The following is a 115,343-nucleotide window of genomic DNA, read 5'->3' as shown; positions in this document are numbered from 1 at the left end:
GTCCGCATGCCGGCCATGGCGGCTGGGCGCCGCCTCCCCAGCAAGGCGGCTGGACGCCTCCGCAACAACGTCCGCCGGCTCCGCCCGCTTCCTCCTGGAACGCCGGCGGCGCATGGCCCGGTCCCGGTCCTGCCGCACCGGCAGCCAAGCCCGCTCCGCAGACGGCCGTTCCGTCGTCGCAAGCGGCATCGACGCTCGACGCGATGATGGAAGATATCGAGAAGAAGGCGCTGAAGAAGGAAATCGAAGAACTGAAGGCCCGCATCACCAAATTTGAACAACAATCGAAGGGAGAATAATACAATGGGCGTATTTCAAAGAATGAAGGACATGACGAAGGCATCGGTGCACGAGCTGCTGGACAAACTGGAAGACCCGGTCGTGATGCTCAACCAATATATTCGCGACATGGAAGTGGAGATTCGCGACGCCGAAGTGACGGTAGCGCGCCAGATGGCGGCAGAACGCCGGCTGAAGCAGCGTCTTGACGAGGCGGTTCGCATCTCCGCGGAGCGCATCGGCCAAGCCGAGCAAGCGCTGCTCTCCGGCAACGAGGGCATCGCCCGCAAGCTGCTCGAAGAGAAGGTCTACTACGAAGGCCAGGCAAACAGCCTGCAAGAGCTGCATACCCAAGCGAGCGCGCAAGTCGCCGAGCTGACCGGCCAGCTGCACGAGATGAAGGAAGAATTCTATAAGCTGCGCAACAAGCGCAACGAGCTCGCCGCCCGCGCCCAAATGGCCAAGGCGCGCAAACAGCTGGCGCAAACGAGCCAGACGCACACGATCGAGAGCGGCAACGCTTCCCGCGGCTTCTACCGGATGGAAGAGAAAATCCTGCAGTTGGAAGCCGAAGCCGATGTCGCCCGCCTGCCTGGCGCGCCGTTCGGCGGCGTGTCCGTCGCATCGTCCTCCGTCGATCCGGCCAAAGCCATGAAGGTCGACCAAGAGCTGGCCGCGCTGAAGAGCCGCATCGCGCCTCCGTCCGCATCGGCCGAATAAGGAACGTCGACTGGCGGCATTCACGCCGCAGGAAACATGTGGTATGCTAGCAAGGATGCTCGCCGAAGGCCATAACGGACGATCCCGTCCGTTATGGCTTTATCCGCGATAATGAGGCAACAGGCCGCAGCACAGACGATCCTACGGAGAGGAGGCGGCCGGTATGAAAAACCTGAACTTGTCCAAAAAGTCGCTGGTGTTCATCGCCGCCGGACTCTATCTGGCCGTCGGCGCCATCGCGGGGTTCGCGACGGTTAACGCGGCCATCCTGCTGTGGCTGGGCATCGAGCGCTATCGGCAGGACCGAAGCCGGTTGTCGGTCGCGGTCATCGCCGTCAGCGCCATCGTGCTGGTCGTCAACCAGATCGGACTCGTGCTCGCGATCGGACTGATCCTCGCGGCGATCTACTTTTTGCGCGTGCGGCCGTCCGACCGCGTCGGCTTCGTCAGCAGGCCAAGGCTCATCCTCAACATGAGGCAGGACCGGCCCGGCTGGGTACTTCGTTCGATGGGCTGCTGGCATCTGTACGGCGAGGTCAGGCTGGACCTGACCGGCGCGGTGCCCGAGGAAAACGCGACGAACGTCGTCTTGCAAGGCATCGTCGGCGATATCGAGATCGTCGTCCCCGAGGACTACGGGGTGCAGGTCGAGGCCAACGTGCTGCTCGGCCAGGTGACGATCGACGGTCAAGGCGACGGCGGCATGATGCGGCGCATGTCGTGGAGCTCGCCGGGCCTCGCGCGTCAGGATCAGCAGATCAAGCTGCAATTCAACTATATCGTCGGCAACATTCGCATTAGGCCGATCTGAGGAGGAGCGAACAATGGTCTGGCGTCATATCGGCGAAGCTGTTCTGTTCTCCCTCGGGATCGGCTTCGTCGTCATTTACCTGTTGGAAAGCCAGGGCCTCGCGGCTCCGTTCGAGTCCTGGTCGACCGTCATCACCTTCGGCCTCACCGCAGTCGGCGTCCTCATCGTAGCGGGCGTCGGCTTCGGTCTGTTCAGAAGCCTGCCTACGCGCAGCCGCATCGAGCAGATGCGGCATACGCTGCTGCTGATGGAGCGGGGCAGCCCGGTGCAGCCGCAGCCGAACATGGGCAAGGACGAGATCGGGCTGCTCGCCGAACAGCTCGTTCGCTTCAGCCGCAAGTGGGAAGAGCAAGTCGCCTCGCTGCAGCGTCTGTCGACCAACAATACCGAGCTTGCGGCCAAGGCGCGCATGAGCGCGGTCGTCGAGGAGCGGCAACGGCTCGCGCGCGAGCTGCACGACGCGGTCAGTCAGCAGTTGTTCGCCATCTCCATGACGGCTACCGCCGTCGGGCGGACGATGGACCAGGACTTCGAGCGGGCAAGGCGGCAGATCGCCCTCATCGAGGAGATGTCGTCGGTCGCGCAGTCCGAGATGAGGGCGCTGCTGCTGCACCTGCGCCCCGTCCATCTGGAGGGCAAGCGGCTGTCCCAGGCGGTGCCCGAGCTGGTGAAGGAGATGCGGACCAAAGTCGACATCGATATCTCGCTCGATATGGACGAAGACCTGCCGCTCAACAAAGGCATCGAGAACCATCTGTTCCGCATGGTGCAAGAAGCGCTGTCCAACACGCTCCGTCACGCCCGCGCGAACAAGATGGACATCGCCTTACATAGAAGAGGAGACACCGTCAGACTGGCGATCCGGGACGACGGCGTCGGCTTCGATCTCAACCAGGAGAAGAAGCATGCTTCTTACGGGATCGTCAGCATGGAAGAACGGGTGAACGAGCTCGGCGGTTCCCTGAACATCGCCAGCGCGCCCGGCAAGGGCACGCGCATCGAGATCCGGGTGCCGATCATGACGGAAGAGAGAGGGTGGGAAGATGGCGGAGCAACAGCCGATCAAAGTGCTGCTGGTCGATGATCACGAGATGGTGAGAATCGGACTGGCCGCCGTGCTGGGGACCGAAGAAGGTATCGAAGTGGTGGGAGAGGCCGGCAACGGCCAAGACGGTCTGCGGCTCGCAAAAGCATATGACCCGGACGTCGTGCTGATGGACCTGGTCATGGAAGGCATGGACGGCATCGAGACCACGCGCCGTCTGCTCGAGCAGCAGCCGGAGTGCCGCGTCATCGTACTGACGAGCTTTCTCGACGACGAGAAAATGTATCCCGTCATCGAGGCGGGCGCGTTCAGCTACCTGCTCAAGACGTCGAGGGCGAGCGAGATCGCGGACGCGATCCGGGCTGCGGCCCGCGGTCAATCCGTGCTCGAGTCGCAGGTCGCCTCCAAGATGATGAACCGGTTCAGACGGCCTGCGCAGACCGAAGCCCAGCCTCACGAGGAACTGACGGACCGGGAGATGGAAGTGCTTCAACTGATCGCGCAGGGCAAGTCCAATCAAGAGATCGCGGACGAGCTGTTCATCGGCATCAAGACGGTAAAGTACCATCTCACCAATATGTTCAGCAAACTCGGCGTCGAGGATCGTACCCAAGCGGCGATCTACGCGCACCGCAACGGGTTGGCCGAATAGCCTGCCATCCGAAAACAAAGAAGCCGCATGAACCGCGCCACGTGCGCTGCATGCGGTTTTTTAATGCTCAAATGCGCGCCTCAAGTTCGAAGTTCGACCGTGATCGACAATTTTTTTTATTTTCTGACGGTAAATATTACCTTGCGTTAACGATTCAGGACTACAATAGGTAAGAAGCAGGTTGTCAGCGGAGGCGGCTACCATGAGCAAATGGGTAAAAAGTCTACTGAATCCGGCATGCATCAGGACGATCGTCGGAGGCTCCCGCGAGGGAAACGTCGGCATGCTGGCAGGGCGGCTTGGTCCCGACAGAGCGACCTGGCCGAAGAAAAAGCTGAAGCATTGGATGGAAGGCCGTTCCCAGATCCTATGGGGCTGGCAAGGAGAGCGTCTGCTGCTGCTGGCCGTGCGGCTGCCGGAAGACGAAAACCGGCGGAAAGCCGTCCGGCCCGAACTCGAGGCGCAGCTTCGCGGCATCGTCGCAGAGGATATGGGTGACGATGCCGCGATCGGCTTCGGCTATATCCTGCTGCCTCCGAGAGCCCAGGGACACAGCGCCGAGCAGCTGCTCCTGGAGGGCATGCTGGAGGCCGGCGCGCTCGCGTACAAATCGCTGTCGGAAGCCAAAGCCAGAGTTCCGGAGCCGTCAGTGAAGCCGTCGAAAAAGACGGCAGATGCCAAAGCGGCCGAACCGTGGTCGGAGGGCGAGCCGGGACTCACGGTCGGACGGCTAGCGACCGCGATGGCGGCCATGCCCCCCGAGACGCCGGTCTCGGCCGCCGCCGAGTGGTTCGAGGAACAGCCGGACAGCCACAGCATCGTCGTCGTGATCGCGGGACAGCCGCGCGGACTGATCACGCGGGACCGGCTGAACCGGATGTTAGCGTCCAAGTTTGGCATGCCGCTGTATTGGAACCGGACGATCGACAAGATCATGGAGAACGCGCCGCTCGTCGCGGATGCGGACATGCAGGTGGAAGCCGTCGCCCGTCTGGCCATGGATCGTTCGGACTCGCAGCTTTACGATACGGTCATCGTAACCGAGCAGGGCAGGTATGTAGGCGGCGTCACCGTCAAGGCGCTGCTCGAATCGTTCGCTTCGCTGCAAGCCGAAGCGGCGCGGCGCGTGAACCCGCTTACGGGACTGCCTGGCGGGGATATCATCCGCCGGGAGATCGAAGCCCGCATCAAAATGCGCAAGCCGTTCAGTGTTTATTACGCGGATCTGGATTATTTTAAATGGTTCAACGACAGCTACGGCTATAGCGCCGGGGACGATATGATCCGTTATACGGCTTCCGTGCTCGACGGGGGCCTGAACCAGGAGGACGGAAGCGATCATTTCCTGGGCCATATCGGGGGAGACGACTTTATCTCGATCAGCGACCGTCCCGATCCCGAAGCGCGCTGCCGCGCCTTCATCGACCGGTTCCACGCCGGCGTCGATCCGATGTACGGCACGGCTCGCCCGACGACGGTGCTGGACAGGCATGGCGGCGCGGTTCAGCAGCCTGGCGTATCGCTGTCGATTGCCGTTATCCGTTGGGACGGTTCGGGGACCGTCAGTCACGAGGAACTGTCGCGATTGGCCGCGGCATGCAAGAAAAAAGCCAAAGAACTGCCGGGAAGCGCGTACGCCGTCATCGAGGCGTTCGCAGCAACATACGAAGAACGGGCATAAGACGGCTGAAGGAGGAGACACGATGGCGTTGGGAACGTATCCGGGGCCGGGCATTTCCAGGGTAGCGGACAGAGAGGCGGCCCTGCTGTACTTCTATTGGAGCGGCGCTGCGGGGAGCGCAGCTTCGCTAGTGGAGGCGAGGTGGAAAAAGAGGGCGGAGGAGCTGCTCCAGGAAAGCTTCTCGGAGTCGGCCATGCCGTACGCGGCGAAGTGGCTGCATAACGACCTGATGCTCTTTTTCTGCGCGGCCAAGCAGGAGGAGCCGGGCCGCTTCAGACGCGAGCTGATGCTGTCCGCGAGGATGTACAAGCAGCGGCTGCTGGAGCCGGCGCTGACGGAGGAGCTGCCCGGCATGCCGTCGCTTCGCGCAGGCTGCGCGTTCGGCGAATTCAAGCGAGGAGAGGCGACCGGGCGCAAGCTGCATGAGATGGCGCGTGAGGCGATGCAGAGCGGGCAGCACGAGGACGCGCTGGACGACGCGCTCCGGCTCGGCGAATTGGAGCGGCTGCTGGAAAATCAGGCGCTGCGTTCCGTCTATCAGCCGATCGTGGACATTCGCGAGCGTCGGCCGTTGGGTTACGAGGCGCTGTCGAGGCCGATGGACTCCGACGTCTTTAGCGGGCCGCTGCCGTTGTTCGAATTCGCGGAACGCGCAGGCAAGGATTATGCGCTCGACCGCCTTGCCAGGGAGCGGGCCATCTCGGGCAGCGCCGGCCTCGCGAAGGAGCAGAAGCTGTTCTTGAACCTGTCTCCCCGCATCATCGACGCGCCGCAGTTCGCGCCCTGGAAGACGCTGGCGCTGCTCGAGTCGCACGGGCTGACGCCGGATCAGGTCGTCTTCGAGATCACGGAGCGATCGAGCATCCGGGACTTCGGTTCGGTGCAGCGCGTGCTGGCGCATTACCGGAGCCAAGGCTATAAGATCGCCATCGACGATGTCGGGGCTGGTTACTCCTCCTTGCTGTCGATCGTCGAGCTGAGACCGGACTTCATCAAGGTGGACCGATCGATCGTCAGCGGCTTGCATGCGGATACGTTCAAAGAACATATGCTCGGCACGCTCGTCGAAGCCGCCGACCGAATGGGCATCGGACTGATCGCCGAGGGGGTGGAGACGCAGCAGGAGCTGGACAAGCTGGTCTCGATGGGGGTTCCTTATGCCCAAGGTTACCTGCTCGGCCGGCCGGGACCGATGGCTGACGATCGGCGTTAACAAGCGCGGATCCTCAAGTCAATATTAAAGTGCAAAGATCGAATACCGTCACCGGGAGTGACGGTATATTTATTATCAGACCAGGGCCGGGGACTCGTCTGGCATTCGTGCGAACTGTCACTAGCTGCAGCTACTTTAGCTACGGGTAGCATTCGCTTTCGAAGGAGACGGCGACCGTGGCGTAGAAGAATTAATGTGAGACGTTGCGAAGGCGATTGGAGAAAGGTAGGGCTGGCTGGCTGGCGGGCTATCGTGCTCGACTTGGAAGTTTATGCAGGCGGCAGAGCCTTTGAACCGTATCCCCTTGCGTCAGGAAGCGGTCTTCATTCGCAGTTCGCGGCGTTTAAACGATATCCCCTTCGAACAGGGACATGAGACCAACGTGGGGGAAGGCATCGGTTATTATCTGATTTCGATCAAGTTGGTTCCTGTGCGAAAGGGATATCGTTAAAAGAAGAGGAAAGAAGCTTTGCCTGATTGAAAGGGAAACTGTTCAAACGAGTAAAACAGCTCTACCTGAGCGAAAGGGATACCGTTCAAACAGCGCAGCCCAGAGTCCCGAATCCGCTCGGCGGAGATTAACCAGTAATGGGGAGCGTGCGAAGCGTGACGGAGATGAAATCGCGATTGGCGGAAGTGCGGCTGAAGGCGGCGACTGCTGCCTGGTCGGAGCCGCTGCTGGATAGCGGATTGTGGACGCATGGGGATATCAGGAACAATTTTTACGCGGCGTCGGCCCTGTTCGCGATCTGCGGCGATCCGGAAGTCGAGGCTCCCTGCGACCGGCAGGCGGGCAAAGAACTGGCGTCCGGCGTACTGCTGAAGGTACTGGCGCTTCAAGATGGAGATCCCGGCAGCGCCACATACGGCCATTGGCCGCTTGGCCTGCACCCCGAGCCTCGGCTAGCGCCGATCAATCCGCTGCCCGCCGAGCTGATGGGCTGCCTCTTGATCTGGTTCGCGGACCGCTATGGCGCGGAGATGGAGCAGACGCTCGCCCAGGCTGTCGCGAAGGCGATCGACAGACTGTACGGCAGCGCCTACTACCGGGTCGCGCAGCGGACCTTCGGCCATCACGAGGCCAAGTATACGGCCACGAAGCTGCTGCTCGGCGATCGATATGAAGATTCGGAGCTATTGGAAGCGGGTTTACGCGACCTGCGCTTGACCCTGGCGCGCGTGAGGGCGCAAGGCATGGCGGAATACGGCGCCCTGCCGTGGTTCTGGCACTGGGTTCAAGCGTTCGTGTGCGTCAAAGACGTTGTAAAGGACCCGGCCGTCCGTTCGGAGGCCGCCGAACTGCTGGATGCGCTCTGGACTTATCGCGCGCGGCATTATCTGGGCGGTGCCTGGGCGGGAGGGCGAATGCGCAGCCTGCCTGCCGACCTGCCGCGAGATGGCAATGTCGCCTTCGATTATGTGCAATTCGGCGACTTCGCGCTGCCGGATTCGCTGCCGCGGGTCGAATATGCGGGCTTCCTGTTGCACGAGGCGCCGGCAACCGCCAGGCAGGCGGCGTTGGATCGGTCCGCGACAACGGAGACGAAGCGGCGTATCCATCCTGTGGGCGAAGCGCGGGCGCCGCTGCATAGCTATTTATTCCGCACGAGCGGATTCGCGGTCGGCGGCCTGCTCGAACGGGCGGCCGAGTTCGACAACGAGCAGCATCGCTGGGAAGTGACGTTGCCGCTCTCCGCCGTCGAGGGCGCGAACAGGCTCTACTTTTTCCCGTGCGGAGACGGGTATTCGCCGGGCGATCCGCGTCATGCGTCGGAAGGCGGAGAAACGTTTTTTCACCGCGCGACGGCGATCGCGCTGTACCCGAAGGCGGAAGCAGGAATAGCAGGCATCCTGCCGAAGGGCGAGTGGATCTTCCGGGAAAGAGCGTGGTTCGGGTACGCGTCCGGCGTGCTGCTGACTGTTTATCTGTTCGGGGACTGCAGGGCGGTCGAGTCGGCGAGCCGCTTTGACTGCGAGGGCGCACCCGGCCGTCACGGCTTCGTCGTCGAGTCGGCCGACGCGGGGCAGGCGGCGAAGCGGTTGGGCATCGTCGCTCAGAGCATCGGTCCCAATGGTTTGCTGCGTGCCTATGCCGATCTGATGGTGGGTCGGGGGCCGTCTTGGAAGGGCGAGGGGGCGTTCGGCGATGCGTTTGGCGTCGTCTATGAGACGCTGGACGGAGACCGGCTCGAACTGGCGGCGACCGCGGAGGAGATGCCGCTGCGCAAGTTGAATGAGGCTACGCTCAGCTTGGCCGACTACGCCGAGGGGATCTAGCGATTTGTTCGTCTTCGCAAAAAGGGACGCGCAGCATATCGCCGCAACGTCCCTTTTACAAGATCATATTCAAGCTTCCGCGCTGAGCAGCAGGCCGGTATCGGGATACAGGGACTGCAGCTGCATCTGATCGGTATAGATCGCTTCGCGGATGGGAATCATCCGCCAAGGGGCTTGCTCGGCCAAAGGTTCGGCGACCCTGCGCCAGCCCATGGGCGAATAAGCGGCCGAGAGGCGCTCTCCGATACCCGGATCGAGCTGAAGCTCTTGCTCGGCTTGGAGACTTCGGCTCAGGCTCTCGGCCTTGTCCTGAAGCTCGGTCATCGCGGCGTCGGACGGACTTGCGTACACTTTGTCTACCGCGTAGTTCACTTCGATCGCCTGCTTCACGACGGACGAGGCGGCTTGGGCGGCGCGCTTGACGTGAGAAGGCAGCGGAGCAGGTACAGGCGCGCGTCGCGTATCGTCTTCGTCGCGAACGTACCGGTACGATTCCTCGTCGAGTACATCCTGGAACGGCAAGAGCGGCGTCACTCTGTTGACGGGGGTTACCCGGGACGTAAGACGCGCGGGACCGTACAAGCTGTTGAAACGTATGGCCATAATCGCTGACCTCCTTGGCATTCGGCCGATTTTCCCTATTCTAAAAGTTATGCTGAATTACCCGATCCGCATGCGCTTGAAACACCGGCAGGACAGTTGTCAAAAAACGCCAAAAGAATAGCTTAGCGAAGTCAATTATGATAAACTACTGTGCATGAGTACGGGTCAAAATTGGGCTTTAAAGCGATGCAGTCCGACAGAAGCTGCGGCGATCCGGCCGGAGCTCGGGCGAACGCTATCCTACCGCATAGAGAGTTGACGAACACATGACGGACCAATTGATCGACAACGTAACCGCGGACGGCGCGGTCTACTTTATCTTCGGCGCGACGGGCGATCTGGCTCGCCGCAAGCTGTTCCCGGCTTTGTACAGCCTCTACCGCGAAGGCAAACTAGGCGACAAGTTCGCCATCGTCGGCCTCGCTCGGCGTCCGCGCACGGACGCGCAATTCCGCGAAGACGTCCTCGAATCGATCAAGGAGTTTTGCCGCTACAAGATCGGGGAGGGCCAGGATTGGCAGGACTTCGCGGAGCGCTTCACGTACCATTCGCTAGACATCGGCAACGTGGACGGCTTCCGCGAGCTGAAGGCGTCGACGGAGGCGCTCGAAGCGCGCTATTCGATCGCCGGCAATCGCCTTTTCTACCTGGCGCTGGCGCCCGAACTGTTCGGCACCGTCTCCCGGAACCTTCGCGACGGCGGCATGTTGGAGAGCGCCGGCTGGCACAGGCTGGTCATCGAAAAGCCGTTCGGCTACGACTACCCGTCCGCGTCCAAGTTGAACGAAGAGATCCGCCATGTTTTCAGGGAGGATGAAGTATTCCGCATCGACCATTACCTGGGCAAGGAAATGGTGCAGAACATCGAGGTCATTCGCTTCGCGAACGCCTTCTTCGAGCCGCTCTGGAACAAGCACCATATCGCGAACGTCCAGATCACGTTATCCGAGACGGTGGGCGTCGAAGAACGCGGCGCCTACTACAACAAATCCGGCGCGCTTCGCGACATGGTGCAGAACCATATGCTGCAGATGCTGACGATGATCGCGATGGAGCCGCCGAGCCATCTCGATCCCGAAGCGATCCGCGACGAGAAGGTCAAGGTACTGCGCTCCCTGCGCAACTTCAAGTCCGGCGACGAGGTGCGCGAGCGCGTCATCCGCGGCCAATACACGTCGGGCGAGCTAAGAGGCCAGGCGTTGAAGGGCTACCGCGAGGAAGATTCGGTGCCCGCGGACTCGACGACCGAGACGTTTTTCGCGGCGCGTCTGTTCGTGGACAATTTCCGGTGGTCGGGCGTACCGTTCTATGTCCGCACGGGCAAGCGGCTCCCGGTCAAGTCGACCGAGATCGTCGTCGAGTTCAAGAACGTGCCGGGCAACCTGCTGTTCGCGAGCCGTCAACAGCTCCAGCCGAACCTGCTGGTCATTCGCGTCAATCCGATGGAGGGCATCTACATCCGGATCAACGCCAAAAAACCGGGCAACGAGATGACCGTACAACCCGTGGCGATGGAATTCTGCCAGAGCTGCCAGGTCGGCATCAACACGCCGGAAGCTTACGAACGTTTGATCTTCGACGCGGCGCGCGGGGATTCGACCTACTTCACGCGTTGGGACGAGCTTGCGGCCGCCTGGCAGCTGGTCGATCCGATCGCGGCCGCCTGGCAGGAGCATGCCGCCGATCTTGCCCACTACTCCGCCGGCGCTTGGGGACCGCAGCAGGCGCACAAGCTGCTGCATCAAGACGGCTTCCATTGGTGGCCGGTGAACGGACAGGACGAGGACAACGTCATTTGGGTCAGCAACACCGGCAAGTAATGTAAAAGGCTGCCCGCCTGCGCGGGCAGCCTTTATTCGGAGGAGGAGAAAACGGATGCCGCGCATCTACGACATCAGCATGACGATCGAAGAAGGCATGCAGGTCTGGAAAAACTACGAAGCCAAAAAACCGAGCATTCAAAACGTACAGAATCACGATCAGGGCAAACCGCATGAAAGCTTGCTGACGATGAACGTTCATACGGGCACGCACGTGGATGCGCCTCTTCACATGCTGGCGGGCGGCGCTACGATCGAGACGATCCCGCTGGAGCAGCTGGTCGGACCGGCGCGCGTGCTTGACCTGACGCATGTCAAGGATTTGATTACGAAGGAGGATCTCGTTCCTTTTAACATCCAGAAGGGCGAGCGTCTGCTGTTCAAGACGAGCAGCTCGTACAGCGAGGAATTCCTGATGGACTTCGTCTTCCTGCGCGAAGACGGGGCGCGCTACCTGGCCGATATCGGCATTGCGGTCGCCGCCACGGACGCGCTCGGCATCGAGCGGTCGCAGGCGGAGTACCCGACGCATCGCACGCTGATGCGCGCAGGCGTCGTCATCGTCGAAGGCGTGCGCCTGAAGGAAGTGGCGCCGGGTTCTTATTGGCTCGTCATAGCGCCGTTGAAGATGACCGGGATCGATGCGGCGCCGGCAAGAGCGCTGTTGATCGGCGACTGAATAAAGGCGACTGAATACATAGGCAAGGCAGAAATCGGGGCGCGATGCGTCCCGATTTTTTTTAATGCCCGAAAGGTCAAAATAATGCACATCAAAGAGTCGCAAGGCTGTACCGCAATGTCCGAAGCCTCTTGCTACAATGAATCCACATATTTAGTTGGAGGTAAGCGCAAATGAATGATCAAGTGATTGCCCGCGATTCGGTCGCGGCTGTCCGTCCAAAAACCTATTGGACGCGCAAGCGGCGAGAACAATGGGCCGGGTGGATCTTTATCGCGCCGGAAGTCGTCGGCCTGATCGTCCTTTCTCTGTTTCCGCTGATCTCCAGTCTCGTGCTCAGTTTTACGGAGTGGAACCTGGTAGGCGGCTTGTCGGCGATCCGGTTTATCGGACTGGACAACTTCGTTAACTTGTTCAAGGACGATCATTTTATCCTTGCTTTGAAGAACAATGTATGGTTTACGGTCGGCACAGTACCGCTCACGATGCTGATCGGCATCGTGCTGGCTGCGCTCATTCATAAAAAGCTGTATGCGAAGACGTATTTTAAAGTGGCCTTCTTTATTCCGTATATTTGCTCGACCGTCGCGATTGCCGCCGTATGGCAGGCGCTTTATCACCCGTCCAAGGGACCGCTGAATCAAATGCTGATGGATATGGGGATGTCTAACCCGCCGCGCTGGCTGGTCGATACGAGCTTCTCGCTGATCGCGATTATGGTCATCTATATCTGGCAGGTTCTCGGCTATCAGATCATTATTTTTCTGGCAGGGATGTCCAACATTCCGGAAGAACTGTACGAAGCCGCCAGAATCGACGGCGCGACCGGCATTCAGCAGTTCAGGCGCATTACCGTTCCGCTTCTGGGGCCGACGATTTTCTTTCTGGCGATCACAAGCACCATTTCTTCCTTCAAAGTGTTCGATCTGATTAAGTTTTTGACGAACGGAGGCCCGAATTACGCGAGCACGGTCATTGTGTACCAGATTTATGAGGAAGGGTTCGAGCGCTTCCGCATGGGGTATGCTTCGGCCATGTCGTGGGCGCTGTTCCTGATGATTCTGCTCGTGACTTCGATTACCTGGATCTCGCAAAACCGGAAAGTCCATTACTAGTGCCATATGAAAGGAAACTCATGCGATGATATTGACTAGGCTTAAGACAAGCAGGCTGATTTTGACCCTTTTCTTTGCGGCATTATCCGTATTTTTCCTGCTGCCGCTGTTCTGGATGCTGTCCGCCGCCGCCAAGACGGAACGGGATGTGTGGACGTTCCCGATTCAATGGATTCCGAAGGAATGGAATTTGGTTGAAAACTTCAAAGCGGTATGGCTGGGCGACGTCTCCTTCGGCTTATTCTATATGAACTCGATCAAGATTGCGGCGATCTCCACGCTGGCGACGATCCTGATCTCTTCCATGGCCGGATACGCGCTATCCAAACTGGAATTCAAAGGCCGGGGACTGGTGTTCAGCCTGATGCTCGCGTTCATGATGATTCCGGAGCAGGCTACTTTAGTTCCTCGTTATATTATGATTAAAGAAATAGGGCTGTACGACACGCACACCGCACTGATTCTGATGGGGATATTCTCCAGCTATTTTTCATTCCTTCTGCGCCAATTCATGGCGGGCATCCATAACGATTTGCTCGAAGCGGCGGAATTGGACGGCGCGGGATTCTTCCGCGTATTTTGGAACGTCATGCTCCCCTTGAGCAAGCCGATATTGGCGACGGTGGGCATCATCAAATTCATCTGGACCTGGAACGATTATCAAGGGCCGCTCATCATGCTGAATTCGACGAAGCTATTCACGATTCCGCTAGGCATGCAATTTTTCCAGGAAGAATTCGGCACGCGAATCGCGGTGATGATGATGGCTTCCGTAGCGGCGATCGTACCGTTGATCGTGCTGTTCCTCCTGCTGCAAAAACAGGTGATAAACGGAATTGCGATCGGCGGGGTCAAAGGATGATCGGCACTTGGCAGGTCAAAAATGTATACGCAAACAACTCAATTCTGTAGACGGTATAGGCATATCAAGGGCTGTATAATGAGCTTGCAGCATCCACTAAAGGGGGAAATGATTTTGAAGAAAACAGCATTGTGGGCAACGAGTCTGCTCGTGGTTCTCTCCATGGCCGCATGCGGAAGCAACAACGGCAATAACGCATCCGGGACAAATGCTTCCGGGACGAATGCATCCACGGCAAGCGGGCAGGCGGCCGACAAAGAACAGATCAAATTCTATACGTTTAAAGCGAACAATCCGGATGAGCCGACTTATAAGGCCGTTCAGGCGTACAATCAATCGCAGGACAAAGTGGAAGTCGAATACGTCTCGCTCGTACAGAACAGCAACAGTACGGATTTTGTGAAAAAATTGGACATTATGATCGGAAGCGGCGAAGTCGTTGACGTGTTCATGACCGGCAATGAAGACGAAGTGCTTGAACGGGCGTCGAGGGGCGTCGTGGAGCCGCTGAACGCGTATTTTGACAAAGAAAAGGTAAACCCGGAAGACGAATATACAAAGTTAGTTAAGTTCGATAATCAAATTTACGGTCTCTTGACGAGCTCGACGCAATGGCTCACCGTATTCAATCGGGAGCATCTTGAGAAGGCGGGTCTTAAGCTTCCCGAGATGGGATGGACTTGGGATGACTTCCGCGATTATGCCAAGAAGCTGACGGTGGACGGACATTACGGGACGTACTTCCACACTTGGGGCGAATATGCCAACGTCATCGCTTATACCGAACGCCCTAATCCGCAATTGGATGCCGACTTGAACCCGAACTTCGACGATCCTTCCTTCAAGTACTTCTTCGAACTGCGTCGCGAGATGGAGGAGAAGGACAAGAGCGTAGAGCCTTATGCGGATGTGCTGGCATCCAACTACCATGTCCTGCAGCAGTTTTTTGCCGGCAATGCCAGCATGCTGGCGGTGCCTAGCTATGTCGTGCGAGCCGGCTTGAACCTGCAAAAGTTCCCGCACGACTTCCAGATGGTATACGCGCCGATTCCGCGATCCGTCGATTCGCAAGAAGTCGGCATGACCAACATTTCCGGCGCTCCGCTTGCGATCGGCGCAAAATCGAAGCATAAGGAAGCGGCGTACGACTTCGTGAGATGGATGTCGAAGGAATCTTCCAAGTACACGAACGAAGTTCCCGCCTACAAAGGTGCCGATGGAGCCGCGCTGATCAAAGACTTTTTCAAAGATAATCAGAATCTGATCGACACCGAATCGTTGACCAAGACGTTGTTCGATCCGCGCATCAAAGTGCCGAACGCGTTCAGCGTGCCTTATGGATCCGAATTGAAAACGATCGTGGAGAACGGCTTCTCCAGTTATATGTTGAATCACCTCAATTTCGATGAAGTGAAGACGACGATGACAAATGAAGTGAAAAAAGTGGTCGATGCGAACAAATAAAGCGGTTAACGGACGGGGAGTCGGCCTGGGATAAGCTATAATAAAGCGTATTATGGGATTTCGGGTGGTTGATCGATGCCATGGAATGGTTAAGCCGATTTTCGTTTCACCGCAAAATGCAGTTCTCGTTCCTGATGCTTATCCTCTTGCCGTTTATTGCCGTAACCTTTTGGGCTTATTCTTCGGTTAAGCAGAACGTAAGCGACAAGCTTGCCCGTTCCAACGAAGAAACGCTGACGGTCATTGCGAATCAACTGGATAAGACGATCGACAGCATCTCCTTCGCATCGGTATATTTCTCCCAAACGTACAATCCGGATATTTTGGAAAGCTTTCGGCATCTGAAGGATGCCGAAAGCTTTGCCGATTTCGCGACTTTTCAATCTTACATGCGGCTCGATTCCGTGGCCGATCTGTTGTTGATGCAATCGGCGGATGCCAACTTGAAGATGATGATCGTAAATAAGAAAAACCGAATGATCATGGGCGATAAATCCGTTCCCGTATTCTCTGCGCTGCCGCCGTCCTTTTTGCGGGAAAGCAGTCGACTGGATGAGAAGGAAACGACTGCACTGCAATGGTTTGCTTCCGGCGAGGCTGACGTCGCTCCGGACTACTATTATGCAGCCCGCTATATCGTCGATCCGCGCAATCGCGAGAAGCTGGCGACCATGTTCGTCGGGATTCCTCAATCGTATTTCCACGGCTTGCTGGACACCGGCAATCCCGACATGAGTTTCACGCTCGCCGACCGGTCGGGCGAGATCATTGCCGTTAAAGGCAAGCGCGTGCCCGCGGATTCCGGCGGCATGCTGACGACAAGGGTTTCCATACCGAAGACGGGCTGGGAACTCACCAGCAAGATGCCTCGAACGTTTATCGACAGCCAGATTAACCGGGAGTTTTTGGTGTCCCTATCGTTGGTGGGCTTGTTTTTCTTCGCGTTCCTCATCCTGTCCCTGTTCTGGGCGGGCCATATCAACAGACCCATCAGCATGCTGCGACTCAGTGTCAAGCAGTACGTCGGGGGCAAGCGCGATGTTCGTATTCCCGTGAAAGGCAAAGACGAGGTGGCCGTTCTGTCCGCCGCGTTCAACCAGATGCTGGACGACATCAACGGACTGCTGCAAAAGGTGGAAAGCGAGCAGGAGGAGAAAAGCCTGCTGGAGCTTAAAGCGTTGGCCGCGCAGATTCGGCCGCATTTTCTGCTGAACACGCTCAATTCGATCAAAGTCAGCTTGCTGCTCAGCGGAGACGAGCCGCACGGAACGATGATCGACGCATTGATGAAGCTGCTGCGAGCCTACGTTCATATCGACGAACCGCTTAAGCTGGCCGAAGAGTGCAAGGTGCTGGGAAGCTATGTGCAGGTCATGCAAATTCGCAACCGGATGCGCATTGCGTTCGATTACGAGTTAGGAGAAGGAACGGAATCGATCGAGCTGCCGAGGCTGCTTCTGCAGCCCATCGTCGAGAACGCGATCCAACACGGATTGTCCGCCCGGCCGGAAAATCCGACCATCGATCTGAGCGCCGCGGTTCATGATCGCATGCTGGTGATCGCCATCGGAGACAACGGCCGGGGGGTCAGCGAGGAGAACCTCACCCGTTTGAACCGGAGGATGCTCGGGTTGGGGGACGAGCTGCCGTCGCAGCCAGAGAAAGGCGTAGGCCTAGTCAACACGGCACGCCGACTGCAAGTGCTGTACGGGGATCAGGCGCGGCTGAAGGCAGCGGCTCGCGAAGGCGGCGGTACGATCTTTACCTTTTACATCCCGATCGCGATCGGAAAGGAGACCGATAATCATGATGAAGGTCATGCTGATCGATGACGATGTCCCGATGCTTGAGTATGTGGCGTATTTGCTGGAATCTCTCGATATCGAGCTGAAGCTCGTGGCTTCGGCTTCCAGCAGCGATCGGGCGCTTGAGGATTTTCATGAGACGCTGCCGGACGTCGTCATCGTCGACATCGGTCTGCCGGGCATGGATGGATTCGAGCTCGCCGAAGCGTTCCGGATGGCCAAGCCGGAGGTCCGGCTTGTATTCCTGACCTGCTATGAAGACTTCCGATATTCCAAACGGGCGTTCCAGCTCGAGGCCGACGATTATCTCATCAAGGATGAGTTATCGATCGATCAGCTCAGGACAAGTCTGCGGAAAGCGGAAAATCGATTTCGCAACAGAGAGGAGCTGCTGGAACGATATTCGCTCCGGCAGACCGTCGAACGCAACAAAGAGGTGCTGCTGCAAAGCTTGCTGGCGCAATTGCTGTCTCCTGGAATCGATGCCGCTCAGATGCTCGTATTAGGCGAACGCCTTGGCATCTCCTGGAAGCTTCCTTATTTCCGCCAAGGCTTCTTACATGTCGACGCCGCTTCCTTGATCGAGCGCTACGGCTACGCGGATGTACGCCTGATTCATTTCGCAGTGAACAATATTGCCATGGAATTATCCGCGGCGCATGGGGCGATTACGCCGATTTTAATGCAGGAATCGGGGATTTATCTCGTTTGGAATGTGACCGGCCCTGATGCTTCTTATCAACCGCTGATCGATTTCATGGAATCGGTACGCGCTAAGGCGGATCACTATTTGAAAATCAAGGTGAGAGGGTTTTATGCGGAGCAGACCGTGCCGCTGCAGAAATTCGATACCGTCTATAAAACGCTGAGCGACCGCCGGGACAACCTCTTCTACGAGAGCAATCCGGAGGCATCGGCAATTACCGTCGTGGGACAATCGGGAGGATTCCGGCAAATGCCGGAGCGGGGATGGGAAAAAGAACGAAGCCTGCTGTCGCTGGCACTCGAGGAAGGCAATGCCGCATGGATCGATATGGCCATCAATCCTTGGATTCAGCAGGTCGTCGCCGAGAGACTCCTGCCGCGGGTGGTCAAAGAAATTTGCGGCGACCTCGTCCGTCACATGGTGTTCGAATCGAAAGGCATCGCCGAGAGCCGCTTCTTCATTCTGTTGGGACAGGCCGTACACGTCGAGGAAGCCGCGCAATTAACCAAGCGGGAGCTGCGGAATCTATGGAGACAGCATACGCTGGCGCCGGTATCCGGTCAGGAAAAAGAGATTCGGCTGCAGGAGATCGACCGGTTCCTCGACGAACATATCGACCGCATGGTCTCCTCCTTGGAAATGGCGAATCACCTGCATCTGAATGCGAGTTATTTCTCGAGATATTTCAAAAAGATGACAGGCGTCAATTTTACCGATTACGTCAACCAATACAAGATGAATATGGCGATTACGATGCTCAGCCAGCCGAATGAAACGGTGGAAAACGTGGCGTACACGCTCGGCTTCTCCAATCGCGCCTATTTTTCCAAAGTGTTCAAAAAATACAGCGGCAATAGCCCGAGCGAATATAAGTTCCAGAACAATAGCTCCAGAGAGACGGAGGAATAAAGTCAAAACTTTGCACTTCAACAGGCAATGAGATTGTACGCGCTCGACACGCGTTTCCACTTATGATGAAGCTACGGGGAAAAGGTTCGAACGCCCTGTAAAAAAGGAGGAACGATGGCGAATGGAGAAACGAAGAAAAGCGGTACTGCCTTTGCTTGTTTTTGCTTGCCTTCTGCTGGCGAGTCTGATGCCGGGCGTGTCACCGGTTGCCATGGCAGCGGGCACGACGTATTACGTGGACGCCGCGCAGGGCGACGACAACGCTTCGGGAACGAGTGAATCGTCGGCATGGAAGACGCTCGGCAAGGTGAACGCGGTAACTTTCGCACCGGGAGACCGCATTTTGCTTAAAGCCGGAGGCGTGTGGAGCAATCAATATTTAGACCTGAAGGGCTCGGGAGTAGGCGGAAGCCCTATTGTCGTGGATCGATATGGAAGCGGTTCCAAACCGATGATCCATTTCGGCAATACGAGCGTAAACGGAGAAGGATTCGGCGTTCGTCTGCGCAACGTATCCTACTGGGAGATCAATAATCTGGAAATCACGAGCGGAGAGCAGCCGACCGACATGAGGCGAAGCGGCGTTCTTGTCGTAGGTGAGGGGACCGGTGCCGGGAATTTCAGACATATTTATATCAAGAACATCGACATTCATGACGTGTTCGGCACCGATCGCCGTACGGGAGGCATCAATTTCCATGCCAGAGGATCGAATACGTCCGTCGAGAGCACCTGGGACGACATTCTGATCGAGAATAACACGGTCGTCAACGTTGCGGATACGGGCATTCAGACGATGACGGATGCGTTCTCGAACAGCGGTTGGGCGCATAAGTACGACGCATTCAAGAATGTCGTCATCCGCGGCAACTATGTGGAGAAAATTCATCGTGACGGTATCCTCGTTCGGGCTGCCGCAGCGCCCCTCATTGAGTACAATACAACCAATGCGATAGGTAACGCTTGCAACGTGAACACCGGCATCGTGAGTTATTTAGACCACATTGCCGTAGTCGCGGCACAGTGGGCGTACTATACGACGGGAGCGGTGTTTCAATACAACGAGGCATTCGATACCCGCAAGCTTGAAGGCGACGGTCAACCGTGGGATTTTGACATTCAGGTAACGGGAAGCGTTTACCAATACAATTACAGCCACAACAATCAGGGCGGCACGCTGCTCGTGATGAACAATACGAACGACAACACGTTCCGCTACAATATCAGTCAAAATGACCTCGACGGCAACGGCGCATTTAACCTGGTTAACGGCGGAGGCAATCTTTACGTTTACAACAACGTTATTTACCGCTCCGGAACGCAGAACCGGGCGCTGACGCATGCCAGCGACACCGGGATGGCTTATTATACGAACAATATTTTCTACAACGGAGCAAGCGGACAATATACCAATAGCCCTAGAATGACTTACGATCATAACAGCTTCTACGGCTTGAACGCCAGCGTGCCAAGCGATCCGAACAAAATCGTAGGCAACCCGCAATTCGTAAGTCCGAATACCGCTACTGGCCGCGCCACGGCGGACGGGTACAAGCTTCTGTCGACGTCTCCTCTGATCCATGCAGGAACGGCGGTTGCCAATAACGGCGGCAAGGACTTTTATGGAAACGCACTGTACAATGGAGCACCGGACATAGGGGCCTTCGAATACCCTGGCTCGGTTACGCCGCCGGTGACGCTTCTGTCCGACGACTTTGAAGACAGTGATATCAGCGATTGGACGGTCTCCGGCGGCTCCTGGGGGACGGCGATGGATGGAAGTCTGACGCTATCGCAAAATACGCCAGCCGGTGAAGCGGTGGCTTATAAGGGCAACGGAACCTGGAGTAATTATACGTATTCGGCGCGAGTCAAGCTGCTTACGACTTACGGCAATGCAGGACTGCTATTCCGGTACGCAGACAATGCCAATTACTATTTGTTCCGCTTGAACGACAGTGGGGACAAGGCCGAGCTGTATAAGAAAAGCGGAGGCACCATGACGCTCGTTAGCAGTGCCAGCTGCGTGGTCAACCCCGGTCAATGGGCGGCGATGAAGGTGAACGTCGCCGGTCCTTCCATAACCGGCTTCGTAGATGGCGTTCAGCTTGTCCAATGGACGGATTCATCGGCGCTGGCGGCTGGCAAAATCGGCATTCGCATGGTGTCCAGTACAGCCCGGATCGACGACGTAAAAGTCGTACAGTAATGCGAATCCAAGGAGGGGAAGCGGCGATGGTCAGGACCGATCGGAGAAGACCTTATGTATTTCAGATAGCGGGATTAATCGCAGCGCTCACGCTTGTGTGCTTGGCTTCAGGATCGTTCGGATCGTTGCCCGCTTCCTCTCCAAACAGGATTGCAGGGCACGCTCAGCCAACGAATGGTCATGCAGTGGTGGCGCTGGTGAACGGCGAGGCTGTGACACTGAAGGAGTTTAAAGCCCGGATGCCGAGGCTGCGCGGGGAGATGATGACGTACTGCCAGCAGACTTACGGCCTGGATCCCAACGAACCGAAATTTTGGAGCGCATCCTGCGGCGGAAAATCATCGCTTGAGAGGCTGAAGGAAGCGACGCTGCGTCTCCTGGAGGAAGATCGGATTCGCGAACAAGCAGCCGTTGAGGCGGGACTTCATGCCGCAGTCGGTTATGACGCCTTTCTCCAAGCGTGGGAGACTGAGAACCGGGAACGCGCCAGGCGGGTTGCCGCCGGCCAGGTCATCTTCGGTCCTCGCGAATTAAGCGAATCGGCTTATTACCAATATGTCGTCGCAAACGCGGTTCTCGCCCTCAAGCAGCGGCTGCTGGAGCAAAAGGGCGAAACGAATTATGAGAGATGGATCGACGAGCAGCTTAAGCAGGCAACGATAGAGCTGGACTGGCAGGTGTATGAGAAAATCGCGCTGTGAAGGCCGGCTTATACGATCTCATTCAGCAGGAGCCTCCAATACCGTCGACCCTCTGTGGAATCCGCCTTGGAGCCGGATATGCTCGTAGGGAAGATTCGGATTGGATAGTCTCCACAGCATGCGATCCGCTCCGCGAACGCCAACTTCCTTGACAGGCAGCTCAGGTCTGGTCAAATCCGGCAGGTGCGCATTCGGCGCATGCTCCAGGCCGATCAGGGAATAGTCGCTTGGAATGTGGCGGCCCAGCAGGCTGCATCCGTAATACACCCAGGCCAGATCCTGCTCAAGGCCGGAGAGAATCGCGGTTGGCTTCTCCCGTATGAGCAGATTCGACAGCATGGCGGTATACCATTCCTTCGATCCGGCCCGGGTCAGGTGGCGGTCTTCTTCCGCGGACAATCCGGCCGAATTCATCGCTTCCTGGAATGCTTGCCAACGCAGGCGAAAGCCTCGATGCAAACGAATGTCTCCGATATACAGAATCCGCCGGTGTCCCCGATCCAGCAGGTATCGCACGGATTGATGAACGGCGGAGGAGACGTCCCAGATCAAGCTGTCCACTTGGGCGGCGGGCGGCGGATAGTTGAGCAATATTTTGGTTACAGGCAAGCGTAACAATTGTTCTTCGATTTTTGCGGCGATCATCGGAGTTAGAAAAAGACCGTCTGTATAATGCAGGCCATTTGTGTCCGCCCAATCATCGAATGCCGCCTCGGATCCTTGGCCCGGCGGCGCAAACAGCATCTCGAGCTTATGACCGAACGCCGCCAGCCTCGATTGGACCCCTTCATATAACTTCTGATGAATAAAGACAAGTCCCTCATGAGGGACGATAAACGCGAATCTCCGGGGCTTCGAGGAATAAATCGGAATTCGCTCCACCGCCATGCCCCGCTCTTGTTCCTTCGTCCGGTATCCCAGTCGGGCAGCCAGTCCGATCACTTCGCTGCGCGTCTCTTCGGACATGCCCGGCAAGCCGCGAAGCGCCTTGGATACCGTATGGACGGTCAGCCCCATTTGATCGGCTATCGTTTGCAGCGTGATCTTCTTCTTATTCGGCATGATGAAATTCCTCGCATTCGCTTCTTCTGCTTACATTATAGGGAAAAGTGAAACAAAAATGAAACTAAAAATGAAGCTTTGATGGCGGTACAATGAAAACAAATTCATGGAGGTGTTTCCATTGACCGATCCCGTACAAACGCTTCTCTTGCCGGCGCGCGAATTATCCGTCTACGCGAATGTGGATGTCGTCGTGGCCGGAGGCGGTCCGGCCGGAGTCGGCGCCGCGCTCGCCGCTGCCAGGAACGGGGCATCCGTGCTGCTCATCGAGCAAAGAGGATATCTGGGCGGCATGGCGACGGTGTCGCAGGTTCCCGCCTTTTGTCCGTATACCGATCATGTCAAACCGGTGATCCGAGGCATCGGCCTGGAGATCCTCGACGATATGAAGCAGAAGATGGAGGCTTCGTTCCAGGAGGAATGGCGGGAAGAGCTCGATTGGGTGCCGATTGACGCGGAAGTGTTAAAACGTTTGTTGGACCATAAAATGGCGGAGGCCGGCGTCAAAGTGCTGTACCATACGTTCGTCGGACACGTTCTTCAGCAAGACGGCATGGTCGAGGCAGTCGTCATTCACAACAAATCCGGGACGCAAGCGGTCAAGGCTTCGCTCTTTATTGACGCGACGAGCGATGCCGACCTTACGCATCTGGCGGGAGGGCGGTTGGTCAAAGGCGGGGACGACGGCGAGCTCCAGCCGGGCACGATGTGCTTTGTCCTCAACAACCTGGACCGGAAAAAATTTATCGCCGGCGCCGATATCCACGGCAGCGACCTGAAGCATGCGATCAACAAGGCGAAAAGCAAAGGGAGGCTGCGCGTGGCGAGAGATTGGGCCGGCATCTCTTGGCTGAACGACCATACGGCGGGATTTAACTTCGGGCACGTCTTCGGGATCGACGGCTCGAACGCGGACGACCTCACGCGCGGCGCGATTGAAGGCCGCGCGCTCGTAGAGCACATCACGGCATGGCTACGGGAATCGATCCCGGGCTTCGAGAATGCCTTTCTCACACTGACGGGAGAGCAGATCGGCATCCGGGAGACTCGCCGGATCGTCGGCGATTACATCGTCACCGCAGACGATTTTCTCAAATGTCGTTCGTTCCCGGACGACATCGCGCGCAACGCGTATTTCATCGATATTCATATGGCGAAGCCGACGAGCGGCATGACGATGGTCCATCTGCCGCCCGGAGAGTCGCACGGCATCCCCTATCGTGCGCTGCTGCCGGTCGGCATCGACAATGTCATCGTAGCGGGCAGGGCGATCTCGACCGACCGGGCGACCCAAGGCTCCACCCGGGTCATGCCGAATTGCTTCGCCATGGGCGAAGCCGCCGGCACTGCAGCGGCGATTCTGGCCGAACAGGGCTTGCGCGAGACGCGCGCCATCGATATCGAGACTTTGCAGCGCAGGCTTGTCCGTCAGGGAGCCTGGCTGGGAGAGACGATCAACGGACGTTACGGCTGAAGATAGGCGATGAAAGCCGTTCTGTACTGAAACTCGATCATAACGGAGGTATCTTCTTTTGGTGGCGAATCAGACATTGGAGGCTGACATTTTAGTAGCCGGGGGAGGAATCTCGGGCGTGTCGGCAGCGGTTGCAGCCGCCCGCAACGGTGCCAAGGTCGTGCTCTGCCAAGATCGGCCTGTGCTAGGGGGAAACGCTTCTTCCGAAATACGGATGCATATCGTCGGGGCGGCTAACTCCAAACGGAGAAAGGAGCTTGAAACGGAAGCGCGCGAAGGCGGAATTATTGAGGAAATCCTACTGGAAAACGCTGTTCGCAATCCCCAGCGGAGCGCTTCGATGTTCGACTTGATCCTTTACGAGAAATGCAGGGCCGAGCCGAATCTGACGTTATTGCTGAACACGACGGTGATTGAAGCGGAGGTGAAGGAGGAAAGGATTGTATCCGTTCTGGCGGTTCGAGAGAGCACGGAGCACCGGTTCCGGATCCATGCGAAAGTGTATATGGATTGCACAGGGGACGGACGGCTAGGTATGGAAGCGGGCGCCTTATTTAAGACAGGGCGCGAGGCGGCCAGCGAGTATGGGGAGACACTCGCCGGCGAGAACGGGGATTCGTATCGACAGGGATCGTCGCTTTTGTTCACCACCCGGGATACCGGGCGGCCTATGCGATTCATACCGCCCGCTTGGGCGCGTAAATTTTCGGAAGACGATCTGAAGTTTCGTAACCACGCTACCTGGGAATACGGCTATTGGTGGGTCGAATTCGGCGGCATGATGGACACGATAGCCGATAACGAGACGATTCGGGACGAACTGCTGGCGATTATGCTGGGCGTCTGGGATCATATCAAGAACAGCGGCAATCATCCCGAATCGGACAATTGGGCGCTGGACTGGTTCGGGTTCGTTCCGGGCAAAAGGGAGTCGCGCCGTTTTATCGGAAAATACTTGCTTACTCAGGCGGATCTGGAACAAGCGCGTCACTTTGACGATGTCATTGCATACGGCGGATGGCCGATGGACACGCATCCGCCCCAAGGCATCGATGCAACCGAGCTGAATCCGGCTCATCAACCGTTCAGCCAGTATGTGTACGGCATCCCGCTTAGAGCGCTGATAAGCGCAAACGTTGAAAATCTCATGTTCGCCGGACGAAACATCTCGGCATCGCATATCGCTTTCTCCAGTACGCGCGTGATGGGGACCTGCGCCGCCATGGGACAAGGCGCGGGCACGGCTGCTGCTTTAATCGTTCAATCCGGGTTAACGCTTAACGATGCGCTTTCCAACATGGCGTTCATTCAGAACGTTCAACGGCAGCTTTTGAAACAGGATGCCTATTTACCGGGTATCGCGTCGGCTAAGGATAACTTGGCGTCAAGTGCGGTCATTCGCGCTTCTTCCGAACAGCCGGAAGGCCGAGCCGCAAACTTAACCGACGGCTATACCCGATCGATGCATGGACCCGGTGGCGCCAGACCGGAACTGACCGTCCCCGGAACGCACCGCTGGATGTCGCAGCCCGGCGACCCGGCGCCTTGGATCGAACTGGAGTGGCCGGCGCCAGTGTCGATCAGCGAGATCGTGTTCGTCTTCGACACAGGCATGCATCGCAGACTGACCCTGACCCATTCCGATGAAGTGTTGAATACGATGGAATGGGGGCCGCAGCCGGAGACGATCAAGGACTTTCGTGTGACGGCGGGCTACGCCGACCCTGAATCTCAAGACGAGCTGTTGTTTTCAGTCCATAATAACTACCTGCGGCAAATGGTCCGAAAAGTGAATCGGGAGAATGTGATAAAACTGCGCGTGGATATCGACGGCACGAATGGGCTGGACCATGCCCGATTATTCGAGATACGTTGTTATGAATAAAAAATAGCAAACGCTGGCCGTGCGCCAGCCTCGCCGGTAATTGTAAATATCGATGGTAAGGATCTAAGTCGACTTCAAAATGAGTCGGCTTTTTATTTTGGGCGTGCCCCGGTACACGCTTTTCTCGCGCAACCTCCGAATGCCTTACGCTCGGTCCAGAGACCGAGACCGTTAAGCTACCTCAGACGGAAGCGCATTTCCAACGCGCCTATTACAATTAAATTCGCAGCTCGCTCATTCACGCTCGTTTACAACGTAACAGTGTTATGTTACACTGTTCTCGGAGGTGAGGAACATGGAGCGCGAATTGATCTCCAAAAAAGACCTGCTGGAGCTTATGGGCATCTCCTACGGCCAGTTGTATCGCTGGAAGCGCAAGCAGCTGATTCCCGAGGAATGGTTCATCCGCAAGTCTACGTTCACGGGGCAGGAGACGTTTTTCCCGAAGGATATGATACTGGCGCGAATCGATCGAATCATGAATATGAAGGAAGATTTGTCGTTGGATGAATTGGCCGACAAGCTGTCTCCTTTTCAAACCGATCTATCGTTATCCAAACGCGAGTTAATAGAACGTAACATTGTTTCGGAAGTTTCGATCAACCGGCATAGCTCGCCGGCGCAGCTGAACGGCGAGGAAGCGTACTCGTTTGCGCAGTTGCTGTTTTTGTACGCAACGGATCAGCTGCTGTCCGATGGAGAGATCAGCCTTGAGGAGAGCGGCTTGCTGATGGAGACGCTGCGCGACCACTTTCCACGTTACGAAGGCAAGCCGTGCGAGGTGCTATTCATGCGGAAGATGGGCGTGTCGATGTTCGCTCTCGCCGCGGCGCCATCTGCGCTGCACTTCGATGCCGGCGTCAAGATCGTTGCCAGGTTGCAGATGGCGGAGATCGCGGAGCAGTTGAGGAGCAAGCTGAACTAAGGAGAGGATGAGAAACGATGGCAGGCGAGATTATCGGCGATTTGAAAATGGACGGCATCGGTACGGCGGCGGGCGGTGTCTACAAGAACGTGGCGCTAAACGGCGTCTGCAAGGTGGCGACCGATATCGAAGCGCAGCTGATCGACGCGGACGGCCGCATCCGCGTAGAGGGTCACTTGACGGCAAACGATCTGGACCTCGACGGCACGCTTGACGTCTCGGGCGGCATAAGGGCCGGTACGGCCGCGATCGACGGCGTGATCACCGTTAAGGGCGCTTATTCGGGGCAGCGGGTGCGTTTGAACGGCATGCTGACCGTCGGAGAGGATTGCGAAGTGGACGTGATCGAAGGGGAAGGCGCCTTCAAGATCGGCGGGCTGCTCAACGCAGGCAGGATCGATTTGAAGCTGCAGGGCAGAGGCGCCGCGAAGGAGATCGGCGGCGAGTCGATCCGCATCGGCAAAGGACGTACCGGCGCTTGGCAATCGATTTGGCAGCGGATGCTGCCGAGCTTTGCGCAGGAGCTCATCGTCGATCTTATCGAAGGCGACGTCATCGAACTGGATCATGCGACGGTAAAAGTCGTGCGGGGAGATCGGGTGGCGATCGGCGAAGGCTGCGTCATCGATCGCGTGGAGTACCGGACCGAGCTTCGCAAGCATCCGTCGGCCCGAATCGGCGAGGAGGCGAAAACAAATGGTTAATCCGAAGCGGCCCGCATTAAAAATGGTCGGCACGAGCTCCTCGAACGGAGGCGTCTTCGGCCAAGTGAAGGTCACGGGCGAGTGCGAGTTCCGCGGAGACGTGGACTGCAGCAAGCTGGCTTGCACCGGCAGCGTCGTGATACGCGGCGCATTGACGGCGGCAGCGGTGAAGCTCACCGGCACTTGCGGCGTCGAGTCAAACCTTGCGAGCGGAGAAATCGGCGGCACGGGCGAATTAAAGGTGAAGGGCAATTTGCGCGGCGAAAAGGTGAAGCTCTACGGCCAGCTCGCCGTGGATGGCGACGCGGAGCTCGGCGAGGCTGCGCTGCGCGGCGCCATCGTCTGCGGCGGACTGCTCAGCGCCGAGCGGCTGGAGCTCGGTCTGTACGGTCCCAGCTCCGTAGGCGAGCTAGGGGGCGGCAAGCTTCGCGTACGGCGAAGCCGGATGAGCGCTCTCAAAAACCTGGTGTCGCCTGCGGGAGCCGCTTCGCTGAAGGCGGGCACGATCGAAGGCGACCAGGTGGAGCTCCAATACACGGAAGCCGATGTCGTAAGGGGCGGGGATGTCGTCATCGGTCCCGGCTGCACGATCGGACGCGTCGAATACCGGCGCGAGCTGCGCGTAGACTCGCGCGCCAAGGTCGGTCAGCGCGTACGCATTTAAATCGATACTTATCGTTTACGGGAGGTTTAATCATGAGCGCTTCGCAAAGCAACAAGCTGGGCATCGTTCTTGCCGGACTGATGCTCGGCATCTTCGTGGCGGCCATCGACAACACGATCGTCGGTACCGCCATGGCGACGATCGTCTCCGAGCTCGGAGACTACGACAAGATCGTCTGGGTCACCTCGGCGTACCTCGTCACGGAAATGGCCGGCATGCCGATCTTCGGCAAGCTGTCCGACATGTACGGCCGCAAGCGGTTTTTCATTTTCGGCATGATCATGTTCCTGCTCGGTTCAATCCTGTGCGGGACGGCGACCAGCATTACCGAGCTGTCGATCTATCGCGCCATCCAGGGCATCGGGGGCGGTGCGCTCGTACCGATCGCCTTCACGATCCTGTTCGACGTCATTCCGGTCGAAAAGCGCGGCGGCATGTCGGGCATCTTCGGCGCCGTATTCGGCACCTCCAGCCTGGCCGGGCCGCTCCTAGGCGCCTATATTACCGACCATGTCCACTGGCGCTGGATTTTCTACATCAATCTCCCGCTGGGGCTAGTCGCGCTGGCGCTGATCGTCTTCGGCTACAAGGAATCCCGCGTTCATCTGAAACAACGCATCGACTGGTGGGGCGCCTCCACGCTCGTCGGCGCGGTCGTCAGCCTCATGTTCGCGCTGGAGCTGGGCGGAGGCACGTATGCGTGGGACTCGGCGCAGATCGTCTCGCTGTTCGCGGCGGCGTTCGTGCTGTTCGCGGTGTTCTTGTATGCGGAGACGAAGGCTGCGGATCCGATCATCTCGTACGGCATGTTCAGGCAGCGGCTGTTCGCTTCGAGCACGGTAGCGGGATTGTTCTACGGCGCGGCGTTCATCACCTTCGCCATGTATATCCCGATCTTCGTGCAGGGCGTGAACGGCGGCTCCGCGACGAATTCGGGCCTCATCCTGCTCCCGCTGACGCTCGGCTCGGTCGTTTCTTCCCAGATCGGCGCATTTCTGGCCATGAAGACGTCTTATCGAAATGTCATGATCTTGTCCGCCGTCATCCTCGTGATCGGGGCCGCGCTGCTGTCGACGATTACGCCGGACACGTCGAGGGCGACGCTGGTCTGGTACATGATCGTCACGGGCGTCGGCGTCGGCTTCTCGTTCTCCGTGCTCGGCATGGCCAGCATGCACGGCTTCGGGGCCAATCAGCGCGGCTCGGCGAGCTCGACGATGTCGTTCGTGCGTTCGCTCGGCATGACGGTAGGCCTGACCGTCTTCGGCATCATGCAGCGCAACACGCTCGCGGACAAGATGAAGGAAGCGTTCGCCGGCACGGACAACGGACAGGGCGCCGGCGCGGCGCTCGGCGATATTCGTCAATCGTTGACGCCGGAAAATCGCGCCCATATTCCCGAGGATACGCTGCACAAAATCGTAGAGGCGCTGTCGTCCTCGATCTCGCACATGTTCCTTTGGTCGCTCGTGCCCGCGGGCCTCGCGCTTGCCGTCGTCTTTTTCATGGGGCGTTCGAAGCTCGAGATTCCCGCGAAAGGGGAAAAGCCGGAAATGGCGGCGGGCGGGCACTGAGAGGCAGTTCGGAGGCTCGGCATTTTGGGCAGGATTCCAGCCGCGCATTTCATATTGAGTTCACAAACCGATCGTAAGATGGCGACAGTTCAAAGCGCGGTGTTGCCGGCATAGGCGGCGGCTCCGCCGATTTAAAGGGGTGTAAACGCAAATGGCTATGGCTCCACTCGCGCAAGCCGCGATCGGACGCAAAAACAACAAAGCGCTCGTACTGACGGGACTCATGCTCGGCTTGATTTTCGCGGAGCTCGACGAGACGATCGTCTCCACGGCGATGCCGACGATCATCCGGGACTTGCACGGACTGCCGCTGATGGGTTGGGTGGCCGGCATCTACATGCTGTCCATGACGCTGTTCATGCCGATCCTCGGCAAGCTGGCCGACCTCTACGGCCGCAAGCGCGTCTATCTCGCGTGCATCGGGCTGTTCATCGCGGGCTCGTTCGTCTGCGGGCTCGCCCAATCGATGCCGATGCTCCTCGTCGGACGGGGGATCCAAGGGATCGGGGCAGGCGGGCTGATGCCGCTCGCGATGGTCATTTTAGGCGATACGTACGAGCTCGAGCAGCGCGCCAAGCTGCAGGCGTTGTTCGGACCGCTGATGATCCTTCCTCAGCTGCTCGGACCGACGATCAGCGGCGAGCTCATCTCGCACGTCAACTGGCATTGGATTTTCCTGATCAACCTGCCGTTCGGCATTTTGACCGCGGCCGTCATGTGGATCGGGATGGTCGAAAAGAGAGGCGAGGAAAAGAAGAAGATCGACTGGATCGGCGCCGCGACGCTCATGCTCGCACTGCTGTCCCTGCTGCTCGCGCCGGTGCTCATCGAGACGCAGGGGCTGTCGTGGAGCTCGCCGCTTATTATCGGCATGCTCGTGCTGTTCGTCGTGCTGACGGCGCTGCTCATCTGGATCGAACGGCGCGTGGAAGAGCCGATCATCCCGCTTCATCTGTTCCGCAACCGCAACGTCATCGTGCTGTCGAGCCTCGTGTTCATTCTGATGCTCGGCGTCATGGGCACCTTCGCCAACTTCCCGTTTTTCGCGCAAAACGTCATGGGCTTATCGCCTAGGGCTTCGGGGTATATGAACCTGGCGTTCATGGGCGGGGCGATTCCGTTCAGCATCCTGGTAGGCTTCCTCATTACGCGCGTCGCTTACCGTACGATTTTTATTATTTCGTTTACGCTGCCGATCATCGCCTTGGTGCTGATGCTGCAGTTCGGCATCGACGTTAGCGTGATCTTCGTCGTCGTTACCTTCGTTATCATGGGCGTCGGGCTCGGGGCGCTGTTCGGCGGAGACAATCTGATCGTTCAAGAGTCGGTGAGCAAGGAAGAGAGCGGGATCGCGCTCTCGACCGTGCAGCTCTTCCAGTCGATCGGGGCGTCCATCGGACTCAGCGTGTTCGGCTCGCTGCTGGCGGGCGACATCAAGAAAGGCATCGAGGGAATCGCGGACCAATTGCCGGCGGGCACCGCGAGCGAGATTCAGACGGGCGGCATCCCGAAGGGACTCGCGCCGGATCTGCTCGAACACGTGAAGACCGCGTTCTCGGGCGCCTATCACAATCTGTACGTGATTTCGATCGTATTCGTCTGCATTGCCTTCGTGCTCTGCTGGTTCCTGAAGAAGGAAGTGCTGCAGAAGCGCGAGGATGGGGATGCGCCGCTGGCGCACTGAGCCTAGGCGCGGGAACTGCAGGCCATCGCGCAAATATGCGCGATTCCACCGTCTGTGCCCGCGTGCCGCAGCGCGGGTTCACCTCCCTGGCCGGGCACAATATGCTATAATGTAATTTGCCATATTGTCCAAGAGAGGAATCCGTGATTCATGAGCAAAGCGATCCGCGACGAACTTAAGCAGGAAGTGGCGAAGCGCCGCACCTTCGCGATAATTTCCCACCCCGATGCGGGCAAAACGACGCTGACCGAAAAGCTGCTGCTGTACGGGGGCGCGATTCATATCGCCGGCTCGGTCAAGGCGCGCAAAGCCGCCCGCCACGCGACCAGCGACTGGATGGAAATCGAGAAGCAGCGGGGGATCTCCGTCACTTCGTCGGTCATGCAGTTCCAGTATGCCGGCAAAAACGTGAACATCCTGGACACCCCCGGTCACCAGGACTTCAGCGAAGACACGTACCGCACGCTGACCGCCGCCGACAGCGCGGTCATGCTCATCGACGTCGCCAAGGGCGTCGAGGCGCAGACGATCAAGCTGTTTCAGGTATGCCGCAAGCGAGGCATTCCGATCTTCACCTTCATCAACAAGCTCGACCGCGAAGGACAGAATCCGTTCGAGCTGCTCGAGGAGATCGAGCGCGTGCTCGGCATCCGGTCGGTACCGATGAACTGGCCGATCGGCATGGGCCGCGAGCTGTGCGGCGTCTACGACCGCATGAAGAAGCAGGTCGAGCTGTTCCAGGGCAACGACCACTCGACGATCGAGGTTCGCCCGGCCGCCGACTACAACGATCCGGCGATCCGCGAGATGGCGGGCGACTATCTCGCCGACCAGCTGGCGCAGGATCTCGAGCTGCTCGACGTCGCAGGCGATCCGTTCGACTATGAAAAGGTGCGCGCGGGCGAGTTGACGCCGGTCTTCTTCGGCAGCGCCGTCAACAACTTCGGCGTGCAGACGTTCCTCGAGAACTTCCTGCAGCTGGCCCCCGCGCCGACGTCGCGCCGTACGACGGACGGCGAAGTCGAGCCGGACGACGAGAAGTTTTCCGGCTACATTTTCAAGATCCAAGCGAACATGAACCCCGCTCACCGCGACCGCATCGCCTTCCTGCGCATCTGCTCCGGCAAGTTCGAGCGCGGCATGTCCGTCAAGCACGTGCGCGCGGGCAAGGACATCAAGCTGTCCCAGCCGCAGCAATTTCTCGCGCAGGATCGCGACATCGTCGACACCGCTTATCCCGGCGACATTATCGGTTTGTTCGATCCGGGCATTTTCCGCATCGGCGACAGCCTCGCCCAGGGCGCGAACCTGACGTTCGACGAGCTGCCGACGTTCTCGCCCGAGATCTTCGCCAAGGTGTCGGTCAAAAACGCGCTGAAGCAGAAGCAATATCTTAAAGGGCTCGATCAGCTGACCGAAGAGGGCATGGTGCAGGTGTTCCGCTCGATCGGCCCGTTCGAGGATACGTATCTCGGCGTCGTCGGACAGCTCCAATTCGACGTCTTCGAATACCGCATGAAAAACGAGTACGGCGTAGACATCCAGCTCGCGCGCACGCAGTTCCAGTTCGCTCGCTGGATCGTCGCCGACAACCTTGACGCCTCCAAGTTCCGCATCAACTCGACGCTCGTCAAGGACAAGAACGACAACAACGTTGCGCTGTTCGAAAACGAGTACGCGATGCGTACCGCTGTGGACCGCATGCCGGACGTGAAGTTCCTGGAGACGGCACCTTAAGCGAAAAAGATTTAGCAGGCAAAAACCCCGGCCGATTGCGGTCGGGGTTTTGCTGTCGGCGCGAGCCGCCGGATGAGGAAGTTGCTCCTTGTGGCAAGGCAAATGGCAGGGAGGGTCGGACTATGGGCCCGTGGCGGAACTGTTTGTCATAGACCGTTTTCGGCGCTTTCTCATGTCTACGGTCAGGACGACATCGCCCGTCCCCGCGCTTCCCAGGCCTCCGCCAGCAGCTCGGCGTTAATGCCGGCGCCGGCCATTGCGCCCATAGCGGCGGCCTGAATGAGCTGATTGAGCTCTGTCGCGATATCGCCGGCGACATATACGCCCGGTACGCTCGACTTGCCCAAGGCATCGGTCACCGCGACGCTGCCGGTCGGGGTCAGCTCGCATCCGAGCGACCTGGGCAGATCCGAGCCCGGCAAGAGCGTCGGCGCGAAAAAGATGCCGGTGCAAGAGACGCTGGCGCCGTCTTCAAGCTCAACCCGGCTCACCATGCCGTGCTCTGACACGATCCGGCGGATCGGCGCATCGAATAACGGGATGCCCCTTACGCGCAGTTCCTCGCGCTGCCCGTCCGTCAGTTCGTCGGGTCCGTCGGTGCACAAGGCGATGCGGTCCGACCAGCCGAGGATCGTCTTGGCGAAATGAAACGCGCGCTCGCCTTTGGCGATGACGGCAAGCGGTCGATCGCGCAGCTCCCAGCCGTCGCAATAAGGGCAGACGAACGCGCTTTTCCCATATACGTCGGTCAGACCGTCGATTTCGGGCAGGCGATCCTTCTTGCCGACGGCGAACAGCAGCTTTTTCGCCCGATAGTCATCGCCTCGCTTGGTCATGATTCTGAAGTCGCCGTCCGTGCCTGTCGTCTCGACGGCGATGTCCGAGGCGAAACGGACCGAGGGGTAAGCGCCAATCTGCTCGACGGCAATCCGCCTGAATTCATCGGGCTTAATCCCGTCACGCGTCAAAAATCCGTGCGACTCATGCGTAACTCGATTGCGCGGGAGACCTTCGTCGATCACGATTACGTTTTTCCTGGCTCTCCCCAGCACGAGCGCCGCATTCAAGCCCGCCGGCCCGCCTCCGATGACCGCAGCATCCAGTAGCTGTTCCATATGCATTCTCCTTAAATGATATTATAGATTCTTTATATCCATGATTATAGGGATCATGGACGCGTTTTGCAATCGGTTTTTTGCGCGCTGGCCCAAAATCGAACAATAAACGGACAACAATGCGTGGGCTGCAAGCGTTATAATGGAAGCGATTAACCCAATCGCGAAGGAGTATGATGATAAACGTGAGCAATAATCGGATCGGCTTGATCGGCTGCGGCAATATTAGCGCGATATACTTGAAAAACCTTACGGCCTCGTCCGACGTGCAGGTCGTGGCGTGCGCGGACATCGATGTCGAACGTGCGCGCTCGCGCGCGCAGGAGTTCGGCGTGCCGAAAGCATATACCGTCGAGGAGCTGCTCGCGGACCCCGAGATCGATATCGTCGTCAACCTGACCATCCCGGCGTCCCACGCCGAGATCAGCCGCCGCGCGCTCGAAGCGGGCAAGCATGTCTACCTGGAAAAGCCGCTTGCTGTCGAGCTTCAGGACGGTCGCGACGTCGTCGCGCTGGCCGAGTCCAAGGGGCTGCGCATCGCCTGCGCGCCTGAGACGTTCCTGGGCGGCGGCATTCAGACTTGCCGCAAGCTGATCGACGAAGGCGCGATCGGCCGGCCGATCGCGGCGACGGGCTTTATGATGGGCAGCGGCCCCGAAGCTTGGCATCCGGATCCGGTGTTCTTCTACCAAAAGGGCGGCGGCCCGCTGTTCGACATGGGACCGTATTATCTGACCGCCTTCATTTTCCTGCTCGGCGGCATCCGTCGCGTCACCGCATCGGCGGCGATTTCGTTGCCCGAGCGCGTCGTCGGCAGCGGGTCCAAGAAGGGCGAGCGCATTCCCGTCGAGACGCCGACGCATATCGCAGGCGTTCTGGACTTCGCGTCCGGCGCGGTAGGTACGCTGATCACGAGTTTCGACGTCGCGGCCGGCACGAATTTGACCAACATGATCGAGATTCACGGCACCGAAGGCACGCTGCGCGTACCGGATCCGAATACGTTCGGCGGTCCCGTCAAGCTCAAAAAGCCGGGCGGCGACTACGAGGATGTATCCCTTGCGTTCGGTTATGACGACAACATGCGCGGCATCGGCGTCATCGACATGGCGCGCGCCATCGCGGAGAACCGCCCGCATCGCGCATCCGGCAGACTGGCGCTGCACGTACTCGAGACGATGAACGGCCTGCTGCAGGCATCTGCCGAAGACCGGCACATCGCGCTCGAGCCGCTCGCCGAGCGTCCGGCGATCATGCCTGAAGGCGGATTCGAGTAAGGCTGGCTAATCATGCCCTGAGTAACAGAAGCCCGTACGGATGAAGGCCGTACGGGCTTTTTCGTATGACCGACAAGAATAATGCCTCCGAATTGGTCAAATGCAGTTGAAATAAGTAAAATTTGGGTAAATTCAATTGGTTCTATTTTGAAACATCCAAATTCATACATAATCGGAGGGCGCCGAACGTGGCCAAAGACTTGATCGAGCAACTGAATGTCTGGCATCGCAAGAGCAATTACGGCAAAATCGTCGACGCGATCGAGCGGATTCCCCCGGATGAGCGGGACTACACGCTTACCAGCCACCTGGCAAGAGCCTATAACAACCTCGATCGTTACGAGGAGGCGCTGACATTGTTGCGATCGGTGGCCGAGCAGGGCGTCTCGGACGCGCTGTGGCATTTTCGGGCCGGGTATTCCTACTACTATCTGGATCGTTACGAGGAGGCGATTGCGGCATTCGAGCAAGCGATCCGCTTGGATCCTTCGGATGAGCTGGCGAGGAAGCTGCTGAGATTGAGCCGATCGGAAGCCGAGCAGCTCGCAGCCAAGCCGATGTCGACTCGCGTCCACTCCGAAGTGCCCTTCGAGCAATTGGATTTTTCGGATTTTTGGGAAGACAGCGATTTTGCGCGCGAAGCCTTCGTGTCGGATCCGCCCACGGACGAGCTGATCGCCGAGGTGGAGGAGGAGCTGGGCTACAAGCTGCCGGCCTCGTACATTCACCTGATGAAGCTGCAAAACGGAGGCATCCCGCGCAACACGTGTTTTCCGACGAAAGAGGCGACTTCCTGGGCGGACGACCATATCGCGATAACGGGCATCATGGGCATCGGCCGGGACAAAAGCTATTCGCTAAGCGGAGAGTTCGGAAGTCCGTTCATGATCGAAGAGTGGGGCTATCCCGCTATCGGAGTCGTTTTTTGCGACTGCCCGTCCGCCGGCCATGACGTTGTCATGCTCGATTACCGCGACTGCGGACCGCAAGGGGAGCCCCAGGTCGTACATGTCGATCAGGAGAGGGATTACCGCATCACCTTTCTGGCCTCGAACTTCGAAGATTTTATCCGCGGGCTGGTGAACGAGGAAGCGTTCGACACTTCGGAAGCGGATGCGGAGCAGGATTTGCTGCGGGTGACCGACGGCCAGTTTACGCCGTTGCTGGCGGAGCTGTGCGGCCATGCGACCGAATTCGAAGCGGTCGAGGAGCTTATCCGCGCCGTATGCAGAAAAATCGTAGCGGAGAAAGGCTTCTTTTCCCTCCACGCCGACAAGCTGTCGACGCTGATGTACGACGTGCAGTTTTGGCTGTATACCAAGAAGTATCCGCAGACCGACCGGGAAGCTTATCTGAAACGCTATCCGGACATGCTCGCGTTCGGCGAAGGATTCGCCACGAACGGCTATGCGCCGGGGTTCGTGTCGGATTGGTTGGACCAACGGATGCAGCAGGGGCTGATCGTATCGGAAAACGGCGGGTTGCGGTTCACCGACGAAGCGTCGGCGCAATTGATCGCGCAGTTGAGAAACGAAGCCGGGGCGGGCGGTCGAAGCGGCGGGGAGCAGCGCGAGCTGGACGAGGAGCTGGCCCCATTTAAGCTCGCCCGGCACGGCGATAGCGCATCCGTCATTTTGAGCGCCGGCATTTACAAGCAGGATTTGTTCCGCATGCGGGAGGACGAAGGCTTCGAAGGCAGCGGCTACGATTGGGCTTCGCTGGCTGCCGTGTTCCTGGAGGAGCGGATGCCCGAGCTGTCCGGCGTCGTTCGGTTCGATCCCGAGGCGGGCATGTTCAGCGCTTACTCCGGCGACCTGGAGGCGATCGTCCGCTTCGCCCGCGCCTTTAAGTCCGCCTGCGAGGACGACGGGCTGATCCGGGATCTGTTCTCCCGGGCCGAATTGGACTGACGACTCGGCATGGGCTCGAATACGGCCAATTCGCGTCGAACGCAACCGCACAGTCTCCCCATCGAACGCCCGATGTTGCTCCTGCGAGGGCGTTTGTGGAATACTATTCTTATTGTAGATGGAATGGTCGGGGGAGAGCTGACAATGGAAAAAAAGCTGTGGATTCGCAATGGCAAAATCGTGCTTCCCGGGGGCGTAGAGCAAGCCGATATCTTCGTCGAAAACGGACGTATCGCCCGGATCGGGAGCAGCGGCGAGCGCGGAGTCGGCGAAGACGCGCCCACGATCGACGCGGACGGCGCATTCGTGCTGCCGGGCCTCGTCGATATCCACTGCGACGCGATCGAAAAGGAAGTCGAGCCGCGCCCGAATACGCTGTTTCCCCTGGAGATGGCGTTTTTGCAATTCGAGCGCAAGCTCGCCGGACATGGCATCACGACGATGTACCATTCGTTGTCGCTCGGCGTGGGCCTTAGTCTCAGGGGCGAGCATCTCGTGTCGGAGATGATCGGGACAATCCGGCGGCTTAGCGGCGCGCGGTCGATGATTCGCCATCGCGTGCACCTTCGTTACGAGGTGTCGCATCTGACCGGCTTCCCGCTCGCCGAACGTCTGATTCGCGAAGGGCAGATCGATTATTTATCGCTGATGGACCATGCGCCGGGTCAAGGTCAATATCGCCGTCCGGGCGCTTTTCAACGATATGTCATGAAAAATCAGGGCGTCGACGCGGAGGAGTGCGAGCGGATCGTCGAGGAACTGCAGGCGCGCAGGGCGCTGATCGATTGGGATAAGCTGCGTCAGCTTACCGCCTTGGCCCGGGAGCATGGCATCGCAGTCGCGTCGCACGACGACGATACGCCCGAGCAGGCGGACCGGTCGATGGCGTACGGCGCTTCTATCAGCGAATTTCCGCTCAATCTCGAGACGGCCGCATACGCATCGGGAAAAGGAATGAAAATATGCGTAGGCGCTCCGAACATCGTGCGCGGCGGCTCGCACGACAAAAACCTGACGGCGATGGAGGCCGTCAGGGCCGGCGCCGCCGACATCGTTTGCTCCGATTATCATCCGGCGTCGCTGCTTCAATCGTTGTTCGCCATGCATGCCGAAGGCATTCCGCTCCATGAGGCCGTGCGGATGGCATCGCTCGAACCGGCTGCGGCGCTGGGGCAAGCAGCGAGCTTCGGCTCGATCGAGCTCGGCAAGCATGCGGACCTGCTCGTCGTCCGTACGATCGGCGACGTGCCCGTCGTCACCGATACGATCGTCGAAGGGACGGTCGTGTCGCAGACGAGGGATTACCGGATCTAAAGGAGATCAAGAGGGCGAGGGCACGTCTTCCGTTCCCTGGGTTCGCGCCGCGAGCTGGGCATGCAAGGTGTCGACCAGCTGCTCGCGCGTTTCCTCGGCGCTATGGGTCCAGATCATCTCGAATAGCACGCCGATGCCGGGCAGCGTCACTTCGGCATTGCCGATCGAATCCTCGATCGTGGCCCTGAGCTCGGCCTTGCTTTTGCCTTCGACGCGTTTGAAGATGGCTTCTCGCAGGGTGATGTTCATGGCTCTGATCCTCCTCGAAGCGGTCGTCCGCAGACCGGGGCGTGACCGGGCCTGCCGCCAATATAGCGTCTCCGTCCCGAATGGCGGTTATCCGGCGCGCGGGTCCGTGTTATAATGGAAAACACGAAAAGCGAAGCCGGCAAGGCAGCAACGAGGAGGAACCTTCGGCATGGCCAAGGGCAAAAAGCAATTCGCCGTCATAGGTCTCGGTCGCTTCGGCGCGAGCGTCGCCCAGTATCTGGCGAAAATGGGATACGAAGTGCTCGCGGTCGACGAGAACCAGGAGCGCGTGCAGGATATGGCGAACGTGGTCACGCACGCCGTCTCCGCGGATTCGACCGACGAGGAAGCGCTTAAGGCGCTCGGCATCCGCAATCTGGACGTCGTGGTCGTCGCGATCGGCCAGGACATCCAGGCGAGCATCTTGACGACGCTGATTCTTAAGGACCTAGGCGTGCCGAGAATCATCGTAAAGGCGCAGAACGAGCTTCACGGCAAGGTGCTGAGCAAGATCGGCGCCGACAAAGTCGTGTTCCCCGAACGGGACATGGGGCTGCGAGTCGCGCACCATCTCATCTCTCCGAACATTATCGAGCATATCGAGCTTTCTCCTGACTACAGCATCGTCGAGCTGCAGGTCCCATCGAACATGGCCGGCAAGACGCTGCGAGAACTCGATTTTCGCGTCAAATTCGGGTGCAACGTCATGGCGATCAAGCACGGCGGGGAAAAAATGGACGTGACGCCGCGGGCGGACAAGCCGCTGCAGCGCAACGACGTGCTCGTCATCGTCGGCAATAACGGTCAGCTGACCCAATTGGAGCAAGCCTATGCCAGCCTTTGAGCCTGCGCTCGCCTCGCTCGCCAATCCTCGCGTAAAAGCATGGGCCAAGCTGTCCGAGCGCAAATACCGGCAGCAGAGCGGGCGCTTCAAGCTGGAGGGCGTCCATCTGGTCCAGGAAGCGCTGAAAGCGGGATGGCCGCTCGAGGCGGTCGTCTTCGACGAGGGATACGGCTTGCCCGAAGAGCTGATGCCGTATGCGGAGCGCGCCGGATCGGGCGAAGGGGCGGCCGCTGCGACGGCCTGGGTCCCGGCGTCGCCGGACATTATCGCCAAGTGCAGCGAGACCGAGACGCCTCAGCCTGTTTTTGCGGTGGCGCTGAAGCGAAACGTCGACCCGGCCGCGCTCTTCGTCAGCAGCGCGAACGACGCGATCGACATACACCGTAGAGGACCCGTCGTCGTGCTCGATGGCGTGCAGGACCCCGGCAACGTCGGCACGATCGTGCGATGCGCGGCGGCGAGCGGCGCCTCTGCCGTCGTGCTGGGCAAGGGCACGGCCGATCTGTACAACGCCAAGACGATTCGCGCCACGATGGGCTCGCTTTTCCGCGTGCCGACGATCGAGGCCGAGCTGAGCGAGCTCCTGCCCGAAGCGAAGCGGCAGGGCGCGGTGTTGTACGGTACAAGCCTGCAGGCGGAGCTTTCCTGCTACGAGATCGATCTGACCGGCGGCGACGTCTGGCTGCTCTTCGGCAACGAGGGCGCGGGGCTGTCGGCGGACGCGTCGGCGCTCATCGATCGGCCGATTATTATCCCGATGACCGGTTATGCCGAGTCGCTGAACGTCGCGATGGCCGCCACGGTGCTGCTGTTCGAGGCGCAGCGCCAGCGTTTGATCCGCTGACGCATATTCATTGTATGAAAGGCTTTTTGATGAGATGGATCTTGAGGAAGGACACTTTTCGTCTTTCTTAAGGGTCCTTTTTTTACAAGAAGCGATTGGATGCGATTTAAAAAAAGATGTATCTACTCTCAACGCTATATTTTCGCATTTACTTTATTTTTTCTGGGGTCTGCAGGCGCGAGTTGGGCTAACCCAAAAAAATCTGGTGTTTTTGTACGTCCCGCTCGTATTCGTCATCTCGCGTTTTTCGGCAGCCGGCAAAAAAACGGGCCATTCGTGATGGACCGGTGGTAAAATCAGGGGATAAACCTTGAAGCTGGAGGGATCCCCTTATGAACGGCTTATTGCCGTCGCTCGCGCTCGTCCGCGATATCGAGGCTTCGGAGATCGCATTCATGACGGATCGCATGCTGGCGATCCGGGACAGACCGGGCAACCCGGAAGGCATCGAGATCGCGCGGTTCGGAAATGCCGCGTGCTTTTACAGCAAGACGATGCCTTGGCCTGCTTTTAATACGGTAAAGGGGCTGACCGAGGCGGATGCGGATGCGATCGATTCGATCGTCGCGTTCTACCGAGAAAGAGGACGGGCCGTTCAATTCGAAGCGGTACCCGCTTTGGCGAGCCCGATCGTTTTGAAGAAACTGACGGAAGCGGGATTTTATCCCTCCGGCATTCATACGTCTATGTATATGGAGCCCGAACGTCGAGAAGCGAGGCACGAGGGGCCCGGTTCAATTCAGGAATCGGGCACGGGATCGGGTTCGGGTTCGATCTCGATCGAGGCGCTTCGGGAGGATCAATTGGAGCTGTACGCGTCCATTCATTGCAAAGGGACCGGACTGCCGGACGCGGGGATCCCGTCTGTCGCCGCGAACAACCGCGTGCTCTATGGCCGGCCGGGATGGCAGTTTTATCTCGCATATGCGGACGGTGTCGCCGCGGGGGCGGGCGTTCTTTTTATCCAGAACGACAAAGCCTCGTTCACCTTCGCGGCCGTGCTGCCGGCCTATCGGAACAGAGGGCTCCATCGGCTGCTCTTGGACAAGAGAATCGACGCGGCGCACCGGAGCGGCTGCAAGATCGCCGTGAGCCAATGTGCGTATCTATCCCAAAGCCAGCGGAATATGGACCGGGCTGGGATGAAGCTTGGATATGTGAGGACGACATGGACGCGGTTGGACGATTGAGGCAATAGGGATATCGGGGAATAGGGCACGAAAGGGGAGAGCGTTTGAGAAAAGCATTCTTCGGATGGTCGATCTTCATTCTTATCGTCGCAAGCTGGGCCTATAACATTTATTCGCATCCAACGAGCCGGTTGCCGGAAGGCCGCTTTTTATCGCATCTCATCGAGGTGTCCGATTCGCCAGGGGACTCGTTCATGCTATATTACATCGCGAACAACGACGACAAGCGGCTGCCCGTATCGGTCTCGAACGAGGGGCTGCCGGCGTTGCAGTTTTATCCGATATCGGAATATATGACGTTCAGGAGCCAGAAGCTGTACCGCTTGATCGGGCATTTCAATTCCGGCTCGGATGAGGCGTCGTCCGCATCGGCAGGGCCGCTGACGATTAATTCGGTTGATGTATATTATAGCGACGGCACGCTGGAAAAGTCGGATATCGGCGAGATGATCGTGTACCGGGAGGGTGAGAGGGGTGGCGGCGGTTCGATCAGTGGGGTCAGCTCGTCCAGTTCAAGCGACGGTACGAGTACGGCGTCGTTCCGGGTGGAAAAAGCCGTTAAAGTAACCGGATTTAGCTCCGCTTTTTTGAACGAACTCGGCTCGGCCTTTACGTATGAACTGTACTTCGGCACAGACGCGGCCGTCTTTCCGCGCGCGATCGATGCCGGTACGCCGATATCGCTGACGGCGGCTTTTCCGGCACCCGAGAATTCGCAGCTCTACCTGCAGCCTGTCACAATGCGGCTCCGGCTTGAATATACGGATGAGGCCGGCATCGGCCGGGTTCAAATGATTCCGATGGAGCGGCATCCTTATCCGACGCAGGCTGCCATTCGCGAATACGTCAAAGCGCAGAGGAGGGCGGCGAAATGAGGACCGCTTGCTCGCAGATCGCCTGGGGTATCGGGCTGACGCTGTTCGATTTTCGGATTAACGGCTTCGACCTGCTGCCGGACGTCCTTGGATTTATTTTAATTCTGATCGGTCTCGCCAACTTGCCGGACCGTCAGCGCGGATTCGGGATCGCCATGGCGGCTGCGGCGGTTATGCTGGCGTTGTCGATCGCCGAGTTGGCGGGCGCGATGCCGGCGACCGTGACGATCTCGCAGTCGGATCGCTCGTACTCGCTGTCTGCGCTGTCCGCGATCGGACTTTCGACGTTATGCATGCTCGCGCTGCTATACGGCTTATGCGAGGGGTTCGCGCGGACGGCCGCATCGATCGACCGCATGGAAGCGGCTCGGTCGTTTCGCGCCGTATGGCATCTTAGTCTCGCGATGAGCGTCATTATGCTGTTCGTTCTACCGTTCGGTTTGAACGGTATCGGTTTCTTGTCGATCGTGACGTTGCTTGCCGGATTGGGCCAATTTGCAGCGGGGATCTGGCTCATCGTGCTCGTTCGGAGATTCGGACGCGAGTACGCGGCGACAGCGCTCAGGGAATAGGGGCCCCGATTTGGAGGCCATTCGCAAGACGATCGTCGTCGCCGGCTTCTTGCTGACGACAGGCATCGTCTTTTTTTTGCTCGGAGGCATCGTTCTCCGGCAATCGGGTATGGGCCGGCTCTTGATATGATCATAAGGCCTGGTCCTTACGGTTGACGCATGACATACGATATACCCTAAGATGTAAATTTTTATCCATTGGGAGGGGGATCGTACGATGGCGGGAAGCACGAATTCTCTTGATCTGCCGGAGCCCACTAACCTATCGGCTAGGAGCGAAGGGGATTCCGTTGTTATTTCCTGGGAGGAAATTCAAAGCGCATACTTGACCGGTTATAACATTTTCGTCGATGGCGAGTTACAAAACGCGGAGCCTGTCAAGGCGACCGAATACGCCCTATCCGGCTTGGAGCGAGAAAAGACCTACAAGGTGAAGGTATCCGCCGTCTATCAGTCGCAACAGGAAGAAGGAATCGACGTATCGCTGGCAATCGCCCCTGTCGTCATCAAAGGGGTTCAAGCAGTCGGAGGTCCAAGCTCCGTCGCGATCCATTGGGAAGCGGTAAGTTCCGTTCAATTGCAAGGATACAACGTCTACGTGAACGGACAGTTGGCAAATACAAAGCCGATTCAGAACACCGAATTCAATGTGGCCGGATTAAATTATGGCATCGCCTACAGCTTCGAGGTCAAAGCCATCGATCGGACGGGCAAGACGATCGCCTCGAGCGGGACAGTGCCGGGAACGCCTAGCCATTATCTCGTCGAGCTCCCCCGATGGAATATTCATAACGACGGCACGGACGCGGCCGGAACGACGGACGGCCTGAACCGAATGCTCGCTTGGGCGAGCGGCGAGCGTGTTCAAGCGATATACGTTCCCGCCGGAACGTATCTGATCTCCAAGGACAAACAGATTATCCTCGCAGCGAATATACTATGGGAGCTTGCGCAGAATGCGATCGTTCAAAAGGAAACGAACGGCAAGGAATCTTACAAGACGCTGCTGATCGGGTACGGCGCGGACAATGTCACGATTAAAGGGGGGGCGTACAAAGGCGACCGCGATACGCACGACTTCTCCGGTAAGGATAGCCCGAGCAGCCCCGGCACGCATGAGGGCGGGTACGGCATCGTTATCGAAGGGGCGCAAAACGTCACGATCCAGGGCGTGAAGGCGACGCAATTTACGGGAGACGGCCTATTCATCGGCGGCGCGGCACAGATGGGTTCGGATCTTTATGCCGCTAACTTCGAGTCGGGCGGGTTAAACGCGGCCGGCGCTCCCGTCGTTGACATAAATAAAATTCGCACGATCAAGATGTATTCGTTAACGAAGTCTCAATTTGTCGATCAAGGGTACTTTGAATTATCCAACTGGCGAAATGCCTCGTCATTCGAAATTTTCTTTTATGACAAAAATCAAGTCTATATCTCCAAAACCGCCGCAAAAGTCAGAGTCCGAATCGACATCCCTAAAGGTGCCGCGCAGATGCGGATCGTCATTAATCAACCAAGCGCCGCTAATGTCTATGGCGAGTATTGGCAACGTCTTCAGGCGGGGAACACGGTCGTGCGCGATTCCGAGTTCGCTTTCAACCGTCGACAAGGCATAACGATCGGCGGCGGCGACCGTACGTTGATCGAGAATAATCGGATTCACGATATCAACGGTACGGCACCGATGTCCGGCATCGACGTCGAGGGCGGGTTCGGCGAGAACGGATTTTGGAATAGCAACATTACGATTCGCGGAAACGAATTTTGGAATAACGCCCGCTATGATGTCATTCTATATGACGGACGCGGCGCTGTCATCGATAACAACCATTTGTCCTCGAAAGGCGCGATCGGTCTCGCCGTCTCTGCCAGCTTCGCGGGGGATACGGTGGCGAAGAACAATCATTTCGACGGTACGCGGATATTGGCTTACCACGATGTTCAATTGTTGAACAACAAGATGAACGATTCCTATATAAACGTTACGGGACCGAACATGATTATCGACGGGTTGGACATCGTCAACGGAACGCTGAATACTTCTGCGGCGGCGAATGGGGATATCGCGGCGTCCAACATATCGATTACGATTGCGGACGATACGAAGGAAGGCGGTTTGTCCGTATACGGCACCGGAGCGACGATCTTCCGCAACGTCAAAATATCGGGGCCGTCCAAGCTGCGCTCGTTCGTCGGAGGATCCACGGCGGCGAATACGTTCGACCGATTGCAAGTTGTGAACTACAATTCGACCTACGGTCTGTCCCTTCCGGCCGGTACGTATACGGATTGTTCGTTTGAAGCGTCAGAGGGCGGACAAATGGGAGCAATCGGCATCAGTCTTCCGGCTAAATACGTGTTTGATCGCGCCAAGTTCAAAACGAATTCGACTTCCGGATCTGTCGGAATAGTCGTTCAGCGGGCGGGAGCGGACGTCACGATCCGCAATTCGCAATTTGAAGTACTGGGCGACAGCCAGCCGGTTTCGGTTCAGACGGCGGACCGTTTCGTTTTCGAAAATAACGTCGTAAATGCGATGAACATGCAAAGAAAATCGTTGGAGCTGGTTAGAATCAACGACTACTGGGATCGAAGCAAACCATTCGACGTCCTCGCGTCAAGGATCGAGGGGAACGTCATCAATGCCAATATTGCGGTGATCGGCATTCAGACTGCTTACGCCGGCATTGGGGCGCCGCCGTATACGATTCGGAACAATACGCTTAACAAAGCCGTCCTGTCCTTAAAAGCCAATGATATCGTGAGCGGGAACTTCGTCAATCCTTGAGTCATTTTTGTTCTTTATAAAGAACAATGGGCGTGTTATATTCATGAATAATGAATGTAACGCGAGGAATTCATAGGAGGGTCAAGGATGTCCGGTCGTTATAAAGAATGGGCGTTTTTGCGCGAGGCGGTCGGGGAGATGGATGAGAAAACGCTCCCCTACTTGCTTCGGCGACGCGCGACAGAATCGCCGAACGATATTGCATTCAGCTTTCCGGAGGAGCGACAAGAATACTCGTGGTTGAAGGTTTGGCAGGAGACTTGGCGCGCGGCGCAAGGGTTGATTAAAGTCGGGATTCAAAAGGGAGACCGCGTCGCGATTCTGATGCCGGGGCGGATGGAATGGATTATCTCTATGCTCGCGGCGGCCTGCGCGGGAGCGGTGATCGTGCCGTTCAACAGCTATTCGGCTAAGGATGAACTTCGGGCTCTGCTTGCCGACGCGATGCCGGCTGTACTCATTATGACAGCGACCGGTCATCGGCAGCCATACGCGACTATTTTAAGCGAATTCATGGAGGAGCACCGCAAGCTCGGACGCGGCGCTGCTTGGATTCCGAAGCATATTTTTATCGTGGACGAGCCCAATAACGTTTTCGCTCCTTTCCGCCCCTACTCGGAGTTGCTCGCGATATCCGGCCCCGAGGAAGAACAGCAACTGATAGACAGGTGTCGGTCCATTCGTTCGGAGGACCCGCTCGTTCTTCTATATACCTCCGGGACGTTAGGCGTGCCAAAGGGGGTTCTCCGAACGACGGCCTCTTTCCTGGTCTCTTCCGACAATGACCGTGCCGCCGGCAAACGGAGAGGTGCCGACATCTTCAGGCGATGGACGGACCGCGTATCTAGCCGATTCTCCGTTATGACGTTGCTGCCGCTTTATCATCTTGGCGGATTCGCCACGATTATTACCAATCTCAAAGTATGCAACATCCGCATCGTCATGTTGAGCCGGTTCCATCCCATTACCGCGCTTACCGTACTTAGTGAAGGCAAATACCGGTTTCTGGTCGGTACCCCCTACATGATCCAGCGGATGCTAAATTGCGGCGAGCGAGATAAATTCGATCTCTCGTCGGTGCTCGGGGTTATATTCACCTCCGCTGCGGTTAACAACGACATTTTGCAGCGCGTCACGCGAGATTTGAACCTGATCTTTTTTATGGTTAGTTACGGTTCGTCTGAAGCGGGAGCGGTATCCAACGGTATCTGCTTGCTGGAAAGCAGAGGGAATAAGCTATTGCGTCTGATGATCAGGCTGTTGAAGCAGGCGAAGTTTCTAAGCGGATCCATCTCTCCTCGGGAATTCGAGAACAGCGCGCACAGCTTGGCCGGAAAAGTGGACCGGGGCGTGGAAGTCAGGATCGTCCATCCCGAGACCGGAGAGGAGTTGCCTGCGCTAGAGCAAGGAGAGATCCAAATTCGGAGCCACAGGGTGATGAAGTACTGCGACGAGGATAGCAATCGTGCAAGCTTGACTGCCGATCGCTGGTATCGTTCGGGAGATCTCGGCTTCCTTAACGGCAATCGTCATCTCACGATAACGGGAAGAATGAAACGGATGGTCTCAAGAGGAGGCGAGAAGATCTCTCCCATCGAGATCGAGCGCATGCTTCTCCTGCAAGCGGATGTGGAGGACGCATGCGTTGTAGGTGTTCCGGACGATTTGTACGGTGAACAATTATGCGCTTTTATCGTTCCAAGACCGGGGCGGCATCCGACTTCCGGCCAAATGAACGAATCTTTGAAACCGCATCTGTCCGCATTCAAACTCCCCAAGTACTACATACAAGTATCGGAGCTTCCTATCTCGCCGACGGGAAAGGTCGCAATTGCCAAACTGGAGCGGCTGGCCCTAGAAAGCGTCGGAGAACTGAAGGAATATGCGTAACTATTATTCCGGCATTACGTTGTTCAAGCTGACGGGAGCATTGCTGGTCGTGACGGCCCATGCGCTGCTTATCCCCCTCATGCAGGAGGTGCCCGAACAGCAGTACCAGTTCGCGCTGTTGGCGCTGCGGATTATCGTGCCATGCTTTTACGTCGTTTCCGGATTCCTTGTCTACCAAGGGTGGACGCATGCAGCGGTTCCGGGCGCTTACGTGCGTAAATACGTGACGCGAATCGGGATCATTTACGCCTTTTTCTGCTTTCTCTTTATGATAAGGTTTACGTTTCCGGCGCTTCAGACCGGCGGGTTGGGGCTAAGCAATCTGTTCCTGCAAACGAAGATCCTCGTCTATGCGGTATTTTTGAATGGGCCTTTCCTGCAGCTTTGGTTCATCCCGCCGCTGTTGTTCGGCGTTCTGATCAGTTATTGGCTATGGGCGCGGAATAGACTGCTGATCGGTATGATCGCGGCAGGAGTTGGATATGCGATATGCCAATGGACATCCGGATCGTTGAGGGCGTTTCCGCACGATTTTCCGTGGGGCCCATTTTCGCTGCTGGAGGGATATAAGGATGACCTGATCAGCTTGTTTACTAGGTACTTCGGTTTCGGCTTAACCTTCGTTCTTTTGGGAGCCGTACTGGCCCGTAAAGAGCAGCCTTTCCTCAGGCTAAAGCCAAGATCATTATGGATGCCGGCTATCGTCCTTACTCTTTTCGAGACCGGACTCCTTCTCAGCTTCGCCGACTGGAACGAAAAATACAAGCTGGCGTTCAGCCTGATTCCGAATACGATTCTCCTGTTCTACGGAATCCTTCGCGTGCCGCTAAAGGAGGTGCAAAAGTACCATAGGGCGATTAATCTATTCAGCATCATCGCTTTCGTGTGCCATATCCCGCTGATGGAGTTGAATTTGTTCGCGCTAGATTGGGATCGTGCTTCAATGAGCGGGCTAGAAGGGCTTATTTACCTGCTGCTGACGTTGGCGGAATGCTTGGCCATCACGTGGATATGGATAAGGCTACCGGCGAAAAAAAAGAGCGTAGTGTTGTGACGCATCCCATTTCATCATTTACATTTGGCAAAATTTGTTTTAAAATAACCTTCAGTAGGCTGTGGTTCTATAGAACTAATGATAGAGGTGTTATATAGATGACTAAGTTTTCTCGAATGGCGCTTTTCGTTGTTGTAATAAGCGTCATGCTGTTCCCGACATCGGCCTTCGCGTCTTCGAATAATTCATCAAACTCTCATTCCTCTTCGTACTTCTCTTCCTTTACGAGTACGATCGCTTGGTTGTTCACAGGCAAGTCCAGCACATCGAATCAAGCGAACGATAAAGGCAACGATAAAGGCAACGATAAAGGCAACGATAAAGGCAACAACAACGATAAAGGCAACGATAAAGGCAACAACAACGATAAAGGCAACGATAAAGGCAACAACAATAACCATGATCATGATTCCGATTATGGGAATCACGACGGCGGTTTCTGGGACTGGCTCAACGGCAATGACTGCGATGACGACAAATGGGACGATCCGAAGTACGACTCCTACAGTAGCTGGAAGAATTTCTATTGTTATTGATTTGATGCTCGCCGCTGGCTGGTGCCGGCGGCTTTTTTTACGACTGTCCATGCTGCAGGATGCCGATATATAGGAAGAAAGCGAGGACTTAAAAGTGAATGTAAAAACGTATTTGAGACGAACGGTTCTATCGATGTCGCTGTTGCTGACTGTATTGATGCCGGGTGCGATTCCAGCCTACGGCCAAGTGAGCGAGTCGAGCCCTGATTCCTATGTCATACAGCCCGATAAATGGGGATTATATACGGATGGTACGCATGCGACCGAGACGACGAACGGAATCAACAAAGCGCTCGAGTGGGCGAGCAAGAACGGGGTTAAGGCGGTCTTTCTTCCGTCGGGAACCTACCTCGTCGCCAAAGAAGGTCATATTGCCATGGTATCCAATATGACCTTCGAGCTTGCAGATGACGCGGTGCTGCAGAAGGAGACGAACGGCAAAGAACGATACGAGCTGCTATATATCGGCTACGGCGTTCATGATGTCACCATAAAGGGCGGCACGTACAGAGGCGACAAGGATACGCATAATTATTCCATGAAGGACAATAAGTACAGCGCCGGAACGCACGAGGGCGGGTACGGAATTCTGCTGGAGGGGGCCTCCGGCATAACGATCGATGATGTTAAGGCTATCAATTTTACGGGGGACGGTGCCATTTTTCAAGGGAAAGGCACGATGGTAACGGATTATTACGAGAATAGCTTCGTTTCAGGAGCAATCGACGATCAAGGCAAAAAAGTCAAAGACGCGAAGAAGATCCGTACATCCAAAGCGTTGTATTTTAACAATCCGATATTCAAAACGGCTAAATTGTTTGAAATATCCAACTTGATGCGACTACCTCGAGGATTCGAAGTCTATTTTTATAAAACCAATGGCGTATTCCTTAAAAAAGTTACCGCTCAGGGAAGAGATCAGATACCGATTCCCGAGGGGGCGGACCACTTTTATCTGGTGTTTAACCAGTCTTCGGCCAAAGGCGCTTATTTCGAATATTGGAATCGTACCGTCAGCAAAGACGTGGTCGTGACGAACTCCGAGTTCGCCTTTAATCGGCGGCAAGGAATAACCGTTGGCGGAGCGGACAACGTTTTGATTTCCAATAGCACCTTTCACGATATGAAAGGAACCGCACCTCAATCGGGGATTGACGTTGAAGGCGGTTTTGAGGTGAACGGCTTTTTTAATAGCGATATCACGATACAAAATAATGAATTCTACAATAATGCAGCCTACGACGTGATTCTGTTCGATGGCAAGGGAGCCAAAGTAGAAGGGAACCGTCTTGGATCCAAAGGGGTTATTGGACTTGCCGTTTCGGATCCATTCTCCGACGCCGCGATAACCGATAATCACTTCGACGGCACGCGGCTTGTTGCGGAGAATGATGCGACCTTTCATGGAAATACGATGAATAACTCGTACACGACGATCTCCGGGCCCAACGTAAAAATAGACGGAATGGCGTTCATCGATTCGACGCTTTCCGTTAGCTCTAAGGTAGCGTTCGGGGTCGATATCTCCAATGTCACCATTTCAGTCAGCAAGCAAGTGGATGCGGGCTTTACAATCTGGGGACAACCCATTCGCGTGCGCAACATGACGATTACCGGCGAACCGGCGCTTCGTTCAATTACGGGAGGCGCTGCAGCGGGAAGTATTTTCGAGAATCTGAAAGTCATCGGATACAATGCAAAATACGGCATCTCCCTTTCTCCCGGCAAGTATACGGGATGCCAATTCGTGTCGGGGGATACCGGGCAATTCGGTTCCATCTCATTGAAACTCAAGGGGAGCTATGTATTTGATGGGTGTTCGTTTGAATCCGGCGAGGCTTCCGCTACCAACCTTCTCGCAGAACATTCGGACTTGGATCTGACGATTAAAAACTCGACCTTCGAGCTGCTCGGCAACACGCAGGCAGTCAGTGTCCAAGCAGCCAAGAGCGTCGTCCTGGAGAACAACGCGATAACGGCGGAGCATCTGTCGTCCATGAAGGTCGAACTCATAAAAATAAACGATTACTGGAAGAGGAACGACAAATACGACGTGAAAAAGGTTGTCATTACCGGGAATACAATCAAGTCAAATATTGCTGCCATCGGCGTTTCTACGGTATACGCAGGCAAAGACGCACCCGTGTATTCCATTGAGAAAAACAAGCTGATCAAAGCCACGATGGAGACGAAGCCCAACGACTTCAGAAGGTTGAATCAACTTATTAAATAGTTACTCATTAATCGGTAGCGCCGGTCCCTAGGCTTCCGTCGATTCCAAGGTGATGACGGTAAGTTCAGGCCTGCATAAAAAACGAACGGGATAGGAGGAGACTCCTATCCCTCTATTCGTATAGAGGTACATCTCGTCCGCAATTCGGTATAAGCCTTCGGGGTATCGTCGTGCAAGATCAGGCAAAATCAGGGGACCGACAAGGGGGATTCGAACTTGGCCGCCATGGCTATGCCCGGACAGTTGAAGGTTCACCCGGTAAGAGGCGGCATATTCGGCTAAATCGGGTTCATGAGCCAGGAATAGCGTAAACGCCGCCGGGTCATGTTCGCGGCTTCCTTCATCCGCTAAGGCGAAGTCTAGATTCGGACTGCCCTCCAGCGCGTCGTCTAAGCCTGCTATTCGGATTTGACTGCCGCCATGCTCGAGCGTAACGGAGCGATTGCGAAGCAAGGTGAAGCCGCCGCTTGATAAGACGCGCTCCACGTCTTTTGCCCCGGCCGTATAATCATGGTTGCCCAGAACCGCCCACTTTCCTAGAGGGGCCTCAAGAAGAGACAAGAGGCGGATCGTTGACGACGCATGGGACTCGACCGATTCATGAAAAAGGTCTCCGGTAAAACAGATGAGATCCGGTTTAAGCTTTCTGATGCGCTCTATAAGTTGACCGAGACGATGGATGCCGAAGTGAAAGTCCAGATGTATATCGCTAAACAGAACAATCTTCTTTAAGTGAAAGGCTCGGGGGAGACTTGTATAAGGAAGTTGAAGGTAGTTGGTCTCGATCCATTTAGGCTCAAGCCATCTTGAATAACTAAATCCGGTTATTGGAGCGGCCAGCAATCCCGCAAGCCACCTTGTACTTAACTTCAAGAACGCGCTACGGCTGATCGGTCGGTTCGTATCCAAACGAAGGGCCCCCTTTGCTAGCTTGTATTATAACATGGGCGGTATAAAGAACAAACGAAGGCCATTTAAGCCGTATTTTCATTGACATGTTCTTTATAAAGAACTAGAATAATTAGTGTTCCAATATCGTCCATTATTTAGGCAAGCAGGTGAAGTGTTGGAAGAGAATCTTATTTCAAATGGTCGGAACACGGTTGAGACACCTATACGAGAGATTAACGTGAAAGAATGGTTTGACGTTATTCAGAGGCGTTGGTGGATTGCCGTTATTTGCACCCTCATATTCGCCGTATTAGGAGGGTTATATAGCACTCGCACCGAGACTCCCCTATATTCCGCTTCCTCTCGCATCGTTATTAAGACGGAAAGCAGCGAACTGCTCGGAACGCTTAAGGCGTTCGCTCGCGAGCCGATCGTCATGGGACAAGTAAGGAATTCGTTGCAGTTAACTCGCTCGGTTGGATTTCTTAGAAGCCAAATCAGCATTAGCAGCGTTGACGGTTCCTTGATTACATTAGTCACCGCCGTGGATGCCGATCCCGATCTGGCTGTACAGATCGCCAATGCCACTGTGAAAGCTTACTCCGAGCAACTGACGGATGTTTTCCCGGGAGCGACGGTTCGCGTCTTGACCGAAGCGGAGCCGGACGAGCATCCAAGTCCCATCAACCCTCCAAGCAATCGAGCCTTTTACATAAGCATATTTGCCGGCATAGCCATCGGGATCGGAATCATCTTCTTGGTCGATTCGCTTGACGACTCGGTTCGAACCAGGCGCGATATAGAACGGCATTTGGATACGGCGCTTCTTGGACAAGTAACGCGATTCAAGCGCAAAGAATTAACCGGTCGCGGCACTCGCAAGCCGGTGCAGAAACGAGGCGAGACGACGATTGGCAAATAAAGAGAAGGAACCGCGCAAAGCGTTTGTCAACGGATGCTTAGCCTCTTATCATAACCCGTTCTCGAATATCGCCGAACAGTATCGAGAGATTCGCAACAATATCGGCTTTGCCGCTGGCGGACCGTGTCGATCGATCGCCGTCACTTCTCCTTCCGACGGAGACGGCAAATCGACCGCTGCCGTGAATCTGGCGATCAGCTTGACCCAAAGAGGGGAACGCGTTCTCATTATCGATGCCAATATCCGTAAACCTATGCTGCACTACTTATTTGAAGCTCCCCTCTCGCCGGGGATGACGGAGGTACTTGTCGGACATAGCGTTCCTAGCGATGCCATTCAACCGACGGGTATCGAAAATCTGTCCCTATTGCCAGGGGGGGCGCTGCTGCATGGCGCTACGGATATGACCGATTCGCAGGCGATGAATAGGCTGTTAGAGCAAGCAGGGGAATCGTTCGATGTATTGGTAATGGATTGCCCCTCGATCTTGGAATCGTCGGATGCTTGTTCGCTGGCAAGCAAGTGCGACGGTGTCGTTTTAATGGTATCCGGAGGCCGCACGCAACGGAAGAAGGCCTTGCAATCTAAAAAGGCATTGGATTTTGGGAAGGCGAAGTTGCTGGGAGTCGTGCTGAATCGCAACAAGAAATATGCCTTCTGATTACGGCGATACTTCTTTTGTCTTAAAAGATTCGTTCTTATAAAGTTCGAATCTTTCTTTATGAAGAACGGGCTTTAAAGGCGTTTGGCGGCCGGATGCCCGAATTATTGAGGTGGTGGGGACTTGTGAATTATAAACAGAGGCTTGCCTTTCTTATTGGAGTCGATTCATTGATCGTCTTATCGGCCATCTTTATTAGCCGTTACCTCGTCTCCGTTCCCTTGGATCTGTTCTCGACTCCGCTGATCATTACTTCCATCGCGTTACTGCTTAGCCATCATTTATTTGCCCTGGTTTACAAGCTTTACAAGAGGGCGTGGGAGTATGCCAGCGTCGGCGAATTAATCGCCATAACGAAAGCAGTTACGCTATCCATCGCGGTGGCATCGGTCGTTCAACTGATTTTCCTCCAAGAGGTATACATACGTCTTCTCATCGTCACTTGGATGCTGCATGTTTTATTTATCGGCGGCTCCCGCTTTTGTTGGAGAATCGCTAGAAACTTCTTGTTCCAAGCGCCGGAAGGTCAGCACAAGCGTACGTTGATCATCGGCGCCGGCGCAGCCGGTACGATGCTCGCGAGGCAGCTTCTGATGGACAATTCCGAAAAGGAATTGATGCCCATCGCATTCGTCGACGATAATCCGGGCAAGCAAAACCTCAGTATCATGGGGATTCCGGTAGTTGGCGGTACCTCCTCGATCGAGAAAGTCTCGAAAGAGCTTGATATCGATTATATCGTTATCGCGATTCCTTCCCTGAACAAGCAGCAGCTAAAGACAATCTTCGAGGAGTGTTCGAAAACCTCGGCCAAAACGCAGATCATGCCGATGCTTGAGCATATCGCGACGGGGAAAGTTTTGGTCAGTCAATTCAGGGACGTACAAGTCGAAGATCTGTTGGGTCGCGAACCTGTCGAACTGAATCTGGAGAGCATCTCGGAATTCGTGACGGACAAGGTGGTGCTCGTCACGGGAGCCGGCGGATCGATCGGCTCGGAAGTATGCCGCCAGATTTCGAAGTTCCATCCTCGCAAGCTGATTCTTCTTGGGCATGGCGAGAACAGTATTTATACGATAGAGATTGAATTGAAGGTCTTGTTCAGAGATTCGGACATTTTGTTCTATACGGAAATCGCGGATCTTCAGGACGAGAAGAAGATTAACGCCATCATGGAGGAGCACCGCCCTGATGTCGTCTATCACGCTGCAGCCCACAAACACGTTCCGCTTATGCAGCGCAACCCTGAGGAAGCGGTCAAAAATAATGTAATCGGCACTTTGAATGCGGCAAGAGCCGCGGATCGCGCCGGAGTCGGCATATTCGTCATGATCTCGACGGACAAGGCGGTTAATCCGACCAGCGTCATGGGCTCGACCAAGCGGATCGCCGAGATGATCATTCAATATATGGATCGGACGAGTCGGACGAAGTTCGTCGCAGTTCGGTTCGGCAATGTGCTGGGAAGCCGAGGAAGCGTCATTCCGTTATTCAGGAAGCAGATCGAGAAAGGCGGACCGGTGACGGTTACTCACCCGGATATGGTTCGTTACTTCATGACCATTCCGGAAGCCTCCCGACTCGTTATTCAGGCAGGCGCGTTGGCGCGGGGAGGAGAAATATTCGTCCTCGATATGGGTGAACCGGTCAAAATCGTAGACCTCGCCAAAAACGTAATTCGTATGTCCGGCTACTCCGTCGAAGAGATCGGGATTGTATATACGGGCATGAGGCCTGGGGAGAAGCTCTACGAAGAACTTTTGAAAGAGAACGAGGTTCATGACGTTCAAGTTTATCCGAAGATTTATATCGGCAAATCGACTGAAGTCGATTTTAAGCGAATTGAACGGATGCTTCAAATCTATCCTACGCTATCCATCCTTGAACTGCGGCAGTTGTTGCTCGATCTGGCCAATAACAAGCCGGAAGAATCGTTATTATCGCCCGTTACCATATAGAACAGGAGTTGTACGAAGTATGGCTAAAGTGAAGAAGGCGATCATTCCGGCTGCCGGCCTAGGCACCCGATTCCTCCCGGCTACGAAGGCGATGCCGAAGGAAATGCTTCCAGTGGTAGATAAGCCGACGATTCAGTATATCGTTGAAGAAGCGATCGAATCGGGGATCGAAGACATTATCATCGTTACCGGCAAGGGGAAGCGCGCGATCGAGGACCACTTCGACAATTCTTTTGAATTGGAGCAAATCTTGCTGGAGAAGAAGAAGTACGATTTGCTGGACGAAGTACAAAAATCGTCCAAGTTGGTGGACATTCACTACATTCGTCAGAAAGAGCCGAACGGTTTGGGCCACGCCATCTGGTGCGCAAGGAAGTTCATCGGACAAGAGCCGTTCGCGGTACTGCTCGGCGACGATATCATCTCGGCGGAAAAGCCTTGCCTTAGACAGATGATCGAGAAGTATGAACGCTACAATTCCTCGATTATCGGCGTCCAGCACGTAACGGACGAAGAAGTATCCCGTTACGGCATTGTCGACGGAAGATGGGTAGAGGACGCGTTGTACCAGATCAACCACCTTGTGGAAAAGCCCAAGCGGGGAGAAGCGCCGTCTAACTTGGCTATCATGGGACGCTATATTTTAAATCCGGGCATCTTCGATATTCTCGGCAATCAAAATCCGGGTGCCGGCGGCGAGATTCAATTGACCGACGCCATTGCGACGTTTAACCAAACCGAAGCGGTTTATGCGTATAACTTCGAGGGCACGCGTTATGACGTAGGCGAGAAAATGGGCTTTATTCAGACGACGATCGAATTTGCTCTTCAAAGAGAAGAATTGCGTTCCGAACTGCTCAAGTACTTATCCGGGGTCATGGAGAGGGAAGCCGAACATGCCGGGTAAGGTGCTTTTTTGCGCGACGGTGGACTATCATTTCCGCGCTTTTCATCTTCCGATCATGGAGTGGTTCAAACAGCAAGGTTGGGAAGTTCACGTCGCGGCACAGGGAAAGTTGGAGCTGCCTTTCGTCGATCGAAAGTTCAATATTCCGATCGAGCGTTCGCCACTGCATAAAGCCAACTTTACGGCCTATCGACAGTTGCGATCGATCATGCAAGAACAACGCTATGATATCGTCCACTGCCATACGCCTATGGGCGGCGTAATTGCGAGAATGGCCGGAAGAAGCGTTCGCGGCAAGGGAACGAAGGTGATCTACACAGCCCACGGATTTCATTTCTGCAAAGGTGCGCCTCTTCCGAATTGGTTGGTCTATTATCCAATCGAGAAAAGCTTGGCTCGATTTACCGATTGTCTCATAACCATCAATGATGAGGACTATCGACTTGCGAATCAGCGGCAGTTCAAAGCGGGACGAATCGCCAAGGTCCATGGGGTCGGCATCGACACGGACATGTTCCATCCGCTCGCGTCTTCCGATCGAGCGCTAAGAAGGCAGGAATTCGGCTACCGGACCGAACAATTCATGATGTTCTATGCTGCCGAGTTCAATGCGAACAAGAATCATCGCATCTTAATCGAAGCGTTGGCGCGAATAAAGGTGCGCGTTCCTTCGATAAAACTGCTGCTCGCCGGAAGAGGGGCGCTCGAGACCGAATGCAGACAGTTGGCGTCCGCATTGGGTGTAGAATCGATGATTGATTTTTTGGGGTACCGGGATGACATCTCCAGATTGCTGCCCATGTGCGATCTTGCCGTGTCCGGGAGCTTGAGAGAAGGGCTTCCCGTTAATATCATGGAAGCGATGGCTTGCGGGCTTCCTATCGTAGCTACGCATAACAGAGGGCACTCGGAGCTGGTGGCGGACCAAATTAACGGTTATTTGATCGATCCGCGCAGCGTTGACGACTTCGTATCACGAATCTCTCAATTAGCGACTATGGATAACCTTCGGCATGATATGGGCGCGAAGAGCTTGGAACGAATCAAGCGGTACACGCTTAGCAGGGTTAAAAGCGAATTAAGCGAAATTTATTCTTCCTATATGCTGCAACAATCGACAAGCGAGGCGGATAAACGAGTATGGAAGGCCCAGTAAGAGTCCTGCACGCAGTCGTCAATATGAATCGGGGCGGCGCGGAGACGCTGATCATGAACTTGTACCGCAATATCGACCGCGATCGCGTACAGTTCGACTTTTTGACCAGCAAACCCGGGGTCTTCGATGAGGAAATTGCGGATATGGGCGGCATCGTTCATCGAATTTCGCATATTACGGACAATGGGCATCGCTCCTATTCGAGAGAGCTTCGCGGGTTTTTCGAAAATCATCGACATTATCGGACTGTTCATTCTCATATGGACAAAATGAGCGGGCTCGTACTATTTGCGGCGAAAAAGGCCGGCATCCCGATACGAATCGCGCATAGTCACAATACGATGAGCGAGGGAGGGTATGCTGCACGGCTCTATAAGTGGTATGTCGGAAACCGAATCGCTTCGTCGGCTACGGTGAGAATGGCCTGCTCCACGGCGGCGGCAGCGTGGTTGTTTCCGAATAAGGCCGGGGATACGCTTATCTTGAAGAACGGCATAGAGAGCGGCCGCTTTGCTTTCCAAGAGGAAGTCCGGGAGCAAGTAAGAGCGGAGTTGGAAATCTCGGCCCAAACGTTCGCGGTCGGCCACGTGGGCCGCTTTCTGCATCAGAAGAATCATGCCTATCTCATTGATCGTTTCGCAGAACTTTTAACGAGACACGAAGATTCCGTTCTTGTGCTAGCGGGAGACGGGCCGCTTCGCTCGCAGATCGAACAAAAGGTCCGGGATTACGGAATTCAGTCAAAAATAAGATTTCTCGGCGTTCGAAGCGATGTGGACCGGTTAATGCAGGGATTCGATGTGTTCGTATTCCCATCCTTTCATGAAGGACTCCCGGTTACTTTAGTCGAAGCTCAGGGGGCGGGCTTGCCTTGCGTGATCTCCGATTCGATAACGAACGAAGTGGACATGGGGCTTGGGCTGATTCATTCTTTCCCGCTGGATTCGAAGGAAAAATGTCAAAGCAAACTCCTGGATATCGCGAGGCAAAGGAGTTCTAGATCGATTCCGCCAGACGCTTTGATCCGTAAAGGCTACGATATCGCGCAGACTGCTCGTTGGGCGGAGCAATTTTACAGGACTTGAACGAGGTGACGCATGAGAACGTTAACGGTGTTTACGCCGACTTATAATCGGGCCTACTGTCTCCATCTTGTTTATGAGAGCCTCGTTCGTCAAACGAGCAGCGATTTCGAATGGCTTATTATCGATGACGGATCTACCGATCATACCGGCGAATTGGTCTCGCTTTGGATGTCCGAAAACCGGATACCCATTCGTTATCACCGGCAGGAAAATCAGGGCATGCACGGTGCGCATAACGCAGCTTACGAAAGAATCGAGACGAAGCTGAATGTCTGCATCGATTCGGACGATTACATGCCTGACGACGCGGTCGAGAAAATCGTTGATTTCTGGCTGCGCCACGGCAGCGATGAAGTATGCGGGTTTGCCGGTCTGGATTGCTACAAGGACGGAACGATTGTGGGGACTCGATTTCCCGAAGGGCTGCACGCTTCGACTTTGTACGATATTTATCAACGCAATGGAGTCACCGGCGACAAAAAGCTTGTCTACCGATCGGAATTGACGAAGCAATACCCTTATCCCATTTTCGAAGGGGAAAAGTACGTTGGTCTGGCCTACAAATATCATATGCTGGACCGCAAATATAAGTTGCTGCTGATGAACGAAGTGCTTTGCGTCGTCGAATACTTGCCGGATGGTTCATCGCGCAACATGCTGAAGCAATACAGAAAAAACCCTAAAGGCTTCGCTTTTTATCGTCGACAGCTTATGCTGCTTCCGTTCGCAAGCCGGGCTTTCAAGTTCAAACAAGCGGTTCATTACGTATCCAGCAGTCTTCTATCGCGGAATGCCAGTTGGTTCCGGGAGACACCCGCCAAGTTCTTGACGTTGATGGCGCTTTTGCCTGGATTGATGCTCTACATCTTCATCCTTAGAAAGACGTCAATCTTGAAGGGCTAAAGGGACTCGATCATGACCATACTCTGGCTTACGCTCCTAACCGTGTACGCGTTCGCCTTTTTCGCTCGGTATTTCTCCGTCCCCGATCCTTTGGGACCGGCGTTGGTTCGGCCAAATAGACTTCTGGCGATCGGAGTTGCCGCCGTGTTGGTCGCCGTAGCGGGCTTGCGCAACAATATCGGCGATACTTTCTTTTATATGCACGCCTTCGAGGTAAACGATTTTAGCTGGTACTCCATTTTAAAAGAGAAGGATATCGGATTCGGCATCTTTCAGAAAGTGCTCAAGAGCTATACCGACGACCCGCAAGCACTGGTCTTTATTATAGCGTTAGTCACTGACATTTTTATTGTGCTTGCCTTATATCGCTATTCTAGGATGTTCGAAGTTGCCGTTTACGTGTTTATTACATCCGGGGCATTCATCGTATCGATGAACGGAATGAGGCAATATTTGGCTGCGGCCTTACTCTTCTGGGCGACCAAATACTTGCTGACGAATAGCTGGAAACGTTACATGCTTATTGTTCTGTTCGCTTCCATCTTTCATCAGAGTGCGCTTATCATGGTTCCGATCTACTTCCTCGTGAGAAGAAAGGCATGGACGCGTTCAACGTTCATCCTTCTAGCGTTAGCCATTCTCATCGTATTCGGCTTTAATCAATTTCAAGGTCTGTTATTTGCGGCATTACAAGATACCTCATATGGAGAATACCAGAACTTCCAAGAGGGCGGAGCGAATTTGATTCGGGTCATTTTCTATATCGTCCCCCTCGTAATCGCTTATATAGGACGGGAGAAGCTGCGTGCGCTGAACCCTCGTATCGATATATTCGTGAATATGTCGTTGATTGGCGCCGCTTTGATGATTATCGCTACGCAGAACTGGATATTCGCAAGAATGGCCATCTACTTTTCTTTGTACCAAATCGTTCTTGTCTCTTGGATCATAAAAGTATTTAGATGGAAAGATCAGAAGTTGGTTTACTTCGTGCTCGTAGCGATCTATTTCCTTTACTTTTTCTACGAGAATGTCATTACGTTGAACATCCAATATCGAAGCGATTATATTACCTGGTTCAGCTAAGCGAGGGATGACAAGATGAGCGCGATCCGGATTCCGCGTACGATCCATTATTGTTGGTTCGGCAGGGGACCCAAGCCCAAAAAGATTCAGAAATGCATGCGAAGTTGGAGCAAGTACTTGGGGGACTATGAGATTATTGAATGGAACGAAGATAACTTCGACATCGGCGCAAATCGGTACGTGAAGGAGGCCTATGAAGCGAAGAAGTATGCCTTCGTCAGCGATTATGCCCGTTTGCACGCGCTCTACCACCAAGGCGGCATCTACCTGGATACGGATGTCGAAGTCATCAAATCGCTTGATCGCTTCCTCGCGCACGAGGCGTTCTCCGGATTCGAGGACGAGAAGTTTTTGCAGTCGGGGACGATGGGCGCTATTCAGGGGCACTCCTGGATCAAGGAACTGTTGGACTATTACGATGGTCGGAGCTTTCTCCGTCCGGACGGCACCCTCGATACGACGACGAATACGGCCGTCATTAGCCAAATTTGCGAAAAACACGGATTGAAATTGAACGGTAGGCAGCAAACGCTCTCGAACGGGGTCGTATTCTATCCGAGATGCTACTTCAGTCCCTATGATTATATTAATGGCGGAAGCTTTCGGACGGCGGATAGCCATACGATTCATCACTTCGCTCAATCTTGGCTTCCGCTTCACGTAAGGCTGAGGAGTCAGGCCAAAAGAGCAGCCAGCCGTATTATAGGTCCCAAAAACATCTCCAGACTCCGCAAGGCGTTGACATCCGGAGGAAGCTCGCATGAAGAGAATGTTTGATCTGGTTGTTGCGGTGCCGCTGCTCATCCTCACACTCCCGATCCTTCTCGTCACAGCCATTTTGGTCCGAGTGAAGCTAGGGTCGCCGGTCGTATTTAAGCAGCAACGCCCCGGCTTGCATGGCAAGCCCTTTAACATGTATAAGTTCCGATCCATGACGGACCAACGGGACGACCAAGGCGTCTTGCTGCCCGATAGCATCCGACTGACCCCATTCGGACAGAAGTTGCGGAAATGGAGCTTGGACGAGCTGCCGCAACTTTGGAACGTCGTCAGAGGCGATATCAGCCTCGTCGGTCCCCGTCCGCTGTTGATGGATTACCTTCCTCTCTACACGCTGGAGCAGGCGAGAAGGCATCTTGTGAAGCCGGGTATTACGGGTTGGGCTCAAGTCAACGGCCGGAATGCGATCTCTTGGGAACAGAAGTTCAAACTAGACACGTGGTACGTCGATCATCGCAACTTCCGTCTGGACATGAAGATTCTTTTCCTTACCTTTAAGAAAGTGGTACGATCAGAGGGAGTGGCAAACGGTCAGCACGTCACCATGCCGGTCTTCCGGGGGACATCGGACCAACATCGAGAAATCGGAGGATAAACGGGATGCAGCACAACGGTCGGATTTATCTGTCGGCGCCGCATATGAGCGGTAAAGAGCAAACGTATATTCAAGAAGCGTTCGACACGAACTGGGTGGCTCCGCTCGGCCCCAACGTCGATGCCTTCGAGACGGAGATCGCCGCATACGCGGGGGTCGCCGGGGCTGTCGCGCTAAGCTCGGGAACGGCCGCCATCCATTTGGCTTTAGAGCTGCTAGAAGTCGGACGCGGAGATCGCGTATTCTGTTCGACGCTAACCTTTATCGCTAGCGCGAATCCGATTCTATACCAAGGGGCGGAGCCCGTCTTTATCGATTCGGAGCCGGATACGTGGAACATGTCGCCGGAAGCGTTGGAGCTGGCGCTCGATGAAGCCGCTCGCGCCGGCAAACTGCCTAAAGCGGTCGTAGTCGTGCATCTCTACGGCCAAAGCGCCAAGATGGACCGAATCTCCGATTTGTGCGCCCGTTATGAGGTGCCGATCGTTGAGGATGCCGCCGAATCGCTAGGATCGACCTATCGGGGAACAAAAAGCGGTTCAATGGGGCAGTTCGGCATTTACTCCTTCAATGGAAATAAGATCATTACGACTTCCGGCGGGGGGATGCTGATCTCCAACGACGTGCAAGCGCTGGCGAAGGCGCGTTTCCTCGCTACGCAAGCACGGGATCCTGCGCTGCATTATCAGCACAGCGTAATGGGCTACAACTACCGGATGAGCAATCTTTTGGCAGGTGTCGGCAGAGCGCAATTGGAAGTGCTGGACGAGAGAGTGGAAGCAAGAAGAGCCATATTCGAAACCTATCGCGATGCTTTTGGAAATCATCGAGGCGTTCGCTTCATGCCGGAACTTGCCGACACGCGTTCCAACCGCTGGTTGACGACGTTGACGATCGACAAGCAAGAGACTGGGCTAAATATACCGGATCTTATCGGGGAACTGTCCGCGCATAACATCGAAGCTCGTCCCGTCTGGAAGCCGCTTCATCTTCAGCCTTTGTTCCAAGGCGTTCGTTATTATCCGCATGAAGACGGGACAAGCACTTCGGACCGTCTGTTCGAAGAAGGCGTCTGCTTGCCCTCCGGATCCGGCATGAACCGTTCCGAACAGAATAGGGTAATCTCCATCGTGAATGAAGCGCTCTCGACGGCAACGGCAAACGTATAAATGGATTCAAGCAAAGCCTCTATTAAATAGAGAAGAAGCGGCAAGGGAACGTGTTAAAGATATCGTTCCCCTGCAGTCCGCTTTCGAATAACCCGGGCAGGCGTTCCGTAAGCGATGCTGTAGCTGCCGATATCGGACAGCACCGTCGCGCCCGCTCCGATCACCGTATGTTCTCCGATTGAAGTGGAATGAACGATTCGGGCGCCTATAGCGATCGCGCCGAAGCTGCCGATGCGAACGTTGCCTCCGGTGGCCGCGTGAGGAGCCAGGGAAACGAAGTTTTCCATTACGCTGTCATGATCCAACGAGGAAAGGGTATAGAGGACGCAATGTTCGCCGACGACCGCATCGCTGCTAACGACCGCCCCGGCCATGATAACGGAACCGTCACCGATCGTTGCTCCCTTTGCAATCGAAGCATGAGGGTGAACCGCGCTGACAAAACGGCAGTCGATCCGAACGGAACGTATGGCCTCCACCGCGCGAGCGCGAAGCCAATTGTCTCCGATTCCGACGATGACGCCGGTTATGCTCGCATCTTGGGCAAGATAGTTCTGATCCCCTAGAATCTCGTATCCATATACCTTAGTTCCCGCTGCTTTAATTCCATCCAATAACCCCGCGATACGCCAGATTCCCGACCGCTCTACAATGTCGATGATTGATTTTGCATGACCGCCGGCACCAAAGATAACTAGATTCTCCACAACCAACCCCCTAAGCTTCTAAAATTCGATATTCTTTATAATGTCCTTCAACGTTTATAAGATGAAGCTTGTTTCATTTTATTCGGTCAACGTGCATCTTGGCAACAGCATCCAATTGTATCGCTTGCTGTTCTTTATAGCGGACTCAAACGTATAAAGATTCATAAAGTGACATTCTTTAACCGATAATTGACAACTTTACAGCTCCAATGGTACGCTATAATTGTTCGTTAAAAAGAACAACATGAGCGCGTCAATCATGCTGTTCGCCTATTAGCATTACGAAGGAGCAATTCCATGAGCAGCACGTCCCCCCTTCAATTGCAAGGGCTGCCGATCGAGATGCGGCTTCTTCTTGCTTTGATTGGAGCTGAGAATAAATCCGATTCGACGGAAATTCCGGACGCACTTTTCGACGAGACCGACTGGAATACGTTTGTCGATTTGGCCAAGCATCACAGGGTGGATCCCTATCTCTATCATCGAATCAAAAATTCGCCGGACCCTCGCATTCCCGCGAGCGTCGTTAAATATCTTCAGGCGGAATACCGCCGAAATACGTTCCTCATGCTTCAATTAAGCGGCGAGATGCAAGTCATCGACAATCATCTGTCAGAACGCGGGATTCGCGCCCTTTTTTTGAAGGGGCCGGTGCTTGCGGTAGACTTGTACGACGATTTGTCCTTGCGAACTTCCTGCGACCTGGACCTGCTGATCCCCTTGCAGAATCTGCCGCAAGCGGAGGAACTGCTGACTTCTCTTGGCTACGTGAAGGATGAATACATACATACCGTTTTGAACGATTGGAAATGGAGACACCACCATACTGCGTTCTATCACCCGGTTAAAAACGTAAAAGTAGAATTGCACTGGAGATTCCACCCATCCCCTTCGGGGGAGCCCGACTTCGAAGATTTGTGGAACCGCAGAAGAATAAGCACGATCAGCAGCCAACCGATTCATTATTTGGGCCGGGAGGATTTATTTCTATTTCTCGTATCGCACGGCGCGAGACATGGTTGGTCGCGTTTGCGCTGGCTGCTGGACATTCGGCTATGGCTGCAACAACCGAGAGATGCCGATAGCTTGATCGCATTGCTTCGCAAGCATGGTTATTACCATGTCGGAGGGCAGGCGCTAGTGCTCGTTTCTAACGTGTTCGGAGATCCGGTGCCGGGCGATTTGGCTCATATGGCCGATTTGCAAAGGGCGAAGCGGCTTGCTCAGGACGCGGTATTTTATATGGAGCGTGTCGTGAACTTGCATACGAACCCTGTACCGGAGGATGTCGATCGTTTCCATAAGCGGCATTTGTACGCTTTAATGGCATTTCGGCATAAATTTACGTTCGTGATCAGCTTTCTGTTCCCGTATCCGGAAGACGCGGAGACGCTGCCCCTGCCGAAGGCGCTGCACGCACTCTATTTCCCGCTGCGTCCGTTCCTATGGGCATGGAGGAAGATGGCAGGTGTCCGTCAATGAAAAGCGTATTGATCGCTTCTTACGATATGGACGTCGGCGGAGTCGAGCGAAGCTTGGCCGGTATGCTGGACCGTTTCGATTACCGTCGTCATTCCGTCGACTTGATGTTATATCGCCATCAGGGCGACTTCATGGCGTTGCTATCCGATCGGGCGAACCTTCTTCCGGAGGTACGCGCTTACGCGACTTTCCGTCAATCTGTGGCAGAGGTAATGAAAAACAGGAACTTCGCGATCGGAATCGGAAGAGTATTGTCCAAGCTTCACGTTAAGTATCTTGGCAGGCGGAGCGGGATCTCCGAACCGGGCTATTATCAGATGCAGCTGATGTGGAAATATTCGCTTCCTTTTCTCCCCAAGTCGAAAATAAGATACGATGCGGCCATCAGCTACTTATGGCCTCATTATTATGTGGCTGACAAGGTAGAAGCGAACACGAAGATCGCCTGGATCCATACCGATTATTCGACGATCGCTACCCACCGGGAGATGGACCTGGCGATGTGGAGCAAATTCGATTCCATCGTTGCCGTATCCGAAGCTTGTAAGGAGTCGTTTCTTGCCAAGTACGGCGAGCTGCGGGAGAAGGTCGTCGTCATCGAAAATGTCGTTTCTGCCGATGCGATCCGCAAGCTGTCGAACGAGCGGACGGATAACCCGATGCAGCGGGACGATCGCTTTAAACTGATTACGGTGGCCCGATTATCGCATGCGAAAGGAATCGACAACGCCGTCCGGGCGATGAAGCTGTTGAAAGACAGAGGCTTGGACCGGATTGTCTGGTACGTTGTCGGCTATGGAGGGGACGAGGACGCGATTCGGGAGCTGATAGCCGCCAATCGTCTTGGGGACCGCTTCATTCTGCTTGGAAAGCAGACGAATCCCTATCCCTATATCCGGACGGGCGATCTCTACGTGCAGCCCTCCCGGTACGAAGGCAAAGCGGTCACGGTAACGGAAGCGCAGGTACTCGGCAGACCGGTGTTGATCACGAACTATACGACGGCGGCGAGCCAAGTCCGCAACGGCATCGACGGATGGATTGCCGAACTGTCCGTAGAGGGGATCGCGGACGGGATCGAGCGTCTGTACCGGGATGAGGCGCTGCGGTCGGAGCTGTCGGCTAACTGCTTAAAAACCGACTACAGTGGGAGCGAAGGTTTGGAAAAGCTGTACGCCAGCATAGCCTTAGCCTCCAAGAAAGGCGGAGCTTAGCGCCATGCGAGTCAAAGTGAGCATCATTGTACCTGTGTACAACTCGGAACCATTCCTGACCGCATGCGTCGATTCGTTACTGACCCAGACGCTGTCAGCGTGCGAGTTTATCTTTATTAATGACGGCTCAAGCGATGGAAGCGGAACGCTGCTGGATCGGCTACAGCATTCGGATCCCAGAATTAAAGTGATCCATCAATCGAATCAAGGCGTGAGCATGGCTCGCAATGCCGGACTGTCCATGGCGGAGGGCGAATATATCGGCTTCGTGGACTCCGACGATACGGCGGCGCCCGATCTGTTCGAGAGGCTGTATCAAGCGGCGACGGCGCATCATTGCGATGTGGTCGTATCGAATTTTATCAGCGAGATGAGAGAGCATCGCGTCGAGACCCGCTATCCTTTTCCTGCGGGAATCGCTTTGGAACGAGAATACGTGGCGGCCGCCGTGCTGCCTTATTTCCTGAAGTCCGACGACCTGAATACGGTGTGCACTAAATTATATCGGATGGAGATCATCGAAGCCGACGCAATACGATTTCCCAAGCGCGTAGCGCTGGGCGAGGACGGGTTGTTTAACATGGAGGTATTCTGCCGTGCCCGTTCAATGGTCTATCTCGATTACGCCGGATATTTATACAAAGAGAGAGCGGGCAGCGCTACGCGCAGCATCGGGGATAAGGATTATTTCAAGAGAGCGATCGAAGTGTTCGAGTCGGATCCGCCTGAAGCTTACAAGCAACTGATGAACGAAGCGGACATGCGCAGCTTGAAAGCGATTCGTCTCGTCCATACGATGCTGTCGCTCATCCATATTTATTTCGCCCCTTCGAAAGATATGGGTATTCTGAGGCGCTATCGCTACGTTCGGAATGCCATTCGCCACACGGCCGTGCGGGATTCGTTGCCCAGTTACTGCAAGGCCGAATACGCCTCTCTGGGGGGCTATCAACGCTTGATGGTTAACTTGTTGAGCAGAAGATCCGTATCCGGCCTTTATGCGTTAGCTTGGTATAGCAGAATGAGAAATCAGTAGATAGGGGAGTCGCAAATGAAGGTTTTGATGTTTGCACATGGAGGCAGCTTGAATAGAGGGTGCGAAGCGATCGTTCGATCCTCCACCGCCATTATTAAGGAGAAGTTGACGGAGTCGAAGGTGTACCTTGCTTCGGGAAGGCCGGATACGGATCGCGTCATTACGCAATTGGATCATATTTATGACGGGGCGGATCGTAAGATCAAGCCCTATACCCCAAGTTGGTTGCTGTCGGCGTTGCGAATTAAGTTGCTGAAGGACGAGTCCTACGCTTTAGGCAAGATTCACCGCAACATTATCGATCGTATCCGTGACGTTGACGTCTGCCTCTCCATTGGCGGAGATAACTATTGCTACGGCGAGCAGCCCGGTTGGTACGAAGTCGATCGTCGCGTGAAAGCGCAAGGTAAAAAGCTTGTCCTTTGGGGGTGCTCGATCGGCGAAGAGGACATGTCCGAGCGCAAGCTGGAGGACCTGAAGCAATTCGACCTCATCCTGGCGCGGGAGACGCTGACATACGAGATGCTGACCGGGAAGGGGCTGCGCAACGTGAAGTTGGTCGCCGATCCGGCCTTTACGATGGCGAAGGAGGAGCTGCCGCTTCCCGACGGATGGCAGGAAGGGAACACCGTGGGCCTTAACTTCAGCCCTCTCGTGTGGTCGCGCAATAAGGCATCGAGGGAAGCGGTTCGCGAGCTGATCCAGCATATCATTCAAACTTCGGATATGACGATCGCATTGACCCCTCATGTCATGGAGGCCGGCAATAACGATTACGAGGTTTTAAAAAATTATTACGAAGAGTTCAAGCATACCGGACGGCTCGTCCTGCTGCCCGACAATCTGACGGCGATCCAGTACAAAGGCTACATCGCGAGAATGCGCTTCTTCATCGGCGCTCGTACGCACGCCACCATTGCCGCCTATTCGAATTGCGTTCCTACCATGGTTCTTGGTTATAGCGTGAAGTCAAAGGGAATTGCCAAGGACATATTCGGAGAAGAGAAGCTTGTGCTCGGCATCCAGGAAATCGCCGAAGGGAGCAAGCTGAAGAGCAAGTACGACGAGATGGTCGCTGAAGAGAGCGAGCTAAGACGCAAGCTGTCGGAGTCGATTCCCCGCGTTCAACGCATGTCTTATTTAGCCGTAAACTATCTGAGTGAGTTGGTGTGAGGGCGATGAAAAAAAAACTGCTCTTTATCATACCGAGTTTATCCTCGGGTGGCGGTGAGCGAAGTTTAGTCAATTTGTTGAATCAGATCAACTATAGCGAGTATGAAGTGGATCTTTTTCTTTTGAACCACCAAGGTTTATTCATGGAACACTTGCCTGGCGAAGTAAAAGTGCTCCCGCTTCCGGAGCAATACCGATTATTCTCGCAGCCTGCGCACCAATCCGTATTTATGCTTTTAGCAAAAGGTTACTATACGATCGCGTTTAATCGAATCTTATATAGCATTAGGCATCGATATCGGGATAACCTGTCAATTCGCGAGCAATACAACTGGAAGTACTTATCGGAATGTTTCCCGCCGTTTGACGATCAATATGACGCCGCCATTGGATTTTTGGAAAAGACCTCCACTTACATGTGCGTAGACAAAGTATCCGCTCGAAAAAAAATCGGTTGGGTTCATATTGACTACGATCAAATGGGGATGGATGCGTCTTTTGATGGTTTATACTTCCGGAAACTGCATCAAATCGTAACGGTTTCGGAAGAATGCGCTGCCGTTCTTAATAAGCGTTTTCCTGAAATAAGCAAAAAGGTCAGCGTTATTCACAATATTGTATCGCCGGCGGTTATTCGCCGTTTAGCTGACGCCGATCGCACGGACGTTTTTTCGAGAGGGAAACGAGAGATCGTGATATTGTCGATTGGGCGATTGCATTATCAAAAATCTTTTGAATTGGCTGTCGAAGCCTGCAAAAAATTAATCGACTGGGGCTACGACGTTCAATGGAATATCATTGGCGAGGGAGAAGAACGAGCTCCATTAATGGAACTCATTTCAAAAAACAACTTGGACGCACATTTTCATCTTTTAGGATTAAAGTCAAATCCCTATCCCTATCTTCTTCAGGCTGATATTTATGTGCAGACCTCGAGATTCGAAGGGAAGTCCATTGCCATCGATGAGGCCAAGATCATGAACAAGCCGATCGTAGTTACCGACTTCAGCACGGCCAAAGATCAGATAAAAAACGAAGTTGAAGGACTGATCGTCGAAATGAACGCCGAAGCAGTGGCGAGAGGCGTTGAGAGACTTATTAATGATGAACGTCTTAGGAAACAGTTGAGCGACAATTTATCGACTCTCCAACTCGGAACGGAAACAGAGATTGATAAATTGTATAGGTTGTTGGCCTAGGAGGCAGTCCGTGAAGACAAGTATATTGTTCGTTATGAACAAATTAACCGTTGGCGGAGCTGAAAAAGCATTAATCTCCTTGCTCGAGACCATCGATTATTCTAAATACGACGTAGATTTATTCTTGTTTAAACATGAAGGCTTATTTATGAACAAATTGCCTCCGCAGGTTCATGTGCTCCCGGAACCTCCCTTATATTCCTATTTCGATATGTCTATTAAGAAGGCCATAATGGGTGCCTTGAAAAAAGGCAAACCTCTTTTAGCTATTTTTCGAGTGCTTGTGGGATACATATTCCGTACGGATAAGAGGCCGGCCGTGCGCGAGCAGCGATCATGGAAGTATGTATCGCACGCGCTTCCGAAGTTAACTAAGAACTACCATGTAGCTATTGGTTACTTGGAGAAAAATCCAATTTACTACATTATAGATAAAGTCAATGCTGATCGAAAACTTGGTTACGTCCATAATGATTATAATAAATTAGGGATGGATCCTGAATTAGACAAAAAGTATTTTGCTAAGTTAGATTTTATAATTACGGTATCCGAAGAGTGCGGCAGTGTGTTAAAAGTACGTTTCCCGCAGTATGAGGACAAGGTAAGGGTCATTCAAAACATTGTCTCTGCCGAAGTGATCCAAAGAATGGCTGCAGAGAAAGCTGAATGGAATGGAAACGGGGATGCCGCTTTTCGGATTGTTTCTGTCGGGCGGCTTAATGAGCAGAAGGGCTTCGATCTTGCGGTGGAAGCCTGCAAGCTTCTTCGGGATGCCGGCTTCGACCTGAAATGGTACGTCATCGGGGAGGGAGAAGAGCGCGGCAAGCTGGAGGCGTTAATCAAGCTGAAGGGTCTTGAAAACAACTTCATCCTGCTCGGTCTTCGGGAGAACCCCTACCCGTACGTAAAAGAAGCCGATGTTTATGTGCAACCTTCCAGATTCGAGGGCAAATCGATCGCGATAGACGAAGCGAAAATCCTTCACAAGCCGGTCGTCGTAACCGACTTCTCGACCGCTCGGGATCAGATCGCATCGGAATGCAACGGTATTATCGTGAAAATGAATGCACAGGCGATCAGTGAAGGGGTCCGGCGCCTGTTGGAGGACGCGGGACTTAGAGCGGCGTTCGCCAGCCGGCTTGCCGAAGAGCATCTAGGCACGGAGTCCGAGATCAAGAAGCTGTACCGATTATTTTAGAGAGAGAGGGGGGCGTATATGATTTATTCGATTATTGCATCTTGCTTTCTTATCGTCGTTATAATCGTCCTCGCCGTAGATCTCGTTCCGATCGCGAGAACTTGGACGGGCAGAATCCATATAGGGAGATATTCCAGTACCGAACAATGGGTGTCATCGATCACCCGAATCGGAACGAAATGGCTGAAGCGGACGCCCACGATCAAAGTGACGGATAATACCCGATTCATTTTATTGGATATGTTGAAGGGGAATTACGCCAGAAGCGCGATACAGCATTGGCAGGAGGCCGCGCTGTTGTTGGGAATGACGGAGCAGTGCAGGCATACGGGTGAAGATGCGGATGCTCGTAGACAAGTGGATTCTTTCCTGGCGTCCAAGTTCAATGACAAAGGCGAATGGCGCGAGACGCCGCAGCATGTAGACGGAGCCATTCTGGCATACGCGGCAATGACATGGCTATCCGTCGATCACGACAAGTATCGACCGGCCTGGGACGCGACCTGGCATATGATCCAGCAGCATCTGGGAGAGGATGGCACGGTCATGTATCGCAAGGCGATGAAGGATTATCGTTATGTCGATACGATCGGGTTTATTTGTCCTTTTCTCGTCGTATACGGGCTACGATACAATCGCCCGGAATGCATACAGTTAGCTGTCAAGCAAATCCAGGAATATGAGAAGCGCGGAATGCTGGAAGAAGCCTTCATTCCTTGCCACGCATACCGCATCACGAATCATGCGCCGCTTGGTTTGTATGGCTGGGGGCGGGGACTAGGGTGGTTTGCCATAGGGCTTATCGATGCCTGGAGAGAGCTCCCGACCGGAGATGAAGCGAAGAAGGTTTTGGAGCGGACGGTGATCCGGTTCGCTCGAGCAGCCGTAAGCTGTCAACAGGAGCGGGGGCAATGGAACTGGACCGTAACCAGACCGGAATCGCGGGCGGACTCTTCTGCGACCGCGACTTTAGGATGGTTTCTGATTAATGCGGCGGAGATTGAAGAAGTTTCGAATCTCGCATCCGCAGCCGCAGAGAAGGCGATCCATTATCTGATGACAGTAACGAGGCGCGACGGCACCATTGATTTCTCGCAAGGGGATACGAAGGATATCGGAGTGTACTCCATGTTGTTCGACATTTTGCCGTTCGCGCAAGGGTTCAGCGTCCGAACGGCTCACGTCTATCTTGCTTTTTTAAATAGGAGCCGGCGATGAGAGTAAAACATACAATTGTCAATATCGCAGCGGGGATTGGCAATCAACTCGTCATTACGCTGCTGAGCTTCATCTCTAGAACCGTATTTATAAATAGCCTTGGTGCCGAGTATTTAGGGGTTAACGGGCTATTTACGAACATTCTGGCCATGCTCTCCCTTGCTGAAGCCGGCATCGGGGCCAGTATTATGTACAGCTTGTATAAGCCTGTCGCCGACAATGATCAAGAAAAGATCAAACGGCTCATGCGCTTATATAAGTATGCCTATCTTGCCATAGCGCTAGTCGTGGCCGCGCTCGGTCTATCGTTGCTTCCCTTTTTGGATTTGTTCGTTAAGAATACCGAAGTGCCGAACATTACGGGAATATACTTGATCTTTCTGCTTAACACCGTAACGCCTTACTTCTTCTCTTACAAAAATGCCTTTCTGAACGTAGCCCAAAAAGGATACATCGTCACGATCGCATTTACGATCTCTTCCGTGGTCTCCTCCTGCCTGAAGATTGCCATCCTTTACTACAGCAAAAATTACATTCTCTTTCTCCTGGTCGACAGCGCTCTGAATTTACTAACCGCTGCTACATTGACGTTAATCGCGAACCGAAAGTATCCGTATCTTCGTCAAAAGGCATCCGGCCCGTTAGACGCCGAGACCAAAAGCGGCATTGTCAAAAACGTTAAAGCGATCGTCCTGCAGAACATCGGGAGCTATCTCGTGCTCGGTACAGAGAACATTTTGATTTCCGCCTACGTCAGCGTAGCGGCAGTCGGTCTCTATTCCAATTACAAAATGCTGATCGAGATTGGACGAACGTTTATCTACCAAGTGTTTAACAATATGTATCACAGCGTAGGCAATCTTGTGTCGCAGGAAAGCGAAGAAAAGGTCTATAGCGTGTACAAGGTCATGCTTATGCTTAGCTTCTGGCTATACTCTCTATGCGCCATTCTGTTGTACATCTTAATTCAGCCTTTTATTCAAATTTGGATCGGTTCAGACTATTTGATGAGCAATGCAGTGCTGATCCTGCTTCTCTTCATGTTCTTCGAACGGGGGATGCGCAACTCGATCGCGACAGTAAAAACGACTTCGGGCATTTTCCATGAGGATCGGTTCGTTCCGCTGGGCCAAGCGGCGATCAGTTTGCTGACTTCATTCCTTCTAGTCAAGCATATGGGAATAACGGGGATCTTCCTCGGATCGCTTATAAGCGCAGTGGCGCTTCCTTTCTGGACGACGCCTTACCTGGTGTACAAGAAAGTATTCCGCCGCTCCATCTGGCTTCACTACAGACTTTACGCTGTCTACCTGATTGTCGGCTTGTGCGCATTCTTCGCCGCAAAAAAACTATCCGACTTCATTCACCCGACAGGTTTCGTTCCTCTTATTGAGAAAGGAGGCACAACCGTCTTGGTTGTATCGGCGATCTATTGGTTGGTGTTCTTCCGGACCACGGAATATGCCTACCTGGCGGGGATCGTCCGCGCACTCATGGGGAAGTTCTTTGGGAAGACAAGAGCCAATTATAAAGCGGAGCTTTGAGGCGGCTAGCGTTGTGGAGCGGGCGATTGGCGAAACATGATGGTAAAGCGGAGGTGAAATAGTTCTAAAGACTGTGGCGGAGAGAGATTCCGCCTCTTTTTTTCGGATTCCGACACCCATTCGACAAAAGAAGACAAAAAAATCTTTAAAATCGAGACAAAATTCGACGACATTAATTCGCAAGACTCATATATAATAAGAATAGAATTGCTAATAAATGGCGACGATGAAGCGCGTTTTTTATCTGGGCACCTTAAACGCATGGAGTCAGTGGTGCAACCGGCCGATTTTAATATCGGAGGCATGAAAATAATGGAACTCATCCAGAATTTGAACGAACAACAATTGGATCCGCAATGGGTAGCGCTTATTCTTGATGCGCGGGATATGGGAATGTCGATCGATGATATTCGCAGATCTTTGTCTAACTTCCAAGAAGCATTATCTGTAATGATGCTGCCATAACGGATCCAGATTTTACGGAACGTGCGGTCGTTGTCGTCATTTCTGATTTTTCCACTTGTTGAAATCAAGAAATTCCCTGAACTGCTCGATGCTCACGCCTGAAGCCATGGCCTCTTTTACAAGGCTTGCCCATTCGACGTCCAGGGAATTGATTGATTCGGCGGCAGCTTGCTTCTCTTCGGATTGAAGAAACTCCTCTACCGAAATCCCGAGAACGGCGCCTACTTTCTCGAGGAACTGGATAGAAGGATTTTGTTGGATGCCTCGCTCTATCGAGCTGAGGTAAGATTTGGCAACCGAAGCCTTCTCCGAAAGTTCGGTGAGCGAGAGATTCTTTGTTTTGCGAAGCATCTGGATTCTTTCTCCGATCATGCGATTCCCTCCGTTATGCCTTGATTGCTCGCCAGTCGTCTGAAGACCCCGTTTGCGTTAGCTATCAACTCTTCATATGTGCCCTTCTCGGCTACCGTTCCGTCTTGAATGACGACAATTTGGTCGGCATTGCGAACGGTCGATAAGCGATGGGCGACAACAAGAACAGTCATCGAGCCTTTTAAACGCTCCAGAGACAATTGAATATTACGTTCATTCTCGGTATCCAGCGCGCTTGTTGCTTCGTCAAGGACGAGAATGGATGGTCTGCTAATAATGGCTCTCGCCAATACGATGCGCTGGCGTTCTCCGCCCGACAATCGTATGCCGCGTTCCCCGATAACCGTATCGATTCCTTGCGGCAGCTTGCGAACGAATTCATCGGAGGAGGCAAACGTCAACGCTTCCCATAACCGATCCTCGCTGGCGTCGGGATCGATCATCAGCAGGTTCTCGCGGATCGTAGCGTGATATAAAAAGGGGTCCTGGGCAACATAGCCGATTGCACGACGGTAAGCCAATAAGTTATGTTCGTTTATCGCTTGCCCGTCAACAAGAAGTTCGCCTGATTCGCCTCTCATTAAACCCATTATGACATCGATTAAGGTGCTCTTGCCCGCTCCTGAACTGCCTACGATAGCCGTCATTCGATTGGCGGGAACCCATAGATTTAATTCCTTAAGGGCGTAGACCGGTTGGTCGTAGTGATATCTAAAGGACAAGCTGCGGCATTCGATTCCTTCGGAGATGCGAAGAGGTTTTACCGCTTCCGCGTTATCGTCTGCATTTAGGATTCCCTTCTCGGACCACGTCATACATTCATCGTTGAGTTTCTGCAAGGCTAGGAACGCCGGCAAGGCCGTGGCCATCTGTTCCAAATTAGATTGCAGGCTTGTAAATCTAGGCCATAGACGAGCAAACAACAAGATTACAATTAGTATACTTTGACCTTGAGTATGAAAGTAATGATACGAAACGAAAATGAAACATGCAATAAGCAATGAGGAGGATAATTTGTAGAGAAATTGTGAATTCATCCTTAAACGAATATATTCCAGCTGTTCTTGCATCGTGCCATAAGTCAAATTTTGAAGCCATTTTAACCAGGATCGTTCTAAAGTATTGCTTTTGATATCTTTAAAGCCATTTAGTTGATCCGAGATTCCTGTCAAATATTGTTGCGCAAGCTGGGAGCCGCGGCTTCCTAACGCTTTGGATTTGCGAATGTACCGCTGGGACAACAACGCGAGCAGGGCACCGCAGCAGAGAATGGCGACGGTCATGCCCGGAGAGATCCAGAAAGCTACGCCGATCTGAATGAGCGTGAACAGGAGCGAAGTTATAAACGTCAGGAACAAATTGATACCGCCCATAACCCGTGCCAATTCTGTCGTCAGCAAGTGTACGAGCTCGGAGGTGCGCCTGCTTAAGTAGTAGGTCCATTGAACGCCGAGGAGAACGCGATAGGTCTCGTACCTGAGTTTGCGGCTGTAATTCTGTTGAATGATCATGTTGCGGATGCTAATCGTCCGATAGAGAACGTTTTGGCCAATGACAACAAGCAAGTAGACGCCTAGAATAAGGAGGATTGCAGTCGACTGCGGGAATCGTTGAAGCTCGCTCAAGAAGCCGAGACGTCCGAGCGATTCCGGATCGAATGCGATGATGCCGCTTACGCCCAACATAGGCACGAGCAAGAGAAGGCCTGCGCTCTCCAAGAAGCTATTGATGACCATCCCGATAATATTAACGTAGAGCTGCATGCCGCTGTGATGATGAAGCTGTTTCATATAATAGGCGAACGATCTCATTAGAGGCTCCTTGTGACCTTGGCGAATTTCTCGACGACGGTGAAGCGGAACATCTCTTCCGCGCCCGTGACATAAAAAGAGCCGCTCCTCAGCCAGGCATGCGCGATAAGCTGTCCCGTCTCATCTCTTGCCACTCCGAGATATAAAGTGCTGTCGATACGGCGTCTAGCTAACATCTTCAGTCCGGCAATCGCTCTGACGAGGCATTTGCTATCCCAAATGGTGTAGCGGCTCATAATGTTTACCGCGCTGGAGATATGCTTTAAAGCCAAAACCGCTTCCTCTCGTTGGTGAAGCTCGGATGTCTCCGACGCCTTTTGGCCCAACTTAGGAGAGATTTTCGCGAATGGAAATAACAGCAGCAGTCGGGCCCATCCGAGATAGGCGTAGGCTTCAATAAAGAGCAAGGCATCCCGTCTATTCAATTTGAAGAACAGCAGGACGTTTTTAAAACGGTTCATGTTGCCGAAGCGCGGCAAATCAAGCCTTCGGACCACAGGGTATCCAAGAAAGACGCGACATGAGCTTGGCAAGTCTCGGGTTCTACCTCATATTGCGTGAGGAGATTATCGATTAATTGTTGTACGGTGCAAGGCGAGGCTAACAGATCCCAGATGCGTCCGCCAACCTCGCCAAGGTTATAGTATTTTCCCTTCTGTACGCTAAGCATGACCTTTTCCCCGTCCATATCGCTAACAATATGATCTTTTGATTGCTCGATTCGGTCGGTCGGCGTCCATTGAACCGGCTGATTATTCATCGCGCTGTCCCTCCTGATAGATAACATCCAAAATACGATCCGCCGATTCGCGAGCGGAGAAAGCCTTTGTCGATCGACCGATCCGATAGACGTCGATTCGGTTCACGAATTTGCTAAGGGTACTGAAATGCCATGTCATCAATCCTCCGCGATTTACATAGAAATTGCGGTACGTATGATCGAAGAGCAGGTAGTATCTTTCCATAACGGGCACTGGCGCAATGAATGGATGGTCATCCGTCTTGACCAACTCGAATACGCCGGCAAGCGGAAGCGGCTCCCGATGGAAATGATCGTGCGCCGGGACGGCGAACTTCGTCTCTCGATTGTAGATCGGTCGGCCTTCCGCGCGGAAGATCTCAAGGGCGTCCAAGCTCTCCTGCCACAGTTTCTGTTGCGGATAAGACGGAAAGGCGAACGGACCTTGATCAGTGAGGACGATGGGAATGACGTCGTCGCTAAGCAGCTTGTAGCCTCGATCCAATAAAACGGACGATAGCGTCGACTTGCCGGCGCCTGATTGTCCGACGATGGCATAGGCTCGGCCATCAACGGCAATGCAACTTCCGTGAAGCGGGAGAATCCGCTTTTGAAGCAAAATAAGACCCATTCCCGTGCCGAGGATGTACAGGCGCAGACGCTCCTCGGCGACTCCAGGGAAGGGTGAGACGTGAATCGTATGTCCGCTTTCGGCAGCGAAAAGGCCCACTTCGGGAACGCTGAACAAAACCTCGGAATCAAGCACCGCGAAGTAGTCTTCCGGCCCAGCATGCTTCTGCCAAGCTTCCTCCAACGAACTTCGCTTCACCATAACCCCTGACTCGGGCGTGTACGACATTCCGTCGCTAGCGAACAGCTCAGGCAGGGCGATCTCGCTCCGCACCTGGAGGCCGAACGCCGTATATAAGAAGAGACCATTCGTTGCGGTCACGGATCTTCACTCCAAATAAGGCTAAGATAGGACATATTCGCCTCTTTGCGGGAGGCGAACATGTGTCTAGTGGCCTAGCTATCGCCAGGTACGCGCGGCAGGGTCGGGTCGAAGCTGACGGGATCGTCGCGATCCGGTTGGTAGCGGTCCAGTACGCCTTTGCCGGGACCTGCAGCAGTCATGTTTACGTCCAGCACTTCAAGAGCCGGTTGCTTCCATTCTTGTTTAGCCATGTTAGAGTCACCTCCCTTCAAAGGTTCGCTTCATGAAGCGGTTGAATATTAGCGCCCGCATCAAGAGCCTAAAGTCTTCGTCAAATACGTGGTCGGCGCGAGGCGCCCCTCGAAGCTTGTCTAATGAAGCCTTCAACTGTGCCGTATTCAGGTATTGCTTCGCGTGAGGCTCCTTGATCAGCTGCTGCACTTCGGTAATGAAGCCGTTCCATTCCGGCGTCATTCGGTGTACGCCATCGGCGCCTTGCACGCCGCGCAATCGCCTGTTAAAGCGTACTTTGTTGGGCAAATATCCTTCGGTCGCGCGCCTGATGAGTCGTCGATCCACGCCGTCGCGAACGAATTGGTCGTCGGGCAGGGAGAGGCAAAAGCGCAGAACGCGAAGGTCGTTCGTCGGATCCCGTCCCCATACGCCGTACTTCAGCGACAGTCGCGTCTCGCTTGCGCCGTTGATGTTCCAGTAGAACAAGCGCTTGTACAGATCGTCCCGTACGTCGTATGCATTCTGAAGCTGAGAGCCCCATAGGCTCGGCCCGTAAGGCTCCATCCGCTCGAAGACGCCGCTGCGCTTGGCGAATTGCGGATCGATGAGGGAGGGGGACGTCTTCTTTGGCGAAATCATACGAGCGATGCCGGGGAACGTCATTAGGGAGACCTGGCCCAGCAAGCTGCTCTTTCGGGCGCCGTGATTCCTGCAAAACAGTACGAATTCTTTAGCGAACTGCATCCATCGGAATTGCCGAATTAACCGGGCTTGATAATCGATCGTATGTCCCCAAGAAATCGACCAGTTACCGCGTTGGCCGTTAAGGACGACGCCTACCCCATGCTTGCGCGCCTCTTCGAAAATCCCTTTGAGCCAATATGTATTTTCGTAATACTTATAAGGCATTTCCAGCAACTCCAGCCAGTCGTCCACTTCAGAAAGGGGGCTCTTGTCCGGAAAGTTCAAGTAATGAGGCTCAATATTTCCGACATGATCGACGATCGTCCGGATAAACGGGCGTTCGTCCGCCATGCGGTTCCTCGAGGCCGTAAAGTCTTCGAAGTCGTCGACGGGATAATAGCTAAACGTGTGAAGCCGCTTGCTCTCCCGCTTGAGCGAACGGACGGCAAAGCTGACGACCGAACTGGAATCGAGACCTCCGCTTAGCTGCGATCCGAGTTGAAGACGGGTTCGCGAGCAATCGTTCACGGCGGTTGTAAACACTTCGCGGAAAGCTTCCTCATATTCTTCATCCGATTTGAAGCGGATCGCGCCGGCATTCGGGCGAATCTCGCAAAATTGAGAAAGCGAGATTCGCCCGTCGATGACTGAGAAGCTGTGGGCGGGCGGCAGCTGCTCGATGCTTTTATAAACGGTAGACGCGCAGTCGATTGAATCGACCGTAATCGGGATAGCCAGATAATCGGCGATCCATTGTTCGTTCGGTTGCTTGTCCGTGCCCGGCAATGCAAGCAGCGGCCCGATCGTAGTACAGAAAGAGAGCGCTTGGGCAGATCGGTGATAATACAGCGTCCGGCTCCCCGAGAAGTCCCTGGCTCCGAACAGGATCCCATTCCTCTCGTCCCATAGGATGAAGGCGAAGTCGCCGACTAGGTGACGGGGGGCATCCTGACCCCATCGATCATAAGCAAGAACAATCAGGAGACTGTCCGGCATCGAAAGGCGATCTTCTCTCGGCACGCCGAGCTTTTCGAAAAGTTCTGCGCGATTGTCGATAATGGCGTCCGCCGTGATCGCGAGCGCTCGTTCCCTGTCGTAAAATGGAAGCTCCTCGTCAACCGATTCGGGCGTAATCCATTGAGCGTGGCAGCCGAGGAACACTCTTTCCGATTGCCAAGTATGCACATCGTCGGCAGGATAGCGTTGCAGTTCTTCCATGATACGCCGGCCGGATTCGACTCCGAGAGGTTCTCCAAGCAACTGATAAATGCCGGCTATCGCGCTCATTCGCTTCCTCCATCTGATATGCAATTATGTAGAGAAAAGGAGTTCGAATCGATCCGCCTGTTCGTTCGAGAGAACGGATCGCGTTGTCGAGAAATCGTAAAGCGTTAAAATGGAGTTAATATAGTTCCAAATACACGTTCTTAATAACGAACATGATCTCAGAGTAACACTTCATGTAATTCGTTGTCAATATTCGTAGAGCCGTGCGGCAATGAGACGGCGCGGCTTTTTTATTGTTGTCGTTTGCCGTATTGTTTTTTAGGTTGTAAATGAACCGATACTGCTATAATATAAACCTATACAAACTTATATGAACATAAATAAACAATCGGAGGTTTAAACCTATGGAAAACCGTTATGCGTCCCATCCACGCGAAGTTAAGGCATTCGACACGGCGCGCCTGCGCGAGGAATTCCTGATTGAAGAGATGTTCAAGCCGGACCGGTTGACGTTGACTTACACGCATGTCGACCGCTTCATCGTCGGCGGGGCGCTGCCGGTAAACGGCACCGTCAAGCTGGAAGCGGACGCCAAGGCGATCGGCGCGGCGACCTTCCTGGAGCGCAGGGAGATCGGCATTATCAACGTCGGAGGCGCGGGTAGCGTGACGGTCGACGGCGAGGTATACGCGCTGGCTAGCAAAGACTGCCTCTATATCGGCCTCGGGGCGAAGGAAGTGGTATTCGCGAGCGAGGACGGCGCGCAGCCTGCCAAGTTCTACATGAACTCGACGCCGGCGCACAAGACTTACCCGACGGTGAAGGCCGCGATCAGCGAAGCTTCGCCGAACCATCTTGGCAGCTTGACCAATTCGAACGAACGGACGATCTACCGTTACATCCACACCGGCGGCATCCAGAGCTGTCAGCTGGTGATGGGCATGACGCTGCTGAAGGAAGGCAGCATGTGGAACACGATGCCTAGCCACACGCACAATCGCCGTTCCGAGGTTTACTTCTACTTCGACATGCCCGAAGACGGCGTCGTCTTTCATATGATGGGCGAGCCGCAGGAGACGCGCCACCTGGCCGTACGCAACGAGCAGAGCGTCATCTCGCCGAGCTGGACGATTCACAGCGGCGTCGGCACGGCCAGCTACACGTTCATCTGGGGCATGGCGGGCGAGAATCAAATTTTCGAGGATATGGATCCGGTCGCCATGAAGGATATAAAATAGTAGGAAATCGCTAGGATTGGAGATTCGCAATGAACCCTCTTCGCAGACACGAGATGATCATGGAGATGCTGCTGGCCGCGAACGAGGTCACGGTGGCCGAGCTCAGCGAACGGCTTGAGGTGACGGGAAAAACGATCCGCGAGGATCTGGCCAAGCTCGAGGAAAAGGGGCTGCTGCAGCGGATGCACGGCGGCGCGGTGCTCGCGCAGGCCGACCAGCTTGGGATCCTGTCGTTCAAAAATCCGGTCGCGCGCCACGCCGCCGAGAAGGCGGAGGTCGCGAAGCTGGCGGTGTCCCTGATCGAACCTAACGATATCGTCGCGCTAGACGGCGGCACGACGATGCAGGAGATGGCGCGGCAGCTGCCGAACCAGCCGATGACCGTCGTGACCAACGACATCGTCATCATCAGCGAGCTCGTGCGCAAGGACGCCATACGGCTCGTCGTGCCAGGCGGCTACCGGGTGCGCAACATGCTGGTCGGATCCGATGCGGTCGCTTACGTGCGCAAGCTGAATATCCGCAAGGCGTTTCTCGCGGCGACGGGGGTTCAGCCGGACTCCGGCTTCACGATCTATACGGGGGAATTCAGCGAGATGAAGCGCGCCCTCATCGAGACGGCCCAGCTGTCCTACGTGACGGCGGACCATCACAAGTTCGGGCAGGGCGCGCTGTTCACGTTCGCGCAGCTGACCGAGGTCGAAGCCATCGTCACCGATGCCGGACTTTCGCCCGAGTTGGCTTCCCAATACAGGCAAGCCGGCGTCAGATTACTTATTAACCAAGAGAAGGAAGGATAGAGCCATGTTGTTCGATTTAACCGGCAAGACGGCGCTCGTCACCGGCGCTTCCGGCGGACTGGGCCAGGCGATGGCGATCGGGCTCGCGGAAGCGGGCGCCAAGATCGTCGCGGTCGCGTCTTCCAATTGCGATGCGACCGTGGCGGCCGTCCGCGAGGCGGGCGGGACGATCGAGCAGATCTCCGCGAATCTGAGCGATCTTGACGGGCTGGAAGGCGTGTTCGGGAAGGCGCTGGCCTTTTTCGGCGGCGTCGATATTCTCGTGAACAACGCGGGCACGATCCGGCGCACGCCGGCCGCGAATCACGCGGCCAAGGACTGGTTCGACGTCATCGATCTGAACTTGAACTCGGTCTTCTTCCTCAGCCAGCTGGCCGGCCGTCATATGATCGCGCGCGGCAGCGGGAAGATCGTCAATATCGCGTCGATGCTGACGTTCCAGGGCGGCATCAACGTGCCCGGCTACACGGCGAGCAAGCATGGCGTCGCAGGCATCACCAAAGCGCTTGCCAACGAATGGGCGAGCAAGGGCATCCAGGTCAACGCGATCGCGCCCGGCTACATGACGACCAACAACACGGCGCCGATCGTCGCGGACCAAGCACGCTATCAGTCGATTACGGACCGTATCCCGGCAGGCCGCTGGGGGCAGCCTGAGGACATGAAGGGGCCGGTCGTGTTTCTCGCCTCTTCCGCGTCCGACTATCTGAACGGCCATGTGCTGTGCGTGGACGGAGGTTGGCTGGCGCGATGACGACGGGCAGAGAGCAGAGCGAGCTGATGAAGTCGCTGGCGGCGAGCAAGATCGTCGCCATTATCCGCGGCATACCGGAGGACAAGGGAGACGCGACCGCCGAAGCGCTGGCCGAGGGAGGCGTCGTCTTCCTCGAAGTGACGCTGAACACCGACGGCGCGCTCGGCATGATCTCGCGGTTCCGCGAGCGCTACGAGGGCCGCATGCGGATCGGCGCCGGCACGGTGCTCGATCTGGGTCAGGCCAAGGAAGCGGCCGCGGCGGGCGCGGAGTACATCATCTCGCCGAACCTCGATCTTGAGGTCGTTCAATTCGGCGTCGAACAAGGCATCGAGGTATGGCCGGGCACGATGACGCCGACCGAGATCGTGACGGCGTACAAGGCCGGCGCATCCGCCGTCAAAGTATTCCCGCTCGGGAGTCTCGGCGTCGGTTACCTCAAGGAGATCCGTGCGCCGCTGAACCACATCCCGATGGTGGCGACCGGCGGCGTGAACCTGCAGAACATCCGGTCCGTGCTGGACGCCGGCGCCGTAGCCGTCGGCCTGGGCGGCAATCTGGTGGACAAGAAGCTCGTCGCGGACGGCGACTTCAAGGCGCTGGCGAAGCTCGCGCGGGCATTTGCGGACGAGGTTGCGAAGGGTTAGTTGGAATAGACGAGTAAAGCGGGACCGTACCGGAGGCAGCTCCGGTCGGTCCCGCTTTTGTTTGGTCGATGTTCTGGAGGTTAATGTGTAACGGTACTTTTCTCGCTTGCAGTAGTCATGAGTCCGATCCGCCCCGCTGTAGCGTTGGTAATCTCGCTTGGAGCGACTGCCTAATCTAGTAACGTTGCTTTTCTCGCTTGCAGTAGCCATGAGTCCGATTCTCGCCGCTGTAACGTTGGTAATCTGGCTTGGAGAGGTTGCCTAAATCCAATAACGAATTACGTCACTTTGGCGCTTGAAACACCGATTACCACTTGAACCTGCCGACCGCCTCCGTCAGGCTGCCGACGACTTGCTGCAGCGAGGCAGCGGCGCTGGCGATTTCTTCGCTGAGCGAGAGCTGCCGGTCGGCGGCGGCGGCGACGAGATTCGTCTTGCCCGCGTTGTCCCGGGCCGAGCGGGAGGCTTGCTCCATGCTGGCCGCGACCTCCTCGGAGCCGGCGGACATCTGCTCGGTGACGGCCGAGGCTTCGGCAACCTGCATGGCCACCTGTTTGACGGACCGGACGATCTCCGAAAAGTCCCGTTCGACCTCGTCCATCGTTGCGCCGCCGTTCTCCGAGCGCGCGAGCGTCGCGTCCATATGCTCGGCTGCGCTCGCGATGCCGTTCTGCGTATCTTCGATCAGCTCGTTGATGACGTGAGCGGACTCCATGGAGCTGGCGGCGAGCTTGCGAATCTCTTCCGCGACGACGGCGAAGCCGCGACCGTGCTCGCCGGCCCTGGCGGCTTCGATCGACGCATTTAAGGATAGGATGTTCGTCCGGGCCGCGAAGCCGGTGATGTTGTCCGCGATCGTGCCGATGCGTCCCGACTTGTCCCGGAGCTGCTCGACGATCTCGGACAACTCTCTGACGGAGGCGAGGATCTCTTCCAATTGAAGCCTCAGCGTGCGCACCTTGACGTTGCTTCGCTCGGCGATGACTTCCGCCTCGGACGAGTGTCCGGAGATCGTTCCCATGCTGTCCGCGATGCGTCCGACGCCGTGCGCCATCTCTTCGATCGCTCTGCTGGTCTCCTCCGCGATGGCGGATTGGACTTCTGTCTGCGTCCGTACCTCGCCGATATGGGCGACTGTCTCGTGCGTAGCCTTAGCGGATTCGGCCGCTCCGGCCGCCAGCGTCTGCGAGGAGGACTCGACGACGCGCGCGTGCGAGGAGATGCTCTCCGCGAGCCCGCGAATCTGCGCGATCATGCCGTCGACCGATTGGTCGATCTGGCCGAGCTCGTCCCGTCCGTATTTATCGAGCGGAGCGAAGGCCAGATTGCCGGCCGCGACCGACCGGGTCTTGCGCAGCACGTTGCCGATCGTCCGGTTGAGCGTGAGAATGAGGAAGGCGCCGGAACCGATGAACACGATCCAAATGGCGATTAGCGAGATATAGACGGTCGTTGACGTCGATTGGGTATCTTTGCGGATAACGCCGGTCTCGTCCTCGGCATACTTGGTCATGATCTCGCCGAAAGCGCCTACGCTGTCCCGGCCCTGCCGGAACTTCGCGAGCAGCGCGCTTTCTTGCTCTGGATTGATCTTTTCCTGCTGCAGCGTGACCGACGCTTGCTGCGACCAGACGCGGAATCCGTTCTGGAAGTTCACCATGATCTCGCTGATCGTCTGCCCGGTTTGCGGATGCGCCAAATTTTCCAGGCCGTTCCGCTTCATGATATCCATCGCGTCGGCAATCGCCGCGTTTATCGTTTTTACTTTGCTCCGGTAATCGGCGAGCGTCGCCTTTTCTTCCTCGGCCGGCAGGTTCGCGTAGCGGATCTGCAAGTAGTCGGACAGCGCCTGCTGCATATCCCGGTCGGAGCCGAGCACGGACACCGTCGAGCGGTAGGCGGTCTCGTATAGCGTATCGGACAATCGATTCGTGTTCGAGCCGATTAATTGAAGCAAATATACGGCCGTGCCGGCAAACAGCAGCAAAGGCACTGCGAAAAGCAAAATTAACCGGACCTTTACTGAGACAAACATCATCGATCGCTCCCTTATTTCCCTGATGTGGATGAGCAGCGCAATTCCCTGCCTTGTAATTATCGGGAGCAGGCGTTCGAATGAGAAGAGGGTTTGCAAAATAATTATTAAAATCAAACTAAAAATTAGCAAAATAATCATCATTTTTAATAATAAATTTACATTTTTAAATACAAATAGCCAAACAAAAAACGTCCGAGGCCACCCGAGCCAGGATCGGGATGCTTCGGACGCGTGCGTTTTCTCAAAAACGGGAGGGCTTCAAAATCGCTTGACGCTACCGCTTCCCCGCCGCTGCCGCGAATTCGGCGCGAATGCGGGAGAGCAAATCGCCGTCGGTCAGAACGTCATAAGCGGTTAGCGCCAGCGTCTTGGCGCCGAACGCCATGCCGTCGTATGCCCGCGGGAGCTGCGCGGCGTCCCTGAATTCAAGCGAGTGCAGCGCGTAAGGGGCGTCGACGACCTTGACGTAGCCGTGCACCGCGGGACAGCGAAGCGAGACGTTGCCCAGGTCGAGCGACCCGTTGTCGTGGCCGGACGCGATCTCCTCGGCTCGGACGCCGCCCTCGATCAGGTTGGCGGTGAACGCGTCGGACAGCGCCTCGTTCGTGCGCAGCTCGTCGTACGAATATTCGTAGTTGCTGACGGCGAGCCTGCTTCCTGTCGCGAGCGCGGCTGCTTCCGCGCAGGCGTTCACCTTGCGTACGAGCTCGTCCGTATAGGCACGGCTCTTGGCGCGGACGTAGAATCGGGCGGCGGCGTAGTCGGGGATGACGTTGGGTGCCCGGCCGCCGTCCGACACGATGCCGTGAATGCGGGCGTCGCTCCGCGTCTGCTGCCGCAGCGCGCCGACGCCGTTAAAAAGCTGGATGACCGCATCCAGCGCGTTGATCCCGTCCTCGGGGTTAGCCGCGGCATGCGCCGCCTTGCCGAAAAATTCGTATTGCAGCGCGTCCATCGCAAGCGAAGAGCCGGAGCGCTCGAAGCTGTGATACGGGTGCGCCATGAGCGCCGCGTCCACGTCGTCGAACAAGCCGGCCGCGGCCATGTCCACCTTGGCGCCTTTGGTCTCCTCGGCCGGCGTTCCGTATACGCGGAGGGTGCCGCCGGTCTCCGCCAGCAGCGGCATCAGTCCCGCAGCCGCGCCGAGCGCCATCGTGCAGATCAAGTGATGCCCGCAGGCGTGGCCGATCTCCGGCAGCGCGTCGTACTCGGCGAGCAAGGCGATCGTCGGCCCGGGCTTGGCGGAACGGTACTCCGCGACGAACGCCGTCTCGAGTCCGAGCGTGCCCCGCTGAACGGCGAAGCCCATTTCCTCCAGCGCTTCGGTCAGGCGGGCGGAGGCCAGCTTTTCCTCGTGGCCAAGCTCGGGGTGCGCCGCGATAAAGGCGGCAAGCTCGCGGAGCTTCGGGGCATAGGCATCTATGGCGTCGCGGATTCGCGATTTATCGTGTTTCAGCTGCTCGTTCATTCGGGTTCCTTCTCTCTTTTCCATATAAAAGGCATCTACCGCGAAGTGTAACACAATCGCGACTTCAGTTAAAATGAAGAGGGTCGATGTCGTATAATTATAGTCGTCATGACACGAAATTGCATTTAAATCGGGTGTTGGTCCGTGATATCTTGTGGTAGTGTCGTATATTTGAAGGGAGAGAGCAGTCAAAATGATTCGAATCGGCATGTTAAGCTACTGGCACGTGCACGCAGAGGATTACACGAAGCAGGTGCTGGGCCATCCGAATACGGAGATCGCCGCGATCTGGGACGAGTTGCCTGATCGGGGCGCAGAGAAGGCCGCCAAGTATGGCGTTCCTTTTATCGCGAATCTGGACGAACTGCTCGCGCGCGACGATATCGACGCCGTCGTCGTCGACGCGCCGACGAATATGCACAGGGACGTCATGGTAAAGGCGGCACGTGCGGGCAAGCATATTTTCACCGAAAAAGTCGTGGCTACAACCGTGTCCGAAGCTAACGAGATCGCTGCCGCCGTCCGCGATGCCGGCGTTAAATTGGCAGTATCGCTGCCCCGTCTCTACGACGGCTATACGCAATCCATCCTGGAAGTGATCGACTCCGGCAAGCTGGGCCAACTGACGCTGGCGCGCGTAAGGCTGTCGCACAACGGATCGACCGCGAATTGGCTGCCCCCGCATTTCTATTCCAAGGAACAATGCGGCGGAGGCGCGCTCATCGATCTCGGCTGCCACCCGGTATATTTGGTACGTAAATTCCTCGGCTTGCCCGAGTCCGTAAGCGCTACCTTCGGCTTCGTCAGCGGCCGCGAGGTGGAGGACAACGCCGTTGCCGTCTTCGCTTATCCGAACGGCGCGGTCGGCATAGCCGAAGCCGGCTTCGTGAACAGCCACTCGCCGTTCTCCATCGAGCTCCACGGTACCGACGGCACGCTGCTGTACGGATTCCCGGAGGAGAAGATTCTGGTGCGCAGCAATCAAGATTCGGAAAAGGTTTGGACGGAGGTCCCGGTAGGCGATCGGCTGCCGTTCGCGTTCGAGCAATGGGTCGGCCATATCGAATCGGGCACCGAGGCGACTGAAAATATCGCGTTCGCGCTCGATCTGACAACGCTTATGGAAGCAGCGAACCGTTCGGCCGCCGAAGGCAAATCCGTGCGCTTGTCCGACCTGCAGGGCTAATCGCCGATGAGCGGCCAAGCCCCGAACCGGACCGAAGCGCCGCAGGCCGATCGCCGGAACGGCGAGCCGCCGTTCGCCTTTGCCCGCATGAAGCGCCGCTGGGACGCGCTGGACCGGCTGGACCTTCGGTTCCGGTGGGGCGGCCTCGGCATACGGGTGCTGCGCTGCCATCTGACGAGTTTCGCGCCGGGTCAAGTCATTGCGGCGCACAAGCATTCGGAGTATGAATTTCATTTTATTCCGAAGGGCAAGGGAACGTTGATCGTCGGAGATGCGACCTACCCGCTCCAGGAAGGCTTGTTCTATCTCACCGGTCCCGACGTCGTGCACGAGCAGATCTCGAGCCCAGAAGAGGGTATGTACGAGCTGTGCCTTCACTGCGAAATCATGAGAGTGGACGACGCCGAAGCGGATGCGGAGTGGGGCGATGTCCTCGAGCGGAGAGAGGCGGACGAGTGCCTGGCTATTTTGCAGACAATGCCCGTCGTGCCCGCGCTCGACCGCTATCATGGGATGAACGCGTTTCTCGACGCCTACCGGACCTGGGAAGACCAGCCGGTCGGCTTCTATACGACGCTCAAGCAGCACATCGTGCAGATTCTGCTGCGCGCCGCCCGCGCGCACGCCGCGCCGGAAGCCGCCGGCAGCATTCCCGCGCGCGACATGAACGACCATCGGTTCAGGCTCGCGGTCCAGTACATCGAGGACAACGCGGCCCGGCCGATCTCGCTCGACGAGGTCGCCGAGCGGGTGCAGGTCAGTCCGCGCCAGCTGCAGCGGATTTTCCGAAGCGAGGGCGGGACCGCGTTCCGCGACTGGGTGGAGCATGTCCGGCTGCAGCGGATCGCGGAGGAGCTGCTTAGCTCGTCGAGTCCCGTCGAGTCGATCGCGGCCGGTCACGGCTACGGCAATCCGAACTATTTATACCCGGTATTCAAACATAAATTCGGCATGACGCCTTCGGCTTATCGCCGCTTGCACGGCATAAGGCAGCCCGGCGCGCCGGAAGAGGAGACGAATCATCATGAGCGAAAAGAGAGTTAAAGTCGGCATCATCGGAACGGGGGGCATCGCGCGATACCACGTCATGGCTTATCGCAAGCTGCCGTACGTAGACATCGTGGCGGTCGCCGACGTGCTGCCGGGCAGGGCGCGCGAGTTCGCCGAGCGGGAAGGGCTCGTCGGCGCGGGCGCATACGACAGCCATACCGAGCTGCTCGCGCACGACCTCGACGCCGTCAGCATCTGTACCCCTAACGCTTCCCATCACCGCACGAGCGTCGACGCGGTGCGCGCAGGCAAGAAGGTGCTGCTGGAAAAACCGATGTCGGTCACGCTTGAAGAAGCGCTGGACATGGTGCAGACCGTGAAGTCCCACGACGGCATGCTGTCGATCGGGTTCCAGCCGCGCTACGATCCGAACATGAAGCTGCTGCAGGAGATCATCCAATCCGGACGACTCGGCAACGTCTATTATGCGGAAACGGGCGGCGGACGCCGTCGCGGCATGCCGGGCGGCACGTTCATCAGCAAGGCGCTCGCGGGCGCCGGCGCGATGGCGGACATCGGCTGCTACTCGCTGGACATGGCGCTGAACACGCTCGGTTATCCGCGCCCGGTATCGGTATCCGCGTTCACGTCGAACCATTTCGGCACGAACCCGCTCTATCACAAGGAAGCTTCGAAGTTCGAGGTCGAGGACTTCGGCGTGGCGATGGTCCGCTTCGACAACGACCTCGTGCTTCAGTTCAAGATCTCCTGGGCGATGCACATGGATACGCTGGGCGCCACGATGTTCCTCGGCACCGATGCCGGCCTCAAGGTGACGCCGGCGGGCACGGGTCCATGGTCCGGCGTCTGGGACGGCGCGATCGGAAGCATGACGATGTATCACGACGACTTCGGCGGCCACACCTCGACGGCCGTGCCGCTGATCGGGCATTCGCTTAACCTGTTCGACGAGAAGGTCCGCGACTTTGCCGAAGCGGTGCGCGACGGCCGTCCGGCTCCGATCCCGGCGGAAGAGATCCTGATCCAGCAGGCGATCATCGACGGCGTGCTGCGCTCGGCGGAACAGCGCCGCGAAGTGGAGATCAAGCTGCCGAACTAACCGGGCAGGCATCTATTTAAAAGGAAGGCCGTATCTTCGTCATTCGAATGACGGAGGTACGGCCTTTTGCATTTGCATTTGCGCTTGCATTGGTGTCTGCATTTGCGCTTGCATTTGCTTTGTATAAGCCAATGCGTTTTGAGGCGTTAGCGCCGCCGATTACGGCGATTTCAGTCGGCCCGTTGGGGATTCGCGAGACGGGGCGAATCGTCGGCGATTACATGCTGGAAGCCGAGGACTTTTTGGAAATGCGGAGCTTCCCCGGCGATATCGCGAGAAACGCTTAGGGCGCATGGCTAGGCGAAGGAGCGCCGAGCGCGGGCAATCCGATCGCTCAGTAGCGCCGGGCCTGTCCTGGATAGGAATACCATCGGCCGCAAAAGAAAACGGGATGAGGCAGGCGTACGACGCCGCTTCATCCCGTTTCCCTTGTTTTAGGAGATTCCTTGCAAACGCTCTGAGAGTACCCGCATCATGCCGCGAAGCACCTGCGCGTCGCGGAAGCAGAAGGCTTGCAGCTGTTCCTTGCGCAGCGCGAGCAGGGAGGCCTGGCTGACGGCGACACAATCAGCGGAGCGGGGGCCGCTGTCGATGATCGCCATCTCGCCGAAATATTCGCCTTTCCCGAGGTTCGCGATCTCGCGGCCGTCCCGGCGCACGCCGACGACGCCTTCGACGACGGCGTACAGCGTATCTCCGTACTCGCCTGTCTTGCAGATCGTCTTGCCCGGCCCGTACGCTTCCTCTTGCACCAGCTGCGCGAGATCGAGAAAGCCCTCCGTGCTCAAATGCTGAAACAGCGGCACCTGCTGAAGCACCAGCACGCGTCTGACTAGCGTCGCGTTGCCGGACGGCGCTTCGGCGGCAGCGGCGGCAGCCGCATCCAGATGTTCTCGGGCTGCCGCCGCTTCCCGTTTCGCTTCGTCGGCGCTCGAAGAGGCGGCCGTTTCGGCGTGAAGGAGGGCGGGCGCCGCTATGGCTGCAACTGCTGCTCCTGCAACTGCTGCTCCGGCTGCCGCTGCGCCAAGCGCGTCCCTGATCCTGCGGGACAGCAGCTTCATCATCTCGACCGCCATGCTCGGACGGTCGATCATCCGCTCGTAGAAGACGTCGGAGTCGAGCTTCCACAGCCGGACGTCCTCCTCGGCCGCGATCGTGGCGGTTCTCGCGCCTTGGGTCAGTACGGCCATCTCGCCGAAGTATTCCTCGCCCCGAAGCTCGTGCACGCGCGCATCGCCTTTGAAGACGCCGACCTTGCCGCTCTCGATCATGTACAGGCAGTCGCCCGGTTCGCCCTCCCGGATAATGACGTCGCCTGCGGCCGCCGTCACCGGCTTTAGCGTATCCGCCAGCACCGCCAGTTCGGCGCGCGGCACGCCTTGGAACAGGCTGATTTTCTTGAGCAGCCGAACCTGCTCGACCTGAAGCGCCGCGTCGGGATCTGAGGGGACGCCTTCTTGCTTGGCGCGCGCGTACGCCGCCAACCGAGAGAGCCAGGCGTCGCCTTGCGCGGAGAGCCACGCCCAATGCGGCGCCGCATTCGACGCCCTCGAGGCGGTCAATTCACGAGACGACGACATAAGCTTGATCAATGGCCCGCGCAGCGCGCCGTGAACCGTCTGGTCGACGACCTCGATGGCATTGGCCTGCCGTTGGCCATCGCCCTCGGTCCAATTGGCGTAGACGGCCTGCATCGCGCGCTCGTCGTAGAGAAGAGAGAGCAGTTGGAAGATCCGGCGGACGATGCCCGCGCGAATCTCGGCGATACTGCCCGACAGCTCGGAGCCGGCAGCGTTGCCGGCGACGTTGCCGGCGACGGCGTCGCCATGCTCGCCGTACTGCTCGTCGAGCGCGAGCTCGAGCCGCGCGTACCGCTCGGCTTGCGCGACGGGCACGGCGGGCAGGTTCTTTTGCATGCGCAGCAGCGATTCGAGTATACGGTCGCGTAGGGCGTAGCCTGACGATTCGTAGGCTTCGAGCAGCGTATCCCTTGCTAACCGAGAGCCGATGCGCTCGAAAACGGCCGGCAGATGGACGGCGATATCCTCTCGTTCCAGATAAGCTCGCAGCGCGGGGACGATGATCGGCTCGTCGTAGGCGGCGAGCGCCTGAATGGCATGCCGCCTCGCACCGCCGTCCGCCAAGCGGTCCGCGATCGGCGGGATGCAGGCGGGCACGCGCAGCTTCGCCGCGGAATCGAGCGCGCGAACGGCGACCTGGCTCGACGGATCCCGCAGCAGGCCGAGCAGCGGCTTGTAGAAGCTGGGCACGCCGATCTGTCCGAACAAGGACGCGACGGCCATCCGTTCGGCCTCGACTTCGCTCTCGGTCAGCCGCTTGAGCACGCCGACCGAACGATACATGCCCTCGATGCCGAAGTACTTCACAAGCGCGGCGATCGCGGCCGCCTGTACGTCGGCTGAGTCGTCTTCGAGCTGACGGGAGATCTCATCCAAATGCGCTTCGTCCATATAGGACGCCAGCGCCAGAATCGCCTTGGCCCGGACGGGCTCGCTGTCAGCGCCGAGCAGCTCGAGGAGCCGCGGTTCCAGGCCGGCGGGCTTGAACTGTTCGACGTATTCCAGCGTCTCCACGATGACCTGCGGATGGGGATGGGCCAGCAGCCCCGAGAGATAAGGCTTCAGATCGAACGCATCGATGTCCTTCAGGAGACGGAGCGCGTACAGCGCCTGCTGCTTGTCCGGCTGACGGAGCGCTTCGGCGAGCAGCGCGCGGCTCGCGGGATCCATGAAGTCCAGCTCGGTCCGCTGCGGATCGTCTTGACCGGTCTTCAAGGTCGACATCAGCGTCTGCAGGTAAGCCTTCTTGATCTTGAGCCCGGAGACGATCCCGATCCCGAGCAGAATCGCGACGATGTAGCTGAACTGCGACGGCGCCAGCCAATGGCTGAGCACGAGCAGCAGCAGCGCGGCGAGGCCCTTGGAGCCGTTGCGAACGATGCCGTCCATGAAGTTTTTGGCCTTGGAGCGCCAAGCGGGAGGCACCGGGAACATGATGAGCTGGTTGGCGGAAGCGTTAAGCGTATCGCCGAGCACCTTGTCGCTGCCTTTGGCGACGACCGACATCGCGAGCACCGGCAAGAAAATGAGGCCGAGGCTGGCGACAGCGAGCGTGACGGGGAATACGAGCAGCGCCGTCGTGACGCCGAAGCGCGTGAGCACCCAGCCGGACAAGGTGACCTGAACGAGCAAGCCGACGATGCCTGATATCCCTTGGAAGCTGCCCATGAATCCGGCCAACGCTTCGTTTTGCAGCGACTCTCTAAGCAAAACCTTGAATTGATAGTCGATCAGCGTCAGCGACAGCGTGACCGATGCCGCCAGCAGGACCATGTATTTCAAATGGGGAACGTTTTTGAAAAGACCGTCGGCCTTCCCCGCGGCAGCCCCGGAGGGCTTGGAAGGAGCGGGAGAAGAGGCTGGCGCTTTGACCGACTTGTCGACGCCGCGGGTGCAAAGCGCGTTGATCGCGATCGCGAACGCCAGGCCGGCCGCGACGAGGGCGGCGAAAACGTACAGCAGGTTGGAGGTTCCGATGACCGGGACGATGCCCCGGATGCCGAAGCCGCTCGCCACCGTGCCGAGCGTGCCGCCGCTGGCGACGAGACCGATCATTTTCTTGGCCTTGCGCTGGTCGAGCACCGAGGTGGCGAACTGCCAGAAGCAGACGATCATCAGAAAGTTAAACACGTCGTATCCCACGTAAATCGTTCGAAAAACCCAGTCCAGCTCGAGGCCGACGCCGATGCGGGAGACGAGGATGAGGGCGGCGACGGTCGGGAGCAGGCCGAAGAGCAGGCGCTCGATCCGGACGCGGTGGGCGTATCGTTGAAAGACGAGGCTGGTCAGGATCATGGTCGCCGCCTGCGGCAAATACATGCCCGACAACGCGGCATTGTCGAAACGGCTTAAGAACAGCGCGTCGGCGGCCGTCCTGCCCAGGATGGCCGCGGCTACCGTGCAGAAAAAATAGAGGAACAGCAGCGCGACCTTCGCGTATTCGCCGCCGTTCCCCGCTCCATGGCCGGCGAACCGGCCGAGCATATTTCCGAACTTGTTGGCAATCAGACGGGTATTCCCCTTTGAAGGCTTGGAATGGAATGCGTTAAAACGACTAGCGATTCACGGGCGCCGGACCGGCGATCTTCCTCACTTGATGAATCGAGATTTTGTCCCCGTTTTCCTCGTGATACAAGGTGGCGCCGTGGACGTGGTCAATGAAGAGAATGCCGTCGAGGTGGTCGATCTCATGCTGGATGCAGCGGGCCAGAAAGCCCTCGGCATGAATCGTCTCGGTCTCTCCCTGCCGGTTCAGCGTCGTGATCGTGATCTCGTTCGCCCGCTTCACGATGCCTGCGTAGCCCGGAAAGGACAGGCACGCTTCGGCCCCTACTTGTTCGCCTTTCATTTCCAAGATCTCCGGGTTCACCAGCTCGATCAGCCCGTCGCCGCAGTCCATGACGATCACCCGTCGCAAAATGCCGATCTGCGGCGCGGCGAGTCCCGCCCGTCCGTCCGTCGCGTATAGCGTCTCTGCCATGTCTTCCAACAGCTTTTCGATGCGCGGCGTGATGCCTTCGGCAGGCTTCGCTTTTTTCCGCAGCAGCTCTTCGCCGAACGGCAGTATCGTTCGAATCGTCATCCGAGTTCTCCGCTCCTTCCAAATATCGCTTTTATTTTACCGTCTGCGCGCGGTTTTGTGAACCGTGGGGCGCATGAGGAGCACGCAAAGCTGAGTCGATTTATCTAGTTAATGATGATTTTTATCGAATGAACGAAAGGTTGTTTTACTTAAAAATTCCATTTATGCTAATCTTATAAACCAGACGGCTGGAGGATGAAGATGACAAGAAAAAGGGCGCATTTAGTGATCCTGGCGGCGCTGCTATTGTCGTTGCCCGGATTCGCTTGGGCAGCGGTCGTTCCCGCGCATGCCGCAGGCTTCGCAACCGCCGGGGCAAAAGCCCAGACGCCGGTCAAACTGATCGTAAACGTAGGCGAAGAGGCAAACGCCGAGATCCCCGCGAAGATCCGGCAAGGGCAGACCGTCGTGGCCTTCCGCGCTTTTTTCGCCGCGCTTGGCGGGCAAGTGAAGTGGGAGGACGGTACGAGCATCGCGACCGCGACGATAGACGGCTCTACCGCTGCCATCACGGCGGGCGCCTCCAAATTTGTTTTTAACGGAGAGGAATATTTATTAAGCCAGCCCTCTTCGATGAGCGCGGGCACGCTATATGTCCCGCTCAGGTCGGTGAGTCTGCCGCTCGGCGTCAGCATTACGGTAAGCGGCTCCCCGCTAACCGTACGCGTGCATTACGAAAGAGCAGAAGAGAAGGAGGAATCGCCCGACGAGCGTCTGGCGCGATTAATGGCGGCTGTCTTCGAGCGCCATGACGAACTTATGGATGGTCTTGGCGTGATGCCGATGAGCGGAGACATGGTCAACGGGCGAGTGGCGATACAAATCCGGAGCTATCGGGACGTGGAAAAGAAGCTTGGCGATGCGGAGCTCGCCGCCGTCAGGGCTGCGATGTACCGGATCGCGGGCGAGGAATTTCCATTGGAATTAGAAGTCGTAGAGTGCTGCACGCGCGACCCGGACATTCAAGGCGTCGTCGAAAAAGTCGATACGGTCCGCAAGGTGATCCAGGTGTCGGGGGAGTTGCGCGGCAGAGAGATGGAGAATCCGATTTTCGTCTCCCTTTTGAAGGACGCGAAGCTGCTCGTGGACGGCGCGGCGGCAGAGGCCGTGTTCACCGAAGAGATGGTCGGGAAAAGCGTTAAAGCATGGGTGGCGGGCATAAGGTTACTGTCCGAAACGGCAGTTAAAGTCGAGTTGGACTAACATTGCCGAATAGTGCTCGTTCCATATAAAAGGACCGGCGATCTTCCGATCGATCCGGTCCTTCGTATTGGACCCCCTCAGTTTTTCTTCTGCGCGGCGATCGCCTCGGCGAGCTCGTTCAGCTCCGTCCAGCGCTCGAGCAGGCCGTCCAGCTTCGCCTCTTGCTCGGCCAGTTCCGTCGTGAGCTGCTGCAGCCGGTAAGAGTCGCTCGCAGCGGCCTCCATTTGATTGCCCAGATCAGCCATGCGCGCCTCGGCCTCGGCGATCCAGCCGTCGATTTGCTCGTAGTCCTTTTGGTCCTTGTACGACATTTTCAGCGCCTTGCCGCTCGCGCGCGCGTCGGCAGCGCCGCCTGAAGCCGAAGCCGCCGAATCGGGCGCCGCCGGCTTCTTCGTCGCCGAGGGAGACTGCGCCGCGGCTTCGAGCGCCTGCTGCTTTTCCGCATAAGCTTGATAATCCGAATAGTTGCCGGTATGCTGCCGGATGACGCCGCCGCCCTCGAATCCGAATATCCGGTCGACCGTCCGGTCGAGGAAGTAGCGATCGTGCGAGACGACGAACACGACGCCGGGGAAGTCGTCCAGATAGTCCTCCAGCACCGACAGCGTCGCGATATCCAGGTCGTTGGTCGGCTCGTCGAGCAGCAGCACGTTCGGCGCCTCGGTCAGCACGCGCAGCAGTTGAAGCCGCCGCTTTTCCCCGCCGGACAGCCTGGAGATTTGCGTCCACTGGGCAGAGGGCGGGAACAGGAACCGTTCCAGCATCTGCGCGGCCGAGATTTGCTCGCCCTCCGCCGTCGTGATCTGCTCCGCGCCTTCGCGGATATATTCGATCACCCGCAGGTTTTCGTCCATTTCCTCGTGCTCCTGGGAAAACCAGCCGATCCGTACGGTGTCGCCGAGCTCCACCGCGCCGCGATCGGGCTGCAGCCGGCCTGCGATCAGCTTGAGCAGCGTCGATTTGCCGCTGCCGTTGCGGCCGACGATGCCGACCCGGTCCTCCGGCACGGCCGTATAGCTGAAGCCGTCGATCAGCGTGCTGTCGCCGTAGCGCTTGGTTACTTCCTCAAGCTCCACGATCTTGCGGCCGAGCCGGGAGGAGGCGACGGAGATGTCGAGCTTGCCGCCCGCCGCTTTAGGCGCGCTGGCCTTCAGCGCCTCGAACCGGTCGATGCGCGCCTTCTGCTTCGTGGAGCGGGCTTGGGCGCCGCGGCGGATCCAGGCCAGCTCGTTGCGCAGCAGGTTTTTGCGCTTCGCTTCGGAAGCGGCCTCGCGTTCTTCGCGCTCGAGCTTCAGCTCCAGGAAGCGACTGTAGTTCGCTTCATAGAAGAAGGCGCGCCCGCGGTCGAGCTCCAGGATGCGATTGCTCACCCGATCCAGGAAGTAGCGGTCGTGCGTGACCATGAGCAGGGCGCCGCGGCGCTTCTGCAGCATGCTCTCCAGCCAGGCGACCGACTCGTTGTCGATATGGTTGGTCGGCTCGTCCAGGATGAGCAGGTCGGAAGGTTGAAGGAGCGCCGCCGCCATCGCGACGCGCTTGCGTTGACCGCCGGACATCGCGTCGACGGGCATCTCGAAGCTGGTAATGCCGAGGCGCGCCAGCGCGGTCTTGGCGTCGGTCTCCATCGTCCAGGCGTCCAGCTCGTCCATCTTCTGGCTGGCCGCGATCAGCTTCTCTTGCAATCCGGCCCGCTCGGGCTCGCGTTCCAGCGCTTCGAGCGCAGCGCCGTATGCGCGCAGCGCGGCGAGCTGCGGCGAATCGCCGCCCAGCACGTGCGAGAGCGCGGTCTCGCCGGGCGCGAAGGCCGGATCCTGCGCGAGCATGCGGATGCGCGTGCGTCCGGCCGCGCTGATTCGACCGGCGTCCGCAGGCTCGATGCCCGCGACCGCCTTCAGCAGGCTGGATTTGCCGGTTCCGTTTACGCCGATGATGCCGACTTTGTCGCCTTCCTCGATGCCGAAGGAGATGTCTTCAAAGAGGACTTTGTCCCCGTAGCTTTTCGTCAAATGTTCGACCGTAAGGATCGTCGCCATGAACGTTACCACTCGCTTTATATAGGAGATGACAGGAATTAAACGTATCATAACATATTACCGGCGACGGCCGCTTTCCGGCCGTCCGTGTCGGGTTGAATCGTGATCCGTTCGGCTCCGAAATTTTTTTGATTTTGGACTTGCCTTGGGTGCGGGGAACGTGCTATATTATAAAAGTTCTTTACAGGTCCTTAGCTCAGCTGGCAGAGCAGTTGACTCTTAATCAACGGGTCGTGGGTTCGATCCCCACAGGGCCTACCATCCCGTAAACGACGAGAACGGCGGCGATTTTTCGCACCGTTCTCTTTTTTTTTGTCAGGGCCGGGATTCTCGGGGAGTTGAGAATGTTGTGGACAAACTGAAGTGCAGGATAAACATATCTACAATCAAAGGCGAAGGCCACATAAGCCAAATTATAACAGGGTTTTTAATGCTAAAAGAACAGGAAATTATTGACCTGGAGATAAATCGTTCCCATAATCATCCCTTCACCGGAATCGTTGAAGTCGTTGTTAATGATAAAATCAACGTGTTGTACGATATGGCGGATGGATATATTTTTGACGTGGGCGAAGTTCAGGCGTTTGCGAGGAGAACAGCCTTCTATTTCAAAAGAAGTTACAATAAAGAATATAATAATCGATATGATTTCGGTTCGCGCATTTATCCGTTAGGATTAAATTATCATGTAACGATGAAAAATAATATTCTTGATAAGCCTGTTGAGGCTAATATAGCCCATCGCTTAAAGTGGTACATAAAGGAATTGCTGGGCATTAATGATTCTCGACATTTTTATGTTGATAAATTCGAAGACACTCCTAAACCCGGCAGCTCTTCCCCTAAAATCTTGTTTACCACTCGCACCTGGAGCGGCGAAGGCGAACGGCTTAACCCCGAAGAAACGAAGGATATGGATGACATGCGAGCGGAATGCATACGAAAATTACGGAGGGAGTTTGGCGACCGCTTTGTCGGCGGATTTTCCACTCGGGAATATGCGAAGAGGAATTATGCCGACTGTCTCTTAGACGCGTCTGTAACAAGCCGGATTAACTTTATGAGTTTGGTTAAAAGTTCGGATATTTGCATTTCTACGATGGGCTTGTGGGAATCGAACGGCTGGAAATTAGGCGAGTATGTTGCGGCGAGCAAGGCCATTGTTTCCGAACGGTTGAGATACGCGGTTCCGGGAGATTTTAAACCTCAACAAAATTATTTGGCGTTCGCTAATGCCGATGAATGCGTGGAACAAACGGTGAAATTAGCAAGCGATAAAGATTTAATGTATGCCATGAAAGAGAATAACTATTACTATTATAAAAACTTCCTTCGACCGGATAAGCTAGTTCTTCACAGTTTATTAACCGTATTAGAAAAAGAAGCGATTATACAAAGCAGCTAGCGGAAGGTCGCCCGCACGTTAGGCAAAGGACTAAGCAAGTGGAGCGGGCGCAAAAAAGTAATTTAAAAAAAGCTTGGCATCCTTGTCCGGGCTGTGTTATATTATAAGAGTTCTTTACAGGTCCTTAGCTCAGCTGGCAGAGCAGTTGACTCTTAATCAACGGGTCGTGGGTTCGATCCCCACAGGGCCTACCACCTCTAAAGTTCAAGAGCAGCGACGATTTATCGTCACTGCTCTTTTTGCGTTCGCTTGCCGATCTGCCGCTTGACTTTCAATTATCCTAAGAATAGGATTTCCCTATGACGTTCAACGAACGGAAGGAGGGCGAACGATGGAACCATTAGAGCCGATGGACGACGGGACGGCAGACGATCTTCGGTTGTTCCGCATATGGTCCCGCGCCTCGCGCGCGATCTTCAGCAACGTCGGACGGGATATCGAGAGCCATGGGCTCAGTCCCGACAACTTCATGATTCTGGAGCTGCTGTATAACAAAGGGCCGCAGCCGATCCAGAAGATCAGCGAACGGCTGTCGATCCCGAGCGGCAGCATCACGTATGTCATCGACAAGCTTGAGAAAAAGGGCTTCGTCGAGCGCAGGCAGAGCCAGGAGGATCGCAGAACATCCAACGCCGTACTGACGGACGAAGGCCGCGCCTTGTTCGACGATATTTTCCCCAAGCATGCGGCGATGATCTCGCGCAATTTGTCCGTCGCCTCGCCGGAAGAGAAACGCGCGCTCTCCGAGCTGCTCAAGCGGATCGGGCTGCACGCAGCGGCGCTGGGGGAGGGGCGGGACGGCGTCGGTTGACCCGAGACATCCTCCGCACTATAATAAGTCCCAAGCAATCCATCTATTCAGGCGACGACCGAAGACATGATCCCCTTCGAGGACCGGACAGAGAAAGAGGTGCAAGGTGCGAGCCTCTGCGGAGACCGGAAGCGGATTACCCCTTTGCAGCCGTAGCGTCGAACCCGTGAGCCGTTCGCGGCGCCGCGTCAGTAGGCGATACCGTCTTATCCCCGTTACCGGATACCGATGAGGACTTCGCCCGTCATGGGTCGGCTTGCTGCCGATGCGTGTTCGCGCAGGTCGAATTAGGGTGGAACCACGAGCTTGAACGCACTCGTCCCTTTGAGGAGAAGTGCGTTTTTTTGCGTTCAAATACACCCCAAGGAGGCTTGTGCAATGGTAAAGGTAACGTTGGCTGACGGAAAAATGCGAGAGGTGGTCGGCGGAACTACCGTCGGCGAGATGGCCGGGATCGTCGGGCCGAGCCTCCGCAAGCGGGCGATCGCGGGAAAAGTCGACGGCCGGCCCGTCGATCTGGGAACTTCGATCGAGCGCGACGCGCAGGTCGAGATCCTGACGCTCGATGACCCGGAAGGAATTGAGGTATACCGCCATAGCACGGCGCACTTGATGGCGCAGGCGATCCGGCGCGTTTACGGCGGCGCGGATATCGTCAAGCTGGGCATCGGGCCGGTCATACAGGACGGCTTTTATTATGATATCGATATGGAGCGAGCGCTGACGGAGAGCGATCTGGCTGACATCGAACGCGAGATGGCGCGGATCGCCGGCGAAGATCTCCCGATCGTCCGGCATGAGGTAGGCCGGGAAGATGCCGAGCGCCGATTCGCAGCGGATCCGCTCAAGCTGGAGCTGATCCGGGATCTGCCGGCGGATGCCGTCATCACGGTCTATGAGCAGGGCGAATTCGCGGACTTATGCCGCGGCCCCCATCTGCCGTCGACCGGGCGCATCAAGGCGTTCAAGCTGATGAGCGTGGCTGGGGCGTACTGGCGGGGCGACGCGAAAAACAAAATGCTGCAGCGCATTTACGGCACTTCGTTTCCCAAGGAAGCCGATTTGCTGGAGCATCTGCGCTTGCTGGAGGAAGCCAAGAAGCGGGATCATCGCAAGCTCGGCAAGGAGCTCGAGCTGTTCATGTTCTCCGAGGAAGCGCCGGGCATGCCGTTCTACCTGCCCAAGGGAATGACGATCCGTACGGCGCTCGAGAACTTCTCGCGAGAGATTCAAGGCAAGCGGGACTACGACGAAGTGCGCACGCCGTTCATGATGAACAACCGCATCTGGGAGCAATCGGGCCATTGGGATCATTATAAAGACAACATGTACTTCACGCAGGTGGACGACACGAAGTTCGCGCTGAAGCCGATGAACTGCCCGGGACATATGTTGATCTACAAAAACGAACTGCACTCTTACCGCGAGCTGCCGATCCGGCTGTCCGAGTTCGGCCAGGTGCACCGGCACGAATTTTCCGGCGCGCTGAACGGCATGATGCGGGTGCGCACGTTCTGCCAGGACGACGCCCATATCTTCCTGCGCCAGGACCAGATCGAGGAGGAGATCAAGCGGACGATCTCCCTGATCGACGAGATCTATCGCGTGTTCGGCTTCGCGTACAAGATCGAGCTGTCTACGCGGCCGGACGACTATCTGGGGACGGCGGAGACGTGGGACGAGGCTGAGCGGGGACTGCAGAACGCGCTAGAGAAGCTGGGTCTGCCGTACCAACTGAACGAAGGCGACGGCGCCTTCTACGGACCGAAGATCGACTTCCACATCCTCGACGCGCTGAAGCGCAGCTGGCAGTGCGGCACGATTCAGCTCGACTACCAGATGCCGGACAAATTCGATCTGACGTACGTCGGCGAGGATGGCCTGAAGCATCGGCCGATCGTCATCCACAGGGCGATCTACGGCTCGATCGACCGCTTCATCGGGATGCTCACGGAACATTACGGCGGCGCATTTCCGCTGTGGCTGGCGCCGGTACAGGCGAAACTGCTGCCGGTATCGGATTCGTTCGCCGACTATGCGCTGCAGGTCAAGCGCGAGCTGGCCGAAGCGGGCATCCGAATCGAGGCCGACCTGCGAAGCGAGAAGCTCGGCTACAAGATCCGCGAGGCGCAGCTGCAAAAGGTGCCGTACATGCTCGTCGTCGGCGAAAAGGAGCGCGAGCGCGGCACGGTGTCCGTGAGACGGCGGGGCGACGGGGAAGCGGGGGAGATGACGGTGGCGGAGCTGATCGATCGCATGCGCGGCGAGGTCAGCCGTCGTTCGTCCGAATAGTTTGTCCTTTATATAGTAGAAATGCCCTATCGATCGTCCCGTATGCCGGCTCGTCAATCTCGTCCGCATATTTGGTCAAGTCCCCTCATAGGAATGAAGCATGGACTAACCAATCGAAGAGGGGTTGATGTGATGCTTCGCAAGCTGCCGTGGATCGCGGCTGCCCTGGTGCTCGTCGCGACGTTGCTGTCGGGATGCGGCGCGGGCAAGAACGCCGATTCGGTCGTGAAGGATCTGACCAAGTTGTCGGACAAGATGGACAGCTACCAAGGAAGCGGCGTCATGACGCTGCATACCGGGCAGCAGCCGCAGGCTTACAAGGTTGAGGTGTGGTACCAAAAACCTAACTATTACCGCGTCGCGCTCACTAGCGCAAGCCGCGACGTGACGCAGATCGTGCTTCGCAACGACGACGGCGTGTTCGTCCTGACGCCGAGCCTGAATAAGAGCTACCGCTTCCAGAGCGACTGGCCGGACAACCAGGGCCAAGTGTACCTGCTGCAGACGCTCCTGCACAGCATCGCCGTCGACAACTCGCGCCAGTTCGCGGCAGAGAAGGACTCTTACGTCTTTAACGTGATGGCCGGCAATTATCAGAACGGCTCGTTCGCCCGCCAGAAGATCTGGCTGGACAAGAGCGATTATTCGCCGCAGCTGGTCGAGGTGACGGACACGAATTCGAACGTGCTCGTGGACGTGAAGTTCGACAGCTTCGAATTCGGCAAAAAGTTCGACAAGTCCGCGTTCGACATGCAGCAGAACCTCGCGACGCCGAAGGATGGCGCCAGCACGACCGGCGCGCTGCCGGACGGCGCTTCGCCGGATGCGAGCGGCAAGGACGGCACGTCCGCAGACCCGGCGACCGCCGATCCGGCAGACGGCACGGACGGCAAAACCGCCGAGCCGGTCGTCGAAATGGCCGCGATCGAGCCCGATCCGCTCATGCTTCCGCAAGGCGTGACGCAAGTGGAAGCGCCGTTCGACGTGCAGCTCGGCGACGGAGAGCAAGGCGTCATGCTGCGCTACAGCGGAACCTACGATTTCTCGATCATCGAGTCGCAGTCCAAGGACCGCGCCGTCTCGACGCTGGCGCAGACCAAGGCGCTCGATCTCGGCTTCACCGTTGGCTTCCTGACCGAAGACGATACGCAGTCGCTGTCTTGGACGTACGACGGCGTGGACTACCGCCTGACGACGGTCGATCTGCCGCATGAAGAGATGGTCCGGGTCGCCCAGGCGCTCGTGGATCAATCCGGCAAGTAAAGCCTTCTCTCATTAATTTCTCATTTACAGCCAAAAGCCGGTCCTAAGACCGGCTTTTTGGCATCCGAGAGACGGATAGCCAACCATTGGTTGCCTCTCTTGCGTTGACAGTAAGGTCCGCGCCCGGTAACATTACCTTATTAGGAAGCAAACTGTTTTCTGGCAAAAGTAGGTGACGTACGTGGAAGGATATTACAGGCCGACGGTTGCCGTGATCTCGCTTGACGCGCTGCGCGCCAACGTGACCGCGTTCAAGTCGCGCCTCGCGCCGGGCACGAGGCTGCTCGCCTCGGTGAAGGCCAATGCATACGGCCATGGCGCGGTTTGGACCGCGCGAACGGCGGCAGAGGCCGGCGCGGACTATCTCGGCGTCGCCTTCCTGGACGAAGCGCTGCAGCTGCGCGATGCGGGCATCGATACGCCCGCGCTCGTGCTCGGGCTGACGCCGTCCGATGCTTTTCCGATCGCTCGCGAACGCGGCATCGCCGTGACGTTGTACCGCGAGGATCAACTCGATGCGATCGAACGAATGCCCGTAAAAGGGGCGAAGCTCAAAGCGCACGTGAAAATCGATTCCGGCATGGGCAGGCTCGGGATTTTGCCGGGCCCGGCTGCCGAGCGTTTTTTAGAGAGAGCCTTCAAGCTGCCTCAACTGGCGGTCGAAGGCATGTACACGCACTACGCGCGAGCGGACGAGAGCGACAAGAGCTACACGACGATGCAGGCCGAGCGCTTCGCCTCGGTCGTCGATTATGTCCGGCGGGCGGGACTGCCCGTCGAGATCGTGCATGCGGGCAATACCGCCGCCGGCATCGATCTGCCCCCGCAGGTAGGCGGCATGCTGCGCCTGGGCATCGGCATGTACGGCCTGTATCCGAGCGACGAAGTCCGGCACGACGAGATCCCGCTTGCGCCGGTCATGTCGCTGCGCACGCGGCTCGCCCACGTCAAGACGCTGGCGGCCGGCGAAGGCATCAGCTACGGCACCAGATACTTCACGGAAAAACGCGAGTCGATCGGGACGCTGCCGATCGGCTACGCCGACGGCTTCAGCCGGATGCTGTCCGGCAAGGCCGAGGTGCTCGCGAGAGGCCGACGGCATCCCGTCGTCGGCTCGATCTGCATGGATCAGTGCATGGTGCGTCTGGACGAAGGGCCATCCGGCGCCGAGTCCCCTTGGGCGCCCGACGAGGAGGTCGTGCTTTTCGGCCGCCAGGGCGAGGCGGTACTGCCGGTCGAGGAGCTCGCCGCTAAGCTCGGCACGATTAATTACGAAGTGACTTGCATGATCGCGGCCCGCGTGCCTAGAGTGTATGTCAGGGACGGCGAGATCGTCGGCGTGGCCAACCCGCTGCTGCAGCATTAGCGGCGGGCGAGCTTCGACATTTTTATGCCGTCAAGCAGGAATGACGCGCGGACGGCGCGAATGGTATGATATTCGTATATTTCCTTTCAGCTAACGAGATACTGGGAATTATTGCAGCATGGACATTTTTTGGGGGTGCGTGTTCGGTGGCCAATTTGCACAATACGAAGCGGATTATGATCAGTCTGCCCGATCATCTGCTGCGCGAGGTGGATTATGTCGCGGCGAACGAGAATTCCAATCGCAGCGAAGTCGTCCGCCAGGCGATGAAGCAGTATCTGGTCGACAGAAAAAAACGCCTGATCCGCGACGCGATGCAGCGGGGATACCTGGAGATGGCCAAGATTAACCTGAACATGGCATCCGAAGCGTTCCATGCCGAGGAAGACGCCGAGAGCACGCTCGGACGGCTCGTGAGCGGGGTGTAGCGATTGATCGTCAAACGCGGGGATGTGTTCTACGCGGACCTGTCGCCTGTCGTCGGGTCCGAGCAGGGCGGCGTACGCCCTGTGCTCGTCATACAGAACGATATCGGCAACCGGTTCAGTCCGACGGTCATCGTTGCGGCGATCACGGCGCAGATCCAAAAGGCGAAGCTTCCGACGCATGTGGAGATCGAGGCCAAGGAGCACGGAATGGAGCGCGACTCGGTCGTGCTGCTCGAGCAGATCCGCACGATCGACAAGCAGCGGCTCACGGACAAGATTACGCATTTGGACGAGGAAATGATGCGAAAGGTAGACGAGGCGCTGCTCATCAGCGTCGGTCTGATCGATTTTTAAGAGCGGTTCCTTCTCGAAGAAGGGACCGTTCTTTTTTTTGCATAAAAAATACCACTAATTCGACAAACGCATGCTTGCTTCGCGCAGGTTCTTTGCTGCATAATAGAGATAATGCGGTGAAGCACTAAAGTATTTTCGCGTGGGAGGAACCATGAGTACCTACGAGCTAGATGCAAGGATGCGCATTCTGCTGGCCGCCAAGCGGCTGTTCGCGCGGCAGGGCTTTGACGGGACGACGGTTCGGGCGCTTGGCGTCGAGGCTGATACGAATCCCGCGCTCGTGTCCTATTATTTTCAAGGCAAGGACAAGCTTTTCGAAGCGCTGCTGGACGAGTTTTTTCCCATCGAGCTCGTTCGGGAGACGATCGCCGCGCCGATGGAGCCGATCGCGGGTCTCAAGGTCGTGATCCGGGAGATCGTGAAGTTTCAATCCGAGGACCCCGACCTCATTCGCGTTATTCAAAACGAGATCGGCAACGAGACTTGCAGACGCGACTTCATTCGGGAGTATCTGATGCCGATCTGGGAGAAGATTCGTTCGCTGCTCGCCGAGGGCAAGCGTCGAGGCGTGTTTCATTACCGTTCGCTCGATAGCGCGTTCCTCTACCTGTGGGGAGGAATTACGTATAGACGCGAGTTCAGCTTTTTCGATCCGGTGCTGTCGGAGCCCGTGCCCGACTCGGAGCGTCTCTGCGAGGATATGACGGCTTTTGTCCTTGCGGCGCTGCGCTGTCCCGACATGAACGAGCCTTCGATCGCGCTATGACGCGAGTCTTATGGACGCTTCCGGCAGGAAGCGTCTTTTGTTATGATGGGAAAAGACTTGACCAGAGGGAGCCGACGTACCATGAATGAAGCGACATTGCCGGACGCGAAGCTTGCGGCGGAGCGCATGATCGCGCAGATCGCATCCGAGCTTAGCCTGAAGCCTGCGCAGGTGCGCACGGTGGCGGGACTGCTCGACGAGGGCAACACGATACCGTTCATCGCCCGCTATCGCAAGGAGATGACCGGCGAGCTTGACGAGAACGTCCTTCGGGCTATCGAGGAACGGCGCGGCTACCTGAAGCAGCTCGAGGACCGCAAGGGCGAGGTGCTTCGTCTGATCGACGAGCAGGGCAAGCTGACCCCCGAGCTGTCGAAGGCGATCGGCGCCGCGGTGAAGCTGCAAGAGCTCGAAGATCTGTACAGGCCTTATCGGCAAAAGCGCAAGACGAGGGCGAGCGTGGCCAAGGAGCGCGGGCTCGAGCCGCTCGCGAACTGGCTGCTGTCGCAGCCGCGGCAGGGCGATCTGCTGCGCGAAGCCGCACGTTATATCGACGCCGCTAAAGGCGTCGCCAGCGCGGAAGAAGCGATCCAGGGCGCGATGGACATCGTGGCCGAAGGCATCGCGGACGACGCGGACATTCGCAAGTGGGTGCGCCGATTCACGTGGGACCAAGGCGTGTTGCAGTGCAAGGCTAAAAATGCCGATGCCGAATCGGTATACGAGATGTACTACAAATATAGCGAGCCGGTTAAGCGGCTGCCTCCGCACCGGGTGCTCGCGATCAACCGCGGCGAGCGGGAGGACGTGCTCGGCGTCGGCCTCGAGGTGCCGTCCGACCGCGTCGTATCCGAACTTCACAGGCGGACGCTCCGCGGTCCGTCTCCGGCTCGCGATGCGCTCGCCGCGGCGGCGGAGGACGCCTACAAACGGCTGATCGCCCCGTCGATCGAGCGCGAGCTGCGCGGCGAGCTGACGGAGAAGGCGGAGGAGCACGCGATCTCCATCTTCTCCGAAAACCTGCGAAACCTGCTGCTACAGCCGCCGGTCAAGGGACAGGTCGTGCTCGGCGTCGATCCTGCCTACCGCACCGGCTGCAAGCTCGCCGTCGTCGACGATACGGGCAAGCTGCTCGAAGTCGCAGTGTCCTATCCGACGCCTCCGCATAACAAAAAAGCGGAGGCCGAGGCGCTGTTCCGCAGGCTGATCGGGCAGTACGGCGTCACTCTTATCGTCGTCGGCAACGGCACGGCATCGCGCGAGACGGAGCAGTTCGTCGTGTCGGTGATCAAGGGCATGCCGGAGCGCGGGCTGCAATACCTCATCGTGAACGAGGCGGGAGCCAGCGTGTATTCGGCGTCCAAGCTCGCGCAGGAGGAGTTCCCCGATCTCGACGTCGCCGAGCGCAGCGCGGTGTCGATCGCGCGCCGGCTCCAGGACCCGCTTGCGGAGCTCGTGAAAATCGAGCCCAAGGCGATCGGCGTCGGGCAGTACCAGCACGACGTGTCCCAGAAGCGGCTCGACGAGAGCCTCGGCGGCGTCGTGGAGTCCGCGGTCAACCATGTCGGCGTAGACGTCAACACGGCGTCGCCGTCGCTGCTCTCGTACGTGTCGGGCATCAACGCCACGCTGGCGAAGAACATCGTCAAGGCGAGAGAAGAGAACGGGAAGTTTACCGACCGCAAGCAGCTGCAAAAGGTGCCGCGGCTCGGCGCGAAGGCGTTCGAGCAATGCGCGGGCTTCCTGCGCATCTCGGACGGCGCGCATCCGCTCGACCGCACGCCGATCCATCCCGAGTCGTACGGCGTCGTGGACAAGCTGTTCAAGGCGCTCGGCCTGAAGCTGGACCGGATCGGCACCGACGAAGTCAAGGAGCGCCTGCGCGGCGTGGACGTCGCGGAGACGGCGGCCGGGCTCGGCGTGGGCGTGCCGACGCTGCGCGACATTCTCGACAGCCTCCAGCGCCCGGGGCGTGATCCGCGGGACGAGCTGCCGGCGCCGATTTTCCACACCGACGTCCTTGATATCGAAGACTTGAAGCCGGGGATGGAGCTCACCGGCACGGTCCGCAACGTCGTGGACTTCGGCGCCTTCGTCGACATCGGGATTAAAAACGACGGTCTCGTGCATATCTCGCAGATTAGCAACCGGTTCGTGAAACATCCGACGGAAGTCGTCGCCGTGGGCGATACGGTCAAAGTGTGGGTCATGAGCGCGGATCTGAAGAAGGGTCGCGTCAGCTTGACGATGAAAGGGCCGGCGGAAACTTAAAGCCGTCGACCCGCGCCTGACAGACAGCCGCCCCGAATGCGGCGCAGCATGCTGCGTCCGCATTCGGGGCGGCTGTCAATGATTATAGATCGTATGATTCACACCGGGACGGTCGGTTAGGAACGAGGGCCTGCGGCCGCATCCTTGGCGGGCTGGCGGTAATAAAAAAACCAGCAGTCGTTCAGCATCTTGATCTGGCGGCGGTCCTTCTTCTGGTAAGCCCTCATCATCTGATTGCACAGCCATTGCGGCATAGCCGTCGTCCTCCTCCACTGTCATGCTGTACTAATACCTTATGGAGAGGAGAGGCGAACCGTGCAGGTCCGACTGGCGGAACGTGTGCAAAAGTTGGGCCTGGCGTCGATCGTTGGCGGCTAGAGGAGGCCTTCTTCCTCGTACCACTGTTCGAGCTGCGCCTGCAGCGCGCGAATCTCGGTCAGCAGCGAGACAATCGGGTACTCGCCTTCGCGTACGGCGGCGAACGTCGCTTCGAGCTCGTTGACGTAGTCCATGCCGCCGATCCGTTCGGCCGCGCCTTCCATCAGCTCCAGGCTGCCGACTTCAGCGACGGCTCTTGGCAGCGCCGGGACGTTGTCCGCCGTCAGCTTGGACAGTTCCTTGTGCAGTCTAAGGTTCAGCGCGTTAAGCTGATAAGCGTGAGACGCGGGCATCTCGACGAACAGGAGGCTGCCGTCGGCGCGCTGAAGCAATACATGGGTCATGTCGGGCATGAGTCAGATGGTCTCCCCTCGGCAAATTCTACTTGACAGTGTAGCCCAACCCGTGGCTACAATTCAAGTAGAACAAGGCATCGTTAGGAAGGCAGGCTCCGTAAATGGACAACCGGGAATTGCAGCAGTGGGTGGAGGCGTTGTCTCTTCAATGGTTCGGCAGGCCCTTCCTGCACAAGGCCGCGTTCAACGGCAGGCTGAGGACGACCGGAGGCCGTTATTTTACGAAGAGCCATAATATAGAGATCAGCCCGCATCAGCTCCAGATCAACGGAGCGGAAGAGACGGAGCGCATCATTAAGCACGAACTGTGTCACTACCACTTGCACCTGCTCGGGCGGGGTTATAAGCACCGCGACGCTGAGTTCAAGACGCTGCTCGCCCAGGTTGGCGCCACGCTTTACTGTCAAGCGCTTCCGGGCGCGCGTCGCAGTTTGCCGGTCCGTTACCATCTGGTGTGCCGCGCCTGCGGCATGTCGTACCCGCGCAAGCGCAAGACCGACCCGCGCAAGTACGTGTGCGGCAGGTGCAGAGGCAAGCTGCGGCTCGAAGAAGCCGCGCCGGAGCAGGCCGCTTCGTGGGCGGCCCAGGCGGCGCAAAATTAATTTCAAAAAAGTTTAGGACAGTGCTTGACTCATTAGAGGACATATGATAAATTAATCAATGTCGCTTTTGAAGAAAACGTTCCCTGATAGCTCAGTTGGTAGAGCACTCGACTGTTAATCGAGTTGTCACAGGTTCGAGTCCTGTTCGGGGAGCCAACATGGAGAGATACCCAAGTGGCTCAAGGGGACCCTCTGCTAAGGGGTTAGACTGCGCAAGTGGTGCGAGGGTTCGAATCCCTCTCTCTCCGCCACCACAGCGACATGACAAAGGATTGCCGAATAGGCAATCCTTTTTTATTTGTATTCGGAGGTATTGGTTGAAAACCAACATCCCGTTCGTGGCGAAACGAAGAGCGAACAAGTCTCATTGAGAAACAAAGGAACGACCCCGGACGTCGCGACGATCGGATGGGTCTCATTTAGAAACAAATGCCCGCTCGACGTAACGTGGAGATATAACAAGTCTCCGTTAGAAATAAACGCGACGTTCAGGGGATTGGCCGAGGTCGCTGGTACCGAATAGAATTGACAACTCCCTCGTCCCGCGCAATCGGTTAAACCCCATAGGCCTGCTTGACGGCAGGCTCTCCATTAACGGTCCGCCTAGTCTGCGTCGGCCGCAGCAGCCCGGCGAGCGGGTGCGTTTCCCCCCGCAAGCCCGCTACGAGCATGCTCGCGGCCAGCATGCCGTACACGGAGCCGTTGCCGCCGTAGCCGAGCGCATGGAAGAGGCCCGGCATCTCCGGATGCTCGCCGATGAAGGGAAGGTCGTTCGGCGATTCGTCGATCGCGCCGCACCAGGCGTACTCGGCTTCGAAGCGGCTGCCCGGGAACAGCGCTCCAAGCTCGGCGAGCAGCTTGTCAGTGCGCTCCTGCAGCGCCCGCTCGCCAGTCTCGGGATTCGACGCATCCTCGTCCAGCCCGCCGGCGACGATCCGGCCGTCCGGCGTCGTACGGAAATAAAAGTAGGGCCGCGCCGTTTCCCGCATCATCAGGTCCCGGTTCCATTCGTCGGGAACCGAATTGGGTGCCGTCGCCAGCGCGAACGTCCGGCGAAGGATAGGTTCGCTCCCGTCAGCCCCCTCGATGCCGGGGAGGCAGCCCGTCGCGCGCACGACCGTCCGCGCGAGGATCTCGCCGCCATCGCAAGCGAGTACGAACCAGTCGCCTCTTCTGCGTACGTCCGTTACGCCCGCATGCTCGTACACGCGAACGCCGCTCCGCGCCGCCTGCGCGATGAAGCCGTGCGCGAGACGCACGGGATTGATCTCGGCGTCGCCGTGCGTCACGAGAGCGGCGGGATAACGCGCCTTAAAGTCGAGGCCGACTCCCGCGGGGAAGCCCCAATCCGCCCCGAAGCCGTGCCGGCGGAGCATCCCGTACTCCCGGCGAAGCTTGGAAGCGTCTTCGTCGGAAGCGGCGCAGTAGAGGCTGCTGCGCGAGCGATAGCCGCCGTCCTGGGGGATGGCCGCCGCCAGCAGGCCGAGATCGTTCACGGCTTTGCTGCAATGCGCGTAGAACGCGGCAGCGTCCATCTCGCCGATCCGGTCGGCCAGCTCGCTTAACATGATATCGCTGGAAAATTGGATAAGACCGGTGTTGGCTGCCGTGCTGGCGGAAGCGACGCGTTTCTCCTCGACCAGAACGGCGGGAATGCCGGCTTCCGCAAGGGTCGCTGCGCAGATCGCGCCGGTCAAGCCGCCGCCGATGATCGCGACTTGCGTCATCGCGCGTTCGCGAAGGGAAGGATATGTAGGGAAGAAGGACATCGTTTTCGGCCAGTATAGGGAACCGTCGTGCAGCTTATGTTCGGTCATGGCGAATAGCCCCTTTGTCGAATCCGTATATTACTTAGTGCTTAACCGGATACGACGTTCGTTGAAACGAGGACGCCGCGAGCGCTACAGCCATTTTTTTCGCTTGTAGAACCACCAGAGCGATCCTGCGATCGCCACCATGATCAGCAGCACGGCGGGATAGCCGTATTTCCAACGCAGTTCGGGCATATCTTGGAAGTTCATGCCGTACAAGCCGACGACGAAGGTCAGGGGGAGGAAGATGGAGCTGACGATCGTGAGCGTCTTCATGATCTCGTTCATCCGATCCGACTTCATGCCCAGCTGCAGCTCGAGAAGGCCGGACAGCGATTCGCGGAAGCCGTCGATCGAGTCGAGCACGCGCGAGACGTGATCGTAGATGTCGATGAAGTACACGTCCGCTTCGGCTCTGGTATAAGGGAACTGCTGATGCGTCAGCTGCGCGAGCGCCGCTTTTTCGTCGGCCATGATGCGCCTGACCGTATGCAGCTTCCGCTTGAGGCGAAAGACGTCGCCGGCGATCCTGACGTGCGGATTGCGGAAGATGGCCCGCTCGTGCTTGTCCAGCGCGTTTTCCACCTTGTCCGTCAGGTCAGCGTAGTCGTCGACGCAGCGGTCGAGGAGACGGTAGAGGAGGACGCCCGAAAAGGTCATGAACCGCTCCGGCGCGGCGCGGAAGTCTCGCTCTGCCGCGTCGACCGAGCTCGCGGATTGCGGCGCGACCGTGATGACGTAGTTGGGACCGATGACATGCTCCGTCTCGATTGTCGTCAAGTCCTGCCCGACCTCGAAGAACGTGAGGAGCAGATGCTTGTCGTAACGGTCGAGCTTGGGGCGCTGGTTCAGCTTGACGCAGTCCTCGACGATGAGCGGGTGACAGCAGAACACGTCCCGCAGCACGCGCTCGATCTCCTCCTGCGAGGCGGCGATCAGCGGCACCCAGGCGACTTCGCCTTCGCATGGCACCCGGACTTCGGTCTCTTCGACGCGCCGCGTCGATTCATTATATAGAAGCATTTGAGTCATGATTGGCGCTCCTTTCATGGTCTTAGCATACACTACAAAAAATCTTTTAAAAAATTGCGCAAAGGTACTTGCGATTCCGCTAATCGTGTTATATAATCATTTTTGTCGCCTGAGAGGGAACACGATAAACAAAGCGAATCGGTGCTATTGCGGCCCGTTGGTCAAGCGGTTAAGACACCTCCCTTTCACGGAGGTAACGGGGGTTCGATTCCCCCACGGGTCACCAACTTTAGTACGAGCCATTAGCTCAGTTGGTAGAGCACCTGACTTTTAATCAGGGTGTCGAAGGTTCGAGTCCATCATGGCTCACCACCTTCGCTTCGCAGGATCGGATTCACGCAAGAACGAAGCTTGAAGAAGTTCCCCGGCACTGCCGCTTGGAGAACAGCAACACTTTTAATATGCGGTCGTGGCGGAATGGCAGACGCACCAGCTTGAGGGGCTGGCGGTAGCAATACCGTGGAGGTTCGAGTCCTCTCGACCGCACCATAACTTAAATGACGTGATCCCTTAGCGATAAGGGATTTTTTTATTGCCACGAAATGCGTTTCAAGCGCGTGCCTTTTCGGCCAGCGAAGCAAAGCCCCGGCGAACAATCACGCCGCCTCCAAAGGCGGTATTTTTTTATCCAATCGGTCAAACGCGAGCGAAAAGCAGAAAACAATTGACACTTTCCTAAAAATCAAATATGTTATCAATAAATTGGTCAGACAACTTACTAATTCAACGAGATAGGAGATACCGTTTCTTGCTTAAACCTTTAAAGCG

At 56.5% G+C, this 115,343-nt stretch carries 100 protein-coding genes, 7 tRNA genes and 1 riboswitch (2 of these 108 cut by a window edge); of the genes, 84 read left to right on the top strand and 23 right to left on the bottom strand.

What is annotated here, in order from left to right; genetic code table 11:
- The 8 genes from BM235_RS15045 to BM235_RS15010 all read left to right on the top strand — a co-directional run.
- Positions 1-299: the 3' portion of a PspC domain-containing protein gene (locus tag BM235_RS15045; protein WP_090114583.1), read on the top strand. 211 nt of this gene lie to the left of the window's left edge; 299 of the gene's 510 nt are visible here — the last part of the coding sequence; its start codon lies beyond the left edge, outside the window; its stop codon occupies positions 297-299.
- A 4-nt stretch (positions 300-303) separates the two neighbouring features.
- A complete protein-coding gene (locus tag BM235_RS15040) occupies positions 304-999 on the top strand; it encodes a PspA/IM30 family protein (RefSeq protein ID WP_090114581.1) in 696 nt (231 codons plus the stop codon).
- A 163-nt stretch (positions 1,000-1,162) separates the two neighbouring features.
- Positions 1,163-1,810 carry a cell wall-active antibiotics response protein LiaF gene (liaF, locus tag BM235_RS15035; RefSeq protein ID WP_090114579.1) on the top strand — a complete coding sequence of 216 codons (648 nt, stop codon included), beginning with the start codon at positions 1,163-1,165 and terminating at the stop codon, positions 1,808-1,810.
- Positions 1,811-1,823: 13 nt separating this feature from the next.
- Positions 1,824-2,894, top strand: coding sequence for a sensor histidine kinase (locus BM235_RS15030; RefSeq protein ID WP_090114577.1), 1,071 nt, complete (start codon positions 1,824-1,826; stop codon positions 2,892-2,894).
- Positions 2,854-3,507 (top strand): response regulator, encoded by a 654-nt coding sequence (locus tag BM235_RS15025; protein WP_090114575.1) that lies wholly within the window; start codon positions 2,854-2,856, stop codon positions 3,505-3,507. Before BM235_RS15030 ends, BM235_RS15025 begins: the two co-directional genes overlap by 41 nt.
- Before the next feature lie 202 nt (positions 3,508-3,709).
- Positions 3,710-5,188 carry a diguanylate cyclase domain-containing protein gene (locus BM235_RS15020; protein WP_090114573.1) on the top strand — a complete coding sequence of 493 codons (1,479 nt, stop codon included), beginning with the start codon at positions 3,710-3,712 and terminating at the stop codon, positions 5,186-5,188.
- A 22-nt stretch (positions 5,189-5,210) separates the two neighbouring features.
- Positions 5,211-6,401 carry an EAL domain-containing protein gene (locus BM235_RS15015; RefSeq protein WP_158543834.1) on the top strand — a complete coding sequence of 397 codons (1,191 nt, stop codon included), beginning with the start codon at positions 5,211-5,213 and terminating at the stop codon, positions 6,399-6,401.
- A gap of 606 nt (positions 6,402-7,007) precedes the next feature.
- Entirely contained in the window at positions 7,008-8,678 is a 1,671-nt protein-coding gene (locus tag BM235_RS15010; protein ID WP_143106684.1) for a hypothetical protein, read from the top strand.
- A 69-nt stretch (positions 8,679-8,747) separates the two neighbouring features.
- On the opposite strand, the gene BM235_RS15005 is transcribed toward BM235_RS15010, so the two are convergent.
- Positions 8,748-9,281: a hypothetical protein gene (locus tag BM235_RS15005; RefSeq protein WP_090114567.1), complete on the bottom strand. Its 534-nt coding sequence runs from the start codon at positions 9,279-9,281 to the stop codon at positions 8,748-8,750.
- Between the two features lie 266 nt (positions 9,282-9,547).
- Here BM235_RS15005 and zwf point away from each other — a divergent pair, with 266 nt between their 5' ends.
- From zwf to BM235_RS14960, 9 genes are all read left to right on the top strand, one after another.
- Positions 9,548-11,101 (top strand): glucose-6-phosphate dehydrogenase, encoded by a 1,554-nt coding sequence (gene zwf / locus BM235_RS15000; protein ID WP_090114565.1) that lies wholly within the window; start codon positions 9,548-9,550, stop codon positions 11,099-11,101.
- A gap of 55 nt (positions 11,102-11,156) precedes the next feature.
- Positions 11,157-11,780: a cyclase family protein gene (locus BM235_RS14995; RefSeq protein WP_090114563.1), complete on the top strand. Its 624-nt coding sequence runs from the start codon at positions 11,157-11,159 to the stop codon at positions 11,778-11,780.
- Between the two features lie 173 nt (positions 11,781-11,953).
- Positions 11,954-12,895: a carbohydrate ABC transporter permease gene (locus BM235_RS14990; RefSeq protein WP_090114561.1), complete on the top strand. Its 942-nt coding sequence runs from the start codon at positions 11,954-11,956 to the stop codon at positions 12,893-12,895.
- Positions 12,896-12,920: 25 nt separating this feature from the next.
- Entirely contained in the window at positions 12,921-13,757 is an 837-nt protein-coding gene (locus BM235_RS14985) for a carbohydrate ABC transporter permease (RefSeq protein ID WP_090114559.1), read from the top strand.
- Positions 13,758-13,871: 114 nt separating this feature from the next.
- Positions 13,872-15,221, top strand: a complete 1,350-nt coding sequence (locus BM235_RS14980; RefSeq protein WP_158543835.1) for an ABC transporter substrate-binding protein — start codon at positions 13,872-13,874, stop codon at positions 15,219-15,221.
- Between the two features lie 80 nt (positions 15,222-15,301).
- Positions 15,302-17,053, top strand: coding sequence for a sensor histidine kinase (locus BM235_RS14975; RefSeq protein ID WP_143106683.1), 1,752 nt, complete (start codon positions 15,302-15,304; stop codon positions 17,051-17,053).
- Positions 17,028-18,641, top strand: coding sequence for a response regulator (locus tag BM235_RS14970; protein WP_090114553.1), 1,614 nt, complete (start codon positions 17,028-17,030; stop codon positions 18,639-18,641). Before BM235_RS14975 ends, BM235_RS14970 begins: the two co-directional genes overlap by 26 nt.
- Before the next feature lie 121 nt (positions 18,642-18,762).
- The gene (locus BM235_RS14965) at positions 18,763-20,850 is read left to right on the top strand and encodes a 3-keto-alpha-glucoside-1,2-lyase-like domain-containing protein (RefSeq protein ID WP_090114551.1); all 2,088 of its coding nucleotides are present in this window, start codon (positions 18,763-18,765) and stop codon (positions 20,848-20,850) included.
- Positions 20,851-20,876: 26 nt separating this feature from the next.
- Positions 20,877-21,551 carry a hypothetical protein gene (locus tag BM235_RS14960; RefSeq protein ID WP_143106682.1) on the top strand — a complete coding sequence of 225 codons (675 nt, stop codon included), beginning with the start codon at positions 20,877-20,879 and terminating at the stop codon, positions 21,549-21,551.
- An 18-nt stretch (positions 21,552-21,569) separates the two neighbouring features.
- Here the strand turns inward: BM235_RS14960 and BM235_RS14955 are convergent, their stop codons facing one another.
- Entirely contained in the window at positions 21,570-22,613 is a 1,044-nt protein-coding gene (locus tag BM235_RS14955; protein ID WP_090114547.1) for a LacI family DNA-binding transcriptional regulator, read from the bottom strand.
- 121 nt (positions 22,614-22,734) lie between these two features.
- Between BM235_RS14955 and BM235_RS14950 the strand changes: the two genes are divergently transcribed.
- From BM235_RS14950 to BM235_RS14915, 8 genes are all read left to right on the top strand, one after another.
- Positions 22,735-24,087, top strand: coding sequence for an FAD-dependent oxidoreductase (locus BM235_RS14950; protein ID WP_255374384.1), 1,353 nt, complete (start codon positions 22,735-22,737; stop codon positions 24,085-24,087).
- A gap of 61 nt (positions 24,088-24,148) precedes the next feature.
- Complete coding sequence (locus BM235_RS14945; protein ID WP_255374396.1) at positions 24,149-25,972, top strand: FAD-dependent oxidoreductase; 1,824 nt, start codon at positions 24,149-24,151, stop codon at positions 25,970-25,972.
- A gap of 295 nt (positions 25,973-26,267) precedes the next feature.
- On the top strand, positions 26,268-26,897 hold the full coding sequence (locus BM235_RS14940; protein WP_090114541.1) for a YhbD family protein: 630 nt from the start codon (positions 26,268-26,270) through the stop codon (positions 26,895-26,897).
- 17 nt (positions 26,898-26,914) lie between these two features.
- A complete protein-coding gene (locus tag BM235_RS14935) occupies positions 26,915-27,601 on the top strand; it encodes a hypothetical protein (RefSeq protein WP_090114539.1) in 687 nt (228 codons plus the stop codon).
- Positions 27,594-28,265: a hypothetical protein gene (locus BM235_RS14930; RefSeq protein ID WP_090114537.1), complete on the top strand. Its 672-nt coding sequence runs from the start codon at positions 27,594-27,596 to the stop codon at positions 28,263-28,265. Before BM235_RS14935 ends, BM235_RS14930 begins: the two co-directional genes overlap by 8 nt.
- Before the next feature lie 32 nt (positions 28,266-28,297).
- Positions 28,298-29,839 (top strand): MDR family MFS transporter, encoded by a 1,542-nt coding sequence (locus tag BM235_RS14925; protein ID WP_090114535.1) that lies wholly within the window; start codon positions 28,298-28,300, stop codon positions 29,837-29,839.
- Between the two features lie 151 nt (positions 29,840-29,990).
- Entirely contained in the window at positions 29,991-31,523 is a 1,533-nt protein-coding gene (locus BM235_RS14920) for an MFS transporter (RefSeq protein WP_090114533.1), read from the top strand.
- A gap of 150 nt (positions 31,524-31,673) precedes the next feature.
- On the top strand, positions 31,674-33,260 hold the full coding sequence (locus BM235_RS14915; RefSeq protein WP_090114531.1) for a peptide chain release factor 3: 1,587 nt from the start codon (positions 31,674-31,676) through the stop codon (positions 33,258-33,260).
- A gap of 182 nt (positions 33,261-33,442) precedes the next feature.
- Here the strand turns inward: BM235_RS14915 and BM235_RS14910 are convergent, their stop codons facing one another.
- The gene (locus BM235_RS14910; protein ID WP_090114529.1) at positions 33,443-34,375 is read right to left on the bottom strand and encodes an NAD(P)/FAD-dependent oxidoreductase; all 933 of its coding nucleotides are present in this window, start codon (positions 34,373-34,375) and stop codon (positions 33,443-33,445) included.
- Between the two features lie 185 nt (positions 34,376-34,560).
- On the opposite strand from BM235_RS14910, the gene BM235_RS14905 reads away from it, so the two are divergent.
- From BM235_RS14905 to BM235_RS14895, 3 genes are all read left to right on the top strand, one after another.
- Complete coding sequence (locus BM235_RS14905; RefSeq protein WP_177244232.1) at positions 34,561-35,652, top strand: Gfo/Idh/MocA family protein; 1,092 nt, start codon at positions 34,561-34,563, stop codon at positions 35,650-35,652.
- Between the two features lie 188 nt (positions 35,653-35,840).
- Positions 35,841-37,562: an Imm51 family immunity protein gene (locus BM235_RS14900; RefSeq protein WP_090114524.1), complete on the top strand. Its 1,722-nt coding sequence runs from the start codon at positions 35,841-35,843 to the stop codon at positions 37,560-37,562.
- Between the two features lie 144 nt (positions 37,563-37,706).
- Complete coding sequence (locus BM235_RS14895; RefSeq protein WP_090114522.1) at positions 37,707-38,876, top strand: alpha-D-ribose 1-methylphosphonate 5-triphosphate diphosphatase; 1,170 nt, start codon at positions 37,707-37,709, stop codon at positions 38,874-38,876.
- Between the two features lie 6 nt (positions 38,877-38,882).
- Here BM235_RS14895 and sspI read toward each other — a convergent pair whose 3' ends face one another.
- The gene (sspI, locus tag BM235_RS14890) at positions 38,883-39,125 is read right to left on the bottom strand and encodes a small acid-soluble spore protein SspI (protein ID WP_090114520.1); all 243 of its coding nucleotides are present in this window, start codon (positions 39,123-39,125) and stop codon (positions 38,883-38,885) included.
- A gap of 169 nt (positions 39,126-39,294) precedes the next feature.
- Between sspI and BM235_RS14885 the strand changes: the two genes are divergently transcribed.
- The 8 genes from BM235_RS14885 (at position 39,295) to BM235_RS14850 (ending at position 49,182) form a co-directional block, all read left to right on the top strand.
- Entirely contained in the window at positions 39,295-39,969 is a 675-nt protein-coding gene (locus tag BM235_RS14885) for a potassium channel family protein (RefSeq protein WP_090114518.1), read from the top strand.
- The gene (locus BM235_RS14880; RefSeq protein ID WP_090114516.1) at positions 39,956-40,813 is read left to right on the top strand and encodes a TrmH family RNA methyltransferase; all 858 of its coding nucleotides are present in this window, start codon (positions 39,956-39,958) and stop codon (positions 40,811-40,813) included. The genes BM235_RS14885 and BM235_RS14880 overlap by 14 nt, the downstream gene beginning before the upstream one ends.
- Before the next feature lie 332 nt (positions 40,814-41,145).
- A complete protein-coding gene (locus BM235_RS14875; RefSeq protein WP_090114514.1) occupies positions 41,146-42,003 on the top strand; it encodes a GNAT family N-acetyltransferase in 858 nt (285 codons plus the stop codon).
- A gap of 44 nt (positions 42,004-42,047) precedes the next feature.
- Complete coding sequence (locus BM235_RS14870; protein WP_090114512.1) at positions 42,048-42,878, top strand: hypothetical protein; 831 nt, start codon at positions 42,048-42,050, stop codon at positions 42,876-42,878.
- Entirely contained in the window at positions 42,875-43,450 is a 576-nt protein-coding gene (locus tag BM235_RS14865) for a hypothetical protein (protein WP_090114510.1), read from the top strand. Before BM235_RS14870 ends, BM235_RS14865 begins: the two co-directional genes overlap by 4 nt.
- A gap of 217 nt (positions 43,451-43,667) precedes the next feature.
- A complete protein-coding gene (locus BM235_RS14860) occupies positions 43,668-46,238 on the top strand; it encodes a right-handed parallel beta-helix repeat-containing protein (protein WP_090114508.1) in 2,571 nt (856 codons plus the stop codon).
- Between the two features lie 138 nt (positions 46,239-46,376).
- Positions 46,377-48,128 carry a class I adenylate-forming enzyme family protein gene (locus tag BM235_RS14855; RefSeq protein ID WP_158543836.1) on the top strand — a complete coding sequence of 584 codons (1,752 nt, stop codon included), beginning with the start codon at positions 46,377-46,379 and terminating at the stop codon, positions 48,126-48,128.
- 19 nt (positions 48,129-48,147) lie between these two features.
- Entirely contained in the window at positions 48,148-49,182 is a 1,035-nt protein-coding gene (locus BM235_RS14850) for an acyltransferase family protein (RefSeq protein ID WP_158543837.1), read from the top strand.
- A gap of 188 nt (positions 49,183-49,370) precedes the next feature.
- Here BM235_RS14850 and BM235_RS32055 read toward each other — a convergent pair whose 3' ends face one another.
- Positions 49,371-49,769: a hypothetical protein gene (locus tag BM235_RS32055; protein WP_158543838.1), complete on the bottom strand. Its 399-nt coding sequence runs from the start codon at positions 49,767-49,769 to the stop codon at positions 49,371-49,373.
- Between the two features lie 43 nt (positions 49,770-49,812).
- On the opposite strand from BM235_RS32055, the gene BM235_RS14840 reads away from it, so the two are divergent.
- A complete protein-coding gene (locus tag BM235_RS14840) occupies positions 49,813-51,951 on the top strand; it encodes a right-handed parallel beta-helix repeat-containing protein (RefSeq protein ID WP_143106681.1) in 2,139 nt (712 codons plus the stop codon).
- 27 nt (positions 51,952-51,978) lie between these two features.
- Here BM235_RS14840 and BM235_RS14835 read toward each other — a convergent pair whose 3' ends face one another.
- Positions 51,979-52,860 (bottom strand): metallophosphoesterase, encoded by an 882-nt coding sequence (locus BM235_RS14835; protein WP_090114498.1) that lies wholly within the window; start codon positions 52,858-52,860, stop codon positions 51,979-51,981.
- A 157-nt stretch (positions 52,861-53,017) separates the two neighbouring features.
- Between BM235_RS14835 and BM235_RS14830 the strand changes: the two genes are divergently transcribed.
- The 11 genes from BM235_RS14830 (at position 53,018) to BM235_RS14780 (ending at position 64,064) form a co-directional block, all read left to right on the top strand.
- Positions 53,018-53,764, top strand: coding sequence for a YveK family protein (locus tag BM235_RS14830; protein WP_218161356.1), 747 nt, complete (start codon positions 53,018-53,020; stop codon positions 53,762-53,764).
- Positions 53,754-54,425 (top strand): CpsD/CapB family tyrosine-protein kinase, encoded by a 672-nt coding sequence (locus BM235_RS14825; RefSeq protein WP_090114494.1) that lies wholly within the window; start codon positions 53,754-53,756, stop codon positions 54,423-54,425. The genes BM235_RS14830 and BM235_RS14825 overlap by 11 nt, the downstream gene beginning before the upstream one ends.
- Before the next feature lie 125 nt (positions 54,426-54,550).
- Positions 54,551-56,383, top strand: a complete 1,833-nt coding sequence (locus BM235_RS14820) for a polysaccharide biosynthesis protein (protein WP_090114493.1) — start codon at positions 54,551-54,553, stop codon at positions 56,381-56,383.
- A 19-nt stretch (positions 56,384-56,402) separates the two neighbouring features.
- A complete protein-coding gene (gene galU / locus BM235_RS14815; RefSeq protein ID WP_090114491.1) occupies positions 56,403-57,290 on the top strand; it encodes a UTP--glucose-1-phosphate uridylyltransferase GalU in 888 nt (295 codons plus the stop codon).
- Positions 57,280-58,446 carry a glycosyltransferase family 4 protein gene (locus BM235_RS14810; RefSeq protein ID WP_090114489.1) on the top strand — a complete coding sequence of 389 codons (1,167 nt, stop codon included), beginning with the start codon at positions 57,280-57,282 and terminating at the stop codon, positions 58,444-58,446. The genes galU and BM235_RS14810 overlap by 11 nt, the downstream gene beginning before the upstream one ends.
- Positions 58,431-59,531 carry a glycosyltransferase family 1 protein gene (locus BM235_RS14805; protein WP_090114488.1) on the top strand — a complete coding sequence of 367 codons (1,101 nt, stop codon included), beginning with the start codon at positions 58,431-58,433 and terminating at the stop codon, positions 59,529-59,531. Before BM235_RS14810 ends, BM235_RS14805 begins: the two co-directional genes overlap by 16 nt.
- Before the next feature lie 12 nt (positions 59,532-59,543).
- A complete protein-coding gene (locus tag BM235_RS14800) occupies positions 59,544-60,434 on the top strand; it encodes a glycosyltransferase family 2 protein (protein ID WP_090114486.1) in 891 nt (296 codons plus the stop codon).
- A 12-nt stretch (positions 60,435-60,446) separates the two neighbouring features.
- Positions 60,447-61,520 (top strand): EpsG family protein, encoded by a 1,074-nt coding sequence (locus tag BM235_RS14795; protein WP_090114484.1) that lies wholly within the window; start codon positions 60,447-60,449, stop codon positions 61,518-61,520.
- Positions 61,521-61,535: 15 nt separating this feature from the next.
- The gene (locus BM235_RS14790) at positions 61,536-62,297 is read left to right on the top strand and encodes a glycosyltransferase family 32 protein (RefSeq protein WP_090114482.1); all 762 of its coding nucleotides are present in this window, start codon (positions 61,536-61,538) and stop codon (positions 62,295-62,297) included.
- Complete coding sequence (locus tag BM235_RS14785) at positions 62,281-62,895, top strand: sugar transferase (protein WP_090114480.1); 615 nt, start codon at positions 62,281-62,283, stop codon at positions 62,893-62,895. The genes BM235_RS14790 and BM235_RS14785 overlap by 17 nt, the downstream gene beginning before the upstream one ends.
- Before the next feature lie 5 nt (positions 62,896-62,900).
- The gene (locus tag BM235_RS14780) at positions 62,901-64,064 is read left to right on the top strand and encodes an aminotransferase class I/II-fold pyridoxal phosphate-dependent enzyme (RefSeq protein WP_090114478.1); all 1,164 of its coding nucleotides are present in this window, start codon (positions 62,901-62,903) and stop codon (positions 64,062-64,064) included.
- A 53-nt stretch (positions 64,065-64,117) separates the two neighbouring features.
- Here BM235_RS14780 and BM235_RS14775 read toward each other — a convergent pair whose 3' ends face one another.
- Positions 64,118-64,771, bottom strand: coding sequence for a NeuD/PglB/VioB family sugar acetyltransferase (locus BM235_RS14775; RefSeq protein WP_090114665.1), 654 nt, complete (start codon positions 64,769-64,771; stop codon positions 64,118-64,120).
- 297 nt (positions 64,772-65,068) lie between these two features.
- On the opposite strand from BM235_RS14775, the gene BM235_RS14770 reads away from it, so the two are divergent.
- From BM235_RS14770 to BM235_RS31680, 9 genes are all read left to right on the top strand, one after another.
- A complete protein-coding gene (locus BM235_RS14770; RefSeq protein WP_090114475.1) occupies positions 65,069-66,253 on the top strand; it encodes a nucleotidyltransferase domain-containing protein in 1,185 nt (394 codons plus the stop codon).
- Entirely contained in the window at positions 66,250-67,467 is a 1,218-nt protein-coding gene (locus tag BM235_RS14765) for a glycosyltransferase (RefSeq protein ID WP_090114473.1), read from the top strand. The genes BM235_RS14770 and BM235_RS14765 overlap by 4 nt, the downstream gene beginning before the upstream one ends.
- Before the next feature lie 4 nt (positions 67,468-67,471).
- Positions 67,472-68,503: a glycosyltransferase family 2 protein gene (locus BM235_RS14760; RefSeq protein ID WP_090114471.1), complete on the top strand. Its 1,032-nt coding sequence runs from the start codon at positions 67,472-67,474 to the stop codon at positions 68,501-68,503.
- 15 nt (positions 68,504-68,518) lie between these two features.
- Positions 68,519-69,676 carry a polysaccharide pyruvyl transferase family protein gene (locus tag BM235_RS14755; protein WP_090114469.1) on the top strand — a complete coding sequence of 386 codons (1,158 nt, stop codon included), beginning with the start codon at positions 68,519-68,521 and terminating at the stop codon, positions 69,674-69,676.
- Positions 69,677-69,681: 5 nt separating this feature from the next.
- On the top strand, positions 69,682-70,875 hold the full coding sequence (locus BM235_RS14750) for a glycosyltransferase (RefSeq protein WP_090114467.1): 1,194 nt from the start codon (positions 69,682-69,684) through the stop codon (positions 70,873-70,875).
- A gap of 10 nt (positions 70,876-70,885) precedes the next feature.
- Positions 70,886-72,073, top strand: coding sequence for a glycosyltransferase (locus BM235_RS14745; protein ID WP_090114465.1), 1,188 nt, complete (start codon positions 70,886-70,888; stop codon positions 72,071-72,073).
- Positions 72,074-72,091: 18 nt separating this feature from the next.
- On the top strand, positions 72,092-73,291 hold the full coding sequence (locus BM235_RS14740) for a glycoside hydrolase family 88 protein (protein WP_090114463.1): 1,200 nt from the start codon (positions 72,092-72,094) through the stop codon (positions 73,289-73,291).
- Positions 73,288-74,835, top strand: a complete 1,548-nt coding sequence (locus BM235_RS14735) for a lipopolysaccharide biosynthesis protein (protein WP_090114461.1) — start codon at positions 73,288-73,290, stop codon at positions 74,833-74,835. The genes BM235_RS14740 and BM235_RS14735 overlap by 4 nt, the downstream gene beginning before the upstream one ends.
- Before the next feature lie 210 nt (positions 74,836-75,045).
- Positions 75,046-75,129, top strand: a riboswitch (cyclic di-GMP riboswitch).
- Positions 75,130-75,147: 18 nt separating this feature from the next.
- On the top strand, positions 75,148-75,300 hold the full coding sequence (locus BM235_RS31680) for an anti-repressor SinI family protein (RefSeq protein ID WP_110468915.1): 153 nt from the start codon (positions 75,148-75,150) through the stop codon (positions 75,298-75,300).
- Positions 75,301-75,336: 36 nt separating this feature from the next.
- Here the strand turns inward: BM235_RS31680 and BM235_RS14730 are convergent, their stop codons facing one another.
- From BM235_RS14730 to BM235_RS14705, 7 genes are all read right to left on the bottom strand, one after another.
- On the bottom strand, positions 75,337-75,672 hold the full coding sequence (locus tag BM235_RS14730) for a helix-turn-helix domain-containing protein (RefSeq protein WP_090114458.1): 336 nt from the start codon (positions 75,670-75,672) through the stop codon (positions 75,337-75,339).
- Complete coding sequence (locus BM235_RS14725; RefSeq protein ID WP_090114456.1) at positions 75,669-77,483, bottom strand: ABC transporter ATP-binding protein; 1,815 nt, start codon at positions 77,481-77,483, stop codon at positions 75,669-75,671. The genes BM235_RS14730 and BM235_RS14725 overlap by 4 nt, the downstream gene beginning before the upstream one ends.
- Positions 77,483-77,944 (bottom strand): lasso peptide biosynthesis B2 protein, encoded by a 462-nt coding sequence (locus BM235_RS14720; RefSeq protein ID WP_090114663.1) that lies wholly within the window; start codon positions 77,942-77,944, stop codon positions 77,483-77,485. Before BM235_RS14720 ends, BM235_RS14725 begins: the two co-directional genes overlap by 1 nt.
- Positions 77,941-78,243 (bottom strand): lasso peptide biosynthesis PqqD family chaperone, encoded by a 303-nt coding sequence (locus BM235_RS14715; RefSeq protein ID WP_090114453.1) that lies wholly within the window; start codon positions 78,241-78,243, stop codon positions 77,941-77,943. The genes BM235_RS14720 and BM235_RS14715 overlap by 4 nt, the downstream gene beginning before the upstream one ends.
- A complete protein-coding gene (locus BM235_RS14710; RefSeq protein ID WP_090114451.1) occupies positions 78,236-79,174 on the bottom strand; it encodes a hypothetical protein in 939 nt (312 codons plus the stop codon). Before BM235_RS14710 ends, BM235_RS14715 begins: the two co-directional genes overlap by 8 nt.
- A 74-nt stretch (positions 79,175-79,248) precedes the next feature.
- Positions 79,249-79,407, bottom strand: coding sequence for a paeninodin family lasso peptide (locus tag BM235_RS31675; protein WP_110468917.1), 159 nt, complete (start codon positions 79,405-79,407; stop codon positions 79,249-79,251).
- Between the two features lie 7 nt (positions 79,408-79,414).
- The gene (locus BM235_RS14705; protein ID WP_090114449.1) at positions 79,415-81,361 is read right to left on the bottom strand and encodes an asparagine synthase-related protein; all 1,947 of its coding nucleotides are present in this window, start codon (positions 81,359-81,361) and stop codon (positions 79,415-79,417) included.
- A gap of 344 nt (positions 81,362-81,705) precedes the next feature.
- Here BM235_RS14705 and kduI point away from each other — a divergent pair, with 344 nt between their 5' ends.
- From kduI to BM235_RS14685, 4 genes are read left to right on the top strand one after another with little or no spacing between them, the layout of a single operon-like run.
- Positions 81,706-82,539: a 5-dehydro-4-deoxy-D-glucuronate isomerase gene (gene kduI, locus BM235_RS14700; RefSeq protein WP_090114447.1), complete on the top strand. Its 834-nt coding sequence runs from the start codon at positions 81,706-81,708 to the stop codon at positions 82,537-82,539.
- A gap of 29 nt (positions 82,540-82,568) precedes the next feature.
- Positions 82,569-83,339 carry a DeoR/GlpR family DNA-binding transcription regulator gene (locus tag BM235_RS14695; RefSeq protein WP_090114445.1) on the top strand — a complete coding sequence of 257 codons (771 nt, stop codon included), beginning with the start codon at positions 82,569-82,571 and terminating at the stop codon, positions 83,337-83,339.
- Between the two features lie 4 nt (positions 83,340-83,343).
- Positions 83,344-84,093, top strand: a complete 750-nt coding sequence (kduD, locus tag BM235_RS14690) for a 2-dehydro-3-deoxy-D-gluconate 5-dehydrogenase KduD (protein WP_090114443.1) — start codon at positions 83,344-83,346, stop codon at positions 84,091-84,093.
- Positions 84,090-84,740: a bifunctional 4-hydroxy-2-oxoglutarate aldolase/2-dehydro-3-deoxy-phosphogluconate aldolase gene (locus BM235_RS14685; protein ID WP_255374383.1), complete on the top strand. Its 651-nt coding sequence runs from the start codon at positions 84,090-84,092 to the stop codon at positions 84,738-84,740. The genes kduD and BM235_RS14685 overlap by 4 nt, the downstream gene beginning before the upstream one ends.
- Positions 84,741-85,047: 307 nt before the next feature.
- On the opposite strand, the gene BM235_RS14680 is transcribed toward BM235_RS14685, so the two are convergent.
- Together BM235_RS14680 and BM235_RS14675 are read right to left on the bottom strand one after the other, a co-directional pair.
- Complete coding sequence (locus BM235_RS14680) at positions 85,048-86,775, bottom strand: methyl-accepting chemotaxis protein (protein ID WP_158543840.1); 1,728 nt, start codon at positions 86,773-86,775, stop codon at positions 85,048-85,050.
- Between the two features lie 277 nt (positions 86,776-87,052).
- A complete protein-coding gene (locus BM235_RS14675) occupies positions 87,053-88,246 on the bottom strand; it encodes a M20 family metallopeptidase (protein ID WP_090114439.1) in 1,194 nt (397 codons plus the stop codon).
- A 193-nt stretch (positions 88,247-88,439) separates the two neighbouring features.
- Between BM235_RS14675 and BM235_RS14670 the strand changes: the two genes are divergently transcribed.
- Genes BM235_RS14670 through BM235_RS32970 form a run of 4 tightly spaced genes read left to right on the top strand, consistent with a single transcriptional unit; the run spans position 88,440 to position 91,829 of the window.
- Positions 88,440-89,432, top strand: coding sequence for a Gfo/Idh/MocA family protein (locus BM235_RS14670; protein ID WP_090114437.1), 993 nt, complete (start codon positions 88,440-88,442; stop codon positions 89,430-89,432).
- A gap of 6 nt (positions 89,433-89,438) precedes the next feature.
- Positions 89,439-90,476: an AraC family transcriptional regulator gene (locus BM235_RS14665; protein ID WP_090114424.1), complete on the top strand. Its 1,038-nt coding sequence runs from the start codon at positions 89,439-89,441 to the stop codon at positions 90,474-90,476.
- Positions 90,457-91,542 carry a Gfo/Idh/MocA family protein gene (locus tag BM235_RS14660; protein WP_090114421.1) on the top strand — a complete coding sequence of 362 codons (1,086 nt, stop codon included), beginning with the start codon at positions 90,457-90,459 and terminating at the stop codon, positions 91,540-91,542. The genes BM235_RS14665 and BM235_RS14660 overlap by 20 nt, the downstream gene beginning before the upstream one ends.
- 47 nt (positions 91,543-91,589) lie before the next feature.
- On the top strand, positions 91,590-91,829 hold the full coding sequence (locus BM235_RS32970) for an FAD-dependent oxidoreductase (protein WP_090114419.1): 240 nt from the start codon (positions 91,590-91,592) through the stop codon (positions 91,827-91,829).
- Positions 91,830-91,976: 147 nt separating this feature from the next.
- Here BM235_RS32970 and BM235_RS14650 read toward each other — a convergent pair whose 3' ends face one another.
- Both BM235_RS14650 and def read right to left on the bottom strand, forming a co-directional pair.
- Positions 91,977-95,606, bottom strand: coding sequence for an Npt1/Npt2 family nucleotide transporter (locus BM235_RS14650; RefSeq protein WP_090114417.1), 3,630 nt, complete (start codon positions 95,604-95,606; stop codon positions 91,977-91,979).
- A gap of 70 nt (positions 95,607-95,676) precedes the next feature.
- Positions 95,677-96,204: a peptide deformylase gene (gene def / locus BM235_RS14645; RefSeq protein WP_090114415.1), complete on the bottom strand. Its 528-nt coding sequence runs from the start codon at positions 96,202-96,204 to the stop codon at positions 95,677-95,679.
- Between the two features lie 201 nt (positions 96,205-96,405).
- Here def and BM235_RS14640 point away from each other — a divergent pair, with 201 nt between their 5' ends.
- A complete protein-coding gene (locus tag BM235_RS14640; RefSeq protein WP_158543841.1) occupies positions 96,406-97,407 on the top strand; it encodes a copper amine oxidase N-terminal domain-containing protein in 1,002 nt (333 codons plus the stop codon).
- Between the two features lie 77 nt (positions 97,408-97,484).
- Here BM235_RS14640 and BM235_RS14635 read toward each other — a convergent pair whose 3' ends face one another.
- Positions 97,485-99,440, bottom strand: a complete 1,956-nt coding sequence (locus BM235_RS14635) for an ABC-F family ATP-binding cassette domain-containing protein (RefSeq protein ID WP_090114411.1) — start codon at positions 99,438-99,440, stop codon at positions 97,485-97,487.
- 185 nt (positions 99,441-99,625) lie between these two features.
- On the opposite strand from BM235_RS14635, the gene BM235_RS14630 reads away from it, so the two are divergent.
- From BM235_RS14630 to BM235_RS14580, 11 genes are all read left to right on the top strand, one after another.
- Positions 99,626-99,701: transfer RNA gene (locus BM235_RS14630), tRNA-Lys, on the top strand.
- Positions 99,702-99,789: 88 nt separating this feature from the next.
- Positions 99,790-100,845, top strand: a complete 1,056-nt coding sequence (locus BM235_RS14625; RefSeq protein WP_090114408.1) for a glycosyltransferase family protein — start codon at positions 99,790-99,792, stop codon at positions 100,843-100,845.
- Positions 100,846-100,963: 118 nt separating this feature from the next.
- A tRNA-Lys gene (locus BM235_RS14620) sits at positions 100,964-101,039 on the top strand.
- 137 nt (positions 101,040-101,176) lie between these two features.
- Complete coding sequence (locus tag BM235_RS14615) at positions 101,177-101,656, top strand: MarR family winged helix-turn-helix transcriptional regulator (protein WP_255374381.1); 480 nt, start codon at positions 101,177-101,179, stop codon at positions 101,654-101,656.
- A 378-nt stretch (positions 101,657-102,034) separates the two neighbouring features.
- On the top strand, positions 102,035-103,948 hold the full coding sequence (gene thrS / locus BM235_RS14610) for a threonine--tRNA ligase (RefSeq protein ID WP_090114406.1): 1,914 nt from the start codon (positions 102,035-102,037) through the stop codon (positions 103,946-103,948).
- Between the two features lie 132 nt (positions 103,949-104,080).
- Positions 104,081-105,211: a LolA family protein gene (locus tag BM235_RS14605; RefSeq protein ID WP_090114404.1), complete on the top strand. Its 1,131-nt coding sequence runs from the start codon at positions 104,081-104,083 to the stop codon at positions 105,209-105,211.
- Between the two features lie 181 nt (positions 105,212-105,392).
- Positions 105,393-106,577, top strand: a complete 1,185-nt coding sequence (gene alr, locus BM235_RS14600) for an alanine racemase (RefSeq protein ID WP_090114657.1) — start codon at positions 105,393-105,395, stop codon at positions 106,575-106,577.
- Positions 106,578-106,723: 146 nt separating this feature from the next.
- Positions 106,724-107,005, top strand: a complete 282-nt coding sequence (locus BM235_RS14595) for a CopG family ribbon-helix-helix protein (protein ID WP_090114402.1) — start codon at positions 106,724-106,726, stop codon at positions 107,003-107,005.
- A gap of 3 nt (positions 107,006-107,008) precedes the next feature.
- Positions 107,009-107,359 carry a type II toxin-antitoxin system PemK/MazF family toxin gene (locus BM235_RS14590; RefSeq protein ID WP_090114400.1) on the top strand — a complete coding sequence of 117 codons (351 nt, stop codon included), beginning with the start codon at positions 107,009-107,011 and terminating at the stop codon, positions 107,357-107,359.
- A gap of 151 nt (positions 107,360-107,510) precedes the next feature.
- On the top strand, positions 107,511-108,125 hold the full coding sequence (locus tag BM235_RS14585; RefSeq protein WP_090114398.1) for a TetR/AcrR family transcriptional regulator: 615 nt from the start codon (positions 107,511-107,513) through the stop codon (positions 108,123-108,125).
- Between the two features lie 81 nt (positions 108,126-108,206).
- Positions 108,207-110,396, top strand: coding sequence for a Tex family protein (locus tag BM235_RS14580; RefSeq protein WP_177244231.1), 2,190 nt, complete (start codon positions 108,207-108,209; stop codon positions 110,394-110,396).
- A 116-nt stretch (positions 110,397-110,512) separates the two neighbouring features.
- On the opposite strand, the gene cmpA is transcribed toward BM235_RS14580, so the two are convergent.
- Positions 110,513-110,650 carry a cortex morphogenetic protein CmpA gene (gene cmpA, locus BM235_RS14575; RefSeq protein ID WP_090114395.1) on the bottom strand — a complete coding sequence of 46 codons (138 nt, stop codon included), beginning with the start codon at positions 110,648-110,650 and terminating at the stop codon, positions 110,513-110,515.
- A gap of 120 nt (positions 110,651-110,770) precedes the next feature.
- Positions 110,771-111,127, bottom strand: a complete 357-nt coding sequence (locus BM235_RS14570) for a hydrolase/acyltransferase (protein WP_090114393.1) — start codon at positions 111,125-111,127, stop codon at positions 110,771-110,773.
- 104 nt (positions 111,128-111,231) lie between these two features.
- Here BM235_RS14570 and BM235_RS14565 point away from each other — a divergent pair, with 104 nt between their 5' ends.
- From BM235_RS14565 to BM235_RS14555, 3 genes are all read left to right on the top strand, one after another.
- The gene (locus tag BM235_RS14565; protein WP_090114392.1) at positions 111,232-111,732 is read left to right on the top strand and encodes a SprT family protein; all 501 of its coding nucleotides are present in this window, start codon (positions 111,232-111,234) and stop codon (positions 111,730-111,732) included.
- An 80-nt stretch (positions 111,733-111,812) separates the two neighbouring features.
- Positions 111,813-111,888 (top strand) — tRNA-Asn (locus BM235_RS14560).
- Between the two features lie 4 nt (positions 111,889-111,892).
- Positions 111,893-111,983 (top strand) — tRNA-Ser (locus tag BM235_RS14555).
- A 303-nt stretch (positions 111,984-112,286) separates the two neighbouring features.
- Here the strand turns inward: BM235_RS14555 and BM235_RS14550 are convergent.
- Together BM235_RS14550 and corA are read right to left on the bottom strand one after the other, a co-directional pair.
- Positions 112,287-113,549: an NAD(P)/FAD-dependent oxidoreductase gene (locus tag BM235_RS14550; protein ID WP_090114390.1), complete on the bottom strand. Its 1,263-nt coding sequence runs from the start codon at positions 113,547-113,549 to the stop codon at positions 112,287-112,289.
- Positions 113,550-113,633: 84 nt separating this feature from the next.
- Positions 113,634-114,575, bottom strand: a complete 942-nt coding sequence (corA, locus tag BM235_RS14545; protein WP_090114388.1) for a magnesium/cobalt transporter CorA — start codon at positions 114,573-114,575, stop codon at positions 113,634-113,636.
- A gap of 151 nt (positions 114,576-114,726) precedes the next feature.
- Here corA and BM235_RS14540 point away from each other — a divergent pair.
- The 4 genes from BM235_RS14540 to BM235_RS14525 form a co-directional block, all read left to right on the top strand.
- Positions 114,727-114,801: transfer RNA gene (locus BM235_RS14540), tRNA-Glu, on the top strand.
- A 10-nt stretch (positions 114,802-114,811) separates the two neighbouring features.
- Positions 114,812-114,887, top strand: a tRNA-Lys gene (locus tag BM235_RS14535).
- 91 nt (positions 114,888-114,978) lie between these two features.
- Positions 114,979-115,064: transfer RNA gene (locus BM235_RS14530), tRNA-Leu, on the top strand.
- Positions 115,065-115,323: 259 nt separating this feature from the next.
- Positions 115,324-115,343, top strand: the 5' end (the start) of a protein-coding gene (locus tag BM235_RS14525; RefSeq protein ID WP_158543842.1) for a FadR/GntR family transcriptional regulator. 697 nt of this gene lie beyond the right edge of the window; the window shows 20 of its 717 coding nt (coding positions 1-20); it begins with the start codon at positions 115,324-115,326; the stop codon falls past the right edge of the window.

The organism is Cohnella sp. OV330 (assembly GCF_900112065.1).
Taxonomy (GTDB): domain Bacteria; phylum Bacillota; class Bacilli; order Paenibacillales; family Paenibacillaceae; genus Cohnella.
This window is presented reverse-complemented; position numbering and strand designations above follow the sequence as displayed.

What these genes read in the sequence shown, in the direction of transcription:
- BM235_RS14720 (WP_090114663.1), bottom strand. Translation starts at nt 77,944, where the DNA reads ATGAACCGTTTTAAAAACGTCCTGCTGTTCTTCAAATTGAATAGACGG.
- BM235_RS15025 (WP_090114575.1), top strand. Translation starts at nt 2,854, where the DNA reads ATGGCGGAGCAACAGCCGATCAAAGTGCTGCTGGTCGATGATCACGAG.
- BM235_RS15005 (WP_090114567.1), bottom strand. Translation starts at nt 9,281, where the DNA reads ATGGCCATACGTTTCAACAGCTTGTACGGTCCCGCGCGTCTTACGTCC.
- BM235_RS14715 (WP_090114453.1), bottom strand. Translation starts at nt 78,243, where the DNA reads ATGAATAATCAGCCGGTTCAATGGACGCCGACCGACCGAATCGAGCAA.
- BM235_RS14955 (WP_090114547.1), bottom strand. Translation starts at nt 22,613, where the DNA reads ATGCCGAATAAGAAGAAGATCACGCTGCAAACGATAGCCGATCAAATG.
- BM235_RS14675 (WP_090114439.1), bottom strand. Translation starts at nt 88,246, where the DNA reads ATGAACGAGCAGCTGAAACACGATAAATCGCGAATCCGCGACGCCATA.
- zwf (WP_090114565.1), top strand. Translation starts at nt 9,548, where the DNA reads ATGACGGACCAATTGATCGACAACGTAACCGCGGACGGCGCGGTCTAC.
- BM235_RS14915 (WP_090114531.1), top strand. Translation starts at nt 31,674, where the DNA reads ATGAGCAAAGCGATCCGCGACGAACTTAAGCAGGAAGTGGCGAAGCGC.
- BM235_RS14570 (WP_090114393.1), bottom strand. Translation starts at nt 111,127, where the DNA reads ATGCCCGACATGACCCATGTATTGCTTCAGCGCGCCGACGGCAGCCTC.
- BM235_RS14865 (WP_090114510.1), top strand. Translation starts at nt 42,875, where the DNA reads ATGAGGACCGCTTGCTCGCAGATCGCCTGGGGTATCGGGCTGACGCTG.
- BM235_RS14735 (WP_090114461.1), top strand. Translation starts at nt 73,288, where the DNA reads ATGAGAGTAAAACATACAATTGTCAATATCGCAGCGGGGATTGGCAAT.
- BM235_RS14880 (WP_090114516.1), top strand. Translation starts at nt 39,956, where the DNA reads ATGCCAGCCTTTGAGCCTGCGCTCGCCTCGCTCGCCAATCCTCGCGTA.
- sspI (WP_090114520.1), bottom strand. Translation starts at nt 39,125, where the DNA reads ATGAACATCACCCTGCGAGAAGCCATCTTCAAACGCGTCGAAGGCAAA.
- BM235_RS14995 (WP_090114563.1), top strand. Translation starts at nt 11,157, where the DNA reads ATGCCGCGCATCTACGACATCAGCATGACGATCGAAGAAGGCATGCAG.
- liaF (WP_090114579.1), top strand. Translation starts at nt 1,163, where the DNA reads ATGAAAAACCTGAACTTGTCCAAAAAGTCGCTGGTGTTCATCGCCGCC.
- BM235_RS14705 (WP_090114449.1), bottom strand. Translation starts at nt 81,361, where the DNA reads ATGAGCGCGATAGCCGGCATTTATCAGTTGCTTGGAGAACCTCTCGGA.
- BM235_RS14925 (WP_090114535.1), top strand. Translation starts at nt 28,298, where the DNA reads ATGAGCGCTTCGCAAAGCAACAAGCTGGGCATCGTTCTTGCCGGACTG.
- cmpA (WP_090114395.1), bottom strand. Translation starts at nt 110,650, where the DNA reads ATGCCGCAATGGCTGTGCAATCAGATGATGAGGGCTTACCAGAAGAAG.
- BM235_RS14970 (WP_090114553.1), top strand. Translation starts at nt 17,028, where the DNA reads ATGATGAAGGTCATGCTGATCGATGACGATGTCCCGATGCTTGAGTAT.
- BM235_RS14960 (WP_143106682.1), top strand. Translation starts at nt 20,877, where the DNA reads ATGGTCAGGACCGATCGGAGAAGACCTTATGTATTTCAGATAGCGGGA.
- BM235_RS31680 (WP_110468915.1), top strand. Translation starts at nt 75,148, where the DNA reads ATGGAACTCATCCAGAATTTGAACGAACAACAATTGGATCCGCAATGG.
- BM235_RS14895 (WP_090114522.1), top strand. Translation starts at nt 37,707, where the DNA reads ATGGAAAAAAAGCTGTGGATTCGCAATGGCAAAATCGTGCTTCCCGGG.
- BM235_RS15020 (WP_090114573.1), top strand. Translation starts at nt 3,710, where the DNA reads ATGAGCAAATGGGTAAAAAGTCTACTGAATCCGGCATGCATCAGGACG.
- BM235_RS14985 (WP_090114559.1), top strand. Translation starts at nt 12,921, where the DNA reads ATGATATTGACTAGGCTTAAGACAAGCAGGCTGATTTTGACCCTTTTC.
- BM235_RS14935 (WP_090114539.1), top strand. Translation starts at nt 26,915, where the DNA reads ATGGCAGGCGAGATTATCGGCGATTTGAAAATGGACGGCATCGGTACG.
- BM235_RS14885 (WP_090114518.1), top strand. Translation starts at nt 39,295, where the DNA reads ATGGCCAAGGGCAAAAAGCAATTCGCCGTCATAGGTCTCGGTCGCTTC.
- BM235_RS14800 (WP_090114486.1), top strand. Translation starts at nt 59,544, where the DNA reads ATGAGAACGTTAACGGTGTTTACGCCGACTTATAATCGGGCCTACTGT.
- BM235_RS14920 (WP_090114533.1), top strand. Translation starts at nt 29,991, where the DNA reads ATGGCTATGGCTCCACTCGCGCAAGCCGCGATCGGACGCAAAAACAAC.
- BM235_RS14755 (WP_090114469.1), top strand. Translation starts at nt 68,519, where the DNA reads ATGAAGGTTTTGATGTTTGCACATGGAGGCAGCTTGAATAGAGGGTGC.
- BM235_RS14780 (WP_090114478.1), top strand. Translation starts at nt 62,901, where the DNA reads ATGCAGCACAACGGTCGGATTTATCTGTCGGCGCCGCATATGAGCGGT.
- BM235_RS14805 (WP_090114488.1), top strand. Translation starts at nt 58,431, where the DNA reads ATGGAAGGCCCAGTAAGAGTCCTGCACGCAGTCGTCAATATGAATCGG.
- BM235_RS14665 (WP_090114424.1), top strand. Translation starts at nt 89,439, where the DNA reads ATGAGCGGCCAAGCCCCGAACCGGACCGAAGCGCCGCAGGCCGATCGC.
- BM235_RS14975 (WP_143106683.1), top strand. Translation starts at nt 15,302, where the DNA reads ATGGAATGGTTAAGCCGATTTTCGTTTCACCGCAAAATGCAGTTCTCG.
- BM235_RS14930 (WP_090114537.1), top strand. Translation starts at nt 27,594, where the DNA reads ATGGTTAATCCGAAGCGGCCCGCATTAAAAATGGTCGGCACGAGCTCC.
- BM235_RS14795 (WP_090114484.1), top strand. Translation starts at nt 60,447, where the DNA reads ATGACCATACTCTGGCTTACGCTCCTAACCGTGTACGCGTTCGCCTTT.
- BM235_RS14750 (WP_090114467.1), top strand. Translation starts at nt 69,682, where the DNA reads ATGAAAAAAAAACTGCTCTTTATCATACCGAGTTTATCCTCGGGTGGC.
- BM235_RS14615 (WP_255374381.1), top strand. Translation starts at nt 101,177, where the DNA reads ATGGAACCATTAGAGCCGATGGACGACGGGACGGCAGACGATCTTCGG.
- BM235_RS14640 (WP_158543841.1), top strand. Translation starts at nt 96,406, where the DNA reads ATGACAAGAAAAAGGGCGCATTTAGTGATCCTGGCGGCGCTGCTATTG.
- thrS (WP_090114406.1), top strand. Translation starts at nt 102,035, where the DNA reads ATGGTAAAGGTAACGTTGGCTGACGGAAAAATGCGAGAGGTGGTCGGC.
- BM235_RS15040 (WP_090114581.1), top strand. Translation starts at nt 304, where the DNA reads ATGGGCGTATTTCAAAGAATGAAGGACATGACGAAGGCATCGGTGCAC.
- BM235_RS14695 (WP_090114445.1), top strand. Translation starts at nt 82,569, where the DNA reads ATGAACCCTCTTCGCAGACACGAGATGATCATGGAGATGCTGCTGGCC.
- BM235_RS14940 (WP_090114541.1), top strand. Translation starts at nt 26,268, where the DNA reads ATGGAGCGCGAATTGATCTCCAAAAAAGACCTGCTGGAGCTTATGGGC.
- BM235_RS14855 (WP_158543836.1), top strand. Translation starts at nt 46,377, where the DNA reads ATGGATGAGAAAACGCTCCCCTACTTGCTTCGGCGACGCGCGACAGAA.
- BM235_RS15015 (WP_158543834.1), top strand. Translation starts at nt 5,211, where the DNA reads ATGGCGTTGGGAACGTATCCGGGGCCGGGCATTTCCAGGGTAGCGGAC.
- BM235_RS14740 (WP_090114463.1), top strand. Translation starts at nt 72,092, where the DNA reads ATGATTTATTCGATTATTGCATCTTGCTTTCTTATCGTCGTTATAATC.
- BM235_RS14635 (WP_090114411.1), bottom strand. Translation starts at nt 99,440, where the DNA reads ATGGCGACGATCCTTACGGTCGAACATTTGACGAAAAGCTACGGGGAC.
- BM235_RS14875 (WP_090114514.1), top strand. Translation starts at nt 41,146, where the DNA reads ATGAACGGCTTATTGCCGTCGCTCGCGCTCGTCCGCGATATCGAGGCT.
- BM235_RS14565 (WP_090114392.1), top strand. Translation starts at nt 111,232, where the DNA reads ATGGACAACCGGGAATTGCAGCAGTGGGTGGAGGCGTTGTCTCTTCAA.
- BM235_RS14765 (WP_090114473.1), top strand. Translation starts at nt 66,250, where the DNA reads ATGAAAAGCGTATTGATCGCTTCTTACGATATGGACGTCGGCGGAGTC.
- BM235_RS14770 (WP_090114475.1), top strand. Translation starts at nt 65,069, where the DNA reads ATGAGCAGCACGTCCCCCCTTCAATTGCAAGGGCTGCCGATCGAGATG.
- BM235_RS14580 (WP_177244231.1), top strand. Translation starts at nt 108,207, where the DNA reads ATGAATGAAGCGACATTGCCGGACGCGAAGCTTGCGGCGGAGCGCATG.
- BM235_RS31675 (WP_110468917.1), bottom strand. Translation starts at nt 79,407, where the DNA reads ATGGCTAAACAAGAATGGAAGCAACCGGCTCTTGAAGTGCTGGACGTA.
- BM235_RS14810 (WP_090114489.1), top strand. Translation starts at nt 57,280, where the DNA reads ATGCCGGGTAAGGTGCTTTTTTGCGCGACGGTGGACTATCATTTCCGC.
- BM235_RS15030 (WP_090114577.1), top strand. Translation starts at nt 1,824, where the DNA reads ATGGTCTGGCGTCATATCGGCGAAGCTGTTCTGTTCTCCCTCGGGATC.
- BM235_RS14660 (WP_090114421.1), top strand. Translation starts at nt 90,457, where the DNA reads ATGAGCGAAAAGAGAGTTAAAGTCGGCATCATCGGAACGGGGGGCATC.
- BM235_RS14685 (WP_255374383.1), top strand. Translation starts at nt 84,090, where the DNA reads ATGACGACGGGCAGAGAGCAGAGCGAGCTGATGAAGTCGCTGGCGGCG.
- BM235_RS14785 (WP_090114480.1), top strand. Translation starts at nt 62,281, where the DNA reads ATGAAGAGAATGTTTGATCTGGTTGTTGCGGTGCCGCTGCTCATCCTC.
- BM235_RS14965 (WP_090114551.1), top strand. Translation starts at nt 18,763, where the DNA reads ATGGAGAAACGAAGAAAAGCGGTACTGCCTTTGCTTGTTTTTGCTTGC.
- BM235_RS14990 (WP_090114561.1), top strand. Translation starts at nt 11,954, where the DNA reads ATGAATGATCAAGTGATTGCCCGCGATTCGGTCGCGGCTGTCCGTCCA.
- BM235_RS32055 (WP_158543838.1), bottom strand. Translation starts at nt 49,769, where the DNA reads ATGGACAGTCGTAAAAAAAGCCGCCGGCACCAGCCAGCGGCGAGCATC.
- BM235_RS14670 (WP_090114437.1), top strand. Translation starts at nt 88,440, where the DNA reads ATGATTCGAATCGGCATGTTAAGCTACTGGCACGTGCACGCAGAGGAT.
- BM235_RS14585 (WP_090114398.1), top strand. Translation starts at nt 107,511, where the DNA reads ATGAGTACCTACGAGCTAGATGCAAGGATGCGCATTCTGCTGGCCGCC.
- BM235_RS14860 (WP_090114508.1), top strand. Translation starts at nt 43,668, where the DNA reads ATGGCGGGAAGCACGAATTCTCTTGATCTGCCGGAGCCCACTAACCTA.
- BM235_RS32970 (WP_090114419.1), top strand. Translation starts at nt 91,590, where the DNA reads ATGACGGAGGTACGGCCTTTTGCATTTGCATTTGCGCTTGCATTGGTG.
- BM235_RS14550 (WP_090114390.1), bottom strand. Translation starts at nt 113,549, where the DNA reads ATGACCGAACATAAGCTGCACGACGGTTCCCTATACTGGCCGAAAACG.
- def (WP_090114415.1), bottom strand. Translation starts at nt 96,204, where the DNA reads ATGACGATTCGAACGATACTGCCGTTCGGCGAAGAGCTGCTGCGGAAA.
- BM235_RS14650 (WP_090114417.1), bottom strand. Translation starts at nt 95,606, where the DNA reads ATGCTCGGCCGGTTCGCCGGCCATGGAGCGGGGAACGGCGGCGAATAC.
- kduD (WP_090114443.1), top strand. Translation starts at nt 83,344, where the DNA reads ATGTTGTTCGATTTAACCGGCAAGACGGCGCTCGTCACCGGCGCTTCC.
- BM235_RS14725 (WP_090114456.1), bottom strand. Translation starts at nt 77,483, where the DNA reads ATGAGATCGTTCGCCTATTATATGAAACAGCTTCATCATCACAGCGGC.
- BM235_RS14680 (WP_158543840.1), bottom strand. Translation starts at nt 86,775, where the DNA reads ATGTTTGTCTCAGTAAAGGTCCGGTTAATTTTGCTTTTCGCAGTGCCT.
- corA (WP_090114388.1), bottom strand. Translation starts at nt 114,575, where the DNA reads ATGACTCAAATGCTTCTATATAATGAATCGACGCGGCGCGTCGAAGAG.
- BM235_RS14760 (WP_090114471.1), top strand. Translation starts at nt 67,472, where the DNA reads ATGCGAGTCAAAGTGAGCATCATTGTACCTGTGTACAACTCGGAACCA.
- BM235_RS14910 (WP_090114529.1), bottom strand. Translation starts at nt 34,375, where the DNA reads ATGGAACAGCTACTGGATGCTGCGGTCATCGGAGGCGGGCCGGCGGGC.
- kduI (WP_090114447.1), top strand. Translation starts at nt 81,706, where the DNA reads ATGGAAAACCGTTATGCGTCCCATCCACGCGAAGTTAAGGCATTCGAC.
- galU (WP_090114491.1), top strand. Translation starts at nt 56,403, where the DNA reads ATGGCTAAAGTGAAGAAGGCGATCATTCCGGCTGCCGGCCTAGGCACC.
- BM235_RS14605 (WP_090114404.1), top strand. Translation starts at nt 104,081, where the DNA reads ATGCTTCGCAAGCTGCCGTGGATCGCGGCTGCCCTGGTGCTCGTCGCG.
- BM235_RS14790 (WP_090114482.1), top strand. Translation starts at nt 61,536, where the DNA reads ATGAGCGCGATCCGGATTCCGCGTACGATCCATTATTGTTGGTTCGGC.
- BM235_RS14730 (WP_090114458.1), bottom strand. Translation starts at nt 75,672, where the DNA reads ATGATCGGAGAAAGAATCCAGATGCTTCGCAAAACAAAGAATCTCTCG.